80 protein-coding genes are annotated in these 104,331 nt (G+C 46.6%); 32 read left to right on the forward strand and 48 right to left on the reverse strand.

Annotated features, from left to right (window positions below; all coding sequences use genetic code 11):
• The 3 genes from QT994_RS06575 to QT994_RS06585 form a co-directional block, all read left to right on the forward strand.
• Window positions 1–1,278, forward strand: a 1,278-nt coding sequence (locus QT994_RS06575; RefSeq protein WP_333172724.1) for a tetratricopeptide repeat protein, incomplete at its 5' end; no start/stop codon positions are given.
• 167 nt (window positions 1,279–1,445) lie between these two features.
• A complete protein-coding gene (locus QT994_RS06580) occupies window positions 1,446–2,162 on the forward strand; it encodes a Uma2 family endonuclease (RefSeq protein ID WP_333172726.1) in 717 nt (238 codons plus the stop codon).
• A gap of 136 nt (window positions 2,163–2,298) precedes the next feature.
• Window positions 2,299–3,648, forward strand: coding sequence for a 16S rRNA (cytosine(967)-C(5))-methyltransferase (locus QT994_RS06585; protein WP_333172728.1), 1,350 nt, complete (start codon window positions 2,299–2,301; stop codon window positions 3,646–3,648).
• 23 nt (window positions 3,649–3,671) lie between these two features.
• On the opposite strand, the gene QT994_RS06590 is transcribed toward QT994_RS06585, so the two are convergent.
• The 7 genes from QT994_RS06590 to QT994_RS06620 all read right to left on the reverse strand — a co-directional run bounded on the left by QT994_RS06590 (window position 3,672) and on the right by QT994_RS06620 (window position 11,718).
• On the reverse strand, window positions 3,672–6,224 hold the full coding sequence (locus tag QT994_RS06590) for a penicillin-binding protein 1A (RefSeq protein WP_333172731.1): 2,553 nt from the start codon (window positions 6,222–6,224) through the stop codon (window positions 3,672–3,674).
• Window positions 6,225–6,463: 239 nt separating this feature from the next.
• The gene (gene chlG, locus QT994_RS06595) at window positions 6,464–7,474 is read right to left on the reverse strand and encodes a chlorophyll synthase ChlG (RefSeq protein WP_333047258.1); all 1,011 of its coding nucleotides are present in this window, start codon (window positions 7,472–7,474) and stop codon (window positions 6,464–6,466) included.
• A 292-nt stretch (window positions 7,475–7,766) separates the two neighbouring features.
• A complete protein-coding gene (locus tag QT994_RS06600; protein ID WP_333172734.1) occupies window positions 7,767–8,249 on the reverse strand; it encodes a DUF29 domain-containing protein in 483 nt (160 codons plus the stop codon).
• A 26-nt stretch (window positions 8,250–8,275) separates the two neighbouring features.
• Window positions 8,276–8,980, reverse strand: coding sequence for a helix-hairpin-helix domain-containing protein (locus tag QT994_RS06605; RefSeq protein ID WP_333172736.1), 705 nt, complete (start codon window positions 8,978–8,980; stop codon window positions 8,276–8,278).
• 137 nt (window positions 8,981–9,117) lie between these two features.
• Window positions 9,118–9,465: an NINE protein gene (locus QT994_RS06610; RefSeq protein WP_333045272.1), complete on the reverse strand. Its 348-nt coding sequence runs from the start codon at window positions 9,463–9,465 to the stop codon at window positions 9,118–9,120.
• 95 nt (window positions 9,466–9,560) lie between these two features.
• Window positions 9,561–9,773, reverse strand: a complete 213-nt coding sequence (locus QT994_RS06615; protein ID WP_333045273.1) for a hypothetical protein — start codon at window positions 9,771–9,773, stop codon at window positions 9,561–9,563.
• Window positions 9,774–10,125: 352 nt separating this feature from the next.
• Window positions 10,126–11,718 (reverse strand): type II CAAX endopeptidase family protein, encoded by a 1,593-nt coding sequence (locus tag QT994_RS06620; protein WP_333172738.1) that lies wholly within the window; start codon window positions 11,716–11,718, stop codon window positions 10,126–10,128.
• Between the two features lie 241 nt (window positions 11,719–11,959).
• Here QT994_RS06620 and QT994_RS06625 point away from each other — a divergent pair, with 241 nt between their 5' ends.
• The 3 genes from QT994_RS06625 to QT994_RS06635 all read left to right on the forward strand — a co-directional run bounded on the left by QT994_RS06625 (window position 11,960) and on the right by QT994_RS06635 (window position 15,738).
• A complete protein-coding gene (locus tag QT994_RS06625; protein ID WP_333172741.1) occupies window positions 11,960–13,321 on the forward strand; it encodes a histidine phosphatase family protein in 1,362 nt (453 codons plus the stop codon).
• 225 nt (window positions 13,322–13,546) lie between these two features.
• Window positions 13,547–14,860, forward strand: coding sequence for a dihydroorotase (locus QT994_RS06630; RefSeq protein ID WP_333172744.1), 1,314 nt, complete (start codon window positions 13,547–13,549; stop codon window positions 14,858–14,860).
• Window positions 14,861–14,982: 122 nt separating this feature from the next.
• On the forward strand, window positions 14,983–15,738 hold the full coding sequence (locus tag QT994_RS06635; protein WP_333172746.1) for a 4'-phosphopantetheinyl transferase superfamily protein: 756 nt from the start codon (window positions 14,983–14,985) through the stop codon (window positions 15,736–15,738).
• Window positions 15,739–15,911: 173 nt separating this feature from the next.
• On the opposite strand, the gene QT994_RS06640 is transcribed toward QT994_RS06635, so the two are convergent.
• From QT994_RS06640 to QT994_RS06650, 3 genes are all read right to left on the reverse strand, one after another.
• Window positions 15,912–16,649 (reverse strand): response regulator transcription factor, encoded by a 738-nt coding sequence (locus QT994_RS06640; RefSeq protein ID WP_333045279.1) that lies wholly within the window; start codon window positions 16,647–16,649, stop codon window positions 15,912–15,914.
• A gap of 111 nt (window positions 16,650–16,760) precedes the next feature.
• On the reverse strand, window positions 16,761–16,919 hold the full coding sequence (locus QT994_RS06645; RefSeq protein ID WP_015174720.1) for a hypothetical protein: 159 nt from the start codon (window positions 16,917–16,919) through the stop codon (window positions 16,761–16,763).
• A 123-nt stretch (window positions 16,920–17,042) separates the two neighbouring features.
• Complete coding sequence (locus QT994_RS06650; protein WP_333045280.1) at window positions 17,043–17,195, reverse strand: hypothetical protein; 153 nt, start codon at window positions 17,193–17,195, stop codon at window positions 17,043–17,045.
• On the opposite strand from QT994_RS06650, the gene QT994_RS06655 reads away from it, so the two are divergent.
• The gene (locus QT994_RS06655) at window positions 17,184–17,930 is read left to right on the forward strand and encodes a creatininase family protein (RefSeq protein ID WP_333172749.1); all 747 of its coding nucleotides are present in this window, start codon (window positions 17,184–17,186) and stop codon (window positions 17,928–17,930) included. The two genes, QT994_RS06650 and QT994_RS06655, sit on opposite strands and share 12 nt — an antisense overlap.
• A gap of 154 nt (window positions 17,931–18,084) precedes the next feature.
• On the opposite strand, the gene ndk is transcribed toward QT994_RS06655, so the two are convergent.
• Complete coding sequence (gene ndk, locus QT994_RS06660) at window positions 18,085–18,534, reverse strand: nucleoside-diphosphate kinase (RefSeq protein WP_190658714.1); 450 nt, start codon at window positions 18,532–18,534, stop codon at window positions 18,085–18,087.
• Between the two features lie 593 nt (window positions 18,535–19,127).
• On the opposite strand from ndk, the gene QT994_RS06665 reads away from it, so the two are divergent.
• On the forward strand, window positions 19,128–19,931 hold the full coding sequence (locus QT994_RS06665) for a hypothetical protein (RefSeq protein ID WP_333045283.1): 804 nt from the start codon (window positions 19,128–19,130) through the stop codon (window positions 19,929–19,931).
• 1 nt (window position 19,932) lies between these two features.
• Here the strand turns inward: QT994_RS06665 and proB are convergent, their stop codons facing one another.
• From proB to QT994_RS06700, 7 genes are all read right to left on the reverse strand, one after another.
• Window positions 19,933–21,126 carry a glutamate 5-kinase gene (proB, locus tag QT994_RS06670; protein WP_333172751.1) on the reverse strand — a complete coding sequence of 398 codons (1,194 nt, stop codon included), beginning with the start codon at window positions 21,124–21,126 and terminating at the stop codon, window positions 19,933–19,935.
• A gap of 91 nt (window positions 21,127–21,217) precedes the next feature.
• Window positions 21,218–21,739, reverse strand: a complete 522-nt coding sequence (locus QT994_RS06675) for a YqeG family HAD IIIA-type phosphatase (RefSeq protein ID WP_333045285.1) — start codon at window positions 21,737–21,739, stop codon at window positions 21,218–21,220.
• A 142-nt stretch (window positions 21,740–21,881) separates the two neighbouring features.
• Window positions 21,882–23,006, reverse strand: coding sequence for an endolytic transglycosylase MltG (gene mltG, locus QT994_RS06680; protein WP_333045287.1), 1,125 nt, complete (start codon window positions 23,004–23,006; stop codon window positions 21,882–21,884).
• 247 nt (window positions 23,007–23,253) lie between these two features.
• Window positions 23,254–23,832 (reverse strand): DUF3727 domain-containing protein, encoded by a 579-nt coding sequence (locus QT994_RS06685; protein ID WP_333045288.1) that lies wholly within the window; start codon window positions 23,830–23,832, stop codon window positions 23,254–23,256.
• A gap of 312 nt (window positions 23,833–24,144) precedes the next feature.
• The gene (gene ruvX, locus QT994_RS06690; RefSeq protein ID WP_333172753.1) at window positions 24,145–24,603 is read right to left on the reverse strand and encodes a Holliday junction resolvase RuvX; all 459 of its coding nucleotides are present in this window, start codon (window positions 24,601–24,603) and stop codon (window positions 24,145–24,147) included.
• Window positions 24,604–24,850: 247 nt separating this feature from the next.
• Window positions 24,851–26,182: a GNAT family N-acetyltransferase gene (locus tag QT994_RS06695; RefSeq protein ID WP_333172756.1), complete on the reverse strand. Its 1,332-nt coding sequence runs from the start codon at window positions 26,180–26,182 to the stop codon at window positions 24,851–24,853.
• A gap of 191 nt (window positions 26,183–26,373) precedes the next feature.
• Window positions 26,374–27,555, reverse strand: coding sequence for a F420-0:Gamma-glutamyl ligase (locus QT994_RS06700; RefSeq protein ID WP_333045291.1), 1,182 nt, complete (start codon window positions 27,553–27,555; stop codon window positions 26,374–26,376).
• 775 nt (window positions 27,556–28,330) lie between these two features.
• Between QT994_RS06700 and QT994_RS06705 the strand changes: the two genes are divergently transcribed.
• The gene (locus QT994_RS06705; RefSeq protein WP_333172758.1) at window positions 28,331–29,710 is read left to right on the forward strand and encodes a hypothetical protein; all 1,380 of its coding nucleotides are present in this window, start codon (window positions 28,331–28,333) and stop codon (window positions 29,708–29,710) included.
• Window positions 29,711–30,204: 494 nt separating this feature from the next.
• Here the strand turns inward: QT994_RS06705 and QT994_RS06710 are convergent, their stop codons facing one another.
• On the reverse strand, window positions 30,205–30,945 hold the full coding sequence (locus QT994_RS06710) for an SIMPL domain-containing protein (RefSeq protein ID WP_333172760.1): 741 nt from the start codon (window positions 30,943–30,945) through the stop codon (window positions 30,205–30,207).
• A 132-nt stretch (window positions 30,946–31,077) separates the two neighbouring features.
• Between QT994_RS06710 and QT994_RS06715 the strand changes: the two genes are divergently transcribed.
• Window positions 31,078–31,461: a YkvA family protein gene (locus QT994_RS06715; RefSeq protein ID WP_333172761.1), complete on the forward strand. Its 384-nt coding sequence runs from the start codon at window positions 31,078–31,080 to the stop codon at window positions 31,459–31,461.
• Between the two features lie 209 nt (window positions 31,462–31,670).
• Window positions 31,671–34,037: a DNA helicase PcrA gene (gene pcrA, locus QT994_RS06720; protein WP_333172764.1), complete on the forward strand. Its 2,367-nt coding sequence runs from the start codon at window positions 31,671–31,673 to the stop codon at window positions 34,035–34,037.
• Between the two features lie 129 nt (window positions 34,038–34,166).
• On the opposite strand, the gene QT994_RS06725 is transcribed toward pcrA, so the two are convergent.
• From QT994_RS06725 to QT994_RS06745, 5 genes are all read right to left on the reverse strand, one after another.
• On the reverse strand, window positions 34,167–35,432 hold the full coding sequence (locus QT994_RS06725; protein WP_333172767.1) for an FGGY-family carbohydrate kinase: 1,266 nt from the start codon (window positions 35,430–35,432) through the stop codon (window positions 34,167–34,169).
• 211 nt (window positions 35,433–35,643) lie between these two features.
• Entirely contained in the window at window positions 35,644–37,071 is a 1,428-nt protein-coding gene (locus QT994_RS06730) for a serine/threonine-protein kinase (RefSeq protein WP_333172770.1), read from the reverse strand.
• A gap of 326 nt (window positions 37,072–37,397) precedes the next feature.
• Window positions 37,398–39,233 carry a biosynthetic-type acetolactate synthase large subunit gene (gene ilvB, locus QT994_RS06735; RefSeq protein ID WP_333172772.1) on the reverse strand — a complete coding sequence of 612 codons (1,836 nt, stop codon included), beginning with the start codon at window positions 39,231–39,233 and terminating at the stop codon, window positions 37,398–37,400.
• Window positions 39,234–39,520: 287 nt separating this feature from the next.
• A complete protein-coding gene (locus QT994_RS06740) occupies window positions 39,521–39,676 on the reverse strand; it encodes a hypothetical protein (protein WP_333172775.1) in 156 nt (51 codons plus the stop codon).
• Window positions 39,673–40,959: an MFS transporter gene (locus tag QT994_RS06745; protein ID WP_333172777.1), complete on the reverse strand. Its 1,287-nt coding sequence runs from the start codon at window positions 40,957–40,959 to the stop codon at window positions 39,673–39,675. Before QT994_RS06745 ends, QT994_RS06740 begins: the two co-directional genes overlap by 4 nt.
• Window positions 40,960–41,309: 350 nt before the next feature.
• On the opposite strand from QT994_RS06745, the gene QT994_RS06750 reads away from it, so the two are divergent.
• Window positions 41,310–41,648, forward strand: a complete 339-nt coding sequence (locus tag QT994_RS06750) for a P-II family nitrogen regulator (RefSeq protein WP_006633346.1) — start codon at window positions 41,310–41,312, stop codon at window positions 41,646–41,648.
• Between the two features lie 154 nt (window positions 41,649–41,802).
• Here QT994_RS06750 and rdgB read toward each other — a convergent pair whose 3' ends face one another.
• The 8 genes from rdgB to QT994_RS06790 all read right to left on the reverse strand — a co-directional run bounded on the left by rdgB (window position 41,803) and on the right by QT994_RS06790 (window position 49,880).
• Window positions 41,803–42,390, reverse strand: coding sequence for an RdgB/HAM1 family non-canonical purine NTP pyrophosphatase (rdgB, locus tag QT994_RS06755; protein WP_333172780.1), 588 nt, complete (start codon window positions 42,388–42,390; stop codon window positions 41,803–41,805).
• A gap of 15 nt (window positions 42,391–42,405) precedes the next feature.
• Window positions 42,406–43,026: a hypothetical protein gene (locus QT994_RS06760; RefSeq protein ID WP_333172782.1), complete on the reverse strand. Its 621-nt coding sequence runs from the start codon at window positions 43,024–43,026 to the stop codon at window positions 42,406–42,408.
• Window positions 43,027–43,173: 147 nt separating this feature from the next.
• Window positions 43,174–44,598, reverse strand: coding sequence for a phosphoglucomutase/phosphomannomutase family protein (locus tag QT994_RS06765; protein WP_333172784.1), 1,425 nt, complete (start codon window positions 44,596–44,598; stop codon window positions 43,174–43,176).
• A gap of 346 nt (window positions 44,599–44,944) precedes the next feature.
• Window positions 44,945–45,679, reverse strand: coding sequence for a GTP cyclohydrolase I FolE (gene folE / locus QT994_RS06770; protein WP_333045303.1), 735 nt, complete (start codon window positions 45,677–45,679; stop codon window positions 44,945–44,947).
• 110 nt (window positions 45,680–45,789) lie between these two features.
• On the reverse strand, window positions 45,790–46,515 hold the full coding sequence (locus QT994_RS06775; protein WP_333172787.1) for an SDR family oxidoreductase: 726 nt from the start codon (window positions 46,513–46,515) through the stop codon (window positions 45,790–45,792).
• Between the two features lie 243 nt (window positions 46,516–46,758).
• Window positions 46,759–47,739 (reverse strand): acetyl-CoA carboxylase carboxyl transferase subunit alpha, encoded by a 981-nt coding sequence (accA, locus tag QT994_RS06780; RefSeq protein ID WP_333045305.1) that lies wholly within the window; start codon window positions 47,737–47,739, stop codon window positions 46,759–46,761.
• A gap of 274 nt (window positions 47,740–48,013) precedes the next feature.
• A complete protein-coding gene (locus QT994_RS06785) occupies window positions 48,014–49,039 on the reverse strand; it encodes a long-chain acyl-[acyl-carrier-protein] reductase (protein ID WP_333172791.1) in 1,026 nt (341 codons plus the stop codon).
• Between the two features lie 148 nt (window positions 49,040–49,187).
• The gene (locus QT994_RS06790) at window positions 49,188–49,880 is read right to left on the reverse strand and encodes an aldehyde oxygenase (deformylating) (protein ID WP_333045307.1); all 693 of its coding nucleotides are present in this window, start codon (window positions 49,878–49,880) and stop codon (window positions 49,188–49,190) included.
• A 64-nt stretch (window positions 49,881–49,944) separates the two neighbouring features.
• Here QT994_RS06790 and QT994_RS06795 point away from each other — a divergent pair, with 64 nt between their 5' ends.
• From QT994_RS06795 to QT994_RS06805, 3 genes are all read left to right on the forward strand, one after another.
• Window positions 49,945–50,142 carry a hypothetical protein gene (locus QT994_RS06795; protein WP_333172794.1) on the forward strand — a complete coding sequence of 66 codons (198 nt, stop codon included), beginning with the start codon at window positions 49,945–49,947 and terminating at the stop codon, window positions 50,140–50,142.
• Between the two features lie 232 nt (window positions 50,143–50,374).
• A complete protein-coding gene (locus tag QT994_RS06800; RefSeq protein ID WP_333172797.1) occupies window positions 50,375–51,193 on the forward strand; it encodes a carbohydrate ABC transporter permease in 819 nt (272 codons plus the stop codon).
• Window positions 51,194–51,326: 133 nt separating this feature from the next.
• Window positions 51,327–51,683 carry a transporter suffix domain-containing protein gene (locus tag QT994_RS06805; protein WP_333172801.1) on the forward strand — a complete coding sequence of 119 codons (357 nt, stop codon included), beginning with the start codon at window positions 51,327–51,329 and terminating at the stop codon, window positions 51,681–51,683.
• Window positions 51,684–51,743: 60 nt separating this feature from the next.
• On the opposite strand, the gene QT994_RS06810 is transcribed toward QT994_RS06805, so the two are convergent.
• Entirely contained in the window at window positions 51,744–52,772 is a 1,029-nt protein-coding gene (locus QT994_RS06810; RefSeq protein ID WP_333045310.1) for a hypothetical protein, read from the reverse strand.
• A 364-nt stretch (window positions 52,773–53,136) separates the two neighbouring features.
• On the opposite strand from QT994_RS06810, the gene QT994_RS06815 reads away from it, so the two are divergent.
• From QT994_RS06815 to QT994_RS06830, 4 genes are all read left to right on the forward strand, one after another.
• Window positions 53,137–53,319, forward strand: coding sequence for a DUF433 domain-containing protein (locus QT994_RS06815; protein ID WP_333172865.1), 183 nt, complete (start codon window positions 53,137–53,139; stop codon window positions 53,317–53,319).
• Between the two features lie 132 nt (window positions 53,320–53,451).
• Complete coding sequence (locus QT994_RS06820) at window positions 53,452–55,275, forward strand: pentapeptide repeat-containing protein (protein WP_333172804.1); 1,824 nt, start codon at window positions 53,452–53,454, stop codon at window positions 55,273–55,275.
• 60 nt (window positions 55,276–55,335) lie between these two features.
• Complete coding sequence (locus tag QT994_RS06825) at window positions 55,336–55,875, forward strand: hypothetical protein (RefSeq protein ID WP_333172806.1); 540 nt, start codon at window positions 55,336–55,338, stop codon at window positions 55,873–55,875.
• Between the two features lie 48 nt (window positions 55,876–55,923).
• Entirely contained in the window at window positions 55,924–56,538 is a 615-nt protein-coding gene (locus QT994_RS06830) for a hypothetical protein (RefSeq protein ID WP_333172808.1), read from the forward strand.
• A 166-nt stretch (window positions 56,539–56,704) separates the two neighbouring features.
• Here the strand turns inward: QT994_RS06830 and QT994_RS06835 are convergent, their stop codons facing one another.
• From QT994_RS06835 to treZ, 9 genes are all read right to left on the reverse strand, one after another.
• Window positions 56,705–56,971 carry a hypothetical protein gene (locus QT994_RS06835; protein WP_333172810.1) on the reverse strand — a complete coding sequence of 89 codons (267 nt, stop codon included), beginning with the start codon at window positions 56,969–56,971 and terminating at the stop codon, window positions 56,705–56,707.
• A gap of 210 nt (window positions 56,972–57,181) precedes the next feature.
• Window positions 57,182–57,361: a hypothetical protein gene (locus QT994_RS06840; protein ID WP_333045316.1), complete on the reverse strand. Its 180-nt coding sequence runs from the start codon at window positions 57,359–57,361 to the stop codon at window positions 57,182–57,184.
• A 27-nt stretch (window positions 57,362–57,388) separates the two neighbouring features.
• The gene (locus tag QT994_RS06845; RefSeq protein WP_333172813.1) at window positions 57,389–60,592 is read right to left on the reverse strand and encodes an efflux RND transporter permease subunit; all 3,204 of its coding nucleotides are present in this window, start codon (window positions 60,590–60,592) and stop codon (window positions 57,389–57,391) included.
• Window positions 60,593–60,772: 180 nt separating this feature from the next.
• Window positions 60,773–62,551, reverse strand: a complete 1,779-nt coding sequence (locus QT994_RS06850; RefSeq protein WP_333172815.1) for an efflux RND transporter periplasmic adaptor subunit — start codon at window positions 62,549–62,551, stop codon at window positions 60,773–60,775.
• A 269-nt stretch (window positions 62,552–62,820) separates the two neighbouring features.
• Window positions 62,821–63,429, reverse strand: coding sequence for a PadR family transcriptional regulator (locus tag QT994_RS06855; protein ID WP_333172816.1), 609 nt, complete (start codon window positions 63,427–63,429; stop codon window positions 62,821–62,823).
• A 709-nt stretch (window positions 63,430–64,138) separates the two neighbouring features.
• Complete coding sequence (locus QT994_RS06860) at window positions 64,139–64,651, reverse strand: DUF4112 domain-containing protein (protein ID WP_333172819.1); 513 nt, start codon at window positions 64,649–64,651, stop codon at window positions 64,139–64,141.
• A 197-nt stretch (window positions 64,652–64,848) separates the two neighbouring features.
• Window positions 64,849–66,765, reverse strand: a complete 1,917-nt coding sequence (gene dnaK / locus QT994_RS06865) for a molecular chaperone DnaK (RefSeq protein ID WP_333045321.1) — start codon at window positions 66,763–66,765, stop codon at window positions 64,849–64,851.
• A 541-nt stretch (window positions 66,766–67,306) separates the two neighbouring features.
• Window positions 67,307–70,102 carry a malto-oligosyltrehalose synthase gene (gene treY / locus QT994_RS06870; protein ID WP_333172867.1) on the reverse strand — a complete coding sequence of 932 codons (2,796 nt, stop codon included), beginning with the start codon at window positions 70,100–70,102 and terminating at the stop codon, window positions 67,307–67,309.
• 379 nt (window positions 70,103–70,481) lie between these two features.
• Entirely contained in the window at window positions 70,482–72,305 is a 1,824-nt protein-coding gene (treZ, locus tag QT994_RS06875; RefSeq protein WP_333172822.1) for a malto-oligosyltrehalose trehalohydrolase, read from the reverse strand.
• Window positions 72,306–72,625: 320 nt separating this feature from the next.
• Here treZ and QT994_RS06880 point away from each other — a divergent pair, with 320 nt between their 5' ends.
• Both QT994_RS06880 and QT994_RS06885 read left to right on the forward strand, forming a co-directional pair.
• Window positions 72,626–74,686, forward strand: a complete 2,061-nt coding sequence (locus QT994_RS06880) for an amylo-alpha-1,6-glucosidase (RefSeq protein WP_333172825.1) — start codon at window positions 72,626–72,628, stop codon at window positions 74,684–74,686.
• Window positions 74,687–74,721: 35 nt separating this feature from the next.
• Window positions 74,722–75,762, forward strand: coding sequence for a glucokinase (locus QT994_RS06885; RefSeq protein ID WP_333045324.1), 1,041 nt, complete (start codon window positions 74,722–74,724; stop codon window positions 75,760–75,762).
• Between the two features lie 84 nt (window positions 75,763–75,846).
• On the opposite strand, the gene QT994_RS06890 is transcribed toward QT994_RS06885, so the two are convergent.
• The 5 genes from QT994_RS06890 to QT994_RS06910 form a co-directional block, all read right to left on the reverse strand.
• On the reverse strand, window positions 75,847–76,296 hold the full coding sequence (locus QT994_RS06890) for an EVE domain-containing protein (protein WP_333045326.1): 450 nt from the start codon (window positions 76,294–76,296) through the stop codon (window positions 75,847–75,849).
• A 37-nt stretch (window positions 76,297–76,333) separates the two neighbouring features.
• Window positions 76,334–77,272, reverse strand: coding sequence for an FHA domain-containing protein (locus QT994_RS06895; protein ID WP_333172827.1), 939 nt, complete (start codon window positions 77,270–77,272; stop codon window positions 76,334–76,336).
• A 77-nt stretch (window positions 77,273–77,349) separates the two neighbouring features.
• Window positions 77,350–79,221 carry an ABC-ATPase domain-containing protein gene (locus tag QT994_RS06900; protein WP_333172829.1) on the reverse strand — a complete coding sequence of 624 codons (1,872 nt, stop codon included), beginning with the start codon at window positions 79,219–79,221 and terminating at the stop codon, window positions 77,350–77,352.
• Window positions 79,222–79,371: 150 nt separating this feature from the next.
• On the reverse strand, window positions 79,372–80,412 hold the full coding sequence (locus tag QT994_RS06905; RefSeq protein ID WP_333172832.1) for a M28 family peptidase: 1,041 nt from the start codon (window positions 80,410–80,412) through the stop codon (window positions 79,372–79,374).
• Window positions 80,413–80,767: 355 nt separating this feature from the next.
• On the reverse strand, window positions 80,768–81,346 hold the full coding sequence (locus tag QT994_RS06910) for a hypothetical protein (RefSeq protein ID WP_333172834.1): 579 nt from the start codon (window positions 81,344–81,346) through the stop codon (window positions 80,768–80,770).
• A 761-nt stretch (window positions 81,347–82,107) separates the two neighbouring features.
• Between QT994_RS06910 and QT994_RS06915 the strand changes: the two genes are divergently transcribed.
• Both QT994_RS06915 and glgP read left to right on the forward strand, forming a co-directional pair.
• Window positions 82,108–85,035: an EAL domain-containing protein gene (locus QT994_RS06915; protein ID WP_333172836.1), complete on the forward strand. Its 2,928-nt coding sequence runs from the start codon at window positions 82,108–82,110 to the stop codon at window positions 85,033–85,035.
• 379 nt (window positions 85,036–85,414) lie between these two features.
• The gene (gene glgP, locus QT994_RS06920) at window positions 85,415–87,973 is read left to right on the forward strand and encodes an alpha-glucan family phosphorylase (RefSeq protein ID WP_333045332.1); all 2,559 of its coding nucleotides are present in this window, start codon (window positions 85,415–85,417) and stop codon (window positions 87,971–87,973) included.
• 823 nt (window positions 87,974–88,796) lie between these two features.
• On the opposite strand, the gene mnmG is transcribed toward glgP, so the two are convergent.
• Window positions 88,797–90,713 carry a tRNA uridine-5-carboxymethylaminomethyl(34) synthesis enzyme MnmG gene (gene mnmG, locus QT994_RS06925; protein WP_333172839.1) on the reverse strand — a complete coding sequence of 639 codons (1,917 nt, stop codon included), beginning with the start codon at window positions 90,711–90,713 and terminating at the stop codon, window positions 88,797–88,799.
• A gap of 566 nt (window positions 90,714–91,279) precedes the next feature.
• Between mnmG and QT994_RS06930 the strand changes: the two genes are divergently transcribed.
• The 9 genes from QT994_RS06930 to QT994_RS06970 all read left to right on the forward strand — a co-directional run bounded on the left by QT994_RS06930 (window position 91,280) and on the right by QT994_RS06970 (window position 104,085).
• Entirely contained in the window at window positions 91,280–91,609 is a 330-nt protein-coding gene (locus QT994_RS06930) for a hypothetical protein (RefSeq protein ID WP_333045336.1), read from the forward strand.
• A gap of 198 nt (window positions 91,610–91,807) precedes the next feature.
• The gene (gene psbB, locus QT994_RS06935) at window positions 91,808–93,337 is read left to right on the forward strand and encodes a photosystem II chlorophyll-binding protein CP47 (RefSeq protein ID WP_333172841.1); all 1,530 of its coding nucleotides are present in this window, start codon (window positions 91,808–91,810) and stop codon (window positions 93,335–93,337) included.
• A gap of 143 nt (window positions 93,338–93,480) precedes the next feature.
• Window positions 93,481–93,576, forward strand: a complete 96-nt coding sequence (locus tag QT994_RS06940) for a photosystem II reaction center protein T (RefSeq protein WP_006635641.1) — start codon at window positions 93,481–93,483, stop codon at window positions 93,574–93,576.
• 194 nt (window positions 93,577–93,770) lie between these two features.
• Window positions 93,771–94,328, forward strand: a complete 558-nt coding sequence (gene nrdR / locus QT994_RS06945; RefSeq protein ID WP_333172843.1) for a transcriptional regulator NrdR — start codon at window positions 93,771–93,773, stop codon at window positions 94,326–94,328.
• A gap of 266 nt (window positions 94,329–94,594) precedes the next feature.
• The gene (locus tag QT994_RS06950) at window positions 94,595–95,734 is read left to right on the forward strand and encodes a 30S ribosomal protein S1 (protein ID WP_333172845.1); all 1,140 of its coding nucleotides are present in this window, start codon (window positions 94,595–94,597) and stop codon (window positions 95,732–95,734) included.
• A gap of 523 nt (window positions 95,735–96,257) precedes the next feature.
• On the forward strand, window positions 96,258–97,667 hold the full coding sequence (locus tag QT994_RS06955) for an adenylate/guanylate cyclase domain-containing protein (protein WP_333172847.1): 1,410 nt from the start codon (window positions 96,258–96,260) through the stop codon (window positions 97,665–97,667).
• Between the two features lie 439 nt (window positions 97,668–98,106).
• Window positions 98,107–102,324 (forward strand): chemotaxis protein CheB, encoded by a 4,218-nt coding sequence (locus QT994_RS06960; protein ID WP_333172850.1) that lies wholly within the window; start codon window positions 98,107–98,109, stop codon window positions 102,322–102,324.
• Between the two features lie 439 nt (window positions 102,325–102,763).
• Complete coding sequence (locus tag QT994_RS06965; protein WP_106149545.1) at window positions 102,764–103,144, forward strand: endonuclease domain-containing protein; 381 nt, start codon at window positions 102,764–102,766, stop codon at window positions 103,142–103,144.
• 200 nt (window positions 103,145–103,344) lie between these two features.
• The gene (locus QT994_RS06970; protein ID WP_333172852.1) at window positions 103,345–104,085 is read left to right on the forward strand and encodes an HAD family hydrolase; all 741 of its coding nucleotides are present in this window, start codon (window positions 103,345–103,347) and stop codon (window positions 104,083–104,085) included.
• Window positions 104,086–104,331: the final 246 nt, after the last annotated feature.

A 104,331-nucleotide genomic window follows, 5' to 3' on the forward strand; every position in this document is an offset into this window, starting at 1 on the left:
AAACGCTATGAAGAAGCCTTAGAATCCTTAGATAGGGCGATCGAACTTGATGCCAATTATCAGTCGGCTTGGGCTAACAGAGGTAATGTACTCAATAAACTCAAACGCTATGAAGAAGCCTTAGAATCCTTAGATAGGGCGATCGAACTTGATGCCAATTATCAGTCGGCTTGGGCTAAGCGAGGCGATGTACTCGACAACCTCAAACGCTATGAGGAAGCCTTAGAATCCTTTGATAGGGCGATCGAACTAGATGCCAATGATCAGTGGGCTTGGGCTCATCGAGGCAATGTACTCAACAACCTCAAGCGTTATGAACAAGCCTTAGAATCCTTAGATAGGGCGATCGAACTTGATGCCAATTATAAGTGGGCTTGGGCTAAGCGAGGCGATGTACTCGACAACCTCAAACGCTATGAAGAAGCTTTAGAATCCTTTGATAGGGCGATCGAACTTGACCCCAATTATCAGTGGGCTTGGATTAAGCGAAGCGATGTACTCAACAACCTCAAACGCTATGATAAAGCTTTAGAAGCTTACGATCGGGCGATCGAAATTGATGCCAATGATTTGTGGGCTTGGTCTAATCGAGGTTACATTAGGGGAAAACAAGGCTACTTTCTAGGAAAACCAGAATATTACGAAGAAGCGCTACTTTCCTTCAACAAGATGATTGAACTTGATGAGCAAAATAACACTGCTTGGAATAATCGAGGCTGGGTACTGTGCAGACTTGGGCAATACGACCAAGCACTAATATCCCTCGAAAAGGCGATCGAGCTTGGTTTTCCAAAATGGTACGCTTTTTTCAACCGCGCTGAGTCTTTACTAGCGCTGAATCAATGGGATGAAGGTATTACAGCCTTAGACGATGCGATCGATCGCTTTACTCAAGAGGACATGACAGAAATCGACAACACAGAAGCGATCGTCCGCAATTTATTCAACAATACCAGCGATATCGCAATATACAAAACCCGAATTAAAACGCTAATCGAACTTTACAACAAGCACGATGTCATCTCAATATTAGGACAGGGAATTGTGCGAAACATCCCCGCGCTAATGTCAGAAATGGTAAGCGACAAAGCCGCACGCACTTGGTTAGAACTGTGGCAAGAACTAACCAGCAAATACGAAGAATTCCAAATTCCCATCCGCCTACTGAATGCGGCAGTCCGCTATAAGGAAACCAAGGGCGACAGACGAGTTTTGCTAGAACTTGCGATCGAAGAACGCAATTTATTAGAACCATTAGTGTCAACCAAAACAGAATAAGTAAAACAGGACTTACGCAATCCCACAAAGAAACCAAGTTTTTTACCTAATCTTCGAGTACGAACGAAGTATTTTCGTAAACAAACCCGGTTTTTGGGCCCCATGCGTAAGTCCTATAAAATAGATATAAAATAGAAATTGATGATACTAGCAAAGGACTCATCCCCATGACCGCAACAATTCCAACTAAAACCTCAGCAGAAATCATCTACCCAGACAGCGACGGCAAACCCATGTCAGACAATACCAAACAGTTTGAACTAATTGTCACCATTCAAGGCGGAATAGATGCCTTATACAAAGACAACGAAAATGTCTTTGTAGCCGGTGATTTGCTGTGGTATCCCGTCGAAGGAGATAACAAAACTCGCCAAGCACCTGATACTATGGTAGTCTTTGGCAGACCCAAAGGTTACAGAGGTTCCTACCAACAGTGGCTTGAAGATAATATCGCCCCGCAAGTTGTCTTTGAAATCCTCTCGCCTGGAAATCGAATCGGAGCACTGTTTAAGCTGTTTAATTTCTACCAGGATTATGGAGTCGAAGAATATTATGTCTACAGTCCAGAGGATAATGAATTAATTGGTTGGCTGCGTTCTGATGGAAAACTCAACTATATTGAATTAATGGATGGTTTGGTGAGTCCTCGTTTGCAGATCCGTTTTCAAACTGAATCGGGAGACTTGGAAATTTATCGGCCTGATGGACAGAAGTTTTTGTCTTATGTGGAGTTGTCAAGACAACAAGAATCAGCACAGCGACAAATGGAACTAACACAGCAACAAATGGAACAAGAACGGCAAGATAAAGAGTTAGCACAGCAAAAAGCCGATCGCCTATCCGAGAAATTGCGAGAAATGGGCATCAATCCAGAGGAAATTTGAAACTTTTAGAGACCACCGGCGGTTTAAACCGTTAGGTTTCTTCAACTAGCGAAGGCGAGTTTTGTCTGTGTAGACGCGGTTTCAACCGTCGGGTATTTGAATCACTTATAATAACTTGACATATCAACAATTCCCCATGCAAAATCCCCGCCAAATAGCCTTTCTCGCACTCCGCGAAGTCCACCGCCGCGGTGCATTCGCAGATGCCGCACTCGATCGCGCTTTCGGCAATTCTCAACTCAACGACCTCGATCGGCGTTTAGTGACAGAATTAGTTTACGGTAGCGTCAGGAGAATGCGATCGATCGACTTCATCATCGACAAACTAGCAACAAAGAAATCCTCCCAACAACCGCCAGAACTCCGCACCATCCTACATTTAGGCTTATATCAACTCGAATATCTCAACCAGATTCCCCCCTCCGCCGCCGTCAACACCACCGTTCAACTAGCAAAAGAAAACGGATTTTCAGGACTCAGTAGTTTTGTCAACGGTTTGTTGCGCCAATACATCCGTTTAACCGATAACGACTTAAACCCATTAACAGTTACTAATTATAAATCAACCGTCGAACGCCTAGGAATTCTCCACAGCTTCCCCGAATGGCTGGTAAAATTGTGGATCGAACAAATAGGCGAAACCGAAACCGAACAACTCTGTGAATGGTTCAACCAATCCCCCACGATTGACCTGAGAATCAATCCTCTAAAAAGCTCGATCGCCGAAATTGAAGCTGCCTTCAAATCCCAAAACATCTCAACTAACAGAATCCCCAACTTGCCACAAGCATTAAGACTAAATGGCAGCATCGGCGCAATTCAAAACCTCCCCGGATACAGCGAAGGTTGGTGGACAATCCAAGACAGCAGCGCTCAATTAGTTACCCATTTACTAGCGCCCCAGCCAGGGGAAACCATCATCGACGCCTGCGCCGCGCCGGGGGGAAAAACCACCCACAGCGCCGAATTAATGCAGGATGAAGGCACAATTTATGCCTGCGACAAAACCGCCAGCAGACTCAAAAAACTTAAAGAAAATGCAGACAGACTCCAGATGAAATCCATTAAAATTAATACCGGAGACAGCCGCCATTTCCCAGAGTTTGTTAACCTCGCAGACAGAGTTTTACTAGACGCACCTTGTTCCGGCCTCGGAACCCTCCACCGTCGCGCCGACGCCCGCTGGCATCACACGCCGGAAAACATTCAACAACAATCTCAACTGCAATCGGAATTACTGGCAAATGCAGCGACATTTGTCAAGCCCGGCGGCGTATTAGTTTATGCAACTTGCACAATTCATCCCTTGGAAAATGAAACAGTTATTCGATCGTTCTTAGACAGCAATCCTCACTGGCAAATCGAAGCGCCAACAATTGATTTACCCGTACAGCCCTCACCCGAAGGATGGGTGAAAGTGTGGCCGCACAGACATCACATGGACGGCTTTTTTATGGTGCGGCTAAAGCAATTGAAAAAGGAGTAAAGTCCTTACTAAAAACCGGTAGTTTAATATCTCGGTTCTTGAGAAGCAGGCTCTTGATAAGCCGGCTCTTGATAAGCCGGCTCTTGATAAGCAGGTTCTTGATAAGCTGGCTCTTGCGGTGGGTAATACTTCGGTTCAGGATTAGGATTATAAGGCACGATCGCCCCATCCTCATTCACAATCATCCCCCGAATAATCCTCTTAGGCTCCACCGGTTTCGCCTTAATACTGCCTTTGCGGCCCTCCAACTTAGGCAACTTCGGAAACTTCTCAACCGGCATTCCCTTAACAGCTTGACTCATAAAATCCCGCCAATTATACGCCGCCGTACCGCTAGTTCCCCAAGTCGGATAATTATCATCATTCCCCAGCCAAATGCCAGTCACCACCTGTGGAATGTAACCAATAAACCACAAATCCCGCACGTTTTCCGAAGTACCAGTTTTGCCTGCTACAGCGCGATCTGCCAAAGCAGCAGGCCCCCCCGTACCGTCTTGCACCACACCCTCCAACATCCAAGTAGTAATCGCAGCACTATCCTTATCCAAAACCCGCTTCGGTTTAAAATCAGCCTGATAAATCACATCTCCCCGCTGATTAATTACCCGAGTAATTCCGTGGGCTTCAATAAAATTCCCTTGCGATGCTAAAGTACCGTAAGCATTGGTTAACTCCAGCAAATTAACCTCTGAAGAACCCAAAGCCAGGGAATAAATCGGACTCAATTTAGACTTAATTCCCATATCGTGGGCTACTTTTATCGCCGGTTCAAAACCCACATCCATCAACACCTTCACAGCTACGACATTCACCGAACGCGTCAAAGCATCCGAGATCGATCGCCAACCGCTAAATTTTTTGCCATAATTATTCGGTTGATAGCCGTCGATAATAATTGGTTCGTCTTCGTAACTGTCATAAGGAGAAAAACCAGCCGCCATCGCTGCTGCATAAACCAACCCTTTAAACGTCGATCCGGGCGACCGCAAAGCCTGCGTAGCACGATTAAATTGACTTTCCTTAAAATTTCCACCTCCTACCAGCGCCTTAACTTCCCCAGTTTTAGTGTCCATAGAAACTAAAGCCGCCTGTTCAAAACCCTGACTGCGGCCATCAACTTCGATCGCATTTTTAACCACTTTTTCCGCTATTTTCTGCCACTTCAAATCCACCGTCGTCTCGACAGTCAAACCGCCAGCTTCCAAAGCATCCTTAGAAACATAGCGCGGCAATTCCTTCCGAATGTAACTAGCAAAATAAGGGGCGACTACTTTAAATCGCTTCGGCGGACTTGGTTTAACCACCATAGGTTCCGCCATCGCCTCCTTCGCCTCACCCTCTGTAATTACCTTCGCTTCCTGCATTTGTTGCAGCACAAGATTGCGGCGTTTCTTAGCCATATCCGGATTAACCAAAGGCGAATATTCGCTCGGTGCCGGCGGCAAACCCGCCAAAGTTGCCATTTCTGCCAAAGTTAATTTATCGACTGTTTTGCTAAAGAAAACCCACGCCGCATCTGCCACACCGTAAGCATCCGAACCCAAATAAACTAGATTTAAATATCGTTCTAAAACTTGGTCTTTACTCAACTCTCGCTCTATTTTCTGAGCTAAAAGAGCTTCCCGGACTTTCCGCCTAATACTTCTTTCCTGATTGAGAAAAACAACACGAGCCAATTGCTGCGTAATTGTACTGCCACCCTGCACTAAATCTCTTTCTATCAAATTAGAAACAATGGAGCGCACAATACCTTGATAATCCACCCCGCGATGTTTGTAAAAACGGCGGTCTTCTATGGCAATAAAAGCTTTAACCAACTGTTCAGGAATTTCTTTAAGTTTCAGTTTATCTCTAGTTGCAGGCCCCGACTGCAACAAAATCGTATTATCTGCTGCCTTAATTGTCAGCGTTCCGTCGCGGTTAAAGGCAGACAAATCGTTAACATCGGGCAAACCTTTGTCTAAGGTGTACAAAATCCATAAACCGTAGATTAAAGCGCCCCCTCCTATACTGACCACACCTAAACTTATCCAAAATCTAGGACGGCGGGGGATACGTTTTTTAGTATTTTCCTGCGGTGCGCTATTTTCCTGTAGTGGCGTATTTATCGGCAGTTGGGTGTCCTGCAATTGGCTATTTTCCGGAAATTTGCTACTCTCTGATTTTTGGGGTGATTGAGTTCCCAGCAAACTTAATCCCGGTCGCAACAATTTTTTTCCCTGGGTTTGCAAGCTAGTAACTTGAGGTTCAATTTCCAACCAAGCAATTAAGCGCTTCAACCCTTCCCAATCGCGCTTGACTATTGGATATCGAGCGTATTCTGGCTCTAAATATTCTGAGTCTAAATATTCTGAGTCTTCTAGAGGCGCAGCATCTTCTGATACCACATACTCTCCTCGCTCATCCCTTGTCCCTGTATAAAATTCCGCCTCGGATTCCGGCGAGTTGAGCTTATTACCCTTCGCAGCCTTCGGCGGTTCTCGATCGGAATTACCGCTTATTGCGTTAGTGACTTTGCTCAATGTATCTTTGATATTTGAGAAAAATTCTGCCACGTTCTGACCTTCAAACCTCATCAAGTCCGATTAAAAATTAAAAATTAAAAAAGCTAGCTTTCTTAAATTCTTAATTTTTAATTCGACATTTTTTTTTGAATAACCCGCTGCCTTGAATTAGGTTTTTTGAATTAAAAACTTTTTAATTCATAACTCAAAATTCAAAACTTTTCTTAACGCTGCAGAGCTTGGTATTTTTTTGAGACGTGAATTAGGTTTTTTGAATTCAAAATTTTTTAACTCAAACCTCAAAACTCTGCTTAACTCGCATGACCCAGTGCCAAGGCTGCTACCAGCATACCCAAAACCAGGAAAGGCTGAGCACTTGCCTGATATTTAACATCATTTTCAAGAGGATTACGCAAAAAGTACATATCCTGAAAAGTAATTTGGGGAATTATCAGCAGCAGCAGAATGACAGCGTAAAGGTTTTGGTGGATGCTGATCAGGTAGCCTGCAATCCCAGCTTGAAAGATGTCGATCATCAACACGCAAATCCAAGCTGCGGTGCTGATGCCAAACATCACTGGCAAAGATTTTAACCCTAATTGTCGATCGCCTTCAACACTTTTGAAATCGTTGACGATCGCAATCCCCAGCCCAGCCAAACTGTAAAACAGGGTCAAGAGCATAATGGTGGGATCTAGTGTACCAAACAAAGCTTGACCCGCCCACCAAGGCAGGGCAATGTAGCTAGCACCCAGGGCATAATTTCCCAACCAACCATTCTGCTTGAGTTTCAGCGGAGGCGCAGAGTAGATGTAAGCTAAAAACGCGCCGCCGAGAGTCAAAACAGTCATTATCGGGAATTCATGACCCGCCCACAAGTCTAGAGCATAAGCCACCCCAATGCCCGCGGCTAATAATACCAATATTTGCGTTACTACTTGGGGAATCGAGATGATACCGGAGGGAATCGGACGGTAGGGCTCGTTAATGGCGTCGATGTCGCGATCGTAAAAATCGTTCAAAGTTTGAGTGTACCCTGCCAGCAACGGCCCTGACATCAACATACAAGCTGCTGCGATCAAGAAATTCTCTAGGTTCCAAACATAGTTTCCAGAAGACGCCGCCCCGCACACCACGCCCCAAATTAGGGGAATCCAGGTAATCGGTTTCATCAATTGCAAGCGAATCTTCCAGATGGAAGTTTCCCCGCTAGCGGCCCCTTTCATTCCCAACAGTTGCCTCGTTTTGGCACTGCGGTTGTCGGTAGCAGCACTTTCCGGTGCAGCTTCTGGGGAGATTTGGGATTGAGGAGAGTCAGACATAATTTGATGTTAGCGGTACTGCTACTATTGTGTCGTTTTGCATTTCAATAATAATTCAGATAGCTTACCACTGATATTTAAGGCAGATTCTTGAAAACTTACCCGGGTTTGGAGTTGATGCTAGGGAAAAGTACGAGTTTCACAATATATTGAGATATCATTATTTTTTGTAAATGTCAAGAGGATAAATACTTTTTTTTATAATTTCGCTGAGTCCGCCTTCTGGGGGAGATTTTTGCCAGCAGGTGCATTTAATATCAATTACCAGGAGGCGATCGAGTTTTTTGCCATACTACCCTTGAATCATCTCATCTGGCAGACAATCTGGCAGAAAGTCAGAATCTAGAACATCGACAGAAGTGTACATACATAATTGCGGAAACGTTTCAACAGACAATCCAGTTTCAGCACTTGCTTGTTCTGCTGCATCCGCATAACATTCAACTAACACCTCTTCAAGATAGGGTTTGAGACTGGGGGAATCTTTCAGAGCTTTGCGAATGCGTCTGCGATGTTCGACAATGCTGCCTTTCCAACTACCGCTTCTTTGAGCCGGTTGAAATTGCCACTTGAGCAAGTGAAGGAGAATTACCACAAGATTACTTTCTAAACTCCGGCGTTCACTTCGCCCCATGTCTTCTATTTCTGCAATTAGATTTTCCCAGTCGATGTTTGAATAGTCGCGAACCTGCAACTTTTCCACAGTGGTTTCAATCCATCTCAGGTAATCTGTATCATACAATTTTTGTCGTTCAAATTCTAATTGTGTTGTCATAAGTTGTTTGTGCTAACAACGGCAAATTAACAAATATGGCGATAGGAATCAAAAGGCAGTCCCGTGCGCCGCTTGACTTCGACAACTGATTTGTAAGCGCCTTTTCTCTGCCTTTCTCTAACTATTTTTTCCGCAACAGCCCGATCTAAACCGCTGGCGATCAACTCTTCCGGCGAAAGAATATTTAACCGTTTCCAAGTAAACTGCAATTCTTTTTGATAATTGTAGCTGAAGCAAATCATCGGGGCAATGCGTCTGACGTGACTTTCGGGAACTCCGGCTATTTCTGATAACTCTTCGGCGTGGGTAAAAATGTATCCTTCGTTTTGCAAAGATTCAATATCGTTGGCGTAGACGATCGGCAAACCTAAGATTCTGACCATATCGTCTTTGGTACACTCATTAATATCTATTTTGCCGCGCACGTTTGCCAGTTCTTCGGCATTCGTTGCACTTGCCGGGACCAGTATACCTCTGGGTGCGGTTTTGATGAGATAGCGCTTTTTCAAACTAAAAGCAGTAACAATTTGAGCAATCCACACGATCGTACCCAAATTAGTTGAAGAAGATACCGCTAGGGCTGCTAAAGTAATGGCAACACCCCATCCCATCCAACTGCGAATATTTGACTTTTGGCCTGCATAGGCGATCGCCAATCCGCCGAAGTAGGGAATAAAAGAATACCACACCCAGTTTGGAGTTTGACGCAGCCAGTATAAATCTTGAGACACTTTAATTTTATCCTTAATTAAATAGCTGTGATCTCACACTTATTTCAATCCCACTTTTTTAACAGTGGGCTTCCTTCTTCCTTCTTCCTTCTTCCTTCTTCCTTCTTCCTTCTTCCTTCTTCCTTCTTCCTTCTTAATTACAGTTCTCGCAGCAGTTTTTGGCGTTTTTCTTCATATTCTTCGGCCGTAATTGCGCCCATATCGTAAAGTTTTTTCAATTCGCCGATCGCCCCGGTTACATCTTTTGCCGCTCTGAGGGCATACCCCGACGGCAACGTACCGCCATTGTACTGAACCTGAAAAGCTTGTTCCGACATCAGCAGCAGGCCGATAAAATCGAAAAATGCGATCAGTGACGGAATTAATGTCCAAGAAAATAGCAAGTATAATACCCCTGCTAAGTTATTGCCCAAATAAAATTTGTGAACTCCGAAACCTCCTACAAAGAAAGCTAACACAACTGCTACGGTTTTATCTTTTACCATTTTTACTTTCCCCAGTTTTTTTCTTTTAACTTCCGCGAGCAAATTTGAAGGCGGGAGCTGGAACTATCAACCTAAGTAATCTTACTAATTTTTACTCATTTATTTGGGTTTTTGCGAAACTTAGACATCGCAAAATACAGCAGAACTATACCGACTTGAGCTTGTAGAATCACCAAGTAGCCTCTCAAGAAATAATTGAGTTCGCTGCCTGAATTGAGAGAAAATATTAAAAGGCCCAAGGCTGCGTAGGGTGCGAAACGCATCCAACTCGGCGTTCCCTCTAACTTGCGGCTGTTCAAATTGCTCATTGGTTTAAGCCTCATCCTAATTTAAAATTTAGCTATAAATTAGCCGGATTGTCAACTTCCGTTGGGTGCGATCGCCCGGGTGAGTCTCTCAATCATCAGCCGACAAGATATTACTTCCATGTTAAACCCTGTTTTTCCGCTAAAGTAAGGAACCGGGGCGGGTCGATCTGGATCTGTGGCTGATATTACAGATTAGGGTGAACCCGCCCCTATTGAAATTCCGGTTATTTTACTGGACTAGATATCAGGGGCGCACCGAAGAACCTACTGCTGTTTTTGGCAAGAGTCGATCGCTCTGACGATCGCTGTCAAAAAAAACCGATTAATTCACAATTATTAACAACCCCCCGAATTAACTCGCGCCGCCGCCCAAAAGAAACAGACTCAAGAGAGTACCGCTGTTCCAAAGACTGTGGAGAAGCATAGGAGCAAGTAGATTGCGCGATCGCGTGTACACAAACCCCAAAACCGCACCCAAAGTCGCCAAAGGCAGAATCTCCGAGACACTCAAGTGAGCCACCGCAAACAAGAAAGCAGAAGCTGCGATCGCCCCCGAAACAGGCACATAGCGAGTCAGAGAAGGCAGTAGAAAGCCCCGAAACACAATTTCCTCAAAAACCGGAGCGGCGATCGCAGCAGTGCCGAAAAACACCGCCAAAGCCACGTTGTCCCTACCTTCGAGAACGATCGGCAAGATCGGATTACTGCCACCTTGTCCCTGCCAAAATTGCTGATTAATCAGCGACACCAAAACTACCAAAGGCAAAGCAACAAAATAGCCGCCAAAACCCCACAAAAACCAACTTCCCCGCCAATTAATCCGAAACCAACCTTCAGGCAAAGGCAAAAAAGACTTGACCGAAAAATACAGTACCGAAAGCCCCCCAGCCGACAGCAACAAATAAGTAGCAAAGATATAAAAAGCCTTGTCGCGCGGGTCAAAAGTAGCTGGGTTGAGTTTTAAAACAGCCAGAGAAACAGGCAGCAACAAATAGGGAATCAAGATTTGCCCGACAAAGAAAAAGCCGACCACCAGCACCTGCCAAACAATCTCACCATCCCAAGGCACATCCCAAGGCAAGCTCGCATTTCGCGCCAACAGCGGCCCCGAATCTGCTTTCTCTAACTGCTTCCGCTGCAACAGCCACTGCACGGTCAAACCAACCAGCAAAACCGTGCCAATACAAAGTGCGATCGCCGGAACGCCAACGACAATTGCCAACTTTTCAACAGCCTGCTCAGCCGTTGCTTGCTCTGCTACTTGCAGCGCCGCCAGCTCTTTAGAACGTTCTTGGAGCTTGTAAAGTTGAGCGAGAGCGCGATAGCGAAACCAGCCGTCCAAAGACTTTTTAATGTTCTGCTCGGCATCCGGCAGCAGTTGAGCCGGATTGCTCCAAATTCCAGTTAAAACTTTAGCAGTTACCACCGAAGAGTCGTAATCTATTTGAGTTTTGTAGCGCTCAACTAAATTGTTCCAAGTTTGGATCGCCGCCTCAGTTTTGTCGCTGCTTCCCTGCAAAATTCCCAAGCGTAAGTCAAGTTCGTTTAGCAGCACTGACTGTTGATCGATAGACTCTGACAAAGCCTTGTTTTGAGCCAAGTTCAGAGTATTATCAGCAGACTTGGAGGCGATGGCAGACTGAATTCCTTTAAATTGTGATTGAGTTGTTTCGAGAGTTTTGCGAGTCGAGTCTCGCGCTTCTTGATATTGCGTCAAAGCCGTATTTAAAGGATCTGTACCGACAATATTGTTGCGCGCCGAACTTAAATTAACACTCTGATTATTTTCTCCTTGCCACTCAGAGGCGTGAAGCAGCAAATTTGTCTGGTAGAGTTCCAGCCGGCTTTGAATTTGCGGCTGATTCCAACTAGCAAGTAAAGATAAACCGACCAGGGCGATCGCGATCGCCGTTAAAATACCTAAAATAACCCGCTTCAGTGTCATTCCTGCTTTTCCGTCCCGCGCGAATCCGTGGCTAAATCTTTTCCGTCTTTAATCATAGGTCGTTGCAGACGAGAGTATCCCGACAACTGGTAAAATTTCACTGGCTAATCTTTTTGACTCGCCTCAACAAGACTTACGCCACAAATCCTTGACCCGCCATGTAGGGATAAGGTGCGTACTGCACACCCGCAGCGGGGTAGCAGGCTAAATCTAAAATCTAAAATCTAAAATCTAAAATCGAATGACTCGCATTATCTTAGTCCGTCACGGCAAAAGCACCTACAATCAAGAACGCCGCATCCAAGGCCGCCTCGATAAATCAATTTTGACAGAAGCAGGCCGCAGCGCCGCCCAGCAAGTAGGCGACACACTCAGCAGTATCGCCTTTGATGCCGCTTATACCAGCCCCCTACAACGAGCCAAAGAAACAGCGGAAATCATCCTGTCGCGCTTGACAAATCCCCCACAACTCCAGCCAACTGATAATTTGATGGAAATCGATTTACCTCTGTGGGAAGGAATGTTGCGCCAAGATGCGATCGACAAATTCCCCGAAGCATATCAGCAGTGGCAAAAACAGCCAGACAAATTTTCCATGAAACTGCCATCTGCTGACGGAGAAATCGAACACTTCCCAGTATTAGCAATTTTTGCTAACGCCCGACACTTTTGGCAAGAACTTTTATCGCGCCACCAAGACGGCACAATTCTAGTAATAGGTCACAACGGAATCAACCGCGCTCTCATCGCCACCGCCTCGGAAATTACCCCGGATTACTATCAATCAATTCAACAGTCAAATTGCGGAATTAGCGTCATTAATTTTGGAACTTCCCCTGTTACCAACTACAAACCCGGAGAGCCAAAAAAGAAAGTTGCAGTTCAATTAGAATCGGTGAATTTAACTTCCCATACCGGGGAAATTTTTCCCAAACCGAGGGACGGACACCAAGGCCCGCGATTGTTGCTGGTGCGTCACGGCGAAACCGACTGGAATAAAGCCGGTAAATTTCAAGGGCAAATAGACGTACCTCTCAACGATAACGGCCGCGAGCAATCCAGGCGAGCAGCAGAATTTCTCAAGGATGTAAAATTAGATTTTGCGATCAGCAGTTCCATGCTGCGCCCGAAAGAAACTGCGGAAATTATTCTCCAATATCACGGCGGTTTGCAACTGGAACTCCGCGATGAGTTGAGAGAAATCAGCCACGGACTTTGGGAAGGAAAGTTTGAATCAGAAATCGAACAATCCTATCCGGGTTTGCTACAGGAATGGAAAACATCTCCAGAAACAGTGCAAATGCCCGAAGGAGAGAATTTGCAGCAAGTTTGGGTTCGGGCGATCGCAGCTTGGCGAGAAATCGTACAATCAGTTTCTGGTACTGGGATTGTGGTTGCTCACGATGCCATTAACAAAGCAATTCTCTGCCACCTATTCGGTTTGGAACCAGAACATTTCTGGAAGTTCAAACAAGGAAACGGAGCCGTTAGCGTGATTGATTATCCCCACGGCCCCGATGGTTTGCCGGTATTGCAGGCGATGAATGTCACAACTCATTTGAGCGGCGGCGTTTTTGACCAAACAGCAGCCGGAGCACTGTAATTAGTAAAGTCCTGGGTGCGAACCCGTAGCGGAAGGAACACCCACCGCTACGGGTTCGCGCCTGAAAAATGTTTGAATTTTGATAACAACCGCGCCCGACGTTTAGGAAGTTCTTAATTCCTGAAACTAATGCGGTGGATTGCTTCTTCCTTCTTCCTGACATCCGTTACATCCGTTACATCCGTTACATAATCCGTTGCCGAACTTCCTTCTTCCTTCTGCTATATGAGCCGCGAACTGCTACAAAATGTACGAGTGCTAGATCCAGTTTCAGGGAGCGATCGCATCGCTGATATTCTGATTGCTGAAGGTAAGATCGAAGCCGTTGACCAAAAAATTACCGAGTTTCCCGCTGACACGCAAGTGCGGGATTGCCAGGGACTAATTTTGGGGCCGGGGTTAACCGATATCTACAGCCACAGCGGAGAACCGGGTTTTGAGGATCGGGAAACGCTGGAATCTCTGATGCAGGCTGCGGCGGCTGGGGGTTTTACGCGAGTGGCGATTTTGCCGGATACCTCGCCACCTGTTGACAATTTGGCGGGTTTAGCTTTGTTGCAACAACATATCCGCAATTTGTCGCCCGGACTCCCCCGCTTGTATTTTTGGGGAGCGCTGACAGCGGGCGTTAAAGGGCAGCAGATGGCAGAGTTGGGCGAGCTGGCCTCCTGTCCAGTGGTGGGTTTTGCGGACGGTTGGCCGCTGTCTAATCCGGCTCTGGTGAGGCGTTTGCTGGAGTATATCAAGCCTTTGGGCAAGTCGGTGGCTTTGTGGCCGTGCGATCGAACTTTGGCAGGAAATGGTGCGGTGAGGGAGGGTGCGATGTCGGTGCGGTTGGGTTTACCGGGAATTCCGGCGAGTGCGGAAACTTCGGCTTTGGCGGCAATTCTGGAGTTGGTGGCATCTGCGGGAACTCCGGTGCACATTATGCGCGTTTCTACGGCGCGCAGTGTGGAATTGATTCGAGATGCGAAGGCGCGGGGTTTGCCGGTGACTGCGAGTGTGACTTGGATGCACTTGCTGTTGAATGTCGGGGCAATTTCAGGAAACTCTAAAGATGCCGGCGGGAAAAATGCTCTGACTGCTTCGTTGCCCTACGATCCGAATTTACACCTAGAACCGCCGTTGGGCAATCTCAACGACCAATTAGCGCTGATTCAAGCTGTAAAAGATGGGGTAATTGATGCGATCGCGATCGATCACAACGCCCATACTTATGAGGAGAAAACTGTGGCTTTTGCTGATAGTCCGCCCGGGGCGATCGGCTTGGAATTAGCTTTGCCTTTACTGTGGCACGGACTGGTAGAAACCGGCGAATTTTCGGCTTTAGAACTGTGGCGAGTTTTGAGCACAGGCCCTGCCGTTTGTCTGGGACAAGCCCCCGCCACGGTTGCGACTGGAGTCTCTGCTGAGCTGATTTTGTTCGACCCGGAAATGAGTTGGACTGTTGACGGGCAAAGTCTGAAGTCGCGATCGGCAAATACGCCTTGGTTGGGACAGCAATTAGCAGGAAAAGTTGTACAAACCTGGATTAATTGACCCTTGGGATTGAAATTCATGTGTTGTAGAACAGGCAAGATGCCTGTTTCTAAAAGTAGAACAGGCATCTTGCCTGTTTCTGGGACTGCTGCATGAGGTGACTCATAAGACAAGATAAATACATGATTGCTGCTTTTGATTCGTGGAATTCTCCACCGCTAGACTTGACATTGAATCTGGGCGAAATTGATGTTTGGCGCGTGTCTCTGGCTCAAACAGAATCTTGCTTGCAGAGTTTACAAGAGACTCTCTCTACCGACGAGCGGACAAAAGCTGATCGTTTTCGCTTTCCAAAAGATCGATCGCAATTTATTGTGAGTCGTGGCGCGCTGAGAGCAATTCTCAGTCGCTATCTTAACATAAATTCTCACATTTTGCGCTTTGACTACAATCCCTACGGCAAACCCTCCCTCATCGCCGCCCAAGGTGGAAATACCCTGCGTTTCAATGTGTCTCACTCAGGGAACCTGGCTCTAATTGCTATTACCAAAAATCGAGATATTGGTGTCGATATTGAAGGTATCAATCCCAACTTTTCTTGCCTGGAAATTGCTGAAAAGTTTTTTTCCCCCTTAGAAAATTCTGTATTGCTTTCGCTCCCCAAACATCTCCAACCCCGCGCTTTTTTTACCTGCTGGACTCGCAAAGAAGCCTATATCAAGGCAGTCGGCAAAGGACTTTCAATTCCCCTGAATCAGTTTGATGTCACCCTCGCCCCAGGAGAACCAGCAGCGCTGTTAAATGTTGAAGACAACCCCGAAGAAGCATCTAGATGGTCTTTAATGGAATTAATTCCGAGTTCAGATATGGTGGCGGCTGTTGCGGTTGCAGGAGATTGCTCGAAACTTCATTGTTGGCAGTGGACAGAAGAGTTTTGAGTTATACCGATCGCCAATGGTAAAAGATAACAGCAACGATCGCTACAATAGGTCTACTGGTTGAGCCTTCAAGCTCTTGCATTGCGAACCCTGCATAGACCAATAAGGACACAACAATGTTGTGTCCCTACGTTTATTTGATTGCAACTTGCCACGCTAGAACTTACTTAACATTAACCAAATCGATAGCCGAACCCACGTACCGTAATGATATATTCCGGTTGCCCCGGATCTATTTCCAACTTTTCGCGCAGCCAGCGGATGTGAACATCAACTGTTTTGCTGTCTCCGATAAAATCTTGACCCCAAATTTTTTCCAGCAATTGATCGCGAGACCAAACTCGCCGGGGAGAACTCATAAATAGTTCTAGTAAGCGAAACTGTTTAGGAGAAAATTTCACTTCCAGACCGCGAACCAACACGCGGCACTCTTCAGGATACAGAGTTATGCTCTTATATTGCAGCATCATCGATTGCGGCAACTGACCGAGGCGCTGGCGCCGCATCAGCGCCCGACAGCGAGCGATAAACTCCCGCATTCCAAAAGGCTTGGTCAGATAATCATCCGATCCGGCTTCTAGGTAAAAAGCGCAATTGTTGGCACTTCCTCTAGCACCGATAATCAAAATAGGTACGGGATTTCCTTGATGCCGTAACATTCGACACAGATCCAAACCGTTGATTGAATCCATAATTAACAGGTTAAAGGCAAATTCACTCTGGTATGAAGAAGCCTGCACAGAAGGCAGAGCGTTGCGCCCGTCGCTAGTAACCACCACCTCATAGCCCTGTTCTTTAAGGGCTAAAGCTAGCATTTCCCGCAACAGATCTTCACCTTCCAATAACAAGATGCGGCCGGCTTGTCCAACAGCCAACCTTGAAGGACTTTCGCTTAATTCAGCAGAAGACATAAATATAAGTGGGAGTGATGTTTGTATGTGGCTAGCGTGAGGCGCCTTCTTCAGTAGCTGAGGCACTCTCGCGCTGCGATCGATTGTACGATCGCCAGAAAGTTCGATGGCTTAGAATCTTTCGCCAGTCCATCCCACAGACACGCGCTCGACCTTCGCTACTTGCTCGTGTAAGGAATACAGCCGTAGAGCAGTTGCCGGAACCGCGCTGTCTGCCTGCGTCCAGGCCACAGAAGTCTGGTCATTTTTCGGGGTCGGTGTTAATTTCATAAAACATTGCCCGCTGTTAATTGACCAAGTAACACCCAATCTAGAGGGATATGCTTGTTATACTACTCTTAAAAGGTTATTAAAAGGTAAAGTTTTGGCCATCAAATGGTTAAATTATTAACGTTAAGTAATATAACGGTAAAGTTGCGATCGCACTGTAGAGCTTTGTTTAAGAATACAATAATAAGTTTGCCGAAATTCCTTTTTCTTCCCGTGCCCGCTACGATCGACGATAGCAAGTAAAAATTCTGTAGACTGCCTATCATGTTGCTGCATTTGAGTACCTGGCCCGAGGTAGAAGCTTATCTCGAAAGCTCCCGAGGCATAATTATCCCGATCGGCTCAACCGAACAGCACGGGCCCACCGGCTTGATCGGGACTGACGCCATTGCTGCCAAGGCGATCGCCTCCGGTGTCGGCGAAGCTGCCAATGCCTTAATCGGCCCGACAATTAATGTCGGGATGGCCTTGCACCACACCAGCTTTCCCGGCACAATCAGCTTCCGACCGCAGACGCTGATACTCGTAATCAGGGATTATATCACATCTTTGGCAAAAGCGGGATTTGAGAAATATTTCTTCATCAACGGTCACGGCGGCAACATTGCCACGATGAAAGCAGCATTTTCCGAGACATACGCACATTTGTCGGACTTAAATTTACCGAATGCCGATCGAATCCAGTGTCAAATCGGCAACTGGTTCATGTGCGGTTCAGTCTACAAACTCGCAAAAGAATTGTACGGAAATCAAGAAGGTTCCCACGCCACCCCCAGCGAAATCGCATTAACCCAGTACCTTTATCCAGAAGCAATCAAGCAAGCTCCGCTTTCGGAAGAAGTCGCTTCCGGGCACAAAATTTTCGGTGCTACTGACTTCCGCCGCCGATTTCCCGACGGGAGAATGGGTTCAAATCCGGGCTTAGCAACCCCCGAACACGGTCAGCAGTTTTACGAATTAGCAGTCAAAGAATTGACTAATAATTATTTGGAGTTTTTAAGTTCCGATTAACGTTTTTTCTTCTTGTTACTAGCAATAGCTTGGTAACGAGTAAAAATGTCAAACTCTTCTATATTTTACAGTTATGAGTAAGTCCGCGATAGGAGAGTTCATCTGTTTGAGAAAAGCTATATCTCCCGATTAATCAATCGGGAGAATATCAAAACTACTCTACAATCCAAGGAGTTAAAGAAGGTGTCCAAGCACTCAATTCTTCTTCCTTGAACCAGAGACTAATTTCCTGCTGGGCAGTTTCCACAGCATCAGAACCATGAATAATATTGCGACCGACATTCACAGCCAAATCGCCGCGAATTGTCCCCGGTTCTGAATTCAGAGGATTTGTTGCGCCAATCATTTTCCTCGCCGAGGCCACAACGCCGTCGCCTTCCCACACCATCGCCACAATCGGCCCGGAAGTGATGAAGTCTACCAGCCCCGCAAAAAAGGGTCTTTCTTTGTGTACGCCATAATGTTGTTCGGCAAGTTCGCGACTCGCCGTCATTAGCTTCATACCAACTAGCTTAAAGCCCTTGGCTTCAAAACGACCGATAATTTCGCCGACGAGTCCGCGCTGTACGCCGTCGGGCTTAATCGCTAAAAAAGTCCGTTCCAAGATTAACTCCTATAATTGTGTTAACTGATCCAAAAGATAGAGTAACTCACAACGCACCTAAAGGCAATTCTGAGAATGAGAAATTGTCATTTTGAGGCTTATGGCCGCAGGAAGAAGGAAGAAGGAATAACAAGAGGGAAGAGGAAAGAGGGAAGAAGCAATAAAACCAAGGGTTAAAGAAACCGGGTTTATCATAAAAATTTTTGTTGAGCAGCGATGAATCTGCCAAGAAATTTTGTTCCGAGACTCCTATGTCTCTAGGGCTGATTTGCATGGAACACCGCGATTTTGTAAAAAGCATTTTTTAGCAGTGCGAGCAGAATGCTCACTTGCCTATATAAGTTAATCAGCTTTTAAATTATCGGTTAAGAAATAATCAAACTGTTGTGGGGTGGCTTTGAGCAACGCTCGAAATATGCAATTTAAATGTAGAACTTTTTATCTCTAGCGAACAAGATGCTCGAACTTCTGACACCCTATGATACAGGTCACATTTTCCTGTGACTGCAAACACTCTTACCTATGATCTCAAATACAAATATGTATGATAATAAACACAATTATTTAGGCTCGAAAATATAGATAATTAACGGATGTATGAAGATGATCTTGACAGCAACTATTTAGGCGAAAAAAGTATGAAAGCCATTGTAGCATTCATTGAACAAAAAAATCAAGAGTTTGCAAAGTTGCCCTTGTTTGACTTTCTACCCAATAAAAAGATTCACGCGAATCAACGACTAATTTTTGCACCTGTACTCGCTCCTTTGGCTGTGGGATTGAGCGATTTAAATAAATATGTACTGCGAGAATCTTCGAGTAATAACAAAGTTCAGGAACTCATTAATAAATATACTTATAAAAAAAACTATTATTGGCACGACTATCTAGAATACCTAGAGGAACTGGGCTTAAACCAATTAATGAGTTACGGCGATTTCAGACTGCTTTGGGGTGAAGAAACTAAAAAAACTCGATCGCTTTGTTCAGTAATCGAACGCTACGCTTGGAAAGCCTCTCCCATTCAGAAACTGGTGTTAGTGGAAGTCCTCGAAGGAACGGCTACAGTTTTTTTTGAGGCGGCGCTAGCAGTGGTAATGGAATTACAGCAAATTACCCAAAAAGAATATGTTTATTTTGGAGGAGGTTATGTGGGTTTAGAAAATTATCACCTTTTAAACACGCCAGAGATGTTACAAGTTTTAGCAGAGATAAAACTTACTGATGCGGAACGCCAAGCAGCTTTAGAATTAGCACAAAATGTATTTCAACTGTTTACAGAATCGATGAACGAGCTGTTCCGACACACCCAAACAAATTCTTGTAATACTGTGCTGCAACTATCCTCAATTTCTGCGTTCGCTCATTGCCCGATCGAGTGTCTGGATATTGGGTAGTTTAAACAATCACTAAATTATCTCGGTGTACCGCCGTTTCTACGCCTGCATAGCCTAAAATCTCAGCAATTTTATCTGACTTGCAGCCCTGGATTTGTCTCAATTCTAAACTGCTATAATTCACAAGCCCTCTAGCAATTTGCTTGCCGTCTGCGTCGCACAACTGCACGGAATCATCAGCTTGAAATTCTCCTTCTACTTGAGCAATACCCGCCGCTAAAAGCGATTTTCCGCCGTGGGAAATTGCCTTGACAGCACCCGCATCTAAATATAGTTTTCCTGCCGGAATTAGCACGTTAGCTATCCAGTGTTTGCGAGCGTTTACAGGGCGCGGTTGAGGCTCAAATTGAGTGCCGATCGACTCTCCGTTAAGTATTTTCTCGATATTACCAGGAATGCAGCCGTCAGTGATGACAGTCCGCACTCCCGAGGCAGTTGCTATTCTCGCCGCTTCAATTTTTGTCACCATTCCGCCGGTTCCCCAACCACTGCGGGAATCTCCTGTTTGCACCTGAAATTCTGTGAGCTGTGCCATACTTTGGACTAGGGCGATCGGCTGCGCGTCGGGATTGCTGCGCGGATCTGCCGAATACAGCCGATCGACATCTGTGAGGACAAACAACCAATCTGCTTCTACCAAACTCGCTACTAGCGCCGAAAGCGTGTCGTTATCGCCAAATTTGAGCTCGTCTACGGCTACTGTATCGTTTTCATTGACGATCGGAATCACGCCCAATCTGAGCAGTTGCTGAAAAGTATTGTAAGCGTTAACATAACCGTTACGCTGCACTAAATCGCCCCTAGTGAGCAATACCTGAGCGATCGGCTGTTGTAGAGTAGTAAACAAGTCATCGTACACACGCATCAGCCGCCCTTGGCCCACAGCCGCCACAGCCTGTTTCAGAGCAATGTTTCGCGGGCGTTCCGTCAAACCCAAGCGCGCGCAGCCAACTCCAACCGCACCCGAAGAAACCAAAACTACTCGATGGCCTTGCTGCCGTAAATCAGCTAAAATTTCGACCAATGCAGCAATAGTTGAAAGAGCTAAGTTTCCGGTAGTCGATCGAGTCAGCGTCGAAGTTCCTATTTTAACAACAATAGTTTTAGTCGGTTGTTTGTTGACTGTTGACTGTTGACTGTTGACTGTTGACTGTTGTCTGTTGACTGTTGACTGTTGACTGTTGTCTGTTGCCATTAGTTACCAATTCCCAATTCCTAATTACCAATTCCAAATTCCCTGTTTGGCCCCTGCCCCATGCCCCATGCCCAATTCCCGATGCCCAATTTTAATCTTTAATTTTTAGAGATGCTCCCAAAGCTTGAGAAACCCAAACTTCAAAAGAGCGCACCGGATACTTGCGAAGCGCATACCCAGCATCAACCATTGGTTCCACTAAAATAGTAAACATACCCAAACGATTGCCGGCCAAAACATCAGTAAAAAGTCGATCGCCCACCATCGCCACCTGTTCCACCGGCAAATTCATCGCCGTCACTGCTGTTCGCAACTTGCGGCGCGACGGCTTAGCCGCACCCGTGATGTATGGTAGATTCAAAGACTCAGCAATCCGACCGATCCGAGTTTGACTTAAATTATTGCTCGCCAACCATAGCGATACTACGGGTTTTATTTCTTCCACCCACAGGGTGAGTTCAGGAGAAGCATTCATTGCTGTAATGGGAACGAGAGTTTCGTCCACATCCAAAACTAATCCTTTAATATTATATTTATGAAGAATATCAGCCGTTAACTTCATGACTGAATCGCCGAGAACTAAGTCAGGCTGTAGTATTTTACCCCAAGTCATAATGATTTTAGATTTTAGGTTTTAGATTGAGAAATAACAAATTGGAAGTTAAAGATTAAACAAGTAAAAAATCAAAAGTGAATAATTATTGCTTTTCCTTTGGTACTTTTGACTTTTTACTTTTTTATTAGTCATTGCCAATCTATGGATTCGATCGCAACTGCTGGTCAACTTTAGCAATAGCAGCATCGTGTTCCGCCTGCGTGCGGCTAAAAATGTGAGTGCCGTCGTATCGAGCCATAAAATACAGGTATTCTGTATTTTCCGGAGTCAGAGTCGCTTCCAGACTTGCTATTCCCGGAGATGCGATCGGAGTTGGTGGCAGCCCGGGATTTATATAAGTATTGTAAGGAGAAGGCGTTTCTACTTGCTTAAAAGTCAGAGGCTTTTCCTTAGTTTGCCTAATGCCGAGGGCGTATTCAACTGTCGGGTCAGAACCCAAGGGCATACCCTTTTTCAGACGGTTGTTGAATACCCCAGAAATGCGATTGCGCTCGCCCGCCACCACAGCCTCTTTTTCCACAATACTCGCCAGCGTCACCCACTCTTTCAAATCCAGCTTAGTATTCTTCTGATTCTTTTGATAGATTGGCAAAGCCAACTGCTCGAAACGACCGAGCATTTGCTTGATGACAGCTTCCGGGCTAACTGCATCGCCGTCTAGCTGATAAGTATCCGGGTACAAAAACCCTTCCAAATGAGGCAGGCCACTCGGCAGCCAAGGGTATTGAGCGTAGGGAATTTGACTCGCGGCCGCCATAAACTTCTTAGCCGGGAAAAAACCTTGCGCTTCAAAATAAGCGCTCATTTGTTGCAGCGACCACCCTTCTGGAATCGTGAAACTCTGCTGTACGACTTCGCCCTTCCAAATTTTGTCAGCAACTGCACTCAGAGGCTGAGTCGGCGACAGTTGGTAAGTTCCTGCTTGAAAACCTCCCTCGCGATTTTGCAGAGTCAGCCAGCGGGCCCACATATTCCATGCCGAGCTCGATCGAATCAACCCCGCAGCCTCTAAATCCCGCCCGATTTTTTGACTGGGAGTACCCTCCGGGATTTGGATCAAAACAGCAGCATCCTCTGCCGGATTCCCCGATGAGGATGTGATTTTAGGCGGGGCGGAAGCCCAGCTCCACCAAGCCCAGCCCTGCCAAGCGCAAACTCCCCAGATTGCCGGTAGCAACGCCAGATAAAACAACCATTTAGAGACTTGCGGAGTTCCTTTTCGGCCCTCGCGCGCGCTGCCTTTTGTCATTTGTTCTTTATTCATAGTCCGTTGTCCTGGATAAGCGGCGGTTAACTAGCGACTAATGACTGATGACCTGCGATTGATGACCGAAAAGTTACGAATACAAGCCCTTTAAAAGACCCAATTCACGCGGCCCAATTCAAAAGCCCGATCGCGAAGGCAGAAGCGGCCATCTAGAAAAAGTTCGATCGGGCCAGCAGTTTACTTTTTTATAAAAAAGTAAAAAATTCTGCTTTTTGCCATCAGGCCTTGTGCCTGCAATTAATATCTAATCAAGCTCGTCAAAGAACTGGTCTTCCAGCATAGGTAACATCGGTTCCAGCCTTTGGAACTCTTCTTCCGAAAGCAATTCTGGCTTGCCGTCGTCATCCATTCTAGCCAAGATAAAGAACGGGTCTAGAGGCGTATAAATCGCATATTCCTGTTCTTCGTAATAGAAGCTGGTCAGCCACATCAGTTCCTCAAACTCCGACTCCTCATCCGGATCGACATCGGATGCCATATCCTCTTCGGGAAATTCCGGCAATTCGCCCACGACAGTCAGCGTCACCGCCGTGCGTCGGAGTGTCAAGTTCTGCTCTTGCAGCACAACTTTAGCTGTATCAAAAATTTTGTCAATTTCCGTCTCGTCTTCTACAGGAATTGCTGCTTCGTCGTTATCGTCTCCCTGCCAAGTAAAAATTTCTACGGGCGAGTCAATCGGCAGCAGCAAAGCGTATTCTTGACCTTCTAGATTCATAGAATATTCTATGTTGCAAGTCAGCGATCGCCCAACTTCATCCGTCAAGGTGACGGACTCTTCGTTGGAATTGCCATTCTCTTTTTTGCGGTATGGGGATGAGGACATCGCGTGTATCTTAGTTTTCCGTCAATAATTCAGTAACGTTTGCTTAACAATTGGGAATTTTCGTGGCGATATTCTGGCTAAGTGGGCGATCGCCAGTCCACCAGCTTAAACCGCGAGACTCGCGGCCTTTTCCACAGGCGAGGAGTGCAGCGTTTAAATCTCAGTCGAGTCAGCAAGCGACACTGAGGACAAATCACGATTTTGTGCTTCTTCAGTACCGAGGTACAGCAGAATTTTCTCCAGTTTGTCAAGGGTTACAGGTGTGCGTAGCAAACTTGCACAACCAGGATATCACGGCTGTGTTACCAGCTATCAAGGATTAGGAATTGCTAAGATATTTTGCCTCCGTTCGTCTAGCCACTGCTGCAAAATCAGGGCGGCTGCTTTGCGATCGATCGCACCCTTATTTTGCGACACCGAAATCCCTTGTGTTTTCATCAATTCCTCAGCCTCAACCGAAGTCAGGCGCTCGTCCACGTATTCTAGGGGGAGCTCTAGGGCTGTGGCGATGCGATTCGCATATTTCTGCACCTGTCGGGCTTGAGCACCCAATTCTCCGCTCAGGGAGTAGGGCAAGCCTGCAACCAAAATTTGCACTCTCCGCTCTCGAACCAGCTCTCGGAGATAAGCTACGTCTTGATCGAAGGACGATCGTACCAGTGTTGTAATGCCCGTAGCTATTAAACCCGTGCCATCACACCCGGCGATGCCGACTCGTTTGAGGCCGATATCTAATCCCAGTGCTGAAATCCATAATTTATTGTTGGACATTATCAATCAATCAATTTTAGATTTTAGATTTTAGATTTACTTCTTTCATTACCGGAATATTTTTTTTTACGAACCGCGAAGACGCTAAGGAATAAGAGAAGAAAGTAAGAATAAGATAGGTAATCTTAAGCTGATATCAATCAAAAGCAGAAGGGATATTTTGGGATTATGACAGAAAAAAGTAATTTATTGGATGATTAATTCTATTTTTTTCTGTCTTCTACCTTTTACCTTCTGCTTTCACTTATTAAGAATTAAGTTCTCCGGGCCAGCCACCGTCAAGAGGCAACTCGGGCAGATTTAAAGGCAAAATGCTGCTGCCATCAGTTGCTGCTGATTCGGAATTTTGGCCGCCCAAGGGGTTAACTTGATTCGTTTGGCTGTTTCCTGAGTCAGCCAACAGAGGTTTAATCTCACAGGACGGGTGCCCTGCTGTCGCTTCCCCAGCGATCGGGCCGAGCCAGGACATCCGGCCGGGTACGGGTTTGCGAGTTGGCTGGAAGCTTTGCAGCATTTCTGATAGCTGGAGTCCTTCGAGAGAAACTAACTTGGACTCGCGCAATTTGTGCCACACAGATCGAGACATCAGCAAACTGTGGGACTGACGCACAGCTCCAAATTGCTCTAAATAAGCTTCGCGTTCCGGCTGATAGTCAGCGGAAGCCAGTTGCAGGCTTTGAACCGGGAAATCTTGAACAAGGCGCGCCATCTGGGATAGCAGTTCTGGGTAAAGCCAAGTGTAGGCCGGGTGTACAGTCAACTGGGCGGAGTGCGGTTGCTGGCCGTTGCGGCATAGCTGCACCTGAAAATAGCCGATCGCGGCTTTGCGCTGCGGTTCAAACACGTAACCGCTGACTACCTCTGTTTTGCCCAGCCACTGTCTGACGCCTTCGACTAAAGCGCCGAAAAAACTGGTTTTGAAATCTTGAATGTGGCGATCGAATACTTGGCGCACCAGTGGCGGCATAGACGCGGTATCCAGTTGGTAGAGCAACTGAGCGTCGGCGTTGCTAACAGGCAGCAGGTTGGGCAAATCTGGCGTCGAGTTTGCCATTTCTTGTAGGCGTTCTGGGGCGATCGTCCAGTATGTCATCTGGGCCAAAGGCTGAAAGCCGTTTTGCCGATACAAAGCCAAGGAATTTGTGTCCCCTACATTCACTTCCAGCAGCCACGTCCGCGCCTCCCAGACTGCCTCAAAGCAGTACCGCAGCAGCATAGAACCAATTCCTTTGCTGCGGGCTTCCGGGTCTACTCCTATGCGATCGATCCGCCAAGTGCTGCGGGTGCGGTTGAAAGGAGAAATCTGAATTATGCCCTTAACGCTCCCCTCTTCTTCGGCAACATGGGCTCGGAACAGGGACTGGCAAGGGTTGGGAAACAAGCTAAAAATCTTTAGCAGTCCGTACCAGCGACGAATCTGCTGCAACTTTCTACCTAGTACCACGTCGCCGCTTCCGCCCTTGCGGTTTTCTGGCTCTTCGGCTGTTTCCGCGCACAGTTGTTCCATCACCTCGATGTCGCGATACTGAAACGGGCGAATCACAACCTGGTTTTGGTTTTGGGAGGGAAATGAAGTCATAGCATAAAAGTGGAGAATGGAAATTTTAAAATAAAAATTCAGAAAGGGGAAGAGTTAGGGAAGTTTTGAGTTTGGCATACGTAAATTTTGATTTCAAAACTTATAACTTTTAATTCTTCTCCCTTTCTTGCTCGATCGAAAATTAAAAATTTCAAATCATCTTTTTGAATTTTTAATTTTCAGTTTTCAACTCAAGATTTTTGTGGCAGAGGTCGAATTACAACGACCGGTGTTCGCTCGTCAGCATTCCCGGCGGGGTTGCTTCGCAAGGCTTCCTCTAAAAATGTTACCGATAAATCGGAGGTCGCTGCTAATATCTTAACTGCTTTCAAGTCATTAGCGTCTACGATCGCCGCCGCAAGTCCGGTTTCTCGTTGAATTTCTTCTACAACTTGCTGGGGATTGTCTGGGCCGAGGACAATAAATTGGTCGAAGGGAGGCAAAGTCCCGGTAACGTCGTCGATGAGCCTGGCTTGTTCCCCTGCTAGTTGATAAAAGACTCCCGGTTTACCAAATATTTTAGCCACAGCGCCGATCGCAAATGCTGCTACTACGCGCCAAGGGCCGACTACATCAACCAACGTTTGCATTCCGCAAGCCGTGGCCAAACTCGACGTGGGCAAGAAAAACAAACACACTCGCTTTGCCGCCCATCCGGGTTTGACTTCGCTGGGATGGCGATAGCGTCCCTGCATCAAAGCTAGGGGAGTTTCTGCCAAGGCGACAATATCGCCTTTCTGGGCGCGCGGCAGCACGTACCGCTTGACAATTTCGACGGGATTGTCCAATTCCGCCAGTATGTGAGTGCGAATCGGCAAGACTTCTGCGACTCCGACATTGCGGGCGATGGGTACGGTGTCGGAGTTGGGAAATTGCAGCGGGACTACTACGTTACGGACTTTGGGGATGCGCCCGCCTGGGCCGTAGGTGACGAAGTGTACTTGCACCCAAGCTGATTGCAACTTGGTTAAATCTTGCCCTTGAATGTCTACAGAGACTTTGATTTTCGTGGTTTTTTGGGCTTTAACAATATAGCCGAACCAATAATCGTCTGCTCTAGCTGTTGCCTCTTTGTGGCAAGGAATCACCTTTGTCTCGGAGGTAACGCCATCCAAACTTCCGTCTGACAGCAGTTTCACTTGTGCGCGCACTTCAGGTAACATCACCTCGAACCGCTGTGTCAGGTTGCGGAACTCCATTTCCCCGACTAAAAGATAGCGGTTGGGTTCCGAGATGGCTAAGTGCCATTCTCCGGCTGTAAGTTCTAGTTTATTTGCACTCCCAGTCCGGCGATAGTTCAACTCTAGGCCCAATCCGCCCAATGCTAGCAGCGAACCGGCTGCTGCGATTCCTGTTGCTAAAGTCTCAATCACTCAAATCACCGCCAATAATATTTTGTGTTTACTGTAGTCGATCTCGGGTACTTTGAGCGCTGATCCGGTAGTAATTGGATTGTGCTGAGTTTGTTGGGGGCGATCGAACTTATGCCCAATTACACGTAAGTGCGATCGCCTCTGGTGGCTAAAGCGGTCAAGTTGCTGTTCAAAGAGCTCGATCGTGAGTTAGATCACTCCCAAATCTGGCGTTGCTTAATCAGGGTATGAAAAAAATAAGTTGAGAAGTTGAAAATCCAGAAGGTTTGTGCATACTGATTTCTATGACTTCCATATTTAGCCTTTCCTAACGTAAATCAGCAAAGTCTACAAAACCAATCAATTAATTATTTAATTAATTATAAAATATTAATCAGCCTATATATTTTATATCTTTTTTTAACCTGGAGTTATAAGCTGGCAATAAAAATTTTTTCCCTAGTTATTAAGTATTAAAATCGGTAATTGTAATAGATTTAATAAACTTTGTTTAGTTTTATAAATAAATAGTTAATTTCTTAATAACTCTGTATATCTGTATACATGATACATGAGTTATTTTTGGATGGCTCAGCTAAAAGTGTGCCCGATGTCCGAGCGCGCGCTTCCAGTTTCTTCAATGTCTAATGAACAGCGAGTCGCTAGCGCCGTAGTGGTCAGTACCTTTAAGAATCTACGTCTTAAGTAACAGTCAAAATCTAGTTCTTAGGCAGTATATTTTCTGAGAAGTTTATAGTTAGCCTAGTAAATGTAGTAGTAATACCCAAGGATATCTATGACCGATAATAAGCAGACTTTTAACCAGCCTGAAGCCAATCGTGACTTCCAAGAAAAGAATGCTGACAATAGCGAGAACCAGCAGCTTCAGGCTCAGACTAACGAAAATGCAGAATCAACGGAAGATGAATCATCAGGCTCAGGTCTTGGTGCGAGAATAGCTGGAGCTGCTGTCGGTGGTATACTCGGTGCTCGCTCTGGAGGAATTCTTGGTGCTGTAGCAGGGTCAGTTGCGGGCGCTATGATTGGTAAAGGTACTGCTAATACTGTTAACCGTGCTGTAGATAATTTAGGGGATGCAGCACACGCTGTAGCAGACGGTATTACACACACTGTAGAAGAGCTAGGGACAGTAGTAAAGGAAACTGCTGAGGAAGTTAAACCATCTATCAAAGCTACAGCAGAAGCAGTCAAGGAGACTGTTGAGGAAACCAAGCCTTCGATTAAAAGTATAGCCGAATCTGTCGATCAGACTGTTAAGGAAGCCAAGCCTTCTGTAGTAGATGCAGTCAAGAGCGCATCCGAGGAAGTCAAACCTACGATTAGAGAAGTAAAAGATTCACTCAAGCAGACAGTCGAAGGTGTCAAGCCTTCTATACAAAGTGCAGCGGACTCTATTAAGAGCACTGCCGATGAAGTTAAGCCTTCTGTCAAAGCTGTAGCTCAGGAAATTGAGGGCGCAACTAAGGATCTTAGATCGACTGTAAAAGATACAGCCAAGGCAGTGGAGCCATCTATAAAAAGTGCAGCCGAATCGCTTCAGTCATCTGGCAAGAGTGCCGCTGAATCAATCAAGTCATCTGCTCAAAGCGCAGCCGAATCTGCTAAAGGTGCAGCGCAGGATGTTAAGCAGGATGTTAAGTCATCTGCCCAAAATGTAACCGAATCTGCTAAAGGTGCAGCGCATGATTTTAAGCAGGATGTTAAGTTATCTGCCCAAAATGCAACCCCATCTGCTAAAGGTGCAGCGCAGAATTTTAAATCATCTGCCCAAAATGCAACCCCATCTGCTAAAGGTGCAGCGCATGATTTTAAATCATCTGCCCAAAATGCAGCGGAATCTGCTAAACCTGTAGTGCCTGATTTTAGGTCTTCGGCCCAACATGCAGCGGAATCTGCTAAACCTGCAGTGCCTGATTTTAGGTCTTCTGCCCAACATGCAACCCCATCTCCTCAAGGTGCAACCCATGATTTTAAATCATCTGCCCAAAATGCAGCCGAATCTGCTAAACGTGCAGCGCATGATGTTAAGTCATCTGCCCAATATCTAGCCGAATCCGACGCAGAGGGAAATAAGGATAGCGATATTCACATCTCCGGCACTCCTGAATTCAAGGACAAAGTAGTCATTCAGGACAAAAGAATCATTAAGGAGTAGGTAAAGTAAGGACTTAACTCCTGCTTGTTAAAGCTAGCACTAAGAGAGTTTAACAGAGAGTGGATCTGAGAAAAGAGTCCACTCTTTTCTGTGTAGGAGGACGGCGAGCGCCTAGGGTTTAACGGAGAGGAGAGTCTATTTATTGAGGAACTCTCCCCCTGAAGAAAGAGATATTCCGTTCATAGTTGATAATTAGCTTGTAGCTATTTGTCGTAACTGCTCAGAGCGCGCCACTTAATATTTTCTTAGATAATTATGAATTTTTCCACTCACTTACTTAGAGTGAAACTTTGTTTGGCGCTAAAATTGTTAACGCTTTGATTGTTGTGGCTCTTCCGGGCGAAGATACGGAGATATTTGTATGGGACGCGAACAATTGCTCGACTACTGGCAGAAGTTGTTAAAACGGCGAAAGTTTTTTGTAGAAAAAGCTGCTTGATAAATCGAGAAATAGTTAGGGTCAAGCTGAGGTGGTCAGTTTAACCCCTAACTATTTAATATCCAAATTGCAAAGTCACAGAAGCTTCTACCTGCTGTTCCCCTCCCACCACAGGCGTTGTAGCATCAGCAGCAGCAGCGCGAACACCAGCCAATTGCCGATACATAGTAGGTGGCGCGCTAGCACCGTTGACTTGAATGCCCAGAATCTCTCCCCGCTTGAGGTTGAGTGCGCTCAAGACTGCATCCGCTTGCGTTTGCGCGTCTTGAGTAGCTTTTTTGAGTGCTTGTTTTTGAGCTTGTTCTATCGCACTTTCGGCGGCGGCAAAACTCACGCCGTCGATGCGTGTGGCTCCGGCATTCACCGCATCGTCGAGCAAAGTGCCGGCAGATGCAGTATTAATCCTAAAAGTGACGGTATTCGTCGCCGTATAGCCCGTCAAGCGCTGTTGGTTGTTGTCGAAGTTATAAATGGGATTGAGGGTGATGCCGGCAGTTTCGAGTTTTTCGACTTGGCGCGATCGCAGCAACTCTACCACAGCGGACGATCGTCTGGCCGCTTCCTGCTGCACCTCGGCGGCCGTTTTCCCCTGCACCTCAACCCCCAGCCGCACTTGTGTTTGAGTTGTAGGAATCGCTTCCACACCCCGTCCAGTAACAGTCAGCGTTCTGATCCGCTGTTCTTGAGCCGCCACCGGATCTAATCCCACGAAAGTAACGAGAGTTAAGGTTAAACACAACGCTGTTACCAGACTACGGAAATTAATGCGATCGCGCGATCGTAAAGTTGAATTCATAAATTTGATTATCCTCACATACAACAGATGCTATACTTTACCTTCCCACTGAAATTGCTAAAAATCCGGGTTGTTACATTTTTAGAAACTAAAAAAAGTATAAGTCATTAGTCATTAGTCATTGGTCATTATATGCAATCGTTAAAACAAGCTGCTCGCCGACTCAAAAAAGAGACTTACGCTGTTTATTTAGCCAGTACAGACCAGAGAGTACCTTGGTACGCCAGAATTTTAGCAGGCCTTACGGTTGCCTATGCTTTTAGCCCGATCGACTTAATTCCTGACTTCATACCGATTCTCGGCTACTTGGATGATTTGATAATTGTACCTTTGGGAATTTGGCTGGTACTGAAGATGATTCCGCCACAGGTTTTAGCCGAGTGTCGGAAAAAAGCAGCCGCAGAAATAGAGCGAGGAAAACCGATAAATCGGGCTGCCGCTATTGTGATTATTGCTATTTGGATTGGCTTGGGAATATTAGCAGCAATGTGGCTAACACGGATATTTAAACGTTAAAAAAAATTACCTATCTATTTATAGTGTAGGGTGCGCGCCGAGTACCTTACCTTAAACAACTCGCTTGACCCAAAAATATTTAAAGTTTAAAAAATAACCGTTCTAGTTATAATATATAGTGCGCTAGGCGCACCTTACCTTAAAAAAACTCGCGGTATCGCATACCAAGTATTATTTACCCCTTAAAGAATTAAACTAACTTTCTAGCGATGACTCAAACCACTGATTTCCTCAGCCACCTCAACCCATCTCAGCGCCAAGCAGTCGCCCATTATAACGGGCCGCTGTTAGTAGTAGCGGGCGCTGGTTCCGGCAAAACCCGAGCTCTAACTTACCGAGTTGCTAACTTAGTTCGCACGCATCGAGTCGATCCTGAAAATATTCTGGCGGTGACATTTACAAATAAAGCCGCCAGGGAGATGAAAGAAAGAATTGAGAAATTGCTGGCAACTCAGCAAGCTGAAGCGGAATATGGCAAACCCTTGGTAGACTTAGCCCCGGATGTGCAGACGAAATTGCGATCGCACATTTATCAGAGAATTACCAAGCACATTTGGATGGGAACTTTTCACTCTTTGTGCGGCCGCATTCTCCGCTACGATATTGAAAAATACCAAGACGAAAAAGGCCGCCAGTGGAAGAAAAACTTTTCGATTTTTGATGAATCAGATGCTCAAAGTCTCGTCAAACAAATCGTCACCAAAATCCTGAACCTCGACGACAAGAAATTTGACCCGCGAAAAGTCCGCTATATCATCAGCAACGCTAAAAATAAAGGGTTGTCGCCTCAAGAATACCACGCCGCAGAACCGGATTATCGAGGTCGCGTGATTGCCGATGTTTACAGTCGCTACCAAGACGCTTTAGCAGCAAACAATGCCCTAGATTTTGACGATTTAATCCTTGTTCCCGTTAAACTTTTGAGCCAAAACGAGGAAGTATTAAGTTACTGGCATAAAAAGTTTTGCCATATTTTAGTTGACGAATACCAAGATACTAACCGCACTCAATATGATTTGATTCGGATGTTGGTGACCAATAACGCCGACCCGAAAAACTTCGATAAATGGCAAAACCGCTCGATTTTTGTCGTGGGCGATGTCGATCAATCAATTTACAGCTTTCGCATGGCAGATTATACCATATTGCTGGAATTTCAAGAGGATTTCGGAGATGGTTTGTCCGACGAGAAAACTCAGACAATGGTAAAATTAGAGGAAAATTATCGATCGCGCGAAAACATCCTGCAAGTCGCGAACCACTTGATCGAACACAATACCGAACGGATCGAGAAAATTCTGCGCCCGACTCGCGAACCGGGAGCTCCGATTGTTGTTTGGCGCGCCGACAACGAATTAGATGAAGCGGAATTTGTAGCAGGTCAAATTCATTCCTTAAAGCGCCAAAACTCCGAATACGAAAACGGCAGTAACTTTGCGATTCTATACCGCACCAACGCTCAATCTCGCTCGTTTGAAGAAGCGTTAATGCGTTTAGACCTTCCTTACAATATTGTCGGTGGCCTGAAGTTTTACGATCGCAAAGAAATCAAAGATATCCTAGCCTACCTGCGGGCGCTTGCTAATCCCGACGATAGCGTCAGCCTCAAACGCATCATCAATACTCCCCGTCGCGGCATTGGGGATACCACATTTTCCAAAATTGAAGACGCTGCAACTCAATTGGGCATTCCGTTGTGGGAAATTCTCAGTGATGAATCTTCTGTCAATACTCTCGCAGGGCGATCGGCAAAAGCTATTATTAAGTTTGCCGAAATGATTAATCGTTGGCAATCGCAAGTTGAAACTCTGCCAGCTTCGCAAATTGTCCAAGGAATTATCCAAGATTCAGGCTACATTGAAGATTTGAAAAATCAAGGCACCGACGAAGCCACAAATCGCATAGAAAACGTCATAGAATTGTACAATGCTGTGCTGCAATTTGAAGAACAAAATGAAGAACCGACGCTGACATCATTTTTAGCAAAAGCATCTTTAGCGTCCGATTTAGATGACTTGCAGGAAGAAGATTCCCGCGTGTCGCTGATGACGCTGCACTCAGCCAAAGGGTTAGAATTTCCCGTAGTATTTTTAGTCGGAATGGAACAGGGCTTATTTCCCAATTTCCGCAGTTTGGACGACCCGAAAGCGATCGAAGAAGAACGCCGTTTGTGCTACGTCGGCATCACTCGCGCCCAGGAATTGCTATTTCTCACCCACACTCGCGAACGCCGCCTTTGGGGAGGTTTCCGCGAACACTGCACCCCTTCGCTATTCTTAGGAGAATTGCCGACACATTTGCTAGCTGGAAGTGCGAAGAAAACTCCAGCGGGGAAAACGGCTGCATCTAAGGGAAAAACTAATAACTCAGCCGCTAATTCCGGGAGTTCTAAACCGGGAAACAATGGACAAGCGGCGGATTGGCAAACGGGCGATCGGGTTTTTCATCATGCTTTTGGAGTGGGAGAAATTACGCACGTTTTAGGGGCGGGCGACAAAATTAATCTGGCAATTAAGTTTTCGGGTTTGGGCAGAAAAATTATCGACCCGAGAACAGCTAAGTTGCAGCGAGTGTAAGTAAAAATATCAGAGTTTGCGGCGGTTGAAACTGCCTCAACAAACAAGATTACCTTCCTTCGCAAAGTATCTGCGTTACTCTGCATAAATCTGCGGTTTCCCTATCCCTCCAAGATTTATGCAATAACTCTAATCTGTAACACTTCGCATTGCTAATAACGCCGTCCCATAAGCAGCCGCAGTATGAACAGGCGTTACTACAGGCACTTTTAAATAACGCTTTCTAATCGCACTCCAAACCGAATTTTTTGCCCCGCCGCCAGCAGTATAAACTTTTGTCAAAGAAGTTGCACCCAATTCTTGCAATAATTGATATCCCCGCGCTTCAATCCGCCCTATGCTTTCTAGCAAACCGTGCAGAAATTCCACTGAATCAGTGGGACGCGGTTCGAGTCGGGGCGGCAAATTCGGGTCATTAATCGGAAAGCGATCGCCCTTTTTCAACAATGGGTAATAATCCAGCAAACTCTCTTCTTCTGGATCAATTTGTGTGCTATAATTATCCAACTCAACATCAGTAAAAAAGTGTCGCAACACTGCACCTCCGGTATTAGAAGCACCTCCAACTAACCACAAATCGCCTAATTTATGACTGTAAATCCCGTATCTAGAATCATCTACGCGGGTATGACTTAACAGTTTGACTGCTAGTGTAGAACCGAGAGAAGTTACTGCTTCCCCTGGTAAAGTGACACCGCTTGCTAAAAATGCTGCAATGCTATCGGTTGTGCCAGCACAAACCATACAATCGCGAGGAAAACCAAAGCGATCGCCCACTTGATCTCTCACTTCCCCCACAGGCGTTCCCGGTGCGACAACTTGCGGCAATTCAGGCGTTGCAGCGCCCGCAATTCCCTCTACCAGCCAATTCGGATAGCACAAAGTATCAACATCAAAACCGAGTTTCAAAGCATTGTGATAGTCGCTAATTCCTAATTTCCCGTGCAGCAGAAATGCCAGCCAGTCAGCTTGATGCAGGAAAAACGTAGGGGTGGTTTGCTCTCGAAAGTCTTGCAACCACAGGAGTTTAGCCAGACTGGATGTAGCGCTTAATACTGTGTGGTTGGCAGGGGCGATCGCCCGCAATCTCTCTGTCACCGCTGCACCGCGCGCATCATTGTATAAAATCGGCTCGCATACTGGTATACCGTCGGTATTGCACAGCATGACAGTGGAGGATGTACCGTCAATGGCGATCGCCCTTACCTGATTGCGGATTGCTGGGGGAATTTGCTCAATTACAGCCCACAGCGCATTTTGCCACACCGAGGGCAATTCCGGCTGTTGCGCGTTGGCAAAGGTATATTCTGTCTCACAATGGATTGTACCCTGGGAGTCGATGATTGTCGATCGCGCGCCCGTGGTGCCGAAATCTATTCCCAAATAAAGATTCATTTGCCACTCCCGCGAATTTTCCTATATTTGACGAAACCACAAATTTTATTTGCATCCTGCCTCTAGTTGTTTAATGATATCTCTGACTTTTATTGGCATTTATTATTAAAGTAACTAGCAGGTATTGAAATGACGAAAAGCCGATAACTTCGTAGAAAAAAGTCCTTAAAAAAATGGTTAACAAAGGGCTGAAATCGCTATAGATGACACCTTACAGTTCTCGATGCGAGAGAAGAGAGAACCACACAACCAACCCCAACCACCCCAACACCCCAACAACCCAACCCAATCCTTCTCCCCCCCACGCAAACACACGCGCACACGACGGGAGGTGCCCCCGTGGTGCTTCCAGATTAAAGGTTAAATTATCGTACTCCAACCAACCTTTCCTCCCCTTTCTCCTCTTTCTCCAACCCACACGATCGCCTAGCTTGCATTCAGTGTCATAATCAACTTTACCGCCTATTTCTAACCAGATTTTTTTCTGGACACTAAAGCCGAAACGACCCTGACTGTATTTTACCCACAACTGGTCGATCGTCCGCAAATCATCGCCAGGAAAATTCTCGATCGAGTTCGTATCGAACCAACCTTCCTTCTCCCGTCTAGCAGCTTTTAACATCACCTTGAGTGTTTCGCTATCCGCCTCTTTCCACTCCCCTGTGGCCAATAAATCCCGGAGACGAGTATAGTCAACTCCCTGCGCTGATTTAAGCGAGTCTGGTGGCGGTGGCTGTGGAGGTGTTTGAGGTGATAATTGAGGTGATCGAGTACCAATAGCCTGCAAAACTTCAGTAGCAGATTGATAACGTTTTTTAATAGCAGGTTGTATCATTTTATCTAAAATCTGACCCAGTTCCGAACTGACAAATGTTTTTAAGTGTTCTCGCCACACCCACTCAAACTCGCTATCATCGAATAAATCAATCGGTTCAACCTCAGTTAGCAGACACAGACAAGTCACACCCAGACTATAAATATCACTCGCATGAATAACTTTACCGTTGGCTTGTTCTGGTGCCATATATCCAGCCGTCCCGATTCTCGTTCCCGTTAGCCCTAGAGCCGTTTGTGTCGCATATTTCGCGGCTCCAAAGTCAACTAAAACCAGTTGCCCATCTTGCCGAAGAATAATATTTTCTGGCTTGATATCTCGGTGAATTACTTGGCGGGAATGAATGAACTCGAATACTGGCAATAAATTATTAAGCAAGTCGCGAATCTGCGTTTCGCTAAAATATCCCTTAGATTCTAGTGCTTCGGCTAAATTTTCACCGTCGATGAATTCTTGGACTAAATACTGCCGTCCATCTTGACTAAAATATGCTAATAAGTCGGGAATTTGAGAATGTTTACCCAACTGTTCTAGGCGTACTGCTTCAAGCTCAAATAACTCAGCAGCTTTCTGGATACTAGAAGTGCCTTGAAGTTGGGGGTAGAATTGTTTAATAACACAGGGAGGTTTTGAGGGTTTATACTCGTCAATAGCTAGAAAAGTGCGCCCAAATCCCCCTTGTCCAATAATTTTTTGGGCTCCGTAGCGATCGCCCAATAGCAGTTTATTCCCACATTTTTGACAGAATCTTGTATAGCCAGACGGGTTTTGGAATAGGCAATCCGGGTTTAGACACTGGCTCATAAAATATGCTTAGAGATTACAGATTAAAGCTCTCGATGCGATGCCAGCGGAGATGGTTTTAAATGTGAAACAGCAGATCTGGGTAAAGAGACGGCATTGCCGATATGTGTCAACTTAAGTCTGAAACCTTTGTCTCTCTCGCTTTTATCCGAGGCCAGATCCCCCTAAATCCCCCTTAAGAAGGGGGACTTTGAAATCGCTCCGGTTCCCCCTTTCTTAAGGGGGGCTAGGGGGGATCTGGCCTCGACGATAAAGAGCAGTCTATGACTACGTTTGACCTTAAGTTGAGACTAATAGGCACAGCCTAAGTGCCCACTCAAAACTCGTTAAACTTTTGTCCCGCACTCAGGACAAAAGTTATTGGTGGAAACATTCTTAGCGCCGCAACTCGGACAATAAACCAACTCCGCAGAGTGCAACTTGCTACGATCGGGCAAACCAACCATTTGAGCGTTGCTCTTACCTGGAACTACCATCGGATAGCAGTTTTCGTCCCTCGTCACCTTCACGTTCATCAGCACCGGGCCCTGGTGAGCGAGCATTTGACCGATCGCATCTTTGAGTTCCTCCGGCTGCGAAACCAGCATCCCTCTCACGCCATAAGCTTCAGCCAGCATCACAAAATCCGGCATCCCCACAGTCATATTCGACGAGGAATAACGCTCCCCGTAGAACGCCTGCTGCCACTGCCGCACCATTCCCTGCCAGCCGTTATTTACAATCACAATTTTGACATTAATGCCGTATTGTGCTAGGGTGCCCAATTCTTGAATATTCATTTGGATGCTAGCATCGCCAGCAATACAAATCACTTGCTCCTGTGGCAGGGCCATTTTCGCGCCCATCGCCGCCGGCAGCCCGAAACCCATCGTGCCCAAACCAGCGCTCGAAATCCAGCGGCGCGGCCCGTTGTTCAAGAATTGAGCCGACCACATTTGATGTTGACCGACATCTGTTGTGTAGTAAGCATCCGGCGCTTGAGTAGCCAACTCGGAAATCACCTCTTGCGGAGACAAAATGTCTGGGTAATGAGGCACAACTAACGGATAGTCCTGTTTCCAGCGATCGATCCTGTGCAGCCATTCTGCAGTCTGTCCGGTCTTCCCCGAAACTCCAGCCTCCCGACAGCGGCGCAGCAAATCGATTAAAACTTGGCGGACATCTCCGACAATCGGCACGTCAGGGCCACGATTTTTGCCTACTTCCGCCGGATCGATATCGATGTGAATCACCTTAGCGCGCGCGGCAAACTCGTCTAATTTGCCGGTCACGCGATCGTCAAACCGAGCTCCCACAGCAATTAGCAAATCGCACTCGGTAACGGCAAAATTAGCGTAAGCAGTGCCGTGCATCCCCAGCATTTTCACCGACAAAGGATGGTTTTCGTCAAAGGAACCTTTGCCCATCAGCGTTGTCGTCACCGGCAATTGGAAAAGTTCGGCCAGTTCCTTAATTTCCTCGTGGGCCCCGGCTGCGATCGCCCCGCCGCCCACATAAAGCAAAGGACGCTTTGCTTCCTTCAGCAAATGAATTGCTTGATTAATTTGCCGAGGATTTCCCTTCACCGTCGGCCTGTAGCCCGGAATTCTCACCGATCCGGGTTCCACGGGCAGATAGTCAAATTCTTCTAAACCCACATCCTTGGGCACATCAACCAACACCGGCCCCGGCCGCCCTGTACTCGCGATGTGGAAAGCTTCAGCCACAATTCGCGCCATATCTCTCGGGTCGCGCACTACATAGGAATGCTTGACAATTGGCAGGGTAATCCCGTAAATATCTGTTTCCTGAAACGCATCAGTGCCGATCGCCGGACGGGGAACCTGACCGGTAATAATTACCATCGGGATCGAATCCATGTGGGCCGTCGCAATCCCCGTCACCAAATTAGTTGCGCCGGGACCCGAAGTAGCAAAACAAACCCCTACTTGTCCGGTAGCGCGGGCGTATCCGTCGGCTGCGTGAGCAGCACCTTGCTCGTGGCGCACCAAAATGTGTTTGATAGCGCCAGTTTCTTCAGCGCGGTAGAGTTCGTCGTAAAGCGGCAGAATTGCGCCACCGGGATAACCAAAAATATGCTTGACGCCGTGGCGGATCAAGCTGTCTATCAGAGCAAATCCACCAGTTGCACGTTTGATGGTCACTTTAGTTTTTAGTTGCACAGAATTTCCTTCCTTAAACTAATTATGATTTTTAATGAAAGCTTTTATACTACTTTAATCTTAATTAATGAAACTATGAAAATTTAAGTGGTGAGATTTTACAAAAGATTGTGCGATCGGACATGGATCGCCCGATCGAGAAATTGTGGAACAGCACAGGAAGAAAAGAAACAGAGAAAATCGCGGCCTCTATGCCGGTTTACCGCGATATGAGGCTTGTATAGCATTTGTCATTCGGCATTCGACAAGAAAAACAATCGTTTCAGCAATTAAGAACGTCCTAACCATCAGGGCGGTTGCGATGTTAGAGATCGATCGCTAAAAGAAAGCCCTCTAACTTCTCCCTCTTCCCTCTTTTGATCTTCCTTCTTCCTTCTATCCTTTACATCCGTTACATCCGTCGAGCGAATCCGTTGCCGAACTTCCTTCTTGCGAAAGCTCACAGTGCGTCCTGCAATACTTTCCGAGTATGTTTCCAAGCTGCCATGCCCATCACGGAGACCAAAAAGCCCAAACTCAGCAACACGATCTGCAAGCCCTTGTCCTCCGAGCCGACTGCATTACTGACAGCATCCGTCAGCGGGCCGGTCAGTGCTAAAGGCAGGCTCAGAGCAATATTAATCGCATTGTTCTCCAAGCCAAAAACTTTTCCCCGCATAGATTCTGGAGTTTTTTCTTGAATCAGAGCTTGCATCGGGCCGTTAATTAAGGAAGCACCAAAACCGAACAGAGCACTCAATCCGAATCCCACCCACAACTGTCGAGTAAAGGCAAACATTGCCAATACAAAACCCATCATCAAGAAACCGATTAACGGCAGAGGTTTGTGGTGCATTCGATGACCGGAGTGTCCCAAAAAGGCTGCACCCAAGACCATTCCAATTCCCGCAGCAGCGAGCAAAAAGCCAAATTGAGTTTCTTTGAGACCTATTTTGCCTGAAAGTGCGATCGCCAACACCTGAAGTGCCGCAAACACGGAATACAAAATCGTCAACTGCACCATCGCGTTGCTGACAAGGTGATTGTGTTTCAAATACCGCAAACCTTCTTTAAGGTCTTGCCAAGGATGGACGTTTTTGCCACTGCTGCCGGCATGATTTTCTTTGATCCGCATGGCATAGATCAAACCTGCTGATATCAGGTACAACCCGCCCAGCAAAAACTCTTGAGAATCGGCTCCGAAGCTGTGTTTTACCCAACTAAACAGCGGTTCGCCGATCGTCATCCCGACAATAATCCCGCCCATTGTGGACGAGGCGAACAGCGCATTTGCCGACATCAGTCCCTCTCGCCCCACAGCCAGGGGGATGGCGGCAGCTTCTGCTGGAGCAAAAAATTGCGTTACGGTAGAAACCAAAAACGTAATTGCCAGCAAGACTACAAAAGCTTTGGGCAAAAACGGCAAAGCTACAATCAGCAAGGCTCGAATCACGTTGCAGGCGATCAGCATTTGCTTTTTGGAAAAGCGGTCTACGACGATACCGGCGGCCGAACCAAATACGATCGCCGGCACCGTGTAGGCGATCATCACCGCTGACAGCATAGAATTGTCCGGATTCTGTCCAGGTGTGTAACCGCCAGTTTTCACGAGGATAATCAGCAATACATAAAAAATCTTATCCGCCACTTGGGCCAACAACTGGCCCGTCCACAAGGCGAGGAAGGGGCGATTTCTCAGTAGGGCATCAAGCCCGCTGCGGTCAGGGGGAGGGCTGGCTGGGTGCATAGGAATAGTTTAACTGACCGCTTCTAGCAATTATAGTTTTCAGCAATACGTGCAAATCTCAGATGGCAAAGTGGAAAGTCGCAAAACTCCTGTCTCCTGGGTTCTTTTTCTGTTTTAGCAGATCCGTGGCGGAGGGCTTGGGTCTTTTTCACTCTACCGCGATCGATCGGAGCCGAGAGCCCGCGCCTCCGGCCAATGGGAGAATCTTGTTAAAGATTGGCGTGCCTCTCATCGCGAGTACAAAATAAGGTAGTATATTTTACAAAATACTTAATACTAGCAGTGATATTAAAAGATGTCACGCGATTTAAGTAATATAACGAAGGTACTAACTGTTAGGAGTGAGAAACTTGAAAAAGGTTGAAGCTATTATTCGCCCCTTTAAACTAGACGAAGTGAAAATCGCACTCGTCAATGCTGGTATTGTGGGGATGACTGTTTCTGAAGTTAGAGGTTTTGGCCGTCAGAAGGGCATGACTGAACGCTATCGCGGTTCTGAGTACACCGTTGAGTTCTTGCAAAAGCTCAAGGTCGAGATTGTTGTGGAAAACGATCAGGTTGACATGGTGGTTGATAAAATTATCGCTGCTTCCCGGACGGGCGAGATTGGCGACGGCAAGATTTTCATCTCTCCTGTAGAACAAATTATTCGGATTCGGACTGGGGAAAAGAACTTGGAGGCAATCTAAGATACTGGGGCATTGGGCATTGGGCATTGGGCATTGGTAATTGGTCATCGGTAACTGGTCATTGCCAACGAAAAACCTCTTTCCTGTTTAGTTCTGATACCTAAGTGTCAATATCCAATGCCACAGTTACCCCCTGTTTTGGCTTTTTTCCTCATTAAAAGTTGACAACGTTCGCCATTTGTGGTATGAGAGCCTGGAAGGCTCGGCCGCGGTGAGAGTGCGATCGCTTGATATCCGGTGTCATTTGGGCAAAAGTCTGTTGCTGTGCGGGTACGTAGAAAATGGGGTCATATCCGAAACCTCCCGTACCGCGAGGAGTGTGGAGGATTTCGCCCCGACAAATTCCTTCTACTTGCAAGGCAATTGTACCGTCGGGACCGGCGATCGCGATCGCGCAAACAAATTGTGCTTCCCGGTTTTGTTCGCTTCCCAATTCTTTGAGAAGTCGAGATATCCTGTCAGCATCGGTTTTCCCGTAGCGTGCCGAGTAAATCCCAGGTTGGCCGTTGAGTGCATCTACCATTAAACCAGAATCATCGGCGATCGACCATTTGCCCGTTGCTTTTGCCACTTCAGACGCCTTCAAGCAAGCATTAGCAATAAAAGTTTCGCCTGTTTCCTCGATTTCCAACTCTTCTGGTTTTAGTTCCAATTCCCATCCCAAATCCTGAAGATAAACTTGCATTTCCTTGAGTTTACCCGGATTGCCCGTAGCTACAACTAACAATTTATTATTGGTCATTATTTCTGTTAAAACTTACCCATCGATATTAACAAAAGATTGGGAAAATGGTTGCAACAAAATTCCCAAAATCTTATCAACATCTTGAATATAGTATTCAATCGGATCGATATAAACAGTAGTTTCCTCCAAAATCAAGAATTTCCAGTTAGTGCCAGTCGTCACCGCGCCGTAAATGCGATCGACCTCAGTGTCTTGGTTTTCATTAAAACATTGTGCCGCTACCATTGCGGCTACGCATTGACCCAAACCGCCAATAATATCTTCCTTTTTTGCCTCAAAAATTGTTATAACCGGAGCACTGATGAACAATTGTTCTGAAGATCCGCTAATAATATAATCGCAAAATCCTTGCAAGCCTCTTTCTGGATCGACAGTAAAATCCTTACCGGAAAAAAGAGAAACTCGTTTGTTTAACAATCGCCGAACTTCTGCTAATATAGGGGCAATCAAAAATTCTGAGCGAGCTTTTTCGGTGGAAATAAAAGTAGCGAGCGGTACATAATCAACCAGGATTGTTGTTAAAATTTCGGATGGTAAAACGGGTTTTGTATCGGCAAATAAATTGCGACTTTCATCTAAGGTTAATCCAAAATCTTTTTTGACTCTCGCAAGGCTGAAATCGCTGTATGCCATTTGCTTGTATCCTAAAATTAACCTGATATAGCCATACTATTTGATTTATGAACTAGATTTTCTTAACCGCAGAGGTCGCAGAGGACGCAGAGAAAGAGAGATTTGATATCAAGTCATCTGCGTTTATCTGCGGTAAAAAAAATCCGATTAATTATGCGCCCAAGCTTTCGCCCAGTTTAAGTTTTGCATAACTTCTTTCAACGTCGCAGCTTCTGAATACAGCCGCAACACGGGTTCGGTTCCGCTAAACCGAATTAACAGCCAACTTCCGTCGGCTAAACGGAATTTATATCCGTCAACTTTGTTGCAATCTACAACTGCTTTGTCGGCGATTTCTGTTAAAGGTTGATTTTGCAGCAGCGACAGCAAACGCGACCTTTCTTCCATATTTGCTAGGTGCAAGTCGATTCTGTCATAAGCTGAAGTAAAGCTTGTTTCTTGTTGCAGCCGGGTGTAAATTTCGCTTAAGTCTTCCCCTGATTTGACAACTGCTTCTAATAAGTACAGCGCTGACAGCAAAGCATCTCGTTCGGGGATGTGTGTACCGTAGCCAATTCCTCCCGATTCTTCACCGCCGACTAAGACTTGGGTGGTTAACATTCGATCGGCTATATACTTGTAACCGATCGGCGTTTCAAATAAAGGCAAGTTGTACAGCTTGGCAATTTTGGGAATTATGTCGGAACCGCTGACTGTTTTGATGACTTCCCCGGTCAAGCCGCGCCGTTTTGCTAAATGTTCGATTAATATGGGAACTAGGATTTGTGAACTGAGAAAGTTGCCACTAGAGTCAACAGCAGCAATTCGATCGCTATCTCCGTCAAATACAAATCCGATGGACAAACCAGAACTTTTTCGCTGGTGAGTTCGCATCACGCGGAATAACTGTGACAGGTAGCGCGGCAAAGGTTCGGGTGCACCGCCTCCAAACAGCGGATCTCGATCGCTGTTGACTTCATGTACCGGAACTTCTAAAATTTGAGCTAGTCCTCCGGCTGCGGCACCGTGCATTACATCTACAAATACTGTAATTTTGCCGCTGGCGATCGCCTCTTTAATCGCCTCAATATCCACCATTTCCCGCAAGGTTTTGCAGTAAGCTGGCCAAGGATTGAAATTCTCCAATTTGCCTGGAGTTGCTGAAAGTTCCGCCGGATTTTCGAGTTTTGCTTCTATCTGTTGAGTAACTTCGGGCGAAACTGAACCGCCAAATCCGCCCTTGACTTTTAACCCTAAATATGCACCGGGATTGTGGCTAGCTGTCAGGACGATCGCGCCCAAAGCATTTAATTGTTTGGCAGCTAAACTGAAAGCTGGAGTGGGTGCGTAGGATTCGCTCAGCAGCACGTCAAATCCCGCGTTTTGGATGGCAATAGCCGCTGTTTTGGCAAATTCTTCAGCCAGAAATCGGCGGTCGTGACCGACAATTACGGTACTGCTGCTGCCATCGCTGCCGCCGGTTTGTGAGAGAACTTGTGCAGCTAGGGGAGCTACTAACGCCACGCGATCGAATGTAAAATCGTCAGCAATGATGCCGCGCCAGCCATCTGTACCGAATTTAATAGGATTCATTTAGTCACAAGTCATGAGTCACCCGTCTATTTTATGGGGTTATCAGTCGATCGTCATCTGATTTTAGATTTTAGATTTTAGATTTTAGATTATGGAATTGCTTCCACAGCCTTTACTCTGGCTATTGACCGAAAGCATCCAGGATACAAGCCCCCGGATTCATCCGTGGGGTCCATGCTTCAATCTAAAATCTAAAATCTAAAATCTAAAATCGATTGACTGTTGGCTGTCATTAGCTAGCCTTGGTTGATAGATTATGTTGGGTTTCGTCTCTCAACCCAACTTACTAATTACTGTTAACTGTCAACTGCCAACTGCCAACTGTCAACTGTCAACTGTCAACTGATTAAAAGAATGCCGGTTGGTGGCGGATCAAATTCAGGAATTCTTCGCGAGTTTTCTGTTCTTCTTGAAACACGCCCAACATGGCACTCGTAACCGTCCAAGAACCGGGTTTTTGCACACCCCGCATCGTCATGCACATATGGCTGGCTTCCATTACTACAGCTACTCCCTGCGGTTCCAATATTGTCTCAACTGCTTCGGCAATTTGACGAGTCAAACGTTCTTGCACCTGCAACCGGCGGCTGTACATCTCGGCAATTCGGGCTAATTTGCTCAGTCCCACTACTTTTTGGTTGGGAATGTAAGCGATGTGAACTCTGCCCATAAACGGCAGCATATGGTGTTCGCACATACTGAATACGCTGATGTCTCGCACCAGTACCATTTCGTTGTGACCTTCGTCAAAGATAGCGCCGTTGAGGAGTTCTTCGAGGGATTGACTGTAGCCGCTGGTGAGAAACCGCATTGCTTCTGCTACTCGCTTTGGGGTTTTAAGCAATCCTTCGCGTTCGGGGTCTTCTCCTATTCCCAGCAGGATTGTCCGAACGGCGGCCATCATTTCTTCCTGGCCTACTTCTGAGGGTACGGGTACGTTGGATTCTTGACCGTGCGAGGAATTGCGATCGGGTCGAGTGGGGATGCGCGGGGAGTTATTATCTGCGGTTTGTAACAGTTTCATGCTGTCAGTCGAGAGTGAGTTCGAGCCATTGGAATCGGTGGAAGATGCAATTGTCATAACAAGTTGGTGTGAGGGTGAATCGATTTGAAATTTTCGATAGGGGGATATAGCAAGAGATTCAAAGATTGTTGAATTCGAGAAAAATCCAGCAGTCTAAAATCTCAAGTTCACAAAACTCCTGCGTTGGACATGAGCGTGATTTCTTCAATTACTGCACTTGCTGGCAACTGAACTGCGTGCAGAATTGATTGGGCGACGATTTCTGGGGTTAACATGGCGGTGCGATCGAAGTCGGCGTCCACGGTGTCTGTGTCCCACATGGGAGTGTTGACAGAACCCGGACAGATTGCTGTGACGCGAATTCCGTGAGCCCGTTCTTCGGCGGCTAAGGTTTTAGACAAAGCCATGAGACCGAATTTACTGACGCAGTAGGCTCCCCAGTTGGGGAAGGTTTGGCTGCCGGCGATCGAGGAAACGTTGATGATGATTCCCGATCCGCGATCGCGCATGGACGGCAAAACTCCTAGAATGCACTGCCAAACGCTAGTAAGATTGAGGTCTAGAACGTTCTGCCAGTCGGCTAGGGACGTTTCCGTCAAGGAGCCGGTGTAGCCCATACCCGCGCTGTTGACCAGGATATCTACGGCACCAAATTGAGCTGCGATCGCGCTGATGCTGCTTTGCACTTGCTCAATTTTTGCCAAGTCTAAGGGATAAGCTTCTGCTTTCACTCCGACTTCTCGGGCTGCTGCGGCAACGGCTTCTAAGTTTTCTGACTCTCGGCTAACTAAGGCCAGATTTATGCCCTCGGCGGCGAACGCTAGAGCCGTTGCTTTGCCAATACCGCTGCTGGCTCCGGTTATCAGAGCCTGCTTTGTTGTTGGATGGTTCATTCACTGTCCTAATACTTTCGCTCGGCAAATCCCTACAGCGTTGCAGCCTTCTTCGGCAAATTAGAAAGCTGTCTGCTGCGGGTTATAACAGTTAATTATGAGATAAACATTAAGAACTGTTAAGCCGGTGTCACCTGAGAAATTATAACACTGCTGACTGAACAGCAGAATAATGAGCTGTGAGTTATCAGTTTAAAGTTAAGAGATTTTTAACTCCTAACTGATAACTCTGAATCGATCGGCTCAAGCAGAAATTTCAGTGAATACCCCGATGTGGCGAAACTTTTGATACCGAAGCTCGCGTCGCTGCTGAGCCGTAAGCTGTGTTAGTTCTGCTAAGTTTTCCAACAAAGCTTGTTTGAGCATGGAAGCGGCTTTGAGGGGATTCGAGTGAGCGCCGCCGATCGGCTCGGGGACTATTTGATCGAGAATGCCGAGGTTTTTCAAGTCCCAGGAAGTGATTTTCAGGGCTTCTGCAGCCAAGTTAGCTTTGCCAGAGTCTTTCCAGAGAATGGCCGCACAAGCTTCGGGAGTGGCGACGGTGTAGACGGAATGTTCCAGCATCAAAAGCCGCTCGCCGACACCGATACCCAATGCGCCGCCGGAACCTCCTTCACCGATGACAGTGCAAATAATGGGAACGTCGAGGCGAAACATTTCTCGGAGGTTGCAGGCGATCGCCTCTCCCTGTCCGAGCTGTTCTGCTTCTAAGCCCGCCCAAGCTCCCGGAGTGTCGATAAACGTGAAAATAGGCATTCCGAAGCGATCGGCGTGTTCCATCAACCGCAGGGCTTTGCGATAGCCGCCGGGAGCCGCCATGCCAAAGTTGCGGGCGATATTGTCCTTAGTGTCACGCCCTTTTTGATGGCCGATGATGACTGTGGGAAGCCCGTCTATGCGGGCAATTCCGCCGACGAGGGCCGGGTCGTCTCCGCCGCGCCGATCGCCGTGAAGCTCGATCCACTCGTCGCTAATTGCCTGAATGTAATCGAGGGTGCTGGGGCGGCGTGGGTGACGAGCCAGTTGCAGCCGCTGCATGGGGGATAAGCTGCTGAAAATCTCTTGTCGCAGTTGTGTCGAGCGAGCTTCGAGTTTGCGAATTTCGTCGGTGACATCGACGCTGTTTTCTTCGGCGAGTTCGCGGATCTGGTGAATTCTGGTTTCTAGTTCCGCCAGCGGCTTTTCAAAATCTAGGAGTAGTGGTTTGCGGTCGGGGTTTGCCACGCTGATAATTTCTATAGGGTTTTAAGGTGAAAGTCGATCGACTATTTTCCGATCCTACCCTGTTAGGGGATGCTGAAAAAGAGGGAAAAATGGGAAGTTTTGAATTTTAAATTGTGATGTGCTTCGTACCGTGCTTAAAAACTAGGGGTTATAGCTTCGTTTCACTTTTTAATATAATAGGTTAAGGCGCATACCCTCACTCTTACTTCCCCCCAACTATCAACAGTCAACAGTCAACAGTCACCTGTCAACTGTCAACTGTCAACTGTTAACATCAAACTGACATTAATAAAGGTCGGAAACCGTGTTTGACAGAAATCAGACCTATTTGCTCCATCTTTTCCACAGTAATTTGATTCCGTCCCCAAGAAAAATTGGTATACAATTTTTCAAATTCCAGCAGCATTGATTCAGCAAAACAGGCAAACAACTGCCGTCCCGGCACATCCATATTGACAATCTTCATAATTTTCCACTCAATATCGAGGGAATGCTCCACAATGCCGCCATTGAGTACGTAAATGCCTGGATGCTGAACCTGAGTTGCCAAATTTTTCGGATAGCCACCGTCAATCAATAAACAGGGTTGCTTCAATGTCTTAGGGTCAATTTCTACTCCCTTTGGCATACTGGCTACCCAGACTACAATATCCGCTTGGGGCAGGGCTTCTTCCAAATCCATGATTTTGCCTCGCCCCAATTCCGATTGCAAATCCTGCAATCGTTCTTTGTCGCGGGCAATGAGCAACAATTCTGCTACATTTGTTTTAAGATTGAGCCAGCGACACACCGCACTGCCAATATCCCCAGTAGCACCACAAACCGCTACAGTGGCTTTTGAAAGTTCAATCCCCAATTTGGGGGCTGCTTCTTCTACTTGGCGGCAGAGGATGTAAGCCGTGTGAGTGTTACCCGTGGTGAAGCGCTCGAACTCCAACTTGAGATTGCGAATTTGCTTAATTTGCTGCAAGTTGAAAGTCTCAAAAATGATGGAAGAAAAGCCGCCTAAAGCAGTGATGTTAATCCCGTTTTTTTGAGCGTGTGCCATCGCATTAAGGATTTTGCGAGTGGCTGCTTTAATCCGGCGAGTTGCTAGCATTTCTGGCAGAAAACAGGACTCCACATAGCGCCCTTCTATTTTTTGTCCAGTGATGCTTGTTACCGTGATATGATCAACTATTTGGGGCGGTGCGCTGCACCAAAAATCGAGACCTTGATCGGCATATTCTGGATAGCCCAGCTCGTTAGCTACTGATTGGGCGTGTTCTAAGCTGGTTAAGTGACCGATTAGACCAAACATTAAGTTGTCAAATGAAGGAAGATTGAAGATTGAAGATGAAAGATGGAAGAGGGAAGATGGGAAGATTAAAAATTTATATTTTCAAATGAGCTATCCCATTTTTAATTTTTAATTTTTAATTTTTTCCCATTCTTTATTTCCACATTAATTAGGCTGCGAGGCCTTGTGCTGACATCCGCATTATATCGCGGTTGTTAAAGCCTATGTTGCCTAGGGCTTCACCGTAGGCAATCATAAAGTCTTCGATTAAAGCGTCTTTTTCCATTCCCAAGACGCGGGCATCGTCTGCGACAGCGTTTAGCAGCTTCCAGATGATGGGCAGGTTTTGGCGGTTGGCGGCTTCGAGTTCGGCTTTGGATTCCTCAAAGTGAGCTTGCAGCCAGACTTCCCCAAAGTTGAGGTGGCTGTATTCTTCTTTGACAACGCCTTCGGTGATTTTGCGAGCAAAGTCATCGGCGACGGGGATGTATATGTTGTAAGCTGCGATCGCAAAACACTCGATAATTAGCGATTGAATCAGCAAGCAAGTTACAATCTGACCTTGGGCCGCGGCCGTCTGGAAGTTTTTGTGCAGTTCCGAAAAGAACTGCTTGGCAAATGCCATGTCCGGCGTGACTTTAAGATTCCGGCCGCAAGCTTGGAAGCCCTTCATGTGGCGGTTCTCCATCTTGGACAAGCCAATTAACTCTGCTTTTTTATCAGCCAACAGTTCGGCCAGTGTCAGGTAATTGTCGTGAGCTTCTTGTTCGCCTTCAATCACAATGGCGTTGATGCGGCTGTAAGCATCTTTGTAAGTTTCGGTTTGAAAGTCAATTGTTGGGCTAGCCTCAAGCTGGGGCATAGATATGTAGTCTCCTCATATAAGCTTCTGGGATGTTTGGAAACCCCTTTAAAATTCGGGGTCAGTGACCGTGCACTTTACCTATTTTGAACGCACCCCATCTAAATCAGAGATTATAGCTGAGGATTCTTTCGACAAAGAACTTTTCTTGGATGTTCCGGGAAAAACTGGCGTCCTCAGCGTGTTGGGCGGACTTTTGCCGTCGAACACTCCAGAAAGACTATCGCTAGAATGCTATCTATTTACTAATTACTTGAATTAGTCGTTAGTCGATCTTTTCCCCGGAAATAAATGATAGAAATACGGTCTATGTCTCCACCTTTAAGGGTTTTACAGTACCAACTCTATCTGTAACATTATATCCTAACCACAACTTTCTCGCTTGGTACTCCTTCTTTCCCTCTACGACATATTATGTTGTTGTATGGGAATCTGGGAGGCGATCGGGTTAGAGAACCTCACAGGCTTATTATTTTAGGTTAATTCACAAATTTATGGGTAAATCCTTTGACAGATCTCAAGCGCTGGAACTGCTGAGTTTTATTTTGTTGCTGGTGGGGGCTGCGCTGGTGCTGCTGCCGCTGGCTGCTGTATTTTTGGTTTCTTTATCACCATCGGGTGTCGGTGTCAAGGCCACAGACCTGACTTTTGCGAACTATCAGGAGGCTTGGCGACGGGGGAATTTTTTGTTGGCATTCTTTAATTCTACTCTAGTGGCGATCGCAGTGACGGGTTTTCAAGTTGTGACTTCTGCTTTGGCCGGTTATTCTTTGGCCAGGCTGAAGTTTCGCGGGCGACAGGCCCTAGTTTTGGGGGTTTTGGCGACGCTGGTAATTCCGTTTCAGCTTTTGGTGATTCCGATTTTCTTGGTTTTGAAGTGGGGCCACTTGCTGAATACTTACGGGGCGCTGATTTTGCCTACGGCGGCTAACGGTTTTGGGATTTTTTTGCTGCGCCAGTATTTTATGACTGTTCCGGTGGAGTTGGAGGAGGCGGCAATGCTGGATGGGGCTAACCGCTGGCAGGTTTTGTGGCAGGTGATGCTACCTTTGGCGAGGCCGGCTTTAGTGACGCTGTTTTTGTTTACTTTTATCGGGGAGTGGAACGATTTGTTTAAGCCGCTAGTGTTTACGACGCGGCCGGAGTTGCGAACTGTGCAGTTAGCTTTGGCTGAGTTTCAGGAACAGTTTACTAGCAGTTGGCAGTTGTTGATGGCGGCGGTGGTAATTGGCACAGTGCCGGTGGTGTTGTTGTTTTTGGCCGGTCAGCGACAGTTTATTCGGGGGATTGCGGCGACGGGGATTAAGAATTGAGTTGGAGATGCTTCGCAATTAAGTTTGTAGTCATATGTTGAACCATTCTCAAGAACAAGCAAGATGCTTATTCCACAAATACTAAATGTTCTTGTGGCACAGGCATCTTGCCTGTTGCTGACATTGGTGCAAGATGCGAGTTTGTTGTCACTCGGCGATTGAAATCGCTACTATACAAACGAAGTTCACTCCAAGCGGACTAAGAGATAAAGGGGATATCAAAGCTGTATTATGTGAATCTATGCAAAAGCTCGGTTTGTTTTTATTTGTCCTATCTTTTCTGCCGTGGTTGGCAATCTTTTTTGTTGTGCCATTCCTGCCGCTGGACATTACTCAAAAAACTACTTTATCGGTCGTTCTGGCTGTGGGTGCAGAAGTTTGTTTTTGGATTAGCGTAGTGCTTCTGGGGAAAGAAGTAGTTACCAAATATCGGCGTTATTTGCATCCCCGCTATCTTTGGAATAAAATCAGAAATTTTAACCGCAGATGAACAGGGTTCGACGCAGATAATGAGCCTGGAGGTTGGCTTTTATCTGCGGTCAAGGTTGAGCTATTCGCTGAAAATTTGCAAGCGAATAGAGCGTTCTCCGTCTCCGAAATCCACTTCTATCTTTTCTCCCGAAAGAGTGTCCAAGCATCCCAAAAGCAACCGCAAATTGGGTGTGCTTGCTCCTGTATCCACGTACAATCTATCTGCCAAACTGCCTAAACGCTTCCAAATTGTGTAGAGTTTGACTACTGTTTGTTCTAGCTGTGCGGCTTGTTTTACAACGTCGGCTGTGGTTCCCAAACAGCCGACTCGCAAAGATTCTTCTAAGGCCATTTCCATGTCTAAGTGAGACTGATTGAGAGCTTGCACTTGGGCGGCTGCATCGAGATATTTTGATAAGTTCTTGGCGTCGGAAGTTAGCTGTTTGACAGTATCTACGTCTGGATTTTCTGCTACTTCTTTTTGAATTTCGCTTTGGTGAGATGGGGAGAGTTTCTCCATTTCTTTGACTAAAGGAGCGAGGTAGCGGGAAGGTAGAGAACCAGTAGATGCTTTTTCTTTGACTTCTTCTGGCAATAAATCTGAGTTCATTGCCATCCATTCGTCGGATAGTTGTTTGACTTCGCGGCGGGTGATGCGATCGCCACTTGCTGCGGCATCTGTTACCATTTGCTGGACTTCGGGAGATGCTTTGGCGGTTTCTACAAAGGCTCTTTTGCTGAAGTTTCTAATGGAATTTGGGTCTAAATCTCCTTGCTGGATCAGAGTATCGGCACTATTAGCTAATTCTATCAAAGAATAGGCTTGACTTTTGCCAATTTCTCTTTCTTTGAGCCAGTTCAAAAAGCCTGTGCCGCGTCCTTCGCCGCCTTTTTTTTCTCTGTCTCGGACTGTTCGGAGAATACGCCCGCGCCAAATGTCGGTTTGCAAGTCGAAGCGATCGCACACTTTCCAGGCATTGTCAACCTGATTTTCAAAATCAAATTCTGGTATTTGTTCGTCTTCGGGGTCTGGCAATTGGAAATTGATATCGGTAAAGCCGTTGAGGGCTTCTGCAAGTTCTGCGGGATTTAGGGGGACTTCAGCCATTAGGAAAAATTTGTGTAGTGCAACAGCCGGTTTAATTGGTAACTTGCACGGGTTGACAGTTGAGACGCTATATGTAGCGGTAAAGTAGGCAAGATTTACCTACTAATAGAGTTTTTGTGCAAGTCATATCATTATTGCACGATGAGGTGCGATCGGCGAAAAGATACCCAAAATGACTCCGGGCACGCCCCTGATGGGACTTTATGGGAGTGCTGGCTGTGCGGGGATTGAGTTGAAGTGAATTAGGAAATTAAAGGAACTAATAAAATGCTGGAAACTACCAAAAGTTCCGAGCGCTCTATCCCTTTGTTAAGGTAGAATTGAGAACAGTAGCTAAAAGAAAAGTGCCAGGTCAGAACCAGACATCGCTAATATCATTACGATCGAACCGGGTAAACGAGGTGGGAAACCTTGTATTCGAGGTATGAGAATTACGGTTTATGATGTGTTGGAATATCTCGCTTCTGGGATGAGTTATGAAGAAATCTTAGAGAATTTTCTCTATCTTACCCAAGAGGATATTTGGGCTTGTTTGAGTTTTTCTTAAATAGTTATCATCTTAGGTTCTGTAATCGCTAATAATGATTGTATAGTAAGAGCGTAAGGCTCGCGAGCTAGAAGCTCGCACTGTAGTCGTCATTAATTGACTGAACATAATATTATCTCCCTGCGTGAAATCATGCCCAAAGACTTTTCCGGTAAAAATCTCCGAGGTCACAACTTCAAAGGTCAAGACCTCACAGGTGCAAAATTCATCGGTGCAGACATCCGAGGCGCAAACTTCACCAATGCCATCCTCAGAGAAGCTGACTTCACCCGTGCCCAAGCTGGACTGCAACGCCGCTGGACAATTTTTCTAGTAACTGTCTCGCTATTTCTATCGGTAATATCGGGATTGATTTTAGGCTTTGCTAGTTTGTGGATAGCATTTTTTTGCACTTCAGCTAGCATCAAACAGTACACGATTATTCCCGGTGTGGTTGTGTTGATAGTTTTGGCAATCTTCTTTATAGTTACTATCCGCCAAGGTATAGCGACAGCGGCAGCGGCAGTGGCAGTGGCAGGGGCAGCGGCAACGGCAGTGGCAGTGGCAGTGGCAGCGGCAACGGCAGCGGCAGGGGCAACGGCAGCGGCAGGGGCAGCGGCAGGGGCAACGGCAGCGGCAGGGGCAGCGGCAGGGGCAGCGGCAGGGGCAGTGGCAATGACAGCGGCAGTGGCAGTGGCAGGGGCAGGGGCAGTGGCAGGGGCAGTGGCAGGGGCAGTGGCAGTGGCAGTGGCAGGGGCAGTGGCAGGGGCAGTGGCAGGGGCAGTGGCAGTGGCAGTGGCAGTGGCAGTGGCAGTGGCAGTGGCAGGGGCAGCGGCAGGACTGGGTATTTACATTGCTTGGCGTGCCCTGGCTGGGGATGAGAAACACGCCTGGATTCGCAGTATTGCCATTGCTTTTGCCGCTACGGGTGGCACTAGCTTTCGCAATGCCGATTTAACTGATGCCAATTTCACTTACGCAATCCTCAAAAGTACAGATTTTAGAACAGCTAATCTCACTCGCACTTGCTTCCGCAATACAGAAAAACTCGATCGCGCGCGCGTCGGTAAATCGATATTAGCTGATACCCGCATCCGAGAATTACTCATCACTGGCAATGGCTACAGAAAATCCTATGTTGATGCGAATCTCCAAGGCGCAAACTTGATAGGCGTTAATCTCAACGAGGCTAATCTCAAGCAGGCTAACCTCAGCGAAGCAACTTTGCATCAAGCTAATTTGGCATGGGCAAACCTGACTGAAACTCAAGCTTTGGCAACAGATTTTACCGCAGCTTATTTTACAGGTGCTTGTTTGGAAGCTTGGAACATTGACGGTAATACAAAGCTCGATCGCGTTGACTGTCGGTTTGTTTATCTTCTAGAATATCCCAAACCGGGAACTGACGATCGCGAACGCCGTCCCAGCAGTGGCGAATTTGCATCGGGAGAATTTACCAAACTGTTTGATGAGGTTTTGAACACCATCGATCTAATTTTTCGTAACGGCATTGACTGGAAAGCTTTTGCTGCGGCATTCAAACAATTGCAAGTGGAAAATGAAGGCACGGAACTGACTATCCAGAGTATTGAAAATAAAGGCGATGGAGTCATTATTGTCAAAGTTAGCGCACCACCCGATGCTAATAAGGAGCATATTCATAGAAGTTTTACACAAAGTTATGAACTAATGGCGGCAAGACTGGAAGATAAAAACAAGCAGATAACTTTTCTGGAAGGAGTCGTGAACCAACTGGCTGCTAAACCTGTTACCATAGAAGTTAAAGCTACAGCAGAGAATAAAATCGGAAGCGACAACATCGACCAAAGTCGCAAAGTTGAAATTTCAGGAGGAACGATTAGCGCTACTGGTGCGGGTTCGTTAAGTTTAGGAGATAATGACGGTACAACAGCCAACACGATCGAGCAGTTGCCCGATCCAGCCGTTAGCGCAGCCCTCGAAGACGATCGCCCTTAATCACAAAGTGAGTAATGCTATAATTTTAGTCAAACTCTGGTAACAGCGGAAATCAAAGCTATGAGCGTATCAGTAAGTTCAGAGAAACCGGAATTTAAAGAATTACTGCTGCAATTGCAAGCTGCCATTGCGAATGAAAATACAGAATTGTCAATCCAGAGTATAGAAAATTCCGAAAAGGGAGTAATTGCAATCTTTGTCAATGCTCTGACCGATGATAAGCAAGCTATAATTTATCACGAGTTAAAGCAAAACTACGAACTGCTGTTAAAGGCTATTGAAGATAAATATCAAGCTGAACTACGAGCCAAAGATTGCGAAATTGCAATGTACCGTCGAGAAATAGCTATTTCCCAAGCAGTTTCTGAAAGTTTAACAGAAATGGAAACCGCCACTAATCCCAGTCAAGAAGATGAGTCGATCTCCGAATCAGAGGATGTTGCGTCAGTAAGGGCGATCGCCCAAAAATACAAGGCAGAATTAAAATATAAAGATGAGGAAATCGCTTTATATCGCCAGGAAATAGCTGAACTAAGAGAACTAAATCAGATTTTAGCTAAACAACCACTATCAATTAATATTATTCCGGAGGATAAGTAAGCATAAACTCTTAGCCCAACCATGCAAAATGACGAAAGTCTGGCTCGAATGATACAGGGATATGAGCAAATTATCAAAAATTTAGAAGCCAAGCACAAATTTGAACTGCAAGCTAAAGATAGAGAAATAGATTTTTACCGTCAGAAAAGTTTGGAGCTAAATGAAATTCTAAAATTGTTGGCTACGCGACCTGTTAATGTTAAGATTACAAATAAACCTAAAGCTAGATCGGAGAGTAAAGCTATGAGTGACCAAATCGACCAAAGTCGCAAAATAGAAATTACAGGCGGAACGGTGAACGCTAGCGGTGCTGGAGCGTTAAGTTTAGGTGATATCAGCGGTACTGTTGCCAATACAATTAATCAACTATCTGATTCTGCTAAACCAGATGAACCGGGAATCAAAGAATTATTGACCCAGTTACAAACAGCGATTGAGGCTGAGACTGATTTATCTGATGAGGATAAAGCTGAAGCCTTGGAACAGGTAAAAACTTTGGCAGAAGTAGGGAAAAATCCCCAAGAAAGCACAATGCAAAAGGCGGGGAAAACGGCAATGAAGATTCTGAAAGGGACTATTGCTGGTGTACCGAGTGCGGTGACGTTGGTGGAAGCTTGCAGTAAATTGTTGCCCGCGATCGCAAGTCTCTTACTTCTACCTTAAAATCTAATATTAAATAAGCTGAATCGCATCTAATTTGTATGTTTAGGGCGGGCGAGACACCCCACGGGGATTCTTCGCTTCACTTGCGAATGACAACGTATGTTTAGGGCGGGCGAGACGCCCACCCCACGAAGATTCTTCGCTTCAATCAAAATGACAGCGCAGCTTACCGTTCAGATTTTCTCGGCGGTGTACCGTTAGCCCGCGAACGGCGGATCAGTACGCTCATCACCTGCTTCGGATTGGCTGCACGTTGTACGGGGCTCCAATCGCCCACTTCGGCAAATCCTAGTCGGTACAAAGTGAGTATGGTTTCCCTGACACCTTTGGGCGAACCGACAACCGTTAACAGCACCACTTCCTGTTCGCATACTGCTGAGTCGTCATTTGGGCGATCGGATATGTTGTCGTCAGGCACGAATTCCTGTGACATATTATGTTCTCCTGGTTTTGGGTTTTCTAGGAAAACCCAAAAACCCAGCCGCCCCGCAGTTCAACACATAGCAGGGCGGCTACAGAGGATGTTAAGATACTCCGTTAGCCTCCAGACTGCTTGTACCAGTTTGGCGGTTAGCTGTCCATTGCTGTTACGAGCAGCTTTGGGCAGTGCAACTAGATTTTTGGGCGACGCGGGCTGCCTCCTCTACAAGCAAGCAACCTCTAACTTCAAAGCGTAGCCGCAGATGGGGGCCGCCGTCAATCCATTTTGGATTTTGGATTTGGGATTTGGGATTGAAGAATTGAGCCCCGGACTAATCTGGGGACTTTGGGGGTTTTGATGCGGGATTGGCGGGTTTTGGGCGATCGCACCAATGAGACTCACAAAACGATCGCCTTTTCAACTTACCAACTACAACGGCGATACTTTATCGCGTTCAATCTCCTCGTGGTGAGTTGTTTTCCCGTTCAAAATTGTGCCATCCTCGGGCGGATTTTGCGGGCGATCGCGCTTCTTAAAGCGATCGCGAGCCGAGACAATCACCACATACAGAACCGGCACCATAAACAAACTCAAGACAGTAGAAACAACCATCCCCCCTGCGATCGCATTCCCTAGCGATCGACGACTCGCCGCCCCCGCACCTTCCGGGTTAACCAAAGGAGCAATACCCAAAATGAAAGCTAGAGAAGTCATCAAAATCGGTCGTAAACGCTCTTGAGCAGCTTCAACTGCTGCCTTCGCAATTGGATATCCCCGCTCCCGCAACTGGTTCGCAAACTCCACGATTAAAATCGCATTTTTACTCGCCAATCCAATCAACATCACCAAACCAATCTGGCAATAAACATCATTCGCCAAACCCCGCAACGACTGAGCTAAAAGTGCACCCAAAAGCGCCAGAGGCACCGATAGCAAAATAATGAAAGGATCGACATAATTTTCGTACTGAGCCGCCAACACCAAAAACACAAAAATCAGCCCCAAACCGAAAATAATCGGTGCTTGACCCCCCGATTCAATTTCTTCTAAAGAACTCCCCGACCATTCATAGCCAAAACCCGAGGGCAAAACTTGAGCCGACACCTTTTCCATCGATTTTAGCGCCTGTCCAGAACTCGCTCCCGGAGCCGGAGAGCCAGTAATTTCAATTGACCTATATAAATTGTAGTGGTTAACAGTTTGTGCTCCCACCACAGGAGTGATCTTCACCAAATTGCTCAAAGAAACCATTTCATTCTTTCCAGAACGCACATACAATTTCCCAATATCTTCAGGGTTATCACGAAACTGTTTATCCGCTTGAACATAAACCCGATAATTGCGCTGTTGGAGGTTAAAATCGTTCACATACTGAGCACCCAGAGCCGTTTGTAACGTACTGAAAACATCATTAATGGGAATATCGAGAGCCTTAGCTCGATTGCGGTCAACCTCCACAATTAACTGAGGCGTATTCGCAGCAAACGTACTAAATACTGCTTGCAATCCCGGTGTCTGATTTGCCTGCTTCAAAATCCCGCCCATAGTCTGGACTAAGCCATCTAAACCGCTGTTACCTTTGCGGTCTTGCAATTGAAATTGGAAACCCCCAAATTGACCTAAACCTTGAATAGCCGGCGGATTCACTGGGAAAATTCTAGCTTCTGGAATTGCGAAAAACTTACCCCGCAGCTTACCAATAATCGCTTGTACAGTTTGATCTTCTCCGTGACGTTCATCCCAGGCTTTAAGTGTTGTAAATATAATGCCTTGATTAGAAGTGCTACCGCTAAAACCAAATCCACCCACTGAAAAAGTCCCGACAACTTCAGGAAGTTTGAGAATTTCTGCTTCTACTTGATCCATTACTTTCTGAGTGTATTGCAGCGAAACACCTTGGGGCCCTTGAATAATTGTCATAAAATAGCCCTGGTCTTCTTCCGGGATAAACGCTGTGGGTACTGATAAATAAAGCCAAGCAGTTACTCCCAGAGAACCGATGAACACGAGGGTGACAATAGTCTTAATTCCTGTGAGAAATATTAAGGATTTCCCATATTGCCGCTGTACCCAATTGAGAACTCCATTAAAACGGTCAAAAACCCAACCTAGCGGACCCCCAAACTTCGGCCCTCGACGCAGTAATATAGCTGAAAGTGAGGGGGTGAGAGTAATAGCAATAAAGGTAGAAAGCAGAACTGAAAAAGCAATTGTTAGCGCAAATTGTTTATAAAGCGCTCCTGTAGTTCCGGGGAAAAATGCCACTGGCACGAACACTGCCATCAACACTAAAGAAGTCGCAATTACAGCGCTAAAAAGCTCCCGCATTGACTCAAAAGCCGCTTCGCGGGCATTCATCCCTTGGCGGATTAGGCGGTCAATATTTTCTACTACAATGATAGCGTCATCAACCACTAATCCCGTCGCTAATGTCAGACCAAACAGAGATAAACTGTTAATCGTAAATCCGAAAACTTTGATAAAGGCAAACGTCCCAATCAAAGAAACTGGAATTGCGATGATAGGAATAATAGTTGTGCGCCAGTCTTGCAAGAAAACAAAAATAACTATCACCACTAGCAAGACTGCTTCAAATAATGTCTTGACTACTTCTGCCATCGACTCTTCTACAAACAAAGTCGTGTCCAGTGCTACTCTATGTTGCAACCCCGGAGGGAAAGCAACAGCTAGTTTTTCCATTTCTGTTTTGACGGCATGGGCAACATTCAAAGCATTACTTCCAGGCAGTTGGTAAATCCCTAAACCTACTGCATCATTGCCTCGAAATCGCAGAAATGAGCTGTAATTCTCTGCCCCTAGTTCTGCTCTACCTACATCTTTTAATTTAACTAACGTTCCATTGGTCTCTGTTTTGAGGACGATTTCTTCAAATTCTGCTGGTTCTTTGAGGCGACTTTCAGCACGCAAGTCAATTTGATACATTTGTCCCTGGGGAGCAGGTTCTTGACCAATTCTCCCAGCACCCACTTGCAAGTTTTGTTCGTTGAGAGCCCTCGTTACATCTTGCATTGTGAGACGGCGAGCTGCTAATTTATTGGGGTCTATCCATAAACGCATTGCATAGCGTCTTTCCCCAAAAATTCGTACGTCGCCAACACCTTTTACTCGTTTTAAAGCATCTGCTAAATATAGGTCAGCGTAGTTGCTTAAAAATATGGTGTCGTATTCTTTATTTTCTGTAAATAAACCGATCGCTAATAGGAGACTGGTAGATTGTTTGGTAACTCTAACTCCTGTGCGTTGTACGGCATCTGGTAGTTGTGGCTGAGCAACTGCAACTCGATTTTGAACATCGACACCGGCAATATCTTTGTTTCGCGAGGAATCAAAGGTAGCTGTAATGGTGCTAGTGCCATCGTTACTACTACTGGAAGTTAGATATTTGAGTCCTTCAACGCCATTGATTTGTCTTTCTAGGATGTTCGTAACTGCATTTTCGACAATTTCAGCACTTGCCCCGCTATAGTTAGCTGTGACGTTGATTTGGGTAGGGCTGATGTCGGGGAAGCGCTCGATAGGTAGGCTGGGAATGCTGATTGCACCTACCAAGATAATAATTAAGGCGCAGACGCTAGCAAATACTGGTCGTTTAATAAAGAAATCTGCAAACATTATTTGGGTAATGGGTAGTTGTTAGTTGATAATTCCTAATTCCTAATTAGACTTACGTTAATAATTAAAATTTCCCCTTTTTAAATAGCTGAGCAATCAAGTAGTTTCACATAAGGTATGCTGTTACGCTTGTGCGCTCTTAAGAGGTGAATCAAGAGTGCACAAGCGCAACAACACACCTTATTTTTTGCTTTCTACTGGTAATTTGTTCCCTGCTCCTTTCCCTTCCTCTTGAGCCATAATGGGAACACCGTCTGTCAGGTTAAGGATGCCTGCGGTAACAATTTTTTCCCCGGCTTGCAAACCAGCGACAACTTGATAATTATTCCCCTCAATGGCTCCCAGTTTCACGGACTTTTGTCGCGCTACTAAAGGTGGCATCCCAGGTTTTGGCTGTTCGGGCTTTTGAGCTGTGAAGACAAAAGTTTCCCCACCTAAGCGAGTGACTGCTGTTACTGGAACTAAAATTCCCGGGTTCTGTTTCCAGATGACTTTAGCTTTTACAAACTGGAGATTAAGCAGTTCGCCGCTGGGGTTGGGAAAGGTGGCTTTAGCTAAAATTGTTTGGGAATTGGCGCTGACGTTCGGGGAGATAAAACTGATTTGACCTTGGGCGATCGCCTTACCTTGAGCGTCGAGCATTTGTACTGGCAGCCCTAAGCGTAATTGAGGCATCTTTTCCAAAGGAATTGATAACCGCAAGTCTAGCAATTGGTTCTCAGTTAGGGTGGCGATCGCATCACCTTTTTTCAAGTAATCACCTACTTTCACTGGTATGTCGCCGATGACTCCCGCGAAGGGAGCGATGACAGCAGTTTCTTGTAGTTGTACTTCAAAGCCGCGCACTTGAGCGGTGGCCTCGGCAACTTGCGCTTCAGCTTGATCGACTTGTTCTTGGCGAGTGCCGTTGGCTAACTGCGCTAATCTGCTCTTGGCTTGTGCTACTTCTGCTTCGGCTTTGGCTATTTCCTCTGGGCGCGAACCGTTTTGCAATTGCCGCAAAGCTTGCCGCTGCTGTTGTAAGGCCGCTGTCCGGCGCTCGATCTCGGCTTGTCTGTTTTTTTGCCGCTGCTGGAAACGTCTTTGAGCTTCTCGGAGGTTGGCTTTGGCGCTGCCTTCTTTTTGGGTGTATTGTTCGAGGGTGTTTGCTGATTCTGCGCCTTCTTTTGCCAATGCCTGATATCTGGCAAGCTGCTGGGTGGCTAACTTTGCTTCGGCTGTGCTTGCTTCTATTTGCGCTCTTGCTTGGGCGATGTCTTCTAAGAGGCTACCTGTTTGGGCATCGGCGAGGTCGGCTTCAGCTTGGCTAACGCGGGCTTGGGCTTGACCAATTTCTTCTGGCCGAGAGCCCGATCGCAGTTGGGCTAGGTTGGCTTGGGCTTGGGCGACTTGGGCTTGAGCTTGGGCGATTTCTTCGGGCCTGGTTCCTGCTTGCAATTCTGCTAAGTGGGATTGAGCGCGAATCAGGTTGGCTTGGGATTGCCTCAAGTCAGCTTGGGCGCTGTCGCTTTTCATGCGGGCGATGGCTTGTCCTTTGTTTATGGAGTCCCCGGATTTGACAAAAATCTCAGTGACTAGCCCTTCTACTTCGGGTTTGATTTCGACCGAACGCTTGGCTTCTAAGCTGCTGACAAATTCCGAGGCATCTTGGACTGAGCTGGTTTCTACGGCTGCGAGCTTGACTGGTATGGCTTTGGGCTGGGCTGCTGCTGCCGGTTGCTGTGCGCGATTATGACCCGATTGCCACGAGTACCAGCCGAAACCTGCTGCGCCTGTGACGATCGCGATCGCGGCAATTAGGGGCCAGCGCGATCGTGGTTTAGCAGGAGGGTGGGGGCGATCGGCAATAGGCGGAAAATCATCCGATCCGCTGTCTGCATCGATTGGGTGCAGTTCCGGTGTGGGAGATTTTTGCTCTTCAGCTTCAACGACGGATTCTGGGGATTTAGAATAACTCATTGGCAGCACCACTTAGATTTTTTTTAACTTCTGACTTACGGAGACTTGGGCGGAATATTTGATTTTCCGGGCCCCCCCTCAAACATGGGGGAATAAGGACAAGCGATTTTAAACAGGATGGAATCGGGAAAGTACCTTTTTAATGAGGTTGGGGTATGTGCAGGGCTTTAGTCCGATCGCACTTAGCAAAGCCAGGGAGTGATTCTTTTTAGGAAAGCTTCTTGTTATCTCTCAAAAGTTACGATGGCAGGAATGATTACACATCCTTCTTATGACTCAAGTGAGTGGGTGAGTTGGAAGGATTTTTCCTTGGAGTCGGGGGATTCAGCGTAGGTGAGGGAGTCACGCACTCCGGCGATCGCGCTTTTTTCCTTGGCTAGTTGCTCGGTTAACCACTCTATTTCTGACGCCAGCACTGACTTGCAGCGATCGCGAGAGGCGAATTGATAGTCATCGGTTAGTGGATATTCGCTCTTGAGGCTTTCGATGTAGTCTTGCCGGGTGTAACAGGCTCGCAAGCGGTGTTCCAACAATTTCATCCGTTCTTCGGGTTCTAAGTCCCCAAAAAAGAAAAACTTGATTTGGAACCGGGAACCACTGTTAACCCAGCTTTCTTGAGGGTGTTCGAGCATTTTTTTCCGCCAGAGTTCGCGCCCTTTGGCGGTAATTCCGTAGATTTTGCGCGGGCAGCCCGCATCTCCGGCTTCTTCGGCAATTGTCGCAATCTGGCCTCGCTCTTCCAAGCGCTTCAGGAGGGGGTAAATCGCTCCATAGTTGACGCTGATGCAACTGCTCATAAACAGCTCCAGTTTTTGCTTTAGCCGATAGCCGTGCATGGGTTGCAACTGTAGCAGCCCCAGGGCTGATAGTTCAAGCATTTATATCAACTTGATATTATAGTCTGGATTATATCACTATATCGGACTCAAGGACGAGCGGGTCAATACCTAGTTTAAAAGAATATTTAAAATACACATTAAATAATATTTGTCAATACTCTTAAGATATACTTTTTTATCCCGAGAGGGCGAGCACTTTGTATTATAAAACACATTTGAGCTATAAAAAGAGTGCTGGTTTACCTCGATTTCGGTCACAGAAACGGTAACATCTAACTTTTGACATAAGTGAGATGCCACCTGGTCTTTGATGTCTCGGAAGTGATTCAATAGACTCTGCTCAATAAGTCTGATTTTTGCCACCTATCTCTTCTTGGTAAGGGGGTCATAACTTTTATTGGTAGGGCTTGGTTTAATTTTTAAACCATGACACATTTTAGTATTTATTGAAGATTGAGCCCACCAGATGTTTTTGGGTAGGTGATACTGATATTATTTTTCTCAAGCATTGCAGCAAAAAAAGTGTTGATTTGTTTCCACTCGCCCTGTCCGTAATGTACGGATATGTGAGATTTTCGCTCTTTAGTGAGGTAGAAAAAAAAGCAAAGCAGCTTACGGGTAGTTAAACCCAGATGTTTTTCTCTGCCATTAATCATCTTCAAAGATGATTTTTAAGAAATACTTAACCGATTATATGCTATTAACATGATACAAAGAAAGTGATTTATCTTGAGCATCAAACCCAAGATTAACGCCCTGTAATTACTTGAAATAGCCAGCCAAAAAGCATCACACTCAAGAAAATCACGCCTCCGACAATTAACATCAAACCCAACAGCAACGCGGCCACAAAGAGCCCATCGGCTTTTTTACCTTGTTCCGGGGAACCTAAATGAGCATCCAGCAATTCTATATTTTTGACATTAGCTTTCCAAGCAACATCCAACAAATCTCCTGCCACCGGTACAGTACCAGCAACTGTATCAAATACGATATTAGCTGCCATTTTTACTAAAGTCTCTTGAGGCACTCCCATTTGAGCGGATTTGAAGACAACATATCCTGCAAAAATTGAACTGATTAAATCGCCGCCGCCCGGTATAAGTCCCAATATCGGATCAAGTCCGATGCGGTATTTTGTGCCGGGAATCGGAATTGCATTGTCTAGTAAATGGCTGATCCGGCGGAGTCGGCGCAAGGATGCTACATGAGATGGGCTGGGAGTATTTGGGGAGGAATTTTGTATAGGAGAACGTGACATTTAATTGCTCTCGATTGCGATATTACTGCTAGTTTATGATATTTATTGAAGCATATTCAAGTTTTTTCACTCTGCCAGAAGCAGATTTTTACTGATTTTGGGCGATCGGCTTTGGTTGGTTTTTGAATGCACAGAAACCCGGTTTCTGTTCAAAACCGGGTTTCTTGCTTCTAGCTGAGGGCTTTTAATTTAGCCTTTTATTTGTTGCCTTCTGTGAAGTCGGCGTCAATCACGTCGTCGCCGCCGCCAGTGGGGCCGCCGTCTCCATAGCCACCAGGGCCACCGGGGCCGCCAGGGCCATCAGTTGGGCCGCCTGCTTGCTGGTACAGGTTGCTGCTGACAGCGTAGAATGCTTGCTGCAACTCTGTTGTTAGGGTTTTGATGCGATCGTCATCTTCACTGCTAATCGCCTCGCGCAAGTCTTTAAGCAACCCTTCAATCTTAGTTTTGTCATCAGCGGGAACTTTATCACCCAATTCTGCCAACTGCTTCTCGATTTGATAGGCTTGAGAATCAGCTTGGTTTTTGCGATCGATCTTTTCGCGACGTTCCTTGTCAGCAGAAGCATTCGATTCGGCTTCCTTCACCATGCGTTCGACTTCATTGCTGGGCAAAGTAGAAGCACCAGTAATGCTAATCGATTGCTCCTTGCCAGTACCTTTATCTTTGGCAGCTACATTCAAAATACCGTTAGCATCGATATCGAAAGTAACTTCAATTTGAGGTACGCCACGGGGGGCCGGTGGAACTCCATCTAAGCGGAAGGTTCCCAAATCCTTGTTATCATTCGCCATTTCCCGTTCGCCTTGCAAAACGTGAATTTCCACGTTTGTTTGGCCGTCTACAGCAGTCGAGAAAGTTTCCGACTTCTTGGTAGGAATAGTGGTATTGCGGGGAATAATTTTGGTCATCACGCCGCCCAAGGTTTCGACGCCGAGAGACAGCGGAGTAACGTCGAGCAACAAGATGTCTTTGACTTCGCCAGAGAGTACGCCGGCTTGAATTGCTGCACCGACTGCAACCACTTCGTCCGGGTTTACCGTTTGGTTGGGGTCTTTGCCGAGAAGTTTTTTGACCAGTTCTTGCACCGCAGGAATGCGTGTAGAACCACCAACTAAGACGACTTCATTAATGGCAGATTTGTCTAATTTGGCGTCGCGGATCGCATTTTCTACGGGGATGCGAGAGCGATCGATCAAATCCGAGCACAGTTCTTCAAACTTGCCCCGCGTCAAAGTCGTGTCCAAGTGTTTTGGCCCGTCTTGAGTCGCGGTAATAAACGGCAGGTTGATTTCTGCTTGGGTAACGCTCGAAAGTTCAATCTTGGCTTTTTCTGCTGCTTCTGTCAGGCGTTGCAGTGCTTGTTTGTCTTTACGGAGGTCAATTCCTTCAGCTCTTTGGAATTCGTTAGCGATGAAATCAACAATTTTTTTATCAAAATCGTCACCGCCGAGGTGAGTGTCTCCAGAAGTTGCCAGCACTTCAAACACGCCGTCGCCTACTTCGAGAATAGATACGTCGAAAGTACCGCCACCTAAGTCAAATACGAGGATGGTTTCGTTGCTCTTTTTATCTAACCCATAAGCTAAAGCTGCTGCTGTAGGTTCGTTAATAATCCGCAGCACTTCAATGCCGGCAATTTTTCCCGCATCTTTGGTAGCTTGGCGCTGGGAGTCGTTGAAGTAAGCGGGAACAGTAATTACCGCTTGGGTAACTGTTTCACCGAGGTATTTGCTGGCGTCTTCTACGAGTTTGCGGAGAACTTGTGCAGAAATTTCTTCTGGGGCAAATTGCTTGCCACGGGCGGGACAGTCTAGTTTGAGGCTGTTGCCGACTTTGAGGACTTTATAGGAAACTTCAGTGGTTTCGTGGGTTACTTCATCAACCCGACGCCCGATAAACCGTTTTACTGAGTAAAAGGTGTTTTCGGCGTTCATCACGGCTTGACGCTTGGCGATTTGTCCGACAAGTTGATCGCCATTTTTAGCGTATGCTACTACGGAAGGTGTGGTGCGACCCCCTTCGGCGTTGGCTATGACGGTGGGTTTGCCGCCTTCCATAACTGCGACGCAGGAGTTTGTCGTACCTAAGTCAATTCCAACTACTTTTCCCATAGGGGTGTTCCGGCTCCAATCTCTACAAAATTTTGGTGTTTTATCTGTGCGATAGTCTGGTTATTCAGGACTGCGATTTTACCTCGCGGTTTACGGGTAGTGAGTCCTGCTTTAATACAGTCTTCGATAGGGTGCTGATCTCTATACTGCGGGCGGTAGACCTTGCGATGAAGGGGTATTTACCGAACCTCTGGGGGGACGGTTGCATCCGTGAGGCTTGCACCGCTACAGTTGTTGACTGCTTTGCTTTTCTTTACTCTTCCCAATGTACGGTGTGCGATCGATTCGGGTATTGTGGCAAACCGTATACGTTGTGTTGTATTTGCCGTCTTATGTGTATAAATTTTGTTTGGTTGGTAGGGGCGATCGGTTTTTTGACTTCAAATCAGGTTTAATATCAATTCTGAAAAGGGACACGGCATTGCCGTGCCCCTTTCGGTTTACTTCCAGACTGTGCCTGGGAAGGAATATATTTAGGGAGAGCCTCAAGTCCGGCTGCTGGGAATCTCGGGTTATTCGAGAATTTTCCAGCTTTTAATTGCTATCTTTCACCGATCAGCAGAGCTGCCGGAAAGTAACTCAGAGCTTCACCAATTGCCAACGTACCGTTACTTTCTACTGCCTGATTTGTAATTGCATCTTTCCAAACCGACGGCATTTGCTCGGATAATTTCAAATTAGTATCTTTCCAGACTTGTTTGCCGAGCGGCATTTCTTCGGGTTTGACAATTCCCGTCAAAAACCGGGGAGCAATGACAATAACGGTAGTCTCTCCAAAGCTTCTGGCAAAGGCAACAACATTATCTTTAAACGTGCCAACTGCTTGCAGAGGCAGATAATCGCCTGATTGAAAAACTTCCAAGTATTTTTTTCTCGCTTCTAGAGCTCTTGCCGTCAAAAACAACTTAATTCTCGCGTCTTCCCGCGTCGCAATCAAATCTTCAACCAGTTGCAAAATATCCGTCTGAGCTTGCTCTTTAATTTCCCGCAAAACCTCGATTCTGCGGTCAAAATCAACGGGACGGCGGTTATCCGGATCGACGTGGCTTAAATCCCAGAATTCCGTCCCTTGATAAATGTCGGGAACGCCCGGAGCAGTGATTTTCAGGAGTGTTTGAGATAAAGAATTGAAAATTCCGTAATTAGCTACTTTTTTCCAGAAAGGTGTAAATTTGTTGAGAAACTGATTTTGTTCCGAAGGTTCGAGAACGCTATCGACAAAGGTCATAAAACCAGCTTCGTAGTCGTTATCCGGTCTCAGCCAAGCCGTATAAACTTTGGCTTCACGGACAGCTTTAATGACATAATCTTTCAGGCGATCGACATAATCAGTATTTTCAATTCCCTCAAAGGGAAAACTGCCGAGCAAAGTTTGGTACAAGAAGTATTCGTCGTTAGTATTGGGAACCATTCGATTCACAAAGTTGACTTTTTTAGAAGAGTTTAGCTCTCTCCAAGACTTGACTTGCTGTTCCCATTCATCGGGAATTTCGGACAAAACGTTAATTCGAGCTCGCACATCTTCGCCGCGTTTGGTATCGTGGGTAGCTGTAGCATTCATTTTGTGCGGCCAAGCGACTTGCTGCTGTTTGTTAAACTCGTGAAAATCTACCAACGACACGCCGAATTGACTGGGGTTTCCTCCCACTTCGTTGAGGGATAAAAGCCGATAGTAGACGTATAAAAGGGTGTCTTCAACGCCTTTGGCCATCAAAGGCCCGGTCAACTGCTGGAGTTTCATTACAAAGTGCCGACGCTGCTCTTTTTGTTCGGTTGTTAGGGTTTCTTCTTCTTCCAGCAACAGCACAGTTTCGATAAATTTAAGTTCCTTTAGAAGTCGCGGTACTTGTTCTTTCGCGTGAGCGATCGCATATTTTACGTAAGTGCGATCGGACTCTCTCAAACCATCTTGATTGATGTAAGTTCGGTAGACTGGAAAAATCGTCAAAACAGCCGCCAATGCTTTTTCCAAACCGGGACGAGTAAAGTCATTTCCCTGTCTCGATTGACCGGAGATATTCTTCAAAAGTTGAGCTAGATTGTCTACATCTCCCGCCAAGTTTTTCTCAACAATCAGCCCTTTTTTGTCTAAAAACAACTGTTCATAGGGAACATTTAAGCGAGTAAATCTCTGATAGATTTCGCTAAATTGCTGCTCGCGATCGCACCGACAGAAAACGCCGTTTACGTAATTCAAAAAGTCGTAGCCGCTAGTTCCCTCAATCGGCCAATATGACGGCAAATCTTCTTCGTGTTCCAGAATCTTTTCAACAGTAATGTAAGTGTCTCCGACTTTCTCCCGGAGCCGTTTCAAATATTCTGTGGGGTCGTACAGTCCGTCGATGTGGTCGATTCTCAATCCGGTAAACTTTCCCTCATCAACCATGTCGAATATCAGAGCATGGTTTTTGTGAAAAACTTTAATCTCTTCAACTTTTACCGAAATAAGTTCGTTGACTGTAAAAAACCTTCGGTAGTTAATTTCTTCGGCCCCCACTTTCCAGAAAGCCAGACGGTAAAACTGCTCGGAAAGCAAATCGTCTAGCAGATTAAAGCTTTCGGCATTGCCCTTTTCTCCGTTAAAAAAATTGATGTTTTCATCGATAAATTCCTGCACAAGGGGATTTTGATTGTAGAGTTCCCACAGCAGTCCTTTGACAAAAGCTATCTGATCGTATCGGGTTTTACCTTTAGTTTCTGAAGGTGTATTTTTAATTAAATAAAGAATTCCCAAAAACTTGATAAAATCTGGATGGCGTCTGCCTAATTCCCTGGCTAAATGGCCCAAATTATGACTGATAAATTTAGCATAAGATTCAATTCTTACTGGCAATTGTAAGCTATAATAATTGATTGTCAGCCCAATTTCGCTGTATTTGAGTTGAATCTCGCCATTTTCCAGACACTCTCCATAAAAATTGCCCAGCAGCGGAGCCAGCACTCGACCTCGGAGATGTTCGTAAGCATGATTCCATTCAATATCGAAGTAATCGAAATAGTCGGAATCCGGCCCGTGTTCCAATACGTCTAACAGCAGCAAGTTTTGAGTGTCGTAAGCCATGTGGTTTGGGACAATATCTTGCAGCCATCCCATGTTCCGTTTCTTGACTTCGTAGGTGAGGGCTTCAAAATTTTCTGATGTTCCCAATTCTGGATTGAGCTGATTTGAGTCAACGACATCGTATCCGTGAGAGCTGCCTTTTCTGGCTTTAAAGATTGGTGAAGCGTAAAGGTCGGTAATTCCTAAATCTTCCAGATAGCTAAGGATTTGTTTGGCGGCTTCAAAGTTAAAACCTCCATGAAATTGAATCCGATAAGTTGTTGTGGGAATTCTCATCATGTTAATTTTACTCCAGGTTTTTTAGGGTTTTCTTTTTTAATATTATGAGGCAGAGCCTCCTCGACTGCATTCCCCGGCGGAGGCTGGGTGACAACTTAACGTCAAACCCAATCACAGACTGCTGTTTGAGTATTAAGGTTAGATCCCCCCTAGCCCCCCTTAAGAAGGGGGGGACAAGAGTCTTCTCAAAGTCCCCCTTCTTAAGGGGGATTTAGGGGGATCTAGACTTAGCTACAAGCGAGATTTATCAATGGTTTCAGTCTTAAGTTGTCACCAAGGGGCAGAGCCGGGGAACGAGAGAGGTTCTGCCTCCCATTTCTTGTTCCTAGGCTCTGCCTGGGAACGCCTGTATTTGAGGCTCTGCTTCCCGTTTTAATTACTGTAATTCATAGAGTGCGAAACTCTGCGGTTTAACGGTCAATTTTTGCTCTGAATTTATCTTTTCAGGCAAGCTAGAACCTAAACCCATCCATTTTTCGTCAGCAGAGTCTAAAATTTTGTTCCAGTTGCCTTGGGGAAGTGCAGCCGTAAAAGCTACCTCTTGCCTGTTGAAGTTTAAAATGCAGAATATTTGGCTGTCATCTGTCCAGCGACGTAGAAATAAGATTTTTTCCGCTTCAATGCTGGATACTTCTAGACTGTTTTTGTCGAGTTTTTTAAGGGCTGGTATTTGCCGCCGCAGTTGAATCAGATGTTGATGCCATTCCCAAAGGATTTTGTGTTTGCCTTCGGTTTGTTTTTCCCAGTTTAACTTACACTTATCGAAAGTCTCAGGACTCTGGGGGTCTTGAAACTCGCCTCGGCCTTCAAAGATTTTAAATTCTTGTTGTTTGTCTTTGCGGATAGCTTCAATTAAGTTTTCGTCAGAGTGGGAAACGAAGTAAAAAAACGGTGCTTCTTCTCCGTATTCTTCTCCCATAAAAAAGAAGGGAATGTAGGGAGAAATTAAGACTGTGCCGGCTGCAAGTTTCAATCCTTCCAAGTCAACTATTTTCGAGAGTCGGTCTCCCAAAATGCGGTTGCCGATTTGGTCGTGGGTTTGGGCAAACACCAAAAAATTATGACCCGGTTCATCCTTAACAGAATTGCCGTGTTTCCGCTTTCTGTGGGGGGCGTACTGGCCGGAGTAAACAAAGCTTTCTTTGAAGGCTTTTTCTAAGTGTTCGCACTTGCCGAAATCTTGGTAGTATCGGTCGTCTTCTCCGGTGAGCAAGGCGTGCAGTGCGTGGTGGAAATCATCGCACCATTGGGCGTCTAGTCCGAAGCCACCGAGTTCTTTGGGACGTATAGTGCGGACATCATTTAAGTCACTTTCGGCTATTAAGTAAAGTTGCCGTCCTAGTTCTTGGGAAATATCGGCTGTGGCATCGGATAGTTCTTGTAAAAAAGGTCTTGCACCTACTTCAAATATTGCTTGAATTGCATCTAATCTCAGGGCATCAATGTGATAGTCTCGAAACCAGTAGAGGGCGTTTTCAATAAAGTAGTTGCGTACGCCGTCACTGTATGCGTCGTCGAAGTTGAGAGGGTCTCCCCAAACTGAGCCGTATTTTGAGGTAAAGTAGGGGCCGAAGTCCCTGAGATAATTTCCTTCGGGGCCGAGGTGGTTATACACTACATCGAGAATTACTGAAATGCCGTGTTCGTGGCAGGCGTTAACGAGTGTTTTGAAGCCTTCGGGGCCGCCGTAGGAGTTTTGAACGGCGTAGGGATATACCCCATCGTATCCCCAGTTTCGCTCGCCAGGGAATTGGGCTACTGGCATTATTTCGATGGCGTTGATTCCCAGTTCTTTGAGTCGGTTGAGCTGGGGAATTATTGCTTCAAATGTTCCGGCTTGGGTGAATGTGCCGACGTGCAGTTCGTAAATAATCATTTCGGCTAGCGGCACGCCTTGCCAATTTGTGTCAGTCCAAGTAAAAATATTTTCATCTATTACTTGCGACGGAGCGTGTACGCCTTGGGGTTGATATTTTGAGGCTGGGTCTGGTCGGTCGGTTTTTCCTTCGATTTGGTAAGTGTAAAGGGTTCCTGGTTCGATGTCTGTAGCTGTGGTTTGCCAATAACCTTCTGCCGATTGTTGCAGGGGTATCAGGCGTTTTGTTGGGGAAACAATTTGGACTGCCATTTGTTTGAGGGTGGGCGCCCAAACGCTAAATTCACATTGGTTATTGCCGAGGTAATTTGCTCCTATCTTCACTTTGAGCTGTTCTCCTTATAAAATAGGTTGGTAGTTCGATCGCCCGACGCGCTATTATCAAATGCTTTGCCCTTAAAGTTCAGCGCCTGTTTAGACGGTAATATTACTTAATATAACAAACAACTAACTTTAGACAGAGGCATCAAAGGGTAAAATCGTGTAATGGGCAAAAGTAGCGGTTAGTTATGTCTAAATTAGAGCAGGAATCGGCACGGGGGCGATCGCCAAACTAACGGCCTGGAAGCGTTAATATTTCTGGTTGATATCATGTCGAAAATCTACCTAAAGGTAGGTCAAAAATCAGCGCGAGTGTGGATTTTATGGTTATTGCTTTTGGACGGGAAATCTGCGGCAATCTCGACTCGGCGGAGTCTCGCGAGTGGTTGGTCACAAACGGGATCGGCGGTTACGCTAGCGGGACGATCGCAAATCTCCTCACCCGCCGCTATCACGGCTTGCTGGTAGCCGCCCTCAAACCCCCGCTGGGACGCACTTTGATGCTCGCCAAGCTGGACGAGACGGCTGTGTATCACGATCGCGCCTATCCGCTTTATACAAACCGCTGGGCCGACGCGACGATCGAACCCCACGGCTACAACTACATCGAAAGCTTTCACCTGGAAGGCACGACCCCAGTTTGGAGGTTTGCTCTCGCCGAGGCTATCCTGGAAAAGCGGATTTGGATGCAGCAAGGTGCTAACACAACATATATTCAATACCGCTTGCACCGCGCCTCACAACCGATCGCCCTCGCTGTCAAAGCCCTGATCAACTATCGCGACTACCACCACACCACGACCGTCGGCGACTGGCAGATGAGCCTACAAACCTTGGAAAGCGGGGTTTGCGTGACTGCATTTCCCAAGTCTGCACCCCTGTACCTGCTGACTGATGCCGAAGCAGAGGCCCAATTTCGAGTTTCTGCGCCTTTATACAATTGGCATTACGGATTTGACCTAGCAGCCGAAAAGCGGCGCGGATTGGATTGCTGCGAGGATCACTTGCACGCGGCGACTTTTCACATGACGATCGCACCGGGAAGTTCTCTCACATTGATAGCCAGCACCGAGAAAAATACCGAACTCAACGGCGGTAAAGCTTTAGAAGTGCGTCGCACTTATGAAGGAGAACTGCTGCAAAACTGGTCAAAAGTGAGGGAATCTCCCGACTGGATCGATCGCTTAGTGCTAGCAGCCGACCAATTTATCGTCAGCCGCCCGCTACCGGAGGAACCCGAAGGCAAAACGATTATCGCCGGATATCCCTGGTTCAGCGACTGGGGACGGGATACAATGATTAGCTTGCCCGGCCTCACAATCTGTACCGGGCGATCGGAAATCGCGCGATCGATTTTGCGGACATTTGCGCGGTATGTCGATCGGGGGATGCTGCCGAACCGCTTCCCGGATGCGGGCGACGCACCGGAATACAACAGCGCAGACGCCACGCTGTGGTACTTTGAGGCCATTCGCGCTTATATCGATGCCACGGGGGACGACAAACTTTTGAGCGAACTCTGGCCGGTGTTATGTGAGATTATTGACTGGCACATACAGGGAACTCGGTATAACATCCGCGTCGATCCCGATGACGGTTTAATCTACGCGGGCGAAACCGGCGTGCAACTGACTTGGATGGACGCGAAAATCGGCGATTGGGTGGTGACGCCCCGGATTGGTAAGCCGATCGAACTCAGCGCGCTTTGGTACAATGCTATACAAGCTATGGCAAGTTTTGCTCGAAAACTGGGCAAGCCTCACAATGAATACCAGCAATTGGGCGATCGAACAGCCGCCGGATTCCCCCGCTTCTGGAACGCCTCAACTGGTTACTGTTACGACGTTCTCGACGGCCCAGACGGACACGATAGCTCCCTGAGGCCCAACCAAATATTCGCCGTATCCCTGCCCCTAGACTCGATTCCTCCTCACTCGACCAACTCGTTGTCAGCGGGGATGCGCCAGGAAACCCGCTATACACCGTTACTGACGCCCATCCAGCAGCGCGGCGTGGTGGACGCCTGCGCCCAGCAGCTTCTTACTTCTGTCGGCCTCCGCAGCCTCTCGCCCCAGCACCCCCAGTATCGCGGCGCATACGGAGGCGACCAATTGCAGCGCGACAGCGCCTACCATCAGGGCACAGTTTGGGGCTGGCTGATTGGCCCGTTTGTCTTGGCGCACTTACACGTATACAAAAACCCAGCACAAGCGAGCGAATTCCTCGAACCGATGGCACATCATATAAGAGCCAGCGGAGTTGGCAGTCTGGCCGAAATTTTTGAGGGCGACGCCCCTCACTCGCCTCGGGGCTGCACGGCTCAAGCTTGGACTGTGGCTGAGGTGCTGCGGGCTTGGTTGGCAATTAATACTGTGGGTGTTTAAATTAGGAATGTTATGTTTGGTTGAATAGGAGATTTATGGCATTATTATTAGCTGGCGATATTGGCGGAACAAAGACGATTTTACGCTTGGTGGAAAGGAGTGTTAACGGTGAAATGAACCCTGTTTACGAGTTTCGCTACCCGAGCGGGGAGTTTCCCGATTTAGTGCCGATGGTGCAGCAGTTTTTGAGGGAAGCTGCTAGTAAGTTGAATGGGCCGGTTGTGCCAGAAAAAGCTTGTTTTGCGATCGCAGGACCGGTGGTTAACAACACTGCAAAACTGACTAATTTGCCTTGGGTGCTGGATGCGAAGCGTCTGGAACAAGAATTAAAAATATCCCGCGTCAGTTTAATTAATGATTTTGTTGCGGTTGGCTATGGCGTGTGGGGTTTGGATGCTAAAGACTTGCACATTTTGCAAGTAGGAAAACCCCGTCAACACGATCCAATTGCTGTGATTGGTGCGGGTACTGGTTTGGGAAATTGTTTTGGAATTCCCGAAGCAAATGGCATCAGGGTTTTTTCTTCGGAAGGGGGGCACGGTGACTTTGCTCCTCGTTCGGAGTTGGAGTTTGAATTGCTGAAATATTTGTTAGCAAAACACGACATTCAAAGAATATCGATCGAGCGTGTAGTTTCGGGACAAGGGATTGTTTCAATTTACCAGTTTTTGCGGGACAGAAAGTTTGCTCCTGAATCGCCGGAGATAGGGGAAGTTATCAAAAAATGGGAGTCAGAAATCGGTAAAAGCGAAAAGAGTGTCGATCCGGGGGCAACAATTGCACAGGCGGCTCTCAAAAAGTGCGATCGGCTTTCCGAACAAACAATGCAAATGTTTGTAGAAGCTTACGGTGCAGTGGCAGGAAATATGGCTGTGTCACTTCTACCTTATGGCGGTTTGTACATAGCCGGCGGCATCGCTGCTAAGATTTTGCCCCTGATGCTAGAAGGGGGTTTTATGCGAGCTTTTACGCACAAAGGCCGGATGGATTCGCTGTTAGAAATGATGCCGGTTCGATTGGTTTTGAATGACAATGTAGGGTTAATTGGTGCGGCTGTTTGTGCGGCCGGTCTTTAGTCAATAATTGTATGGTGCGTCAGCTTTAAGCTTCTAAATATTTGACGAAATAACGCTCTGATGACGCACCATACTTAGCTAGAGTTATTTCATATTCAAAATCTTCTCAGCAGCACTTTCAGACACCGGCATCACCGATAACCGATTGCCTTTTCTCACCAGCCAAATCTCATCACTGCTAAACTTTTGTTTAAGTTTACCCAAAGATATTAACTTAGTAAATTCTTCAACAAACTCCACTTTTACCGTTTGCCATCGAGGTGCATCAAACTGCGATTTAGGATCATAATACTCGCTTTTTATGTCGAACTGAGTAGGGTCAACAATCCCAGTTTCCACCACGCGGACTAAGCCGACAATTCCGGGTATTTTAGTATTAGAATGGTAAAAAAATACTAAGTCTCCCCGACTCATTTGTCGCATAAAATTGCGAGCTTGATAGTTGCGAACGCCATCCCAAATGCAAGTGCGATCGTGCTTCAAATCCGCAATACTGTAAACATCCGGTTCCGACTTCATCAGCCAGTAATTCATAAAATATCTTTCCGCTTCTGCAACCACAGAGTCAACATCAAATAAACTCTGCGTGTACAATATCATCTTGAGGCACGTAACCGATTTGATTGCGGTAAATATTGAAGTTTTGGCGCAGGTTGTCGCCGTTGAGAAACACAGCGCCGTTAGTAGTTTTTTCGATGCCTAAAAGCGTCCGCATTAAAGTAGATTTGCCAGCGCCGCTACCGCCGACTAAAGCCACAAACTGCCCCGGTTCGATCGCCAAAGTGATGTTATCCAAACGCTTCGGAATTACCAGACTGTCAGCATCCAAACGAATTTGATGGCCCGAGTCTTGCATCTGCAACTCACCGCTGCGGTAAGTTAGAGTAAACGGGCCGATCCGAATTGCATCTCCCTCGGACAACTGTACAGAATTTGTCACGCGCTGACCGTTAACAAAAACCCCGTTAACGCTGTGGTCTCGCAAAATATAATTACCGCGACTGTCTTGGTCGATTGTGGCGTGGCGTCTAGAAACAAGCGGCGCATCTAATTGCAGCGAAGCGTTTGGATCGCGTCCCAACAAAACCGACCGATTCTTAAGAAGAATTGACTGCTTGCTAGGGACAGCAACCTGATTCGCCAGCGGATTAAAATAACTCAGCAAAACTTGATTTTGAGGATCGAGACCGATTTTAATTTCTGTGCCGTTTTTCAGACAATAACCGTCATTGGGAGTGATGCGAGTGCGATCGACAAATAAGCCATTAGTGCTCGGCCGCTGCCCGTCACCGTCGTAAATCCAGTAATTATCCCCAATTTGGCGCAAAACAGCGTGAACGCCGGAAACTGCGCGCCAGGGTTCGGGAATGGCTAAATCAGCACGAGTGCGATCGCGCCCCAATACGTGCTGCTGCTGTTTTAACTCTAACTGTAAAACCTCGCCTTGATTGCTTAATACTATATAAGGTCGATCGCTTAAAGCAGTCAGTTGTCCTATATTGCCTGTCATACTTCAATCGCGGTTTTTGCACTCACTTTTGTCAGCATATCAAAAGTAAGGCAACAATCCACTTATATTAAGCAAGTCTACTTAGCAACAACCGACAAACTGCGAAGCCGATTAATTGCCGCAGCTAATTCAAACCGTCGAAACATGGCAAAATCTCCTTCAGGAAAAGGCGATAAAATATCCATCCCCTGCGCGTCAATATCTGCCATCACCAAATCTATGATTTCCGACAAAGTGCGTTTCCCGTCCATGTATTGCTGCTTAGCATAAACCATTGCCGCAGCGATCGCCCTTAACTGTCCGCTGTCCACAATTTGTTCAACAGCACCCAAATCAATATCCTCAGTTCCGAAAGCCAATTCATCAACATCGCGCACCTTCACCCGCACATCTCGCCGTCCCCGAGTCGGATCTAAACTAGCAGGAATCGGCACTCTTAAAGTAATCTCACCAAAATTTTCTCCCCCTTCAGCAGCGCGGCTAATCGAGTAATTTTTAGCAATTTCTTTAGCTTTTTCCGTCACATTATATGCTTGAAAATTATCCAGTGCAATCACAGTATCTGCCACATCAAAATAATCGCCGCTTCCGCCCATGACTAAAATAGTCGATACGCCATAATCCGCATACAATTGTCTCACTTTATCAATAAACGGGGTAATCGGTTCCTTATCCTTAGCGATGAGTTCCTGCATTCGGCGATCGCGAATCATAAAATTAGTCGCCGCCGTATCCTCATCAACTAATAAAACAGGCACTAAATCCCCTTCTGAAATAGCCACTAATTGCCTCTCTAAAACCAAACACTGAGCTTCTTCCTTCTTCCCTCTTCCTTCTTCCTTCTTCTCTCTTCCCTCTTCCCTCTTCCTTCTTCCTTCTTCCTTCTTCCTTATCCCCACTTCCAAAGCCTCAATAATATTAGCAGCTTGCGAGGTGCTACCGCTCGCATTTTCAGTATAAAATTGTGCAGTATCTCTACCTTGTGGCAAGTGGTTAATAAAAGGCGAAATATCAACTCCCGCAACACTTCTCCCATCTTCCGCTCTAATTTTCACCGCTGCCGGATTAGTCACCACAAATTCCCGACCATCTCCCGGAATTCGGTTGTAAACTCCCAGCTCAATCGCCCTGAGTAAAGTTGATTTGCCGTGATAGCCACCGCCAACAATCAAAGTAATGCCAGCGGGAATACCCATACCGGAAATCAAACCGCGATTCGGACAATTAAACTCAACTTTTAACGACCGCGGCGACTGAAAAGCCACAGCATTATTTAACAAAGGACTGTTGTCAACACCGCTGCGGCGGGGTAAAATAGAACCGTCAGCCACAAACGCAACTAATCCGTTTTCAGCTAACTGTTCCCGCAGCCAGTCAGCATCTTCTACAGTTTCAAGATGACGGCGACATTCAGCAGCATTTAAGTTAGCATACTTCAGAGATTTGCTGACAATTTTCGGGATATCTTCGCACAGCATTTCAGCAGCTTGTCGCCCTAAAATACTACGTCCACTCGCTGGAAGTCCGACGGCAAATCGCAGTTCAACTCCTCCTAAATCTTCAAGATCGGATGTATTTGAGGAAATGATAAATGCGGAAGTTCGCTCTAAAACTTCTTGTCCGAAGCGAGTCACTGCAATCAAACCGCTGTTCCCAGTGCCGCGCTTGCTGCTGATGCTGTAGGCTGCTTTGTCAAACTGGCGAGTTAGGTAATCTCGCAAGGCTATTTCTCGACTGCGAGAATTGAAAAGTTCGCGGGGAAGTTGAGCAATGTTTGGCGGAACTCGCACTCTAAATTTACTGGGAGAAGCAAACGGATCTCCCTGCACGTAATCAATAATTAATGTGAATTCAGAAAAGTCGTAGTTACCTTGAATGTCTTTGTATGCTTTGTATCCTCGATTGTCTAGTTGCAGTAAATGCCGTTGTAGGCTTTCTTTGTTAGTCATTTGTTATTTGTTATTGGTTATTTAGCTCATTCCTTGGCAGAGCCTAGTAACCGATTTCCCGAGGCAGAGCCTCGCTTGCTTTGCGTGGGAAAATCGGAAGCCTACCCTCCGGCTCTGCCTGGTAACGACTAGATTACCCATTACCAATTACTAATTACCTAATTCCAATAATTTAGCCACGGCATTGACAACAATTTGAGCAGAACCGGCGAAAAAAGGTCTATCGATAGTTGCTAATGTATCGCTAGATTGGTGATAGTGGGGCGATCGCAAATTGGCAGTATCCGTCACCAACACAGCACCAATTCCTTTATACCAGAAAGGCGCGTGGTCGCTCCGCAAAACATCGGGAGTCAGCAACCCTTTCAGGGGAACCGGCAGCGCCACCACCGCAGGCAAATCGGCTTTTCCCGACTCCGCAAAACTCTTCAATAGCAGCGGATGTTCCGCATCCCCAATCACAGCGATAAACTCGCCTTTGTCGGGAGATTTTACCCCCGATGCTTCTAGAAAAGGTTGCGCTGTCAATCCTTCGGGATATTGCTGGCATCTGGGGGTGTGGCAGGCATAACCTACCATATCTAGGACGATCGCTCCCTGCAAATTTTTTAACCGCGCGTCGCTACCTGTAAATGCTAAACTGCCTAAAAGTCCGAGTTCTTCCCTGTCGAAAAATGCTACTTGCAATGTCCGCGGCGTAGGGCGAGAACCCAGCAATCTTGCTACTTCTAAAACTACTGCAACTCCCGTCGCATTGTCGTCAGCGCCTGGGGAGTTTGGTACAGTATCGTAGTGTGCTGCCACTAAAATTGCCCCGGCGTTTGAGTCACTGCCTTTTCTCTCAGCAAAGACGTTGATTCCGCGATCGAACCGCTGTAACTCTGCAGACAATCCTAATGTTTGCAGTTGTTTAGAAATGTAATCTCTAGTAAAAGAGCGAGATCCTTCTCCCTCACGTTCTCCTCCTAAAGTCTCAACGTGTTTCCACAACCGGGACGGGTCAATTTGGGGTAGAGAAAAAGCATTTTTTTCAGCAGGAAGCGGTAAGGGAGACGGGTTTTGAGAAGTGTGGATATTGCGATCGATTGAAACTTCCGGTACAGCCGACAACCGCTGCCACGAGTCAGAACGCCAACCCACAGCCGCCACCGCAACCAGAATAAATAGCGCTATCCAAATCAATTGTTTCATCAGTAAGTCTATTTGAGATTTTAGACAGGGCTTACGCACTCCTCACTCTCATCAAGCGGGTTTTTAGCAGGAGGGAGGGTTGCAATGAAGTCTTTCCGTACAACCCGGTTTATCTGTCTAGGACTGTTAGATTTTAGATTTTATCTTGATACCAGAGTGAAAAATAAACGGGTTTCAAAAAATGAAACTAAAAACTCCACATTAGCTGCGGCAGAGGCTGTTTTGTGTTTTTTATTTACCTAATAAAGCAGGTAAAAACCTGTGAATGTCGCCGTCGAAAGTGTATTGCTTATTGCGTCATTCGACCGCGACATTAAATCCTACTCATCCAGGATTCAAAATGCACAAGTCAAAACTACTTTTTGTCCCACTCAATCTCCTTGTTTTCCAATATCAAGCCGCTGCTGCTGGGAAAAGCATAAGGAATAGTTTGGGCAGAAAATTCAACTATTTGAGTTGGTTGTTGAAACCACTCGGAATAACTCGGATTGAGTTGATCGTACAGTGCTTTTAAAGCTTGGATTTCTGTCTCTAGCTGCGCTGCTGCTTGATTGATTCTGCGAGCTTGTGCTTGCAAGCGTTTTTCCCCGGTTTGAACGTGGTTTTCTACTTCTTGCCAGTGCTGTCCGGCCAGCAATTTGTCTAGTTCACCTTGTTTGTAATTGAGTAAAGCCTGTTTTGGCTGCAATTGCTTTTCAATATTTTTAGTCTCTCGGTCAATTTGCTGGATTTGCTGCAACCACTGCTCCCCAAAAGCAGCAGTTTGCTGGTGGAACTCAGCAATGGCTTCAGGAGTATTATTTTTGGGAAAACTGACCGCCACTCGGCACTCAGAGCGCTGTACGCCAAGTTTTTCCCGCGACTCTTGCAGGGCGGTAACTTCTGCTTGCAGCGCGCGGACTTCTTTTTGGAGTTCTGGGATGGTCTGACTCATGGGTTCAATTAGGGGACCTCTGCATCGATTTTAGGCTAATTATTTATTTTTCTAACAAATCCCGGTCGCATTCTTGCCGGAAGTATCTAATTTTAGCGCTCCCAGCCGATGTATAGGTATAATGGCGGATAATTTGTGGCAAAATGGCTGATGACATATTTTAAATTAAGATTAAAATGGTAATTAGTTATAAATCTAACTTATTAGGTGGGCAAAAAAATATTTACAGATCCACATAAATTAAGGGTGGCTGGGTTTTCCTAGGGTAGAGCAAGTTCGGCTAAATTTTTTGAGATTTATGATTGCTAAAAAGCTTTATTTGAAATTAGGAAATAGAGCACATGAAAATAATTTTTCAATTAATATTGGGATATTTAGCGGTGGCTATTTTTGGTGTGGAATGTGGCCTAAATCCAAAAATATTATCGACAAGTCTAGCAGATGGGCATGGCCCTCCCCCTGTAGAAGGGATTTGGATTCTGTCTCAGAAACATAGCTATTTGCGCTTGGCATCTCGCCCCCTTACTTCTATAAGAGCCTCATTATTTGGGGATAAGTTATCCCCAAATGAACCCGTAAATTTACCGATTTACAATTATATACCATCTCAGGATACTCCGCGAAAAAAACCTACTCTTAGGTTAGCCATAATCGGTCATTATCTAGTTTTTATTTGTGTAGTAATCTCATTAGTGATCAGGGGTAAAACAGTAAATAGCTTATCTAAGATGATGGGGTTAATCAAAGCCAAGTCTGAAACAGTGAAGAACAAGTTACCAGAAGGAGAAAAAGTGTTGTATCCAAAAAAAGAACAGGATATCTGGGATACTATTGCCCAAATGACCCAAGATTTACAGCAAACTGCCGAATATGCCCTCGATATTTGCGAGGAAATGAACGTCTCGATAATTGCTACCACCCCAGGCGGTCATATCCTGTCGTTAAACCAAGCTACCTGTAAACTTTTGGGATACTCTAAAAAAGAGTTGTTAGGTAAATCAATAGCCGGAATTTTTAAGAAAACTGAATCACCTGCCCCCGAGTTAGAAGTAGTAAATTTAACAGCGGAAGGTTCTGTCCGCAACGTCGAAAAAGTCTACCTTTCCAAACAGCGAAAAAAAATAATTGTACTGCTTTCGATTTCAATTATTCGCGACGGCAAAGGCAAGGTCAGCGGCCAGTTGTACATAGCACAAGATATTACCGATAGCAAGCGGGCGGAAAGAAATTTGCGGCGCAGTGAAAAAAAGTTTCGGCAACTGATAGAAACTGTTAATGCTGTGGCATTTATCTATCACCGCCAACAGTTGCGCTATGTCAATGCTCAGACAGAAGCTCTGACAGGATATACTCGCGAAGAATTGCTAGCATTGGATTTATACGACTTAATTCATCGAGATTTTCTAGAAATAGTTAAAAAATGGGGTATCTCCAGGCACGCGCGCTCAAGTGCAGGCTCAAAATATGAATTAATAATAGTCACGAAAACCGGAGAAATGCGCTGGATAGAAGCAACTGTAGATATTATTAAATTTGAGAGAAAAGCGTCAATATTAATCACAGCTTTTGACATCAGCGATCGCAAATTAGCAGAGTTAGAACTAGAAACATCTCTTTCGTTGCTTCAAGCAACCATTGAATCTACTGCTGACGGCATTCTGGCGGTTGATAGTGTAGGAAAAGTTCTCACCTTTAACCGCAAGTTTGCCAAAATGTGGCAGTTGCCGGATTTCCTGCTCGATTCGAGAGATAACAAGCAAATTTGGGAGTTCGGAATCAACCAGTTAAAATACCCGGCAATATTTCTCAACCGTGCTAAAGAATTGTCCGATCGCCCCGCAGCAGAAAGTTACGATATCATCGAGTTTACAGATGGCAGAATCTTGGAGCGCTACTCGTTGCCGCAGCGCACGGGAGGCAAAATTACGGGTCGAGTATTCAGTTTTCGGGATGTAACGGAACGGGTGCAATCCGAAGAAAAACTACGCAAAAGCGAAGAACGCTTTCACCTGCTGACGAGGGCTACAAATGATGCCGTATGGGATTTTGATTTGTTAAAAAATGAGTATTGGTTGAGTAAAGAGTTTGAAAAAGTTTTTGGATACAAACTCAACGAAAGTCAAACTATAGAATTAGAATCGTGGTGGCTAAATATTCATCCCGAAGAACGGGAAAGAGTGATGTTAAGCTTCACCGAAGCAATGAACTCAGACGCTCAATGTTGGTCGGAAGAATACAGCTTTCACCGTGCAGACGGGGGATATGTTTTTGTGCTCGATCGCGGCTACATCATCCGCAATGAAAGTGGCAAAGCAGTACGGGCACTCGGCACGATGATGGACATTACTCAGCGCAAGCAAGCTGAAGAAATTATTCGCTATCAAGCTGTTTACGACCAACTCACCGGTTTACCGAACCGGATACTTTTTAACGAGCGGCTGCTGGCGTCCTTAAAACAAGCTAAACAAACCAAAAAAATGTTAGCTGTGATGTTTTTAGACTTGGACAGGTTCAAAAAGATTAATGATACACTAGGTCATGCTGCGGGCGATCGCCTGTTAGAATGTTTTGCCGGACGCATCAGCGACACTTTGCGATCGACTGATACGGTTGCCCGCTGGGGAGGCGACGAATTTACCATACTGCTTCCCGATATCAATTGCTTAGAAGATGCAGTTAAAACAGCTCAAAGAATACTCAACAATTTAAAGCCAGCATTTAAACTAGAAGGACAACCGTTTCATGTTAGCAGCAGCATCGGCATTGCTCTTTATCCAGATGATGGTGAAGATGCCGAAACTTTAGTCAAAAATGCCGATGCCGCCTTGTACCGCGCTAAAGAAATGGGAAGAAATAACTATCAGCTATATACTTCAACAATTAATCCCCAAGGCAGCCATTTACTAACTATAGAACAGAGGCTGCACGAGGCTTTAGAACAGGGAGAATTTGAGGTTTTCTACCAGCCAAAAGTCAACATTACTACTTGGAAAATTCAGGGCATGGAAGCCCTGCTGCGCTGGCAACATCCACAATTAGGTTTAGTTACTCCCGCTACATTTATTCCGATCGCCGAAGATAACGGATTAATTGTAGCTATAGGGGAATGGGTGCTGCAAACAGCCTGCACTCAAAATAAAGCTTGGCAGGATGCTTTGCAGCCAGATTTGCGGGTAGCAGTCAACGTTTCGGCTCGGCAGTTCCAGCAATTTAATTTAGTACAAATGGTAGCTAAGTGCTTGGAAAAAAGCGGTTTAGCACCCAAGTATTTAGAGTTAGAAATTACCGAGACTACAGCCATGCAAGATGTGGATTATACCACAAAAGTTCTCCGGGAGTTGCAGAATATGGGAGTGCAAATTGCGCTGGACGATTTCGGCACGGGTTATTGTTCTCTAAATTATCTCAAAAAGTTTCCCTTGAATATCTTAAAAATAGATAAATCCTTTGTCAGCGGACTGACGACTGATCCGTGCGAACGGGCGATCGCCAAGGCTGTAGCGACGCTGGGGCGAGATTTGAACTTGAGCGTAGTAGCAGAAGGAGTAGAAACTAAAGAGCAGTTGGAGTGTTTGCGCGAACTCCACTGTCAAGAAATTCAGGGTTATTATTTCAGCCCTGCCCTCTCGGCTGGCGATGCTAGCAAACTGTTGGGAAATTCTCTGTTGAGTAAAGTAAAAATTGCTTAATGAGTCATTAGTTATTAGTTATGGTTCTTGACCGCGAATCTTAGTCTCGCGACTTATTTTCCTCCGCTACACCCCCAACATCATCACTGCTAAAGCGCTGCGGCGAGCCTAAGTGGTCGGGCAATTCGTTAAGATTGTTGCCCAAAGCGTGATCCAGCGCTTTAACTTGAGAAATTGTCAGCTCAGGGGCATCAAGTCCTAAATCCCGCCACCGCAGTTAAAAGCTTAGCTAGGTTAGGGACAGAGCACGGCTTCGTGTGCTTAATGATGGTCGATCGCGATGCCCGCCCTTGTTAAAACTTAAAATAGTGTGCAGAATAACCGACTTGCGGCTAAAGACAGAGGAAAATATCGCTACTCCAACATAAAAGCTTTGTCTATGCAGCCGATTCGCACATTTAACGTTTCGCCCTCCCTACCAGCAATTCTCGAACCGCTACGCAAGCTTGCTTACAACTTGCACTGGGACTGGAACGTTGATACCAAAGACCTTTTCCGCCGCCTCGATCGAGACCTCTGGGACTCCAGCAACCAAAACCCAGTGCTGATGCTCGGAACCATATCTCAAGAGCGACTGCAAGAAATGGCAGAAGACGAAGGCTTCATTGCCCAAATGAACCGAGCAGCCCAGCAGTTAGACGATTATCTCAAAAATCGCGCCTGGTACCGCAAACAGCGCGGTACAGAGCAGAAAGAATGCTACGCTTACTTTTCGATGGAATTCGGCTTAGTTAAAGCCCTACCCATCTATTCCGGCGGTTTGGGCGTGCTCGCGGGCGACCACCTCAAATCAGCTAGCGATTTGGGCTTGCCCTTAGTCGGCGTTGGTTTGCTTTACCAAGAAGGCTATTTCTCGCAATATCTAAACGCCGACGGGTGGCAGCAAGAACGCTATCCGCTCAACGATTTCTACAATATGCCACTCCACCTGGAACGCAATCCCGACGGTTCGGAATTGCGGATTGAGGTAGACTATCCCGGCCGCAAGGTGTACGCCCGGATTTGGCGGGTACAAGTGGGAACGGTTCCTTTGTACCTAATGGATACAAATATTGAACCTAACAGCCGCTACGACCAAGATATTAGCGACCAACTGTACGGCGGTGACAAAACCCTGCGGATGCACCAAGAAATCATGCTGGGCATCGGCGGCGTGAAAATGCTCAAGGCCCTGGGCTTGACAGTCACTGCTTATCACATGAATGAAGGGCATGCGGCTTTCATGGCTTTGGAACGCATTCGCATGCTGATGGAGGAATATCACCTGAGTTTTGTGGAAGCGGAACAGGTGGTAGTTTCGAGCAGTATGTTTACGACTCACACGCCTGTGCCTGCTGGGTTTGACTTGTTCGAGCCGGATATGGTGATGCACTATCTCGGTCAGTATCCCAAGATTTTTGGCTTGTCGCAAGATGAGTTTCTGGGATTGGGCCGGGAGAATACTCGCGATTTGTCTGGGCCTCTGAATATGGCTATTTTGGCTATTAAAATGTCGAGTTTTGTCAACGGGGTGGCGGCTTTGCACGGTGTGGTGTCGCGCCCGATGTTTCAGGGTTTGTGGCCGGGTTTGCCGCAGGAAGAGGTGCCGATTACTTCGATTACGAATGGGGTTCACGCTCGCAGTTGTGTGGCGAAGTCTACTCAGGAGTTGTACGATCGATACCTCGGCCCGGACTGGGAAATGACCGGTAAGGACGATCGTCTCTGGGACAGGCTTCCGTCGATTCCTGATGAGGAATTGTGGCGCAATCACGAACGCTGTCGATCGGAGTTGGTGGTGTTCGCACGGGAGTGGCTGCAAAAGACTTTGCGCGAGCGCGGTGCGGCCCAAACGGAAATCGAAAACGCGCGGGAGGCTCTCGATCCGAAGGTGCTGACGATCGGGTTTGCGCGCCGCTTTGCTACTTACAAGCGGGCGACGCTATTTTTGCGCGATGTCGATCGAATTATGCGGATCATGCGGGACAAAAACCGCCCGGTGCAGTTTGTGATTGCTGGGAAAGCTCACCCGATGGATATTCCGGGTAAGGAATTGATTCGGGATATCGTTCACTTCATCCGCGAGCACGAGACGATGAGTTCGATGGTGTTTTTGCCGAACTACGACATTAACGTTGCTCGGATGATGGTGTCTGGCTGCGATGTGTGGCTGAATACGCCGCGCCGCCCGCGTGAGGCTTCGGGTACTTCGGGGATGAAAGCTTCGATGAATGGTTTGCCGAATCTGAGCATTCTTGACGGATGGTGGGATGAGGCTGATTATGTTCGTACCGGTTGGCCGATCGGACATGGGGAATTTTACGAAGATACTAAGTATCAGGATGAGGTCGAGGCGAATGCTTTGTACGACTTGATGGAAAAGGAAGTTGTACCGCTGTTTTACAACCGGGATACTGATGGAATTCCCCGCGGTTGGACGGCGAAAATGAAGGATTCTATTCGCTTGAATTGTCCTTTGTTCAATACTGCTCGGATGGTGAAAGATTACGCGCGGCGGGCATATTTCCCGGTGAGCGATCGATTCTTCACGATGACTTCGGATAATTGCGCTCCGGCCAAGGAGTTGTCTCACTGGAAGAAGCACGTTCTCGCGAAGTGGCACGATATTAAGATTGAGGCTGTTGATATTTCCCAGGATAAGGAAGTTAAGGTCAATCAATTGATCGCTGTTAAATCTCGGATTAATCTGATGGGATTGACGCCTGCGGATGTGCAAGTCGAACTTTATCAAGGTTCGGTTGATGCTAACGGAGATATTGTCGGTGGCGTGCCGGTGGTAATGGAGTATTTGGGAGAAGATGCTAACAATGCTAGCCTTTATACGGCTGATATTACTTATACTTCTAGCGGTTTGCAAGGTTTGTCGTTGCGGGTTTTGCCGAAGCACGACAATCTCAGCAGTCCTTATGAAGCTGGCGTGATTCTCTGGGCACATTAAAAGAAGGAAGAAGGAAGAGGGAAGAAGGAAGAAGGAAGAGGGAAGAAGGAAGAAAGAAGAAAGAAGATTCTCCCCCTGTCCCCCTCTCCCACTCACTTTCCCATTCAAGGAAGAGGGAAGAAGGAAGAAGGAAGAGGGAAGAAGGAAGAAGCAAGAAAAAAGATTCTCCCCCTGTCCCCCTCTCCCACTCACTTTCCCATTCTCCGACTCTCCTTATCTTCCTTGGGGAATGACTATGTAGCCGATTGTGCGATCGCCCAATACCAAATTCCGCTGTATTCCCAGTACCACCAGTGACCGCGTATATAAGCGTACAGCAAGGCATCTAGCTGGTCTTCTAAGGCTTTGAGGGTGGCAACACTGGTGGGGATTTCGGGGAGGTTTGAACCACAGATGAATGCTGATTCTTATGCAGGATGTTTGCGAAATTCTGATTGGGTTCGAGGATTGATCAATATCTACAATATACTGGCAGAGTTTCATCAATTAGAGTTGACATTCTGCCAGTTTTCCTTTTTGGTGGCGTTGCTGAATACAGGTATAAATTCAAGATTTCGGAATTTTTATAAGCCCAGTATGGTGAGTTTTGTAACTTCAGATAAAAGTTGATTCATACCGTAAATCAGCCAAGCCCAGAATCTATATCCCTCAATATGAAACCCGCGGAGCAAAATTGCTATAGCAATCCTCGCATCATTTGTGAATTTCTTACTCCCTCCCCTTGATAAGGGGAGGGTTGGGGTGGCTAAAAAGTTTACGACTCCTGCAAGGATTGCTATATTTCATAAAATTGAAGGTAGCCTTGAGAAACCTCTACTTTAGCTTATTTACCTACACCCGCTGGCTGCTGACGGTTTCGCACTTCCAGAAAAATCAACAAAGCATTAACATCAGCCGGATTTACCCCACCAATTCTGGCAGCTTGGCCAATCGTCAGCGGTTTCACCTTAGCCAACTTTTCCCGCGATTCTTTGGAGAGAGTTGTAATTGCCATGTAATCCAAATCTGCCGGCAATTGTCGGCGTTCGTGTCTGACAATTTCATCAATTTGATTTTGCTGTTTTTGCAGATAGCCAGAATATTTGATGTCAATTTCCGCACCCTCTTTCTCAGCCAACTTCAGACTAGAATTGCCTAAATTGTAGCGTTCCAAATCCACATAATGAAAACCAGGACGACGCAACAAATCAGCAAGAGTAATCGAACCTTTAATCGCTTGTTGAGTGCCAGCAAAAATTGCCTTGCCAACTTCCTCGTGCTCTTTCACCCGCATCGAGTACAAGCGTTCCTTCTCTGCCACAATATTAGCTTGTTTGCGATCGAACAACTCCCACCGGCGATCGTCAATCAAACCAATTTCCCGTCCCAGCGGAGTCAAGCGTTGGTCAGCATTGTCCGATCGCAATAATAGCCGATATTCCGATCGCGAAGTCAACATCCGGTAAGGTTCCCGCAAATCCTTCGTACACAAATCATCGATCAAAGTCCCGATATAACTTTGCTCGCGAGGAAACACAATCATCTCCTGATTTTTCGCAAACCGAGCCGCATTAATCCCCGCCACAATCCCCTGTGCAGCCGCCTCCTCATATCCAGTCGTACCGTTCACCTGACCCGCGCAAAACAGCCCTGCAATCTTCTTAGTCATCAGCGTTGGAAAGCACTGAGTTGCCGGCAAATAATCGTACTCCACAGCATAAGCAGGGCGCATCATCTCGCACTTTTCCAAACCCGGAAGAGTCCGCAACATTTGCAATTGCAAAGTTTCGGGTAAACCAGTCGAAAAACCTTGGATATAAAGTTCAGGAATATCCCTACCTTCCGGTTCAATAAAAATCTGGTGACTTTCCTTATCCGCAAACCGCACAATCTTATCTTCAATACTCGGACAATAGCGCGGCCCCTTCGCATCAACCCAGCCGCCGTAGACTGGAGAAAGGTGCAAATTATCTCTAATTAACTGGTGAGTTTCTGGCGTAGTTCTAGTTAGGTAACAAGGCATTTGTTCCCGTTCGATCCAAACTTCGGGGTCGAAACTAAACCAGCGAACCTCTGCATCTCCCGGCTGCGGTTCCAGGTTAGTGTAATCGAGAGTACGTTTGTCAACTCTTGCCGGAGTTCCAGTTTTTAACCTGCCAGTTTCAAAGCCCAAACGATTGAGAGTTTCCGTCAAACCAACGGCTGCAAATTCTCCCGCACGTCCGGCGGGCATCGACTTATTGCCTACCCAAATTGTGCCACCTAAAAAAGTGCCTGTGGTCAGAATTACTGCTTTGCATTCAAAAGCGACGCCAAAGTATGTTTCGACTCCGATTACTTCTTCGTTTTTGCCCAAAACTAAGTCAGTTACCATCGCTTCTCGGATGGTCAAATTCTCTTGGTTTTCAACAATATTATTCATCACAGCGGCGTATTCCCGCTTGTCAGTTTGTGCTCGCAGGGCCCACACTGCGGGGCCTCGTGAAGAGTTGAGGATGCGCTTTTGTAGATAAGTGCGATCGGCCATTTTGCCAATTTCTCCGCCTAACGCATCAACTTCGTTAGTAAGTTGGGTTTTAGCCGGGCCGCCGACAGCCGGATTGCAAGGTTGCCACGCAATTTTGTCGAGATTGAGGGTGAGGAGAAGGGTGCGACAGCCGAGGCGAGAAGTGGCGAGGGCGGCTTCGCAGCCGGAGTGCCCGCCACCTACTACGATGATGTCGAAACTGTCTTGGAATTGTACTGGAGTTTGTGCGGTCATGGTCTGCGTTTGAGCGGCAAGGACTCGTACTTGATTTTAGCAGTAATGTCGATCGTTTTGCGATTGGGTTTTTGGCAAAAATATTGGTGGGGGATTTTTAACCGCAGATGCACGCAGATGAACGCGGATGGATGTCTGGCTTAATCTGAATTTGGCTGGTTGATTAGGCTCAAATTCAGGCAGATTAATCGAGATTAACATTATGCGAGATTATTCGATCGACAGCCAGCCACCAAAAGAGCAAAAATACCACGACCTTGTTAGGGCCCGAAGGCACTTTGGAATGTTTAGAACTTCCAGATACAAGCGAGGCGCTGTCAGGAGTATTCCCCCTCGAAATGCTAGGAATTGCACACGACTTCAACAATCAAAGATCGGATATTTTGCAGATAGACCAGACAGAAAGCCCTCTCACAAGTAGGTAAATTTATCCCCAACAGCTACCAGATTACCTACATCTTCTCTATTCTTCCTTCGCGTCCCTCGCGACGAAAGCGGTTCAATCATTCCGTACAATTGCCGTTTTGCGTTATGTTAGACAAAAAAATCTCAACAAGCGTACACAAGTGAAATACTTCTTCTTATCCGACGGCTGGAAAGTAGGGCGCGTCTGGGGTGTAGGCGGCGAGTGGAGTCACGCCGCCTGGAGACGCCAGCCAGACATCCAACAGCTCAACCTCTGCCTTTGCGATCGCAACGAAAAAATGTGGCTCTACCGCGTAGAAGACGCTGTACTCATGGTAGAAGTCCAACCTGCAGTCTCTCCCGATCCTGCCGATCCCGCAAAAAATATCGGCAACGTTAAGCTCACCAGACTGATCGATGCCGAGCAAGTCCTCGAACGCCTCGGGACGATCGCCGCCCGCTGCGAAATGGGCAACCCGCAACTAATGTAATGTCCAACATATTGCAATCGGTTCTAACACTCGATACACTTCTTTAAATAACTTTCATTTTTATGCCTCCACCTTTGAAGGTAGATGGCAGTCGGCAAAAGGCAGAGTTTAAACCCTGCAGGTAACTGCTGGGGATTGAGAATCTGATTTTTCCGTAAAAATAGACATCATCACTTACACCTTGGAGAACCGCAGTCAATGGGACTACCCTGGTATCGCGTACACACAGTCGTCTTAAATGACCCAGGCCGATTGATTTCTGTACACTTAATGCACACTGCCCTCGTGGCAGGTTGGGCCGGCTCAATGGCCCTTTATGAATTAGCAGTTTTTGACCCTACAGACCCAGTTCTGAACCCGATGTGGCGTCAAGGGATGTTCGTGCTCCCGTTTATGACTCGCTTGGGAGTTACGGGTTCTTGGGGCGGTTGGAGCATCACCGGCGAAGGTAACGTTGATCCGGGCTTCTGGTCCTTTGAAGGCGTCGCCGTTGCTCACATCATCCTTTCGGGCCTGTTGTTCTTAGCAGCAGTTTGGCACTGGGTATTTTGGGACTTAGAACTTTTCAGAGACCCTCGCACCGGTGAACCAGCCCTCGACTTGCCAAAAATGTTTGGCATTCACCTGTTCCTCTCCGGCTTGCTTTGCTTCGGCTTCGGCGCATTTCACCTTTCGGGACTTTTCGGTCCGGGAATGTGGGTTTCCGACCCCTACGGCCTGACCGGTCACGTCCAGCCAGTGGCACCTGCTTGGGGCCCTGAAGGCTTTGACCCGTATAATCCGGGTGGCATCGTGGCTCACCACATTGCAGCGGGCGTAGTCGGCGTAATTGCCGGTTTGTTTCACTTGACAGTGCGGCCGCCGGAACGTCTTTACAAAGCCCTGCGGATGGGGAATATCGAAACTGTACTTTCTAGCAGTATCGCTGCCGTATTCTTTGCAGCTTTTGTGGTTGCGGGTACGATGTGGTACGGTTCTGCTGCTACTCCGATCGAACTTTTTGGCCCGACTCGCTATCAGTGGGACAGCGGCTATTTCCAACAAGAAATCGATCGCAGAGCCCAAGCTACCTTGGCCGGTGGCCAAGGCTTCCAAGAAGCTTACGAACAAATTCCTGAAAAATTGGCTTTCTACGACTACGTGGGCAACTCTCCTGCTAAAGGCGGTTTGTTCCGGGCCGGCGCGATGGTCAATGGCGACGGTATTGCCAAAAGCTGGCTGGGCCATCCAGTATTTACTGACAGCGAAGGTCGGGTATTGTCGGTTCGCCGCCTCCCCAACTTCTTTGAAACTTTCCCAGTGATTTTGACAGACAAAGATGGGGTCGTTCGCGCTGATATCCCCTTCCGCCGTGCTGAATCAAAATACAGCTTTGAACAAAGCGGAGTTACCGTCAGCTTCTACGGTGGCGAACTTAACGGTCAAACCTTTAATAATCCTCTAGATGTTAAGAAGTTTGCTCGCGCTGCTCAAAAAGGTGAAGTGTTTGATTTCGATCGTGAAACCTTGAACTCTGACGGGGTATTCCGCACTTCGACTCGCGGTTGGTTCACTTTCGGACACGTTTGCTTTGCTTTGCTATTCTTCTTCGGCCATATCTGGCACGGTTCTCGGACTATTTTCCGCGACGTGTTTGCTGGAGTTGAGGCTGACCTGGAAGAACAAGTCGAGTGGGGCCTGTTCCAAAAACTGGGCGACGTGACCACCAGAAGACAAGAACCTCTCTAAATTTCGCCAGCCTCTGGCTAGCCGGGACACTTCCCCGGTGTAAAAAAACCCGGTTTCTTGAAGAAACCGGGTTTTTTTAGTTAATAATAAAACCAGTAATTAAGATAAAATAATACGGCAAGGGAAGATAGGGAAAATTTAACATGGAAAGTGTTGCTTACATTTTGATTCTGGCTTTAGCCATAGGCGTACTATTTTTTGCGATCGCCTTTCGGGAACCTCCCCGGATTGGCAAATAATTAGCTATACGCCTCCAGCAAGTCCAAAATATCTTGAACCGGACTGCGGTTAGCCCGCATCATAGTGATCTAATTTGGTGCGGGACTATTTTACCGCTGATTGCTAAGTCATTTTTCTAGTCCAGCCATTCATCAGACCCCGCGCGGTTAGATGAGTGGCAATTTGCTGGCAATGCCTGTTAAAATCAGCAATCATGCGCTGTTCCTCCTGCCAACACACAAATAGTCGCGTTCTAGAATCGCGTTCAGCCGAATCAGGTCAAAGCATCCGTCGGCGGCGCGAGTGTTTGAGCTGTCAGCACCGCTTCACAACTTACGAACGCATAGAATTTGTGCCCATTACAGTGATCAAGCGGGATGGCAAGCGCGAATCTTTTGACAGGTCAAAATTAGTGAGGGGGCTGGTTCGGGCCTGCGAAAAAACTGGTTTGTCTTCCGGGCATCTCGAAACCCTGGCAGAAGAAATCGAGGCCCAACTCCAAGGTCGATCGCTCCGAGAAATCGCCAGTTCAGAAATTGGGGAACTGGTGCTGTTGCACCTGCGGCCGCTCAGCGAAGTCGCTTATGTCCGTTTTGCCTCCGTATATCGGCAATTTCGAGGCATCCGAGATTTTGTAGATACCCTAAATCACCTTCAGAATCCCCTCAACGAAGCTGAAGATACAGAAACTCGACCCAATTTTGACGCAGATTTGCCGGATGCGGAATCTGTCGATCGAGAAAGCCCCGCATCCTGCGCTAGTCCCAGCTAAGCTCGCTTAAATTAATTTTAAAGCAGTATGCGTGTAAGTTATAATAGTCTACTTGACTCGGAATGTTAAGATTAAACGTTTTAACACAGAGTATGGAGTAACAGTAATGGCAAGCGCTGGTGTGCAGTTGCACCCGGCAAAAGTTAGCAAAAACTGACTTTAGTAAAAGATTTTGAAAAAAGTTAACCGCTTTTTCACCAAAATCTCGAATATCTGCCGGCACAAACGAAAAACATGAAGGAGAGAAATCCTAGGAAACTATTCGCATGGTCAATCTCAAAACCACAGTCAAAGACATCGGCTTTACTCACGAAGATTTTGCAGCCCTACTTGATAAATATGACTATCACTTTAGCCCGGGCGATGTAGTAGCGGGTACAGTTTTTAGTATAGAACCCAGGGGCGCTCTGATTGATATCGGTGCTAAAACAGCAGCGTACATTCCCATTCAGGAAATGTCGATCAATCGAGTCGAAAGCCCTGAAGAGGTATTGCAATCAAACGAAACTAGAGAATTTTTCATCCTTACCGATGAAAATGAAGACGGACAGTTAACCCTGTCCATCCGGCGTATCGAGTATATGCGGGCGTGGGAAAGAGTGCGACAACTGCAAGCAGAAGATGCCACAGTAAGATCGCAAGTATTTGCCACCAACCGCGGCGGCGCACTCGTGAGAATAGAAGGGTTGCGAGGCTTTATTCCCGGTTCTCACATCAGTACCCGCAAACCGAAGGAAGAATTAGTCGCCGAAGAATTACCATTAAAATTCTTAGAGGTAGACGAAGACCGCAACCGCCTAGTTTTGAGTCATCGTCGCGCCTTAGTTGAGCGCAAGATGAACCGCCTCGAAGTTGGGGAAGTGGTCATCGGTACAGTACGGGGTATCAAGCCTTACGGTGCCTTTATCGACATCGGCGGCGTTAGCGGCTTGCTGCACATCTCGGAAATTTCGCACGATCACATCGATACGCCTCATAGCGTCTTCAATGTCAACGACGAAGTGAAAGTGATGATCATTGACTTGGATGCCGAGAGGGGCCGGATTTCTCTCTCCACCAAGCAGTTGGAACCGGAACCGGGCGCGATGGTCAAAAATCGCGAATTGGTGTACGAAAAAGCTGAGGAAATGGCAGCTAAGTTCCGGGAGAAAATGCTCGCTCAAAAGCAAGCTAAAGCAGGCATAGACATTCCTGTAGACTCAACTGATGCTGATGATGACTTCTCCGACGAACTCGAAGATGTGCCCTCAGCAATGGAAGAGGATCTGCCGGAAGTAGCACCCGAAGCAGCACCCGAAGCAGCACCCGAAGCAGCACCCGAAGTAGCACCCGAAGCAGCACCCGAAGTAGCACCCGAAGCAGTATTAGATGTAGAGGAAGAAATCCCTCCTGCGACGGAAGAATAACATAGCACTTAGTGTGATTAAAAGAGGGAAAATTCCCTCTTTTTTTTTTGAGTTAGTCATTAGTTATTAGTCATTAGTCGCTGCTGGGTGGCGGACAATTCAATAGGGTTCAGTTAAGCTCGATCTCCCTGGTGCCCCCCTTAAAAAGGGGGGGACAAGAACTTACTCAAAGTCCCCCTTCTTAAGGGGGATTTAGGGGGATCTCCGAGGAATAAATAGTTTTAACCCAAGCGTATTGGTTTAGAATTCCCGATTTCCAATTCCCCATTCTTAATTACCGAGATTTAAGATATTTCTGTAGACCGATGCAGCGATCGCACTTTGAATTAATACAAGTTGCCGATCGCTCTGCCTAAATAGGCATAGCCTTTATGCTGCTAATTTGTTAAGATTTATAAACATCAGGGACATCCGCACAAGTGCGAACTCATCAGCATTCTCAGGCAAGAACAAACTAGACGAGCAAATTACACAAAATAATACTTAGAAATTTCTTGCCCTGACGCTCAAAGGCAAGCGGATAATGAACATCGAACTATTAAAAGAAAAATTAGAACAGCTTAAAAAACGTCCTAATTCTAGCAAAGGAACGATCGACCAAATCGAAAAATGGTTAATCGGTTCCCACATTTTGCAGAGATTGCGGATTAACCCTTACTACGTAGCAGGGGATACAGTCAAGAATATTAAAAGAATTACTTCGGAATTTTTGCACGGAGTGAAAGCCGGTGCCTTCGACTTGCACTGGGATATTCACTGCCCCCACTGCAACATGATTACAGACGAATTCAAGGATTTGGCAGACACATCAGAAATGTCTTTTTGCCCGATGTGCGATCGCGAGTTTAAAATTGATTTGCTCGATCGCGTCGAAGTTACTTTTTCCCTGAACAAAGAAATCGAAGACCCGCAACTGCGGCCCGTCTGCGCTCCCCCTCCCGTACTCCAGAGCAAACTGCAACTGGTAACGCCTTTATACTGCACTGAATCGGAGATAGTTACCTTAGAAAACGGTCGATATCGGTACTGCTGTCCCCTCACTTTAGCTAAAGGGATTTTAAAGGTTGAAGGCGAAGAAACAGAAGACATACAAGAAATTCAACTCAAACAGTTAGTCGGCCCAGATTTTGACAAACAAGAGCTAGTCGTGCGTCCCGGAAAAGTTAAGATAGAACTAACTAATACCGATCACAATTTGTCCGGGTTGATTTTGCATTCAGATGAATTGCCCGATGAATTGACATTAGAACAACTGCCCCTGCGGCTATCAGGAATGCAACTGCTTCATCACCCAGATTACAAGCGTTTGTTCGGCGATCAAGTAATATCGGAAAGAGAGCGAGTCAAGATTCGGGCGATTAGTATTATGTTTACCGATATTACCGGTTCTACCAGAATGTACGAAACGCTGGGAGATACTAAAGCTTACAATATTGTGCGCGATCATTTTGAAATTTTCTTTGAGTCGATCGAGAAAGTTGGCGGTAAAGTAATTAAAACCATCGGCGATGCCGTCATGGCTTCCTTTATCAGCAACGAACAAGCCATTATGGCAGCGGCCGCTGCTGTGACCTCTTTCAGAGAGTACAATTCAACTCGCCAAAAAGAAGAGTGGATTCAAGTCAGAATTGGCATTCACCGAGGTACGGCTTTGCTGGTAAATCTGAATAATGCGATCGACTATTTTGGCTCCACAGTCAACAAAGCCGCCCGCCTTCAAAATCTTTCTAAAAGTGACGAAGTTTCGTTTTCCGAAGATGTTTACAACGACCCAGCATTTTTAACAGCATTAAAAGCTGCTGGAGTGTCCGAAATTCACAAACGAGTAGAAGATTTAAAAGGCATACAAGGGGCGCAAGTCGCTTATACTGCTAGAATTAATACTGAATCTGTAATTGCGCTGTCTGCTGCACTGGTCGCTCAAAGAAGCTAAGTAGGTAAACAAATATATCTGGCTATTGGCAGCCTCTTCTTGCGATCGCCCCAACAGCAAACGGGTAGGGACATGGCATTGCCAAAGGCGTGTGAAGTTAACGTAAAACCGACCGTCTCTCTCGTTTATAGCCAAGTCTCGATCTCCCTAGCGCCCCCCTTAATAACGGGGGGACAAGAAGTATTTTTCAAAGTCCCCCTTCTTAAGGGGGATTTACGGGGATCTGGACTCAGGTAAAAACGGGATTTATCAAGGCTTTCAGGCGATTTTTGACACTAATGGGCTCTGGAAGTTTCCCTACTTAAAAGCCACCTCTCATCCTCAAGCTAGCTGCCTTCTCGTGGCAACTTAAGCTCTAGTAAAAATAATCGGAATTAATGACTCGCACCCTTACCAGATATGTAGGCTGCGAAATAACGGAGGTTCAGGACTTCACATCATGACTTCTTCTCAATTCTCTCCAGAAAATACAGCCGAATCGATCGCCCCAGCCGCCCTCGACAGCCAACAATTAGCCGCCGAAAGCGATGCTGCCTTTCCCATCGTTGGGATTGCCGCCTCAGCAGGAGGGTTGGAAGCCTTCACCGAGTTACTCAGCCATTTACCGATAGATACGGGTATGGCGTTTGTGCTGATTCAGCATTTAGACCCCGCTCAGAAAAGTCTACTTAGCGAGATTCTCGCCAGAACGACGCAAATGCCTGTTAATGAGGTAAAAGACGGCATAGCTGTAGAGCCAAATCAAGTCTACGTTATTCCGCCCAACACCAAGATGGTGCTATCTAAAGGCGTGCTGCAACTATTCCCTCGCGAGAAGATTTATGGCAAATATATGCCGGGAGATGCCTTTTTTACATCATTGGCGATCGATCGCGGCCACAAAGCAATCGCCGTAGTTTTATCCGGGGGAGACGGAGACGGTTCACTGGGGCTCAAGGCAATCAAAGCAGCCGGAGGCATGACTTTTGCTCAATGTCAAAGCACAGCAAAATTCGATAGTATGCCGACTACCGCTGTTGCCACAGGGAATGTCGATTTTGTTCTGCCGCCTGAAAAAATTGCCGAGGAACTGACAAACTATAGTCGCAATCCCCTTCTCACTTCCCCGCTTCTTCTGAACAAAGTTGAGGAATTGCCCGAACTGGGAGATGCCCTGCCAACTATTTTTGCGCTGCTGAAATTGAACACAGGCGTTGATTTTAGCCACTACAAACCTACCACGATCGCTCGACGCATCCAGCGGCGGATGGTGTTGTACAAGCTGGACAGCTTGGATGATTACGCCGAATATCTTCGCCACAATTCGGCTGAAGTCACAGCCCTTTATGAAGAAATCCTGATCCACGTTACCAGTTTCTTCCGCGATCCCGAAGCCTTTGAAAAGTTGAAAGAGCTGGTTTTCCCCACGATAACCCAAAATAAATCGGCAGAAGCTCCGATTCGGATTTGGGTTGCGGGATGTTCGACAGGTGAAGAAGTTTATTCGATCGCCATCTGTTTCCTGGAGTTTTTGGGCGCTCAAATCATCGCGCCACCGATCCAGATTTTTGCCACGGACATTAGCGAGCAGGCGATCGGCAAAGCGAGGTCTGGCGTCTATTCAGAAAACCAGATGGTAGATGTTTCACCAGAACGACGTACTCGCTTCTTTATTCCTGAAGCAGCAGGTAGCTATAGAATCACCAAGGCAGTCCGCGAACTGTGTGTATTTGCCCGACAAGACTTAGGTAGCGACCCGCCTTTTTCCAATCTCGATTTAGTTAGCTGTCGCAATGTGCTGATCTACTTGGCAGAGTCATTGCAAAAAAAAGTGATGCCGATTTTTCATTACAGTCTTAACCCAACAGGCTTTCTCCTATTAGGAACTTCTGAGACTACCGGAAAATTTTCATCATTATTTACCTCAGTGGATAAAAAGTGTAAAATTTATGCCAAAAAGTTGAGTGCGACTCGTCCCACTTTTTCGTTTACGCGGAGTTCCTATCCTGTCGCTAAAGCACGTGAACGGCAGGAAGTGAATGAAAATTTTACGAAGAGCTTTGATTTACAGCGAGAAACTGACCAACTAATTTTGAATCGCTATGCCCCAGCAGGTGTGGTGGTCAACGAGCCGATGAACATCCTGCAAGTGCGGGGAGACATCAATCCTTACTTGAGACTGGCATTCGGAACGCCCGACTTAAACTTGCTGACAATGGCAAGGGAAGGCTTGCTGGGTGAGCTTCGCACCGCGATTTATCAGGCACGGACGGAGAACGTGATGGTTAGGAAAGAAGGGGTATCCGTTGAATCGGGGGGACGATCGAGTATCGTCAATTTTGAGGTAATTCCGTTCCAGCCACTGACCGTCGAAGGACGCTACTTTTTGGTGCTATTTGAAGAGCCTTCACCCACGGTGCTTAACCTCAGCACCCTCACTTCTGAAAGCTTTGAGCCAGGTGATTTAGCGCGTGAAATTGAGAGGCTGACGCAGGCACTTGCCACCGCTAACCAACAAAAAATTGTGGCTCAAGCGCAACTGCAAGCAGTGATCCAAGAGCACGAAAGTCTCAACCAAGACCTCAAAATTGCGAACGAAGAAATCCTATCGAGCAACGAAGAGTTGCAAAGCACCAACGAAGAGTTAGAAACTGCAAAAGAAGAGATTCAAGCCACTAATGAGGAACTCACCACCACTAACGATGAACTTCGCAGCCGAAATATTGAACAAAGCTTGGTCAATAACGATCTGACAAATTTGCTTGCCAGTATCAATATTCCGATCTTAATGCTGACAAACGATTTACTGATTCGACGCTTTACGCCCGCTGCACAACAACTTTTTAGTCTGATTTCCACCGATGTTGGACGACCCTTTAGCGACATCCGATCGACTCTGAACGTTCCCGAGTTGGAACAGATGATTTTGGAGGTGATTGATACTCTCCAAACGAAAGAACAAGAAGTTGAAACGGGAGCGGGATATTGGTACAACCTCCGCATTCGTCCTTACCGCACAACGGAAAACAAGATTGACGGTGTGGTAATGGTTTTGATTGATATTGACGCGCTCAAACGCAGTGCCACCACCTTAGAGAATGCCCGAAACTACGCTGAAACCATCGTGGAAACTGTGCAAACGCCTTTAGTCGTGCTAGATGCTAATTTCCGAGTGAATAAAGCAAATCGAGCGTTCTATGAAACGTTTCGGGTTTCATCCTCAGAAACAGCGCAATCTTCGCTGTTTGAGCTAGGAAACGGGCAGTGGAATATCCCCCAATTGCGATGGATATTGGAAGATATTCTGGTGAGTGATGTTCAGCTTCAAAACTTTGAGTGGAATCACCTGTTTGAGCAGATTGGGCAGAAAACTATGCTGCTGAATGCTTGTAAACTTGAACGAGAAGATCAAGCTTTAATGATTCTGTTGTCGATCGAGGATATCACAGAGCGCAAGCAGTTTGAGACACAGCGATCGCAGTTATTGGAGCAGGAACAGTTTGCGCGCCAACAAGCAGAAACCGCCAACCGTGCTAAAGATGAATTTCTCGCGAATCTCTCCCACGAACTCCGCAATCCCCTGACTCCGATCCTGGGATGGGCACAAATCCTGCGCTCCGGCGTGCTTAAGGAAGCAGCGGCTAATCGCGCTCTAGAAGTGATCGAGCGCAGCGCTAGGACGCAATCTCAGTTAATCGAAGATATCCTGGATATTTCCCGGATTACCAACGGCAAGCTGGCTCTTAATACCAATTTGATCGATTTGGTTTTGGTAGTAGAAGCTGCGCTGGATGGGGTTCAATTATCAGCCGAAGCAAAAAATATTCAACTTGTTTCGCAGTTGAGTCCTGCAACTGTTTTAGGCGATGCTGATAGATTGCAACAAGTTGTGTGGAATCTTCTGTCTAATGCAATTAAGTTTACTCCGGCGGGGGGACGAGTGGAAGTAACGTTATCGGCGATCGAGAATCACGCTCAACTTCAAGTTAGCGACACGGGAAAAGGCATTTGGGCAGACTCCTTGCCGTATATTTTCGATCGTTTCCATCAAGGCGATTCCAGCAGCACTAAGCGGAATCAAGGGCTGGGATTGGGTTTGTCGATCGTGCGTCATCTGGTAGAATTGCACGGAGGAACGGTGGAAGCGGATAGTCCCGGTGAGGAACAAGGAACTACAATGACTGTGAGATTGCCGTTGCGATCGCTGCCTCAAGAGTTGAAATCGGCGATCGATTTAAAGTCAACTGCTTTGGTAGAGCCTTTAAACGCCTCAAAGGATATCGTCCCCTCTCTCGAAGGCTTGCACATCTTAGTTGTGGACGATCAGATCGATACCCGGGAACTCTTAGAATTTGTACTCGCAAGCTACGGGGCTGAGGTTTTGACGGTTGCATCTGCCAGAAGTGCGATCGATGCTTTGACTGAGAATCCCGGCAGATATGACGTGCTAATCTCCGATATCGGAATGCCAGAGGAAGATGGGTATTTCTTAATTCGACAAGTGCGAGCTCTTGCTGCGGAAGCCGGAGGAGAAATCCCCGCCGCTGCACTGACTGCCTATGCGAGCGATAAAGAACGGCAAAGGGCGATCGAAGCTGGTTTTCAAACCCATATTTCCAAACCTGTCCAGCCTGTTCAACTAGCATTAATAGTGGCCAATTTAGCGGGACGATTTTAAATATTTTGGAGTTTTTATTTATGATGTTTGAGATTAGATTAGGCAGTTAAACTCTTGTCCCCCCCTTAAGAAGGGGGGTTAGGGGGGATCTCCGGATCGAGATTAGGAGGATGAGGACCAAATACGCTTGCGTTAACAATTTTTCGGGCCGGAGATCCCCCTAAATCCCCCTTAAGAAGGGGGACTTTGAGAACTCTCTTGTCCCCCCTTAATAAGGGTGACTTTGAGAACTCTCTTGTCCCCCCTTAAGAAGGGTGACTTTGAGAACTCTCTTGTCTCCCCTTAATAAGGGTGACTTTGAGAACTCTCTTGTCCCCCCTTAAGAAGGGTGACTTTGAGAACTCTTTTGTCCCCCCTTAAGAAGGGGGACTTTGAGAACTCTCTTGTCCCCCCCTTCTTAAGGGGGGCTAGGGGGGATCGCTCCGAGATTAGGAGGATTATGACCAAATTAAACGACTCCAATTTCCACCTACCTTACAACCCAAAACTCATCCCTATCGCCAAGGAACTTCGGCAAAATCCAACTCCAGCCGAAAAGAAACTTTGGGAAGATTTTCTGAGAAATTTCCCTTTTCGAGTTTTGAGACAGCGACCGATCGACAATTTTATTGTAGATTTTTATTGTGCTGCTTTAAGATTGGTAATTGAGGTTGATGGCGAGAGTCATTTTACCGAACAGGGGAAACAATATGATGCGGAAAGAACAGGGATTTTCGAGGGGTATGGACTGCAAGTTGTCAGGTTTACGAATGTTGATGTATTGCAGTGTTTTGAGGGAGTTTGTCAGGAGTTGTTGGGTGCGTGCGATCGTCATTCTTAGGGCCAGATCCCCCCTAACCCCCCTTAATAAGGGGGGGACAAGAGTACGATCGGGCATCTCGTAATAGTTAAGGCCAGATCCCCCCTAGCCCCCCTTAAGAAGGGGGGGACAAGAGAGTTATGTTGCGCTAAAAACAATTGCTAAAAATAGCATAATATGAGACGATACAAAACAATATAAAAATTACGGAGTTATGATTCTTGGTAACTATTAAATGTCGGGGCATTACCTTCTCAAATATCGAAGCCGTGATCTTTGACAAAGACGGCACTCTAGAGGATTCTCAGGAGTTTTTGAGATTGTTGGGGATGAAGCGAGCCCGCCTCGCAGACGCTCAAATTCCGGGCGTTGGAGAGCCTTTACAAATGGCTTTCGGTATCGAAACCGGCAGCATTGACCCCACGGGTTTGCTAGCAGTGGGTAGCCGCAAGGAAAATGAGATTGTTGCAGCGGGATACATAGCGGAAACCGGCAGGGGATGGTTGGAATCTTTAAGTATTGCGCGCCGCGCTTTTGACGAAGCTGACGAAATGTTTAAAAATAGTGCTGTTTCTCCTTTATTTGTCGGCAGTTTGGAAGTGCTGAAATATCTTTCGGAAGCGGGTTTAAAACTGGGAATTCTTTCGGCGGCTACGACGGCTGTGGTGCAGAAGTTTGTGAAACACCACGCATTAGGTGACTACATTCAGTTAGAAATGGGAGTTGATTCAACGGTTCATAAACCCGATCCGAAATTGTTTTTGCAAGCTTGTGAGAAACTCGGAGTTAATCCCGCAGCAACTTTGATGGTGGGAGATTCAGCGGGCGATATTCAGATGGGTAAAAATGCGGGCGCGGCTGGCTGTATCGGCATTTGTTGGGGGAATGCTCAGGTTAGTTATTTGGAAAAAGCTGATGTGGCGATCGCATCATTGGATGAAATTACAATTTTAGCAGATTGAGGAAACATCACAGCCTTGAAAATCTCGCTTCTACCGTAGTCTCGATCCCCCTAAATCCCCCTTAAGAAGGGGGACTTTGAGCGCTTCCTAAATCCCCCTTAAGAAGGGGAACTTTGAGCGCTTCCTGTCCCCCCCTTCTTAAGGGGGGCTAGGGGGGATCTGGGCTTATTCACAGCCTTGAAAATCTCGCTTCTACCGTAGTCTCGATCCCCCTAAATCCCCCTTAAGAAGGGGGACTTTGAGCGC

The organism is Microcoleus sp. S13_B4 (assembly GCF_036700885.1).
Taxonomy (GTDB): Bacteria; Cyanobacteriota; Cyanobacteriia; order Cyanobacteriales; family Microcoleaceae; genus Microcoleus.

Excerpts from the sequence above, each read along its gene's own strand:
- chlG (WP_333047258.1), bottom strand. The coding sequence starts at position 7,474 with ATGTCTGACTCTCCTCAATCCCAAATCTCCCCAGAAGCTGCACCGGAA.
- QT994_RS06675 (WP_333045285.1), bottom strand. The coding sequence starts at position 21,739 with ATGACTTGGGGTAAAATACTACAGCCTGACTTAGTTCTCGGCGATTCA.
- QT994_RS06960 (WP_333172850.1), top strand. The coding sequence starts at position 98,107 with ATGACTTCTTCTCAATTCTCTCCAGAAAATACAGCCGAATCGATCGCC.
- QT994_RS06785 (WP_333172791.1), bottom strand. The coding sequence starts at position 49,039 with ATGTTTGGTCTAATCGGTCACTTAACCAGCTTAGAACACGCCCAATCA.
- QT994_RS06615 (WP_333045273.1), bottom strand. The coding sequence starts at position 9,773 with ATGAGCAATTTGAACAGCCGCAAGTTAGAGGGAACGCCGAGTTGGATG.
- QT994_RS06835 (WP_333172810.1), bottom strand. The coding sequence starts at position 56,971 with ATGTCACAGGAATTCGTGCCTGACGACAACATATCCGATCGCCCAAAT.
- folE (WP_333045303.1), bottom strand. The coding sequence starts at position 45,679 with ATGACAATTGCATCTTCCACCGATTCCAATGGCTCGAACTCACTCTCG.
- QT994_RS06955 (WP_333172847.1), top strand. The coding sequence starts at position 96,258 with ATGAACATCGAACTATTAAAAGAAAAATTAGAACAGCTTAAAAAACGT.
- glgP (WP_333045332.1), top strand. The coding sequence starts at position 85,415 with ATGCAGCCGATTCGCACATTTAACGTTTCGCCCTCCCTACCAGCAATT.
- QT994_RS06625 (WP_333172741.1), top strand. The coding sequence starts at position 11,960 with ATGACTCGCATTATCTTAGTCCGTCACGGCAAAAGCACCTACAATCAA.
- QT994_RS06640 (WP_333045279.1), bottom strand. The coding sequence starts at position 16,649 with ATGTCTTCTGCTGAATTAAGCGAAAGTCCTTCAAGGTTGGCTGTTGGA.
- QT994_RS06965 (WP_106149545.1), top strand. The coding sequence starts at position 102,764 with ATGACCAAATTAAACGACTCCAATTTCCACCTACCTTACAACCCAAAA.
- QT994_RS06880 (WP_333172825.1), top strand. The coding sequence starts at position 72,626 with ATGGTTATTGCTTTTGGACGGGAAATCTGCGGCAATCTCGACTCGGCG.
- QT994_RS06800 (WP_333172797.1), top strand. The coding sequence starts at position 50,375 with ATGGGTAAATCCTTTGACAGATCTCAAGCGCTGGAACTGCTGAGTTTT.
- QT994_RS06730 (WP_333172770.1), bottom strand. The coding sequence starts at position 37,071 with ATGAGCCAGTGTCTAAACCCGGATTGCCTATTCCAAAACCCGTCTGGC.
- QT994_RS06905 (WP_333172832.1), bottom strand. The coding sequence starts at position 80,412 with ATGAAACAATTGATTTGGATAGCGCTATTTATTCTGGTTGCGGTGGCG.
- proB (WP_333172751.1), bottom strand. The coding sequence starts at position 21,126 with ATGGCAACAGACAACAGTCAACAGTCAACAGTCAACAGACAACAGTCA.
- rdgB (WP_333172780.1), bottom strand. The coding sequence starts at position 42,390 with ATGACCAATAATAAATTGTTAGTTGTAGCTACGGGCAATCCGGGTAAA.
- QT994_RS06645 (WP_015174720.1), bottom strand. The coding sequence starts at position 16,919 with ATGAAATTAACACCGACCCCGAAAAATGACCAGACTTCTGTGGCCTGG.
- QT994_RS06590 (WP_333172731.1), bottom strand. The coding sequence starts at position 6,224 with ATGAGGTTTGAAGGTCAGAACGTGGCAGAATTTTTCTCAAATATCAAA.
- QT994_RS06825 (WP_333172806.1), top strand. The coding sequence starts at position 55,336 with ATGAGCGTATCAGTAAGTTCAGAGAAACCGGAATTTAAAGAATTACTG.
- QT994_RS06900 (WP_333172829.1), bottom strand. The coding sequence starts at position 79,221 with ATGACTAACAAAGAAAGCCTACAACGGCATTTACTGCAACTAGACAAT.
- QT994_RS06635 (WP_333172746.1), top strand. The coding sequence starts at position 14,983 with ATGATTGCTGCTTTTGATTCGTGGAATTCTCCACCGCTAGACTTGACA.
- QT994_RS06805 (WP_333172801.1), top strand. The coding sequence starts at position 51,327 with ATGCGAGTTTGTTGTCACTCGGCGATTGAAATCGCTACTATACAAACG.
- treY (WP_333172867.1), bottom strand. The coding sequence starts at position 70,102 with ATGAGAATTCCCACAACAACTTATCGGATTCAATTTCATGGAGGTTTT.
- QT994_RS06620 (WP_333172738.1), bottom strand. The coding sequence starts at position 11,718 with ATGACACTGAAGCGGGTTATTTTAGGTATTTTAACGGCGATCGCGATC.
- pcrA (WP_333172764.1), top strand. The coding sequence starts at position 31,671 with ATGACTCAAACCACTGATTTCCTCAGCCACCTCAACCCATCTCAGCGC.
- QT994_RS06860 (WP_333172819.1), bottom strand. The coding sequence starts at position 64,651 with ATGTCACGTTCTCCTATACAAAATTCCTCCCCAAATACTCCCAGCCCA.
- QT994_RS06890 (WP_333045326.1), bottom strand. The coding sequence starts at position 76,296 with ATGAATTACTGGCTGATGAAGTCGGAACCGGATGTTTACAGTATTGCG.
- QT994_RS06820 (WP_333172804.1), top strand. The coding sequence starts at position 53,452 with ATGCCCAAAGACTTTTCCGGTAAAAATCTCCGAGGTCACAACTTCAAA.
- mnmG (WP_333172839.1), bottom strand. The coding sequence starts at position 90,713 with ATGACCGCACAAACTCCAGTACAATTCCAAGACAGTTTCGACATCATC.
- QT994_RS06895 (WP_333172827.1), bottom strand. The coding sequence starts at position 77,272 with ATGACAGGCAATATAGGACAACTGACTGCTTTAAGCGATCGACCTTAT.
- QT994_RS06790 (WP_333045307.1), bottom strand. The coding sequence starts at position 49,880 with ATGCCCCAGCTTGAGGCTAGCCCAACAATTGACTTTCAAACCGAAACT.
- ruvX (WP_333172753.1), bottom strand. The coding sequence starts at position 24,603 with ATGTCCAACAATAAATTATGGATTTCAGCACTGGGATTAGATATCGGC.
- QT994_RS06765 (WP_333172784.1), bottom strand. The coding sequence starts at position 44,598 with ATGAATCCTATTAAATTCGGTACAGATGGCTGGCGCGGCATCATTGCT.
- nrdR (WP_333172843.1), top strand. The coding sequence starts at position 93,771 with ATGCGCTGTTCCTCCTGCCAACACACAAATAGTCGCGTTCTAGAATCG.
- QT994_RS06775 (WP_333172787.1), bottom strand. The coding sequence starts at position 46,515 with ATGAACCATCCAACAACAAAGCAGGCTCTGATAACCGGAGCCAGCAGC.
- mltG (WP_333045287.1), bottom strand. The coding sequence starts at position 23,006 with ATGAATAAAGAACAAATGACAAAAGGCAGCGCGCGCGAGGGCCGAAAA.
- QT994_RS06630 (WP_333172744.1), top strand. The coding sequence starts at position 13,547 with ATGAGCCGCGAACTGCTACAAAATGTACGAGTGCTAGATCCAGTTTCA.
- QT994_RS06950 (WP_333172845.1), top strand. The coding sequence starts at position 94,595 with ATGGTCAATCTCAAAACCACAGTCAAAGACATCGGCTTTACTCACGAA.
- dnaK (WP_333045321.1), bottom strand. The coding sequence starts at position 66,765 with ATGGGAAAAGTAGTTGGAATTGACTTAGGTACGACAAACTCCTGCGTC.
- QT994_RS06705 (WP_333172758.1), top strand. The coding sequence starts at position 28,331 with ATGACCGATAATAAGCAGACTTTTAACCAGCCTGAAGCCAATCGTGAC.
- QT994_RS06715 (WP_333172761.1), top strand. The coding sequence starts at position 31,078 with ATGCAATCGTTAAAACAAGCTGCTCGCCGACTCAAAAAAGAGACTTAC.
- QT994_RS06695 (WP_333172756.1), bottom strand. The coding sequence starts at position 26,182 with ATGACTTCATTTCCCTCCCAAAACCAAAACCAGGTTGTGATTCGCCCG.
- QT994_RS06655 (WP_333172749.1), top strand. The coding sequence starts at position 17,184 with ATGTTGCTGCATTTGAGTACCTGGCCCGAGGTAGAAGCTTATCTCGAA.
- QT994_RS06760 (WP_333172782.1), bottom strand. The coding sequence starts at position 43,026 with ATGGCATACAGCGATTTCAGCCTTGCGAGAGTCAAAAAAGATTTTGGA.
- QT994_RS06725 (WP_333172767.1), bottom strand. The coding sequence starts at position 35,432 with ATGAATCTTTATTTGGGAATAGATTTCGGCACCACGGGCGCGCGATCG.
- QT994_RS06940 (WP_006635641.1), top strand. The coding sequence starts at position 93,481 with ATGGAAAGTGTTGCTTACATTTTGATTCTGGCTTTAGCCATAGGCGTA.
- QT994_RS06610 (WP_333045272.1), bottom strand. The coding sequence starts at position 9,465 with ATGGTAAAAGATAAAACCGTAGCAGTTGTGTTAGCTTTCTTTGTAGGA.
- QT994_RS06685 (WP_333045288.1), bottom strand. The coding sequence starts at position 23,832 with ATGTCCTCATCCCCATACCGCAAAAAAGAGAATGGCAATTCCAACGAA.
- QT994_RS06600 (WP_333172734.1), bottom strand. The coding sequence starts at position 8,249 with ATGACAACACAATTAGAATTTGAACGACAAAAATTGTATGATACAGAT.
- QT994_RS06855 (WP_333172816.1), bottom strand. The coding sequence starts at position 63,429 with ATGCTTGAACTATCAGCCCTGGGGCTGCTACAGTTGCAACCCATGCAC.
- QT994_RS06745 (WP_333172777.1), bottom strand. The coding sequence starts at position 40,959 with ATGCACCCAGCCAGCCCTCCCCCTGACCGCAGCGGGCTTGATGCCCTA.
- QT994_RS06580 (WP_333172726.1), top strand. The coding sequence starts at position 1,446 with ATGACCGCAACAATTCCAACTAAAACCTCAGCAGAAATCATCTACCCA.
- QT994_RS06650 (WP_333045280.1), bottom strand. The coding sequence starts at position 17,195 with ATGCAGCAACATGATAGGCAGTCTACAGAATTTTTACTTGCTATCGTC.
- QT994_RS06710 (WP_333172760.1), bottom strand. The coding sequence starts at position 30,945 with ATGAATTCAACTTTACGATCGCGCGATCGCATTAATTTCCGTAGTCTG.
- QT994_RS06830 (WP_333172808.1), top strand. The coding sequence starts at position 55,924 with ATGATACAGGGATATGAGCAAATTATCAAAAATTTAGAAGCCAAGCAC.
- QT994_RS06850 (WP_333172815.1), bottom strand. The coding sequence starts at position 62,551 with ATGAGTTATTCTAAATCCCCAGAATCCGTCGTTGAAGCTGAAGAGCAA.
- QT994_RS06845 (WP_333172813.1), bottom strand. The coding sequence starts at position 60,592 with ATGTTTGCAGATTTCTTTATTAAACGACCAGTATTTGCTAGCGTCTGC.
- QT994_RS06665 (WP_333045283.1), top strand. The coding sequence starts at position 19,128 with ATGTATGAAGATGATCTTGACAGCAACTATTTAGGCGAAAAAAGTATG.
- psbB (WP_333172841.1), top strand. The coding sequence starts at position 91,808 with ATGGGACTACCCTGGTATCGCGTACACACAGTCGTCTTAAATGACCCA.
- QT994_RS06585 (WP_333172728.1), top strand. The coding sequence starts at position 2,299 with ATGCAAAATCCCCGCCAAATAGCCTTTCTCGCACTCCGCGAAGTCCAC.
- QT994_RS06910 (WP_333172834.1), bottom strand. The coding sequence starts at position 81,346 with ATGAGTCAGACCATCCCAGAACTCCAAAAAGAAGTCCGCGCGCTGCAA.
- QT994_RS06810 (WP_333045310.1), bottom strand. The coding sequence starts at position 52,772 with ATGGCTGAAGTCCCCCTAAATCCCGCAGAACTTGCAGAAGCCCTCAAC.
- QT994_RS06885 (WP_333045324.1), top strand. The coding sequence starts at position 74,722 with ATGGCATTATTATTAGCTGGCGATATTGGCGGAACAAAGACGATTTTA.